Consider the following 111747-nt stretch of genomic DNA (forward strand, 5'->3'; position numbering starts at 1 on the left):
CGAGGTGCTGGAGACGGCGCCGCTGCCCGGCCGCGAGGATCTGGGCACTCTGCGAATGAGACTTATTGCGGCGAAGGATTGCCCCTGCTCCGCGTGGCCCGGCAAGCAGGCGGATGGAAAGTATCACCCGGCCGTCGTGCTCGACCTCGACTACTGGCTGCTGATGCCGCGACGGACGTGAGGGGGCGGCTCAATTTCGCTTGGAAATCCGGGCACTTAACGCACCCGCGTCGGTGACTTTCGTTGACTTGAGGCGGCTGGGCGCTAAAAAAGCCCGACCCGCTTCGGGCATTCGAGGTTCCTACGCGATGAGCGTTGCCAATCGGCCGGTACATCGGCCTCTTTCACCGCATTTGCAGGTCTACCGGCCGCAACTGACCTCCGTCCTGTCGATCCTGCATCGCGCCACCGGCATCGCGCTGTCCGTCGGCGCGCTCTACCTCGTGGCCTGGGTCGTGTTCGCTTCGGCGGACCCCGGCACCTACGCCAAGTTCCAGGCCTTCAACGCCTCGATCCTGGGACGCCTCGTCCTCGGCGGCTGGCTGTTCTGCCTCTGGTATCACCTCTGCAACGGCATCCGGCACCTGTTCTGGGACGCCGGCTACGGTTTCGAGCTCAAGGAAGCCTACATGAGCGGCTGGATCGTCGTGGCCGTGTCGGCGGTCGCGACGCTGGCGTCGTGGATCGTCGGCCTCAGCCTGGCGTGAGGAGCAAGCGATGAACGGCGACCTCCGGACTCCCCTTTCCCGCGCCCGCGGCCTCGGCTCGGCCAAGGACGGGCTGCATCACTGGTGGGCGCAGCGCCTGACCGCCATCGCGCTGGTGCCGCTGGTCATCTGGTTCGCGGTGTCGCTGGTGATGATCAGCGGCGCCGACTACGGCGTCGTGCGCGCCTGGATCGGCTCGCCCTTCGTGATGGTGCTGCTGATCCTGACCATCGTGATCGGCCTGCACCACGGCCAGCTCGGCGTGCAGGTCGTGATCGAGGACTACGTCCACAACGACGGCGTCAAGCTCGCGCTGATCGTGCTGGTGCGTTTCATCGCGGTGTTGTTCGGGCTGGCCGGTACCGTGGCCATCCTGCGTATCGGACTTGGAGGCTGACGATGGCCGAGGCGACCAACGGCAAGGGCGACGGCGCCGCTGCCGGCACGATCAACATCGGCGGCACGGCCTACACCGTCATCGACCACGAGTATGACGTGGTCGTCGTGGGCGCGGGCGGCTCGGGCCTGCGCGCGACCTTCGGCATGGCCAACAAGGGCTTCAAGACCGCCTGCATCACCAAGGTGTTCCCGACCCGCAGCCACACGGTGGCGGCGCAGGGCGGCATCTCGGCGGCGCTGGGCAACATGGGGCCCGACGACTGGCGCTGGCACATGTACGACACCGTCAAGGGGTCGGACTGGCTGGGCGACCAGGACGCCATCGAGTACATGTGCCGCGACGGCATCCCGGCCATCATCGAGCTCGAGCATTTCGGCGTGCCGTTCAGCCGCACGCCCGAGGGCAAGATCTACCAGCGCCCGTTCGGCGGCATGACGACCGAGTTCGGCAAGGGCATCGCGCACCGCACCTGCGCCGCCGCCGACCGCACCGGCCACGCCATCCTCCACACCCTCTACCAGCAGTCGCTGCGGAACCACGCCGAGTTCTTCATCGAGTACTTCGCGCTCGACCTGATCATGGACGAGGGCGTGTGCCGCGGCGTCATGGCCTGGAACCTCGATGACGGCACGATCCATCGCTTCCGCGCCCACCAGACGGTGCTGGCGACCGGCGGCTACGGCCGCGTCTACCAGACCGCGACCTCGGCCCACACCTGCACCGGCGACGGCGGCGCCATGGTGCTGCGCGCCGGCCTGCCCCTGCAGGACCTCGAGTTCGTGCAGTTCCATCCGACCGGCATCTACGGCGCCGGCTGCCTGATCACCGAGGGCGTGCGCGGCGAGGGCGGCTACGTCACCAACGCCAGCGGCGAGCGCTTCATGGAGCGCTACGCGCCGTCGGCCAAGGACCTCGCCAGCCGCGACGTCGTCAGCCGCTCGATGACCATCGAGATCCGCGAGGGCCGCGGCTGCGGTCCCAACAAGGACTATATCGAGCTGCACGTCGAGCATCTGGACCCGAAGGTCATCCACGAGCGCCTGCCCGGCATCGCCGAGACGGCGCGGATCTTCGCCGGCGTCGACGTCACGCGCCAGCCGATCCCCATCCTGCCGACCTGCCACTACAACATGGGCGGCATCCCGGCGAACTACCACTGCGAGGCGATGACCGTCCGCGACGGCGATCCGTTTGCCGCGGTGCCCGGCCTGATGGCGCTGGGCGAGGCTGCCTCGATCGGCGTGCACGGCGCCAACCGGCTGGGCTCGAACTCGCTGCTCGAGCTGGTCGTGTTCGGCCGCTCGGCCGCCAACCGGGTTGCCGAGCGGCTGACGCCGAACGCGCCGCACAAGCAGCTGAAGAACGCCGGCGAGGACGCGCTCGCCCGCCTCGACAAGATGCGCCACGCCAACGGCAGCACGCCGACGGCCGAGCTCCGCGCGCGGATGCAGAAGACCATGCAGAACGACTGCGCGGTGTTCCGCACCACCAAGAGCCTGGCCGAGGGCTGCGCCAACATGGACACGGTGTTCGCCGGCAAGGACGACATCCGGGTCAAGGATCGCTCGATGATCTGGAATTCCGATCTCATGGAGACGCTGGAGTTCCAGAACCTGATCCTGCAGGCGATGGGCACGATCTACTCCGCGGCCAACCGCCACGAGAGCCGCGGCGCCCATGCGCACGAGGATTTCCCCGAGCGCGACGACCAGAACTGGCTGAAGCACACGGTCGTCTGGGTCGACGAGGCGTCCGGCAAGACCCGCATCGACTACCGGCCGGTCAACCTGCAGCCGATGAGCAACGACGTGCAGTCGTTCCCGCCCAAGGCCCGCGTGTACTAGTCGCGCGTACGGAGTTCGAGAGGAAGCGATGGCTGAGTTTGCACTGCCCGCCAATTCCAAGGTCGGTACCGGCGAGACCTACAAGGCGCCGGGCGCCAGGAACATCAAGACCTTCAAGGTCTATCGCTGGACGCCGGAAGACGGCAAGAACCCGCGCCTCGACACCTACGAAGTCGACATGGACACCTGCGGTCCGATGGTCCTGGACGCGCTGATCAAGATCAAGAACGAGATGGACAGCTCGCTCACCTTCCGGCGCTCCTGCCGCGAGGGCGTGTGCGGCTCGTGCGCCATGAACATCGACGGCACGAACACGCTGGCCTGCACCAAGTACATCTCGGACGTGAAGGGCGACATCAAGATCTACCCGCTGCCGCACATGCCGGTGGTGAAGGACCTGGTGCCCGACCTCAACGTGCCCTACGCCCAGCTCTCCTCGATCGAGCCGTGGCTGAAGTCGACCACCCAGCCGCCGACGCGCGAGCGCCTCCAGTCGCCGGAGGAGCGCGCCAAGCTCGACGGGCTGTGGGAGTGCATCCTGTGCTTCTGCTGCTCGACCTCCTGCCCGTCCTACTGGTGGAACGGCGAGCGCTATCTCGGCCCGGCCATCCTGCTGCAGGCCTATCGCTGGCTGGCCGACAGCCGCGACGAGGCCAAGGGCGAGCGGCTCGACCAGCTCGAGGATCCGTTCCGGCTGTACCGCTGCCACACGATCATGAACTGCACCAAGACCTGCCCCAAGCATCTCAATCCGGCGAAGGCGATCGCCGAGATCAAGAAGCTGATGGTCGAGCGCACGATCTAGCGCGTTCTTTGCTATGCTGACCCCACAACAACCGTGGGGTCAGGGATGCTTCAGAAAATCGTTGCCGCCGCCGCGCTGGCGGGAGCCGCCACCGTCGCGGCGCTGCCGGCCTCGGCCGGCCAGACGTTCGACGCCGTCAAGGCCAAGGGCTTCGTGCAGTGCGCCGTCAACACCGGCCTGGCCGGCTTCTCGATGGCCGACAGCCAGGGCAAGTGGACCGGCCTCGACGTCGACCTCTGCAAGGCGATCGCCGCCGCGATGTTCGGCGACGCCGAGAAGGTGAAGTTCACGCCGACCACGGCGCAGCAGCGCTTCGTCGCCCTGCAGTCGGGCGAGGTCGACGTCATCACCCGCAACGCCACCCAGACGCTGATGCGCGACACCTCGCTCGGCTTCAACATCGCCGGCGTCAACTTCTACGACGGCCAGGGCTTCATGGTGCCGACCAAGAGCGGCATCAAGAGCGCCAGGGAGCTGAACGGCGCCACCGTCTGCGTACAGCCCGGCACCACCACCGAGCTCAACCTCGCCGACTGGTTCCGCAAGAACAAGATGACCTTCAAGCCGGTGCTGATCGAGAAGCTGGACGAGCTTCTGCAGGCCTACTCGGCCGGCCGCTGCGACGTCTACACGACCGACGCCTCGGGCCTCGCGGCGGTGCGCGCCGGCCAGCTCGCCGGCAAGGGCGAGCACACGATCCTGCCCGAGCGCATCTCCAAGGAGCCGCTGGGACCGATCGTCCGCCACGGCGACGACCAGTGGCTGGACCTCGTGAAGTGGACCCTGATGGGCATGATCGAGGCCGAGGAGCTCGGCATCAGCTCCAGGAACGTCGACGAGATGCTGAAGAGCGACGATCCCGTCATCAAGCGCTTCCTCGGCGTGACGCCGGGCTACGGCAAGGCGGTCGGGGTCGACGAGAAGTGGATGTACAACGTCATCAAGCAGATCGGGAACTACGGCGAGACCTTCGACCGCAACGTCGGCACGACGACGCCGCTCAAGCTCGAGCGCGGCCAGAACGCGCTGTGGACCAACGGCGGCCTGCTCTACGCCATCCCGTTCCGCTGATTGTCGGGAGCGCGCTGCTCTTCCTCGTCATGCCTCATGTTCCTCTCCCCCGCGAGGGGGAGAGGAGCATGAGCCTTTAGTCGGTTTGAGAGCTCACGCCACCCGCTCGAACCGCATCTTCTTGATGCGGCCGCTCGAGACCTCGAGCGCCTCGATCCGGCCCTTGTCGTCCCGCACCAGGTGCGCGAGCTGGGTCGCGACGATCCAGCCGGCCGGCATCCGGGTCTCGACCGTGTCGGCGTCGATCCCCTCCACCGACCAGGCCGGCTCGCGGGCGACCAGGGGCCCGCTGACGCTGAGCTCCCAGCCCTCGCCCGCGCGGGCGATGGTCCAGGTGGCGCCGGAATCGGCCGACGCGTAGGTGCCGGCCAGCGCGGCCGGGACCGCCTTGCGCCGGCCGAGCTTCGCGAACGCCAGCACCCGGCCCGCGCCCAGGTCGACGCGCAGTCCGTCCTTGCCCGGCTTCAGCTTGAACTCGAACGAGCCGCGCTCGGCGCCGAACCAGCCGCCGGCGCGGCGGCCCAGCACGAAAGGCAGGCCGTTCTGGGTCACCACGGCCTCGCCGTCCTTCCAGGCCAGCTCGAACAGCGACGGCTCGTCGGCGTTGAACCAGGTGCCGGCGATCGGCTTGATCTCGGACTCGGCGATCGGCGGCAAAGCGGGCTTCAGCCGCCTGTCGCCCTCCAGCGCGTCGGCCGCGATGGCCTGGGCCAGCCGCCACGGGTCGATGCTGCCCAGGTTGGCGATGACGATGACGGTGAGGTCGGCCGCCGGCACGCGCAGGAACTCGGTGCGGAAGCCCGGCCACAGTCCGCCATGGCCCAGCGTTTCCAGGCCGCGCACCTCGCCGATGCCGACGCCGCGGCGATAGTGGTTGGCGTGGCCGCCGGTGAGGGGCGCTTCCGCCGCGAGCTCGGCCGGCAGGGTCTTGCCCAGCACCGGATGGTCGTAATGGCGGCTCCAGATCAGCAGGTCCTCGACGCTGGAGGTGAGGCCGCCCTCGCCGCCCTGCGGATAGGCATGCCCGGCGCGCCGGAAGCCCTTCTCCTCGTCGCCGAGATAGCCGGTGGCGAGGTCGGGGATCACGGTGTCGATGTCCGCCGCCAGCATGGTCCGCGTCATGCCGAGCGGTCCGAAGATGCGCTCCTGCAGGAACGCGCCCAGCGTCTGCTTCGTCAGCCGCTCGATGATGTGGCCCAGCAGCAGGAAGTTGGTGTTGCTGTAGAGGAAGCGGCTGCCCGGCGCGAAGTTCAGATGGCCGTTGCGCGCGCAGGCGGCGAGGAAGTCGGCGGCGCGCGCCGGCTTGTCGAGCCCGTGCCCGCCCATCCGCAGCAGCTCGAGGAAATCGGGCAGGCCGCTCGAATTGCGCATCATCTGGTCGATGGTGACGGGCAGCGGCTTCAGCTCCTTGAGATGCTTGTGCGGTGGATCGGCGAGATCGAGCCGGCCCTCCGCCGCCAGCATCAGCGCCGCGGTGACGGTGAACTGCTTGCTGACCGAGGCGATGCGGAAGCGCGTCTGCGGCGTGATCGGCACGCGATGCTCGATGCTGGCGAGGCCGTAGCCCTTGCAGATCCCGATCGTGCCGCCCTGCGCCACGGCGACGACGGCGCCCGGCGATCCGGGTTTGGTGTAACGGGCGAACTTCGCGTCGATGCGGCGTTCGAGCGACAGGAAACCAAGCGTGTTCGACATGGGGCCATCCAAGCCAAGCGGCTCGCGCTTGTAAAGCCGAGGCGCTACGCTTGGCCGAACACGGGAGGAATGCGTCGATGGAACGCCGCTTTGTCACGGTCGAGAAGGGCCTCGGCCCGCAGGGACGGATCGCCGTGGTGCGCTTCGATCGCGGCGACGGCATCAACGCGCTCAGCCACCAGGCGATGCGCGAGCTGCGCGAGGTGCCGCGCGACTTCGAGGACGATCTCGAGACTTCGGTGGTGATCCTGACCGGCTCGGCGAAGGCCTTCTCGGCCGGCTTCGACCTCAAGGATCCGGAAGGCCGCCAGCGCGACGCGCTGCCGGTCGGCGAGCGCATCCATCGCCAGCGCCTCGGCCCCCGCATGTGCAAGGCCTGGCAGGACATGGATGCGGTGACCATCGCCGCCATCGAGGGCCACTGCGTCGGTGGCGGCGCGGCGCTGGTCGTGTCGCTCGACTTCCGCTTCTGCGGCCGCGGCGCGCACTTCCGCATTCCCGAGGTCGAGCTCGGCATGAACATGAGCTGGGGCTCGATCCCGCGCATGCTCGCCCTCATGGGCCCGGCGCGGACCAAGCAGGCGGTCATCCTGGCCTCCGACCGCATCTCCGCCGCCGAGGCGCTCGACTGGGGTCTGGTCGAGACGGTGGTCGACGACGGCCAGGCGCTGGCCGCGGCGATGGCATTCGGCGAGCGCATCGCCCGCCAGCCGCCGATCCCGGTGCGCATGACCAAGAGCACCGTCAACCGGCTGGCCCACGCCCTCGACGATCTCGGTTCCCACATGGACGCCGACCAGAACGTTCTGACCGGCCTCACCGAGGACTACCGCGAAGGCACGTCCGCGTTCCGCGAGAAGCGCAAGCCGGTGTTCAAGGGACGATAGGGCGCGACGGGTGTCATCCCGAGCGCAGCGAGGGACCTTTGCTGTTGCGCTAAAGGTCCCTCGCTGCGCTCGGGATGACAGCGAACCTGAGGCGAACTTCGGGCGAGCGTCTTGCCGGAGCGCGGACCTCCCGGTCCGCTCATGGTTTGTCGTCCTGACATGAACGCGCTTAGCTCAGGACGATATGAGCGGACCAGGAGGTCCGCGCTCCTAGTCTAGGCGATCTTCCGGCCCGGCAGTTCGTCGAGCACGGCCTGGCGCTGGACGTCGTCCATCGCCATCCAGCGGCCGATCTCCGCGACGGTGCGCTTGCAGCCGAGGCAGAAGCCGCTGGTGCGGTCGAGCGTGCAGATGCCGATGCAGGGCGACATCACGCGACGCAGGGGCGGTGGGCCGTCACCCATGGCTCAGGGCTTCTTGCTCAGTTCCGAGAGCTGGGCCTGCAGCTCGTCGAGCTTGCGCTTGAGGTCGTCGATCGCGCCCTCGGTTGGCGCCGCCGCCACCGCCGTCTCGTCCTTGGCCGCGGCCGGCTCCTGGCCGTTGGCGGCAGCCGGCGCGTCCGGGCTGCCGGGCGGGCGCTGGAACGGATTGAACATGCGCATGGCGTTCTCGAACATCGCCATGTTCTGCTTGCCCATCGCCTCGAACTGCTGGAACGGATTGAAGCCGAAGGCATTCTGCAGGTAGCGCCGCATCTGCTCCTGGTTGCGCGCGAACTGCGTCATCGACATTTCGAGATACTGCGGCACCACGCCCTGCAGGCTGTCGCCGTAGAACGAGATGAGCTGGCGCAGGAAGGGGATCGGCAGAAGGGTCTGGCCGCCCTTGCTCTCCTCCTCGAAGATGATCTGCGTCAGCACCGGGCGCGTGATGTCGTCGCCGGTCTTGGCGTCGTAGACCACGAAATCCTTCTTGTCCTTCACCATCTGCGACAGGTGTTCGAGCGTCACGTAGGCGGAGGTCGCGGTGTTGTAGAGCCGGCGGTTCGCGTACTTCTTGATGACGACGGGATCCGGTTTGGGTCCGCCATCGGGTCGTGCCTGTTCGGCCATTACGCTTCGCTCCCTCGCGGATGATGAACACCCGTTCACAGCGGATGGGTCACCTTAGCGCCGCTGCCGCAGTGCGACAAGGCGGCCATTGCGGTTGCGAAAGCAACGTTCGCGCGCCGATGCGGTATACTTTGCGCATGGCCCCCGACGACGACGATTCCGGCGATTTCGATCGACTGGCCCGGCGCTATCTCGACCTGTGGCAGAGCCAGCTCGCGGGCCTCGCCGCGGACGAGGCGCTGACCGAGCAGATCGCCCGTCTGTTCGCGGCCGCGAACGCCCAGATGGCCGCCGCGCTGCAGGCGGCCCAAGGAGCACAGCATGGAAGCCAGCCCTCCCGGACAGCGCCGCCTGGGTCCGCGTCCGCTCCCCCTGCACCTGGGCACGGCGCTGATGACGTGGGCGAGCTCCGAAAGCGCGTTGAAGCTCTGGAAGCCCGACTCCGCCAGCTCGAGGCCCGGCTCGACGCAGACGCCCGCCCCGGGGACGGAACCGGGGCCGGGCCCGGCCCCGGAGACGACGGCGCCTGACACCATTCCCGCCCTGCTGGTCGAGGCGCGCGCGCTCGAGGCCCGGTCCGGCAGCGGCCGCTTCGAGGATGCGCTGCGGCGCGAGATCGGCCGCCGCCTGCGGCGGCTGGCCGACGGCGTGCTCGCCTATCGCGATCATCCCGTGCGGCGCACGCTGGTCGACCCGCCGCCGGTCTGGGCCGAAGGCAGCACACGCCTGCTCGACTATGGCGCGACCCATCGCTCGGCGCGGGTGCGCGGCGCGCGCGCCGTCCTGGTCGTGCCCTCGCTCATCAACCGCTGGGAGGTCCTCGACCTCACGGCCGAGAAGAGCCTGTTGCGGGCCATGGCGGCGCGCGGCCTGCGACCCTACCTGGTCGACTGGGGCACGCCGGACGCGCACGAACGCGGCTTCGACCTCGCGGCCTATGTCGGCCGTCTCGAGCGCGCGGCGTCCTTCGTCGCCCGTCGCGCGCGGCGCGCGCCGGCCGTGATGGGCTACTGCATGGGCGGCACGCTTGCCGTGGCGCTGGCCGCGCGCCGGCCGCGGCGCGTCGCCGGCCTGGCGCTGCTGGCCGCGCCCTGGGATTTCGAGGCCGACCGCACCGGCCATGCCTTCCTGCTGTCGGCCGGGCCGCTGCTGGCCGAGATGGCGGACCGCGTGGGCGAGCTGCCCGTCGACATCCTGCAGACGCTGTTCTGGTCGCTCGACCCCTGGCTGGCGGTGAAGAAATTTTCCCGCTTCCTCGGCATGGCCCCCAACGGCCAGCCGGCCCAGGAGTTCGTGCTGCTGGAAGATTGGCTGAACGGCGGCGCGCCCCTGGCCGGGCCGGCCGCCCGCGAGTGCCTGGTCGACTGGTACGGCGCCAACCTGCCCGGCACCGGCCGGTGGGTGGTCGACGGACGGCGCATCGTCCCGGCCCGGATCAGGGTGCCGTCCCTGGTGATGATCCCGTCGGGCGACCGCATCGTGCCGCCCCCGTCGGCGGCGGCGCTGGTCGACCCGCGCCGCGGCCTCAGGCGCGCGACGCGCGTCGACGTGCCGCTCGGCCATATCGGCATGGTGGTGAGCGGCCGCGCGCGCGACCTCTGCTGGACGCCGCTGCTCGGCTGGCTGGCCGACATCCCGGCCAAGCGCCGCTGACGCCGATGGAACGTCGGTCCGTGGACGGGCGCGAGGTCGCGGTGTGGGCGGCGCTGCTCACCGTGTCGGTGTTCGCGCACGCCCATGTCGAGGTCGCCAACGAGGCGAGCCGCGGCCAGCCGATCTCGTTCGGCCGGGCGATGGTCATCGAGGTCTCGAGCCATCTGGTCGTCGCTGCCCTGCTGCCGGCCCTGTACTGGCTCCACAGGCGCTGGCCGATACCCGGACCGCCGCGCAATCTTCTCGTCCACGCGGCAGCGCTCCTGCCCTTCAGCCTGCTGCACACGGTCGGCATGACCGCCCTGCGCCTTCTGTGGTTCGCCGGAATCCAGGGCGAGCCCTACGTGTTCCCGCTGACCGTCGACCGGCTGGCCTACGAGTTCGCCAAGGACATCGTCACCTACGGCATGCTGAGTGCCGGGGTGATGGCGATGCGCCATTTCTTCGGCCGTCCCGCCGTGTCCACCCCGGCGGCCGCGCCGCCGCCGGCGCAATCGGCCGAGGCACCCGCTGCGGATGCGGCTTCCGGCGCGGCGCCCCTGCCCGAGCGCTTCGCCGTGCGCAAGAAGGGCCGGGAGATCCTGGTCGAGGTGGCCGACATCGACTGGATCGAGGCGGCCGGGAACTACGCCGTCCTGCATGTCGGCGGCGACACGCTCGAGATCCGCTCGTCGCTGAGCCGCCTCGAGGGCGAGCTCGATCCCCGGCGTTTCGTGCGGGTCCACAAGTCGTTCGTGGTGAACGTGGCGCGGATCGCCGAGGTCACCCCCTGGGTGAGCGGCGACTGGCGCATCCGCCTGCAGGATGGCGCCGAGGTGAACCTGAGCCGCCGCTACCGCGCCCGCTTCGAAGCGCTGGTGCCCGTCCGGTCCTAGAGCGGGGGAGGGCCCGACCGGACGTCCCCGGCGGCGCGCCGGTCGTCCCACCGGGCTCGCCGGTCGTCACAATTCGACGCGAATTCAACGGCCTGGCCGGTAGGAGGGGGCCTCGTCAACGCCCTCCGGGAGCCTGACCATGCCTTCGTCCCGCCGCGCCGACCTCGACTGGCTGCGCGTCCTCGCCTTCGGCCTGCTCATCTTCTACCACGCCGGCATGGCCTGGTCGGGCTGGAGCTGGCACCTCACCGACGTCCAGAGCATCGACTGGCTGCGCGAGGCGATGCGCTTCCTCAACCGCTGGCGCATGCCGCTGCTCTTCCTGGTGTCGGGCGCGACCATCATGCTGGCGCTGGGGTCGCGGTCCGGCCCGGCCTTCGCGCGCGACCGGCTGAAGCGGCTCGGCCTGCCGCTGGTCTTCGCCATGGCGGTGATCGTGCCGCCGCAGGTCTACCTGGAGCGGCTCTACCGCGGCCAGTTCGACGGCTCTTTCCTCGCCTGGCTGCCGCAGGCCTTCAGCGGCGGGCCCTATCCGTCGGGCAACGTGAGCTGGCACCATCTCTGGTTCCTCGCCTACGTGCTGGTGCTGACGTTCCTCCTGCTGCCGGTCTTCCTGTGGGCGCGCAGCCCCGGTGGCCGGCGCGCGCTCGATCGGTCGGCCTCTCTCGCGGCGCGCCTCGGCCTGCAGTGGCTGATGGTGCTGCCGCTGGCGGCCTCGTCCCTGTGGCTGGCGCCGGTCTCGCACAATCCCAACGGGCTGGTCGGCGACTGGCACGGCCTCGTCTACTACGGCGTCCTGCTGCTGGGCGGCGCCTTCCTCTACCGCTCGCCCGTCCTGCCCGAGGCGCTCGAGCGCCAGCGCTTCCTGTCGCTCGCGGTCGCCGTCGCGGCCTACACCGCGCTCTACCTCGTCTACTTCAAGGGGACGGTGCGGCCGGCGATCCCGCCGGAGGCGCGGCCGGCCTTCGCGCTGCTCAATGCGGTGAACACGATGGCCTGGCTGTTCGCTATCGTGGGCTTCGCCCATCGTCACCTGACGCGCCGGCCGGCCTTCCTCGCCGAGGCCACCGAGGCCGTCTATCCGTTCTACATCCTGCACCAGACCGTGACGGTGGTGGCCGTCTACGGGCTGCTGCGGATCGGGGCGCCGCCGGTCGCCGGTTTCATCCTGGCGGTGCTGGCGACCTTCCTCGGCACGGCGGCGATCTATCTGGCGGTGGTCCGTCCCGTCGCGATCGTGCGGCCGCTGTTCGGGCTGAAGCCCTTGGCTGTCGGCGGGCGCCGGCCGCTGCCTCTGAAACGCGCACTGCCTAACGTTTCGGCGGAGGGCTGACGGTCCGGGGCGCGAGCCGCTTGCCTCGGCCATGAGGCCAGCGAGCGGCTCCCTTGCAGGTGTCGCGGGTCCTTGCCGGTGCCGGCGGCCGCCCTATAAAATCCGCCGCAGGGCGGCCCGCAAGGAGGATTCCATGGCAACCGACATCGTCATCGCGAGCGCGGCGCGCACGCCCATCGGCACGTTCAACGGCGCCTTCGGCGCGGTGCCCGCCCACGACCTCGGCAAGATCGCCATCAAGGGCGCGCTCGACCGCGCCAAGGTGAAGCCCGAGGAAGTCGACGAGGTGATCATGGGCCAGATCCTGAGCGCGGCCCAGGGACAGAACCCCGCCCGCCAGGCCGCGGTCAACGCCGGCATCCCGGTCGAGAAGACGGCGCTCGGCATCAACCAGCTCTGCGGCTCGGGCCTGCGCGCCGTCGCCTTCGGCTGGCAGGCGATCCGCAACGGCGACGCCTCGATCATGGTGGTCGGCGGCCAGGAGAGCATGAGCCAGGCGCCGCACGCCGGCTACATGCGCGACGGCACCAAGATGGGCGAGTTCAAGATGGTCGACACCATGTTGAAGGACGGGCTGTGGGATGCCTTCCACGGCTACCACATGGGCAACACCGCCGAGAACGTCGCCCAGAAGTTCCAGATCACCCGCGCCGAGCAGGACGCCTTCGCGGCCTCCTCGCAGAACAAGGCCGAGGCCGCCCAGAAGTCCGGCCGCTTCAAGGACGAGATCGTCCCGGTCACGGTCAAGACGCGCAAGGGCGAGACCGTCGTCGATACCGACGAGTTCCCGCGCCACGGCACGACCGTCGAGACCCTGGCCAAGCTGCGGCCCGCCTTCACCAAGGAAGGCGGTTCGGTCACCGCCGGCAATGCGTCGGGCATCAACGACGGCGCCGCGGCGCTGGTGCTGATGACGGCCGACGAGGCGAAGAAGCGCGGCATCGAGCCCCTGGCCAAGATCGTGTCGTGGGCGACCACGGGCGTCGATCCGTCGATCATGGGCATCGGCCCGGTGACCGCCTCGCAGGCGGCGCTGAAGAAGGCCGGCTGGACCGTGAAGGATCTCGACCTGGTCGAGGCCAACGAGGCCTTCGCCGCCCAGGCCGTCGCGGTCGGCAAGCAGCTCGGCCTCGATCCGGAGAAGCTGAACGTCAACGGCGGCGCGATCGCGCTCGGCCATCCGATCGGCGCCTCGGGCGCGCGCGTGCTGACGACTCTCCTCTACGAGATGCAGAAGCGCGACGCCAAGAAGGGCCTCGCCACGCTCTGCATCGGCGGCGGCATGGGCATCGCCATGTGCGTCCAGCGCGACTGATTGCGGAAAGGGCGGACCGCGAGCCTCCGGCTCGCTCCTGTCTGCGGTGAACGAAAACGACGGGCGGACCTCAGGGTCCGCCCGTTCGGCTTCCGATGCGATCGCTCAGTAGTAGAGCTGGGGCGTCCACTGCCGCTCGCCCGCGCGGGCGAGGCGGCGACCCTGTTCCTGCGACAGTTCGAGCAGTTCGGCGCTGCCGTCGGCGGTCGGCTGCGCCAGCAGAAAGCGCGTCTGGCCGGCCGCCACGGTGATGATCAGCTCGCTGCTCTTCTGCGTCCCGTAGGCCCGGAGGTCGTAGAGCTTGGGCTTGAGGTCGAGGCGGATGTAGTTCGGCGCGGTCAGGCCGACGATCGGCTGGCTGCCCACCGTGATGTTGATCGGCGGCGCATCGGGCTGGGCCGGCTGGCGCACGATATAGAGCGCGGCCTCGCCGTCGTTGGCCACCGGGAAGGTGCCGGTGCCGAAGGCATTGTTGAACCGGGAGAACGAGCCTTGGCCGCTGCTGCAGGCCCCCAGCGACAGCAACGCCAACACAATCAGTAGCTTCTTCATACGCCGACCTCCGGCGCTAACGTCGACCGGCGGGGTGCGGCGGTCAAGCGGGCAAGTGCCGCTGATGGGCGACCCGCGCGGCGATCGTCCTCCCTAGGCCTTACCAGGATCGAGATTGCGAAGGAAGCGGCGGGGCAGGGCCTGCCCTGCCGGCCGGCGCACTTACTCAGGCAGCGATCAATTGCCCAATCGCCTCGTAGGGACTCGGCCAAACCCGTGAATACGAAGAATGCTAGTTGATCTCCTGACGAGGACCGCTCGACACGGCGGTCATCTTGCAAGGGCAGAAGATCAGATCGTTTTACTTCTGGCTATTGTCTTGCTGGATGGCCTTCAGTTGCGCCCGAGTATGAAATGCCGCGAGGAGAACACCAAAAACTATTGAAGTCCCTAATACAATGAAAGCCAAAATCCGCATTCTCCCGGCAGCCACATCCGAGAGGAAGCAAGACAAGATGAGACCGATGACAAAAAGAAAGATGCCTACCGTTGGTAGGGGAAAGAAATTCAGTATGAAGAGTTGCCATTTCAGAGGAAGAGAGTTCATCCGATTGACCTGGACGGGGCGCATGACCTTGAGACGGTAGTGCCGCTATAATTTTGGACTTGAACGAGCTTTGTTCCACACATCTCCAAATTCCCCTCTCTCAATTTCTTCAGGAATGAATTGAGGGTCCGCCGCGATTTCTGAAAGCGGCGCTATCGGCTCGATGCTCAAGAATATAGAGCGCGCCTTTTCTTCAGGGGGGGCGCAAAAATCCAAATGAACCGTCTGCAAACACGTACACCTTTCGGCGTTCCCAGCGATCCTCATCGATTTCGCTATATAGCGTAACCGGTTCGTTGGGTAAGCAGTGACGCCACCTCACCTTGATGTACTTCATTGCCCGTTCCCAAGCGGCTGATTGATTCCAAAACTGTTCAGTCGTCCTTCAATGTCTAGCGGCTGCGTATCTCTGCTTTGAGTTTACCGGAAGTATCGATCGAATAGCGGATACATTTGACGTGCGGGCCGACTGTTCCAGACCGGAAGTACTCTTCGACCTCTGGATAAAGTTCGATCACACTTCTAATGGCTTTGGTGATGGCTGCAGCTGCATCACGGCCAAGAGAAAACCAGGAGAGGCCAAACCAGGTCATTGAGGATCGATTGGCATACTCGCCCAACCCAGTCATAGTTCCAGCGTTCAACGACATAAGCGTCGCCAAGTCCACGAAGTGCCTCACGCTGGGCGGCAATCAAACCCGCGATTCCAAACTTCGATTCGACTCATCCCCGTATATGTCGTGCGACTCCGACATTGCGGAACGGCCATTCTATAAATCCGCTCAGCCGCTCCTCCTTCGAGGCCATAGCCAAGAACACTGGAGGCGAAGGACGCTGTGCGGCCAACTGCCGCCGCATTGGTGCCTGTCCCAGTAAGAGTTCTACTAAATCGTCGAGTATTGATCTCCGCGCGTCCTAAGCCGCCACCGGCTGCGGCAGCGCCCGCAGCCGCATGAGCGGCGACAGCACGATCACCAGGGTCGAGAGCGCGAAGGAGACCGCGATCATGACGAGCGCCGCGGGCAGGCCGGCCTCTGCCGCCACCACGCCGCCCGCGAGCGCGCCCAGCGGCCGCACGCCGTAGATCGCGGTCTGCACCGTGGCGTTGACGCGGCCGAGCAGGGGGCTCGGCGTCACGAGCTGGCGCACCGTGATCTGGCAGATCAGCCAGAGCATCGGGCCGAAGCCCAGCAGGAAGTGGCCGGCGGCGGCCCACAGGAAGCCCTTGCCGTGGGGTGCGAGCAGGAACAGGCCGGCGGCGATCACCGAGACGGCCGGCCCGAACACCAGGGTGGCGAGCGGCGGCAGGCGGCGCGAAGACACGGGCGCCACCACGGCCCCCAGGATCAGGCCGGCGCCGTAGGCCGATTGCGCGAGGCCGAGGCCGGCCGGATCGAGGCCGAGCGGGCCCAGCGCCAGCGGTGCCCAGACCGCGAGCAGGGCGAAGAAGGCGAAGTTCCAGAACACGGCGCAGAGGCTGATGCCGCGCAGCAACGCGTGGCGCACCACGAAGCGCGCGCCGGCGGCGATCGCGGCGCCGACCGGCAGGCGCGGGCCGGCCGCCGGCGGGACCGGGGTCCGCGGCAGGGCGAGGATGCAGGCCAGCGCGAGTGCCGCGCCCATCGCGGCGACGGCATAGCCCCAGGTCGGCGACAGATGCTGCGCCAGCAGGCCGGCGAGGACGGGCGCGCCCAGGCTGACGATCGCGCGGGCGAGCTCCAGCCGGGCATTGGCGCGCGGCAGGTCGGCGGCCGGCACCAGTCCGGGCAGCAGCGAGACGGCGGCCAGCGTGTAGACGACCGTGCCCGAGGCGCCGGCGAAGGCGGCGAGTCCCAGCAGGCCGGTGATGCCGGCGGCGGCTGCGACCACGGCCACGAGCGAGGCCGCCAGCCCCAGCGCCAGGCCGACGACCAGCAGGGTGCGCCGCGACACGCGGTCGGCCACGGCGCCCGCCGGCAGGGAGACGAGCAGCCAGGCCGCGCTCTGGGCGGCGACCAGCGCGCCCAGCACGCCGGGGCCGGCCCCCAGGACCAGCGAGGCGGTGAGCGGCAGGGTGGCGAGCGCCACCTGGTCGGCGGCATGGGTTCCGGCGGCGGCGCCGAGCAGGGCAATAAAGGGTTTCATGGTTGCGGTCTTATGACCGCGGCGCGGGCGGGCGATATCCGGCAGCGCTGCCTCAATTCGCGCCTTGCCCGCGACCCGGCGGGACCGGATAGAGTAAAGTGGCGGAAACGCTAGGGAGGAACTCATGGCCGGACGTGTTGCAGTGGTGACCGGTGGAACGCGCGGAATCGGCGCTGCCGTGTCGCGCATGCTGAAGGACAAGGGCTACACCGTGGCCGCGACCTACGCGGGCAACGACGAGGCGGCCCAGAAGTTCAAGGCCGAGACCGGCATCGCGGTCTACAAGTTCGACGTCGGCGACTTCGCCGCCTGCCAGGCGGTGATCGCCCAGATCGAGAAGGACCTCGGCCCGGTCGACGTGCTCGTCAACAACGCCGGCATCACCCGCGATTCGACCATGCGCCGGCTGACGCGCGACATGTGGGACCAGGTGATCGACACCAACCTCGGTTCCTGCTTCAACATGTCGAAGGCGGTGTGGGAGGGCATGAACACCCGCGGCTTCGGGCGCATCGTCAACATCGGCTCGATCAACGGCCAGGGCGGCCAGTACGGCCAGGTCAACTATGCCGCCGCCAAGTCGGGCATCCACGGCTTCACCAAGGCGCTGGCCCAGGAAGGCGCGTCCAAGGGCATCACCGTGAACGCCATCGCGCCGGGCTACACCGAGACCGACATGGTGGCGGCGGTGCCGGCCAACGTGCTCGAGAAGATCGTCGCCAAGATCCCGGTCGGCCGCCTGGGCAAGGCCGACGAGATCGCGCGCGGCGTGATGTTCCTGGTCGCCGACGATGCCGGCTTCGTCACCGGCTCGACCCTGTCGATCAACGGCGGCCAGCACATGTACTGAGGCGGTGGTCCGCTGCGCCGGCGCGCGCGGCGGGGAGGGATCGCCGTGACGGCAGTGCCTGCACTTCGTCGGTCCATGAGCCCTGCCGGGACACAATCCATTGGGGGTCGGCGCGCGTCCGGCGCGTCCCCCGGTGCGCAAAAACTCGGTCGCGCTTGCCCCTTTGAATAACTGAAGTTATCATTCATCCAGGAGTGCGTATCATGCCGAGGCTCACCGAGTACAAGGACATGGCCCCGCGGGCCAAGGCCGTCGTCGACGGCATCGCCCAGGCGCGCGGCATCGATCCGGCCGCGATCAACAATGTGTGGAAGGCGCTGGCCAGGGATCCGGCGGTGATGGAGCAGTTCGCCGCCGAGATGAAGGCGGCCTTCGCCCCCGGCACGCTCGATCCGCTGACCAAGGAGCTGATCTATCTCGCCGTCAGCATCACCAACCAGTGCGAGTACTGCATCGCCTCGCACGGCGCGATGGCGCGCGCCAGGGGCATGACCGGGGAGATGCACGCCGAGTTCATGGCGGTGGTGCTGGCCGCCCAGAAGGGCAACAAGATCGCCATGGGCTACCGCGTGCCCGTCGACGCGGCGTTCGAGGAGAAGTGACCGTGTCCGATGCGAAGGCCCACACCCTCGAGGCGCCGACCCTCAAGGCGCCAATCTGGGATGCGAACCTCTACCTGAAGTTCGCCGACGCCCGCCTGCGGCCGGCGCTCGACCTGATGGGCCGCCTCGACCCGGCCAATGCCGCGCGGCCGGGGCACGCGATCTACGATCTCGGCTGCGGCGCCGGCAACATCACGCGCCTGCTCGCCGAACGCTTTCCCGGCCCGCCGGTGATCGGCATCGATTCGTCGGAGGAGATGCTGGCCAAGGCGCGCAGCCAGACGGCCGATTCCCGTGTCAGCTTCACCAAGGGCGATCTCGCGCATTTCGAGCCCGGCCTGCCGCCGGGGATCCTCTACAGCAATGCCGCCTACCAGTGGGTCGAGAACCACATCGACCATTTCCCCGGCCTGCTGAAGCTTCTGCCCTCGGGCGGACAACTCGCGATCCAGATGCCGCGCAACCACGAGGCGCCCTCGCACGCGCTGATGAAGACGGCGGCGGAGAAGGGGCCGTGGCGCGACAAGCTCGCCGGCGTGGGCGGCATCCGCCCCGTCTGGGAGCCCGCGCGCTACTACGACGCGCTGAAGCCGCTCTGCTCGGATCTCGAGGTCTGGGAATCGATCTACCAGCAGCCCCTGACCGGCAAGGACCCGGTCGCCCAGTATACCGCCGGCACCGGCCTGCGGCCCTACATGGAGGCGCTCGACAAGGAAGAAGCCGCCGCCTTCTACGACATCTACCGCACGCTGATCGCCGAGGCCTACCCGACGCGCGCCGACGGCATCACGCTCTTCCCGTTCCGCCGCCTGTTCATCGTGGCCCGCCGCGCATGATCCTGCGCCGCCTGCTCGCGGCCGCGCTCCTGCTGCTCGGCCTCGGTCCGGCGGTCGAGGCGGCGCCGCGCACGATGGTGGCCGCGGCCAACCCGCTGGCGGTCGAGGCCGGCCTCGACGTGCTGCGCCGCGGCGGCTCGGCGGCCGATGCGGCGGTCGCGGTGCAGATGGTGCTGGGCGTGGTCGAGCCGCAGGCTTCGGGGATCGGCGGCGGCGGCTTCCTGCTGCACTACGACGGCGCCACGCGCGCCATCGTCGCCTATGACGGCCGTGAGACGGCGCCGGCCGGCGCCACGCCCGACCTCTTCCTGAAGGACGGCAAGCCGCTCGGCTTCCGTGAAGCTGTGGCGTCGGGCCTGTCCGTCGGCGTTCCGGGCGCCGTCGCGCTGCTCGAGCAGGCGCACCGCGCGCACGGCCGTCTGCCCTGGGCCTCCCTGTTCGAGCCGGCGATCCGTCTCGCCGAGCAGGGCTTCGACGCGCCGCCGCGGCTTGCGACCTGGCTCGAGCGCCTGCCCGGGCTGCGTGCGGATCCCGGCATCGCCGCCGTCTATTTCCATCCCGACGGATCGCCGCGCCGCGCCGGCGAGCGCATCGTCAATCCGGCGCTGGCCGACACGCTGCGCCGGGTCGCCGCCGAGGGCGCACGGGCCCTGTCGGAAGGTCCGATCGCCGCGGAGATCGTCGCCCGCGTGCAGGGCCATGTGCGGCCGGGCACGCTGGCGCCCGCCGATCTCGCCGGCTACCGCGTGATCAGCCGCGAGCCTCTGTGCGGCCCCTACCGGGTCTGGATCGTCTGCGGCATGCCGCCGCCCTCGTCCGGCGGTCTCGCCATCCTCCAGATCCTGGGCCTGCTCGAACCCTTCGCGCTGTGGCACGACCGGCCCGACGACGTGCGCGCCCTGCACCTGGTCGCGGAGGCCAGCCGTCTCGCCTTCGCCGACCGCGACCGCTATGTCGCCGACCCGGCCTTCGTCGACGTGCCGGTGGCCGGGCTGCTGTCGCCGGCCTACCTCGCCGAGCGCCGCAAGCTGATGTCGACCGAGCGCAGCATGGGCCCGGTCGGGCCCGGCCTGCCGCCGGGCTATGTCGAGCGCGGCACCAGCCACATGAGCATCGTCGATGCCCGCGGCGACGCGGTCAGCTTCACCACCACGGTGGAGGCGCCGTTCGGCGCCGGCATCATGGTGCGGGGCTTCCTGCTCAACAACGAGCTCACCGACTTCCGGGCCCAGCCCGAGGTCGGCGGCAAGCCGGTGGCCAACCGCGTCCAGCCGGGCAAGCGGCCGCGCTCCTCGATGTCGCCGACCGTCGTGCTCGACCGCGACCGCGCGCTGGTGGCGGCGCTGGGCTCGGCGGGCGGCAGCCGCATCATCGGCGACACGCTGCAGGCCCTGCTCGGCCTGCTCGACTGGAACCTGTCCATGCGGGACGCGCTGGCCCAGCCCCGGCTCATCAACCGCAACGGGCCGACCGAGCTGGAGCAGGGGACCGTGCTGATGGAGCGGGCCGACGCCTTGCGCGCGCTGGGCCATGAAGTACAAGTCCGCCGACACGAGGGCGGACTGACCGGCATCCGCCGGTTCGAGGATGGCTGGCAGGGTGCCGCCGATCCCCGCCGCGACGGCGTGGCCATGGGAGAATAGGTCCTTGTCTCAGAAGAAACTGCCGAGTGTGCTGTTGCGGGCCGGCGAGGATCGCCGCGTGCGCGCCGGCCATCCCTGGGCCTTCTCCAACGAGATCCTGATGGATGCCGAGACGAAGGCGCTTCCGCCGGGCTCGCTGGCCGTCCTGCGTGCGCCGAGCGGCGAGGCTCTGGGCCTCGTCACCTTCAATCCCCATTCGCTGATTGCCGCGCGCGTCCTGACGGGCAATCCCGAGGCCACGGTCGATGCGCTGTTCCTCGGCCGGCGGCTGGCGCAGGCGGTGGCGCTGCGCGACCGCCTGATCGGCGTTCCCTACTACCGGCTGATCCATGCCGAGGCCGACGGCCTGCCCGGCGTCATCGTCGACCGTTTCGGCGACGCACTCGTGGTCCAGGTGAACAGTGCCGGCATGGAGCTCCTGACCCCGGTGCTGCTCGAAGCGCTGGAAGCCGAGCTCCAGCCGGCCACCATCGTGCTCAAGAACGATTCGCCGGTGCGCGAACTCGAGGGGCTGAAGCGCGAGGTCACGGTGCCCAGGGGCTCGGCCGACGGCACGATCGAGCTGGTCGAGAACGGCGCCCGGTTCGTCGCCGACCTGTCGGGCGGCCAGAAGACCGGCTGGTTCTACGACCAGCGCGACAACCGGCGCTTCATGGCCGAACTGGCGAAGGGCTCGAGCGTGCTCGACGTCTACAGCTACTCGGGCGGCTTCGGCGTGCTGGCGGCCGCGCGCGGCGCCAAGTCCGTCGTCTGCATCGACCGCTCGCAGCCCGCGCTCGACGCGGCGCGCGCCGCCGCGGCGCTGAACGGCGTCGAGCAGACCGTGTCGTTCGAGAAGGCCGAGGTGTTCGATGCGCTGGAGAAGAGCGCCGGCAAGCGCTTCGACGTCGTGATCTGCGACCCGCCGGCCTTCGTGAAGAGCCGCAAGGACCTCAAGACCGGCGCCCAGGGCTACCGCAAGCTGGTGCGGCTGGCGGCGCCGCTGGTCGCCAAGGGCGGCTTCTTCTTCGTCGCCTCCTGCTCGCATCTCGTCGATCCGCCCCTGTTCGCCGAGCAGGTCCGGCGCGGCCTGCGCGATGCCGGCCGCGGCGGCCGCATCCTGCGCAGCTCCGGCGCGGCGCTCGACCATCCGGTCCATCCCGGCCTGCCCGAGACGGCGTATCTCAAGGCGCTGACGCTGCAGCTCGATTGATGTTCGACCCGCGCCCCCTGTCATCCCGAGCGCAGCGAGGGACCTTTGAGGCCAGAGGAAAGGTCCCTCCCTTCGGCTCCGCTCAGGGCAGGCGCTGCGCTCGGGGTGACGAATAGTGCTCCGTCCCGGCCCTCGAAACCTCATCACCGACGTCGACGGGATCCTGGTCGGCAACCACGAGGACGGGCGCCTGCGCTCGGGCGTGAGCGTGGTCCTGTGCGAGCAGCCGGCGGTCGCCTCCGTCGACGTGCGCGGCGGCGCGCCCGGCACGCGCGAGACCGACCTGCTCGATCCGTCGTGCCGCGTCGACCGCGTCGATGCGATCTGCCTCTCGGGCGGATCGGCCTTCGGCCTGTCGGCGACCGACGGGGTGATGCGCTGGCTGCGCGAGCGGGGCCGCGGCGTCGCCATCGCCGACATCGTGGTCCCGATCGTGCCGACGGCCATCCTGTTCGACCTGCTGAACGGCGGCGACAAGGGCTGGGACTGGCCGCCCTACCGCGAGATGGCCCATGACGCGACCGGCCGGGCGGCGCGCGACTTCGCGCTCGGCAATGCCGGCGCCGGGCTCGGCGCCAAGGCCGGCAACCTCAAGGGCGGGCTGGGCTCGGCCTCGGCGGTCGATCCGGCGACCGGGCTGCAGGTTGGCGCCCTCGTCGCCGTCAACGCGCGCGGCTACACGACCATGGGCAACCTGCCGCAGTTCTGGGCCTGGGCGCTGGAGCAGGACGGCGAGTTCGGCGGCCTGCCGCCGCCGGCTCGCGGCCTGTCGCTGGCGGTGAGCCATGACCGCGCCGACCTCACGCACGATCCGGCCGATGTCGCGCGCAGCGATCCGCGTGCCAACACCACCATCGCCGTCGTCGCCACCAATGCGCGCCTCGACAAGGCGTCGGCCAACCGGCTGGCGGTGATGGCGCAGGACGGGCTCGCCCGCTCGATCCGGCCGGTGCACACGCCGCAGGACGGCGACACGGTGTTCGCCGTGGCGACCGGCCGTCACGATCTCGCAATCGATCCCCTGGCGCTGGCCGAACTCGGCACGCTGGCTGCGGATTGCCTGGCGCGCGCCGTGGCGCGCGGCGTCTACCATGCCGAGAGCCTCGGCGCCGCGCGCGGCTGGCGGGAGACATTCGGCCGCTGATAGACTGGCCCTTCCACGAACGGAGGACTTCCGTGATCAAGCTTTCCCGCCGTCATCTCGTCGGCGCCGCCGGCGCGCTCGCCACCGTATCGCTGGCCGGCGCCGGAGCGCACGCCCAGGCCAAGAACCGGCTGGTGATCGGCATGTCGCTCGAGCCGCCGGTGCTCGATCCCACCAAGAACGCCGCCGCGGCGATCCGCGAGGTGACGACGCCCACCATCTACGAGGCGCTCGGCCGCATCGACCGCAAGGGCGGGATCGGGCCGGGCCTGGCCGAGAGCTGGACGATCTCCGAGGACGGCAAGGAATACGTCTTCAAGATCCGTCAGGGCGTCGTCTACAGCGACGGCGAGAAGCTCGACGCCTCGGTGGTGAAGTTCTCGCTCGACCGGCTGTTCGCGCCGGACTCCACCGTTCCCGCCAAGTCGCTCTACACCGACATCGAGAAGGTCGAGGTGGTCGACCCGTCGACCGTCAAGGTCACGCTGAAGTCGCCCAACTCCTTCCTGCTCTACAGCCTGTCGCTGGGCGACGCCGCGATCATGCATCCGAAGTCGGCGCCGACCAACGACAAGCATCCGATCGGCACCGGGCCGTTCATGTTCAAGGAGCGCAAGGAGGGCGATTCGATCACCCTCGTGAAGTCGCCGACCTACCGCGATCCGGGCTCGATCAAGCTCGACACGGTGGTCTTCAGGATCATCAAGGATCCCTCGGCGCAGGTGAGCGCGCTGCTGGCGGGCGACGTCGATGCCTTCCCGGGCTTCCAGGCGCCCGAGCTGGTCGAGCGCCTGAAGAAGGATCCGCGCTTCAATGTCGTGGTCGGCACGACCGAGGGCGAGGTCATCCTGGCGACCAACAACGGCAAGAAGCCGTTCGACAATCCCAAGGTGCGCCAGGCGATCGCCCACGCCATCAACCGCGACGAGCTGATCTCGGCCGAATCCGGATTCGGCACGCCGATCGGCAGCCACTTCGCGCCGCACAACATGGCCTATGTCGATCTCACCAAAACCTATCCGTTCGACATCGCCAAGGCCAAGGCGCTGCTCGCCGAGGCGGGCTATCCCAACGGCTTCGAGGCCAGCCTCAAGCTGCCGCCGGTGGGCTACGCCCAGCGCTCCGGCGAGGTGGTCGCCGCCCAGCTCGGCAAGATCGGCATCAAGCTCGCGATCACCCAGCTGCAATGGCCGCAGTGGCTGTCGGAGGTCTTCAAGGAGAAGAACTACGACCTCACCATCGTGGCCCATACCGAGGCCAACGACCTCGACCGCTACGCGCGCGACAACTACTACTGGAACTACGTCTCGCCGGCCTTCAAGGCCAAGTGGCGCGAGGTCGTGGGCACCACCGACTTCGCCAAGCGCGACCAGTTCCTGAAGGACGCCCAGAAGATCATCGCCGAGGACGCCGTCAACGGCTTCCTGTTCCAGCTCGCCAAGATCGGCGTGTGGAAGAAGGACCTGGTCGGCCTGTGGGAGAACTCGCCGACGCCGCAGCTCGACCTGACGGGCGTGCACTGGAAGTGACTGTTTCCTCCTCCCCACGAAGTGGGGAGGTGGCCGCGCGAGCGGACGGAGGGGTCATGAGCAGCAAGGCCGATGCTCATGACCCCTCCGGCCCTTCGGGCCACCTCCCCAGCTTCGCTGGGGAGGAGCTCCTGCGCCATGCTTGAGTTCCTCTCCCGCCGCCTCGCCGCCGCGCTGGTGACGCTGTTCCTCGCGACGCTGGTCGTGTTCGCGGTGGTCGAGGTGCTGCCGGGCGATCCGGCGCTGGTCATGCTGGGCACCGACGCGCGGCCCGACACGCTGGCCGCGCTGCGCGCCAAGTTCGGCTTCGACCAGCCGCTCGGTGTCCGCTACCTCGAATGGATCGGCGGGCTTCTGTCCTTTCATCTCGGCACCAGCCACGCCTACGGCACGCCGGTCGCCAAGCTGATCGGCGACCGCCTGGCCGTGACCCTGCCGCTGGCGGCGCTGGCGCTCGGCTGGTCCGCGCTGGTCGCCATACCGCTCGGCGTGTTCGCTGCCTGGAAGCATGGACGGCCGGGCGACTGGGGGGTGATGGGTCTTACCCAGGTCGGCATCTCGATCCCCAACTTCTGGTTCGGCATCCTGCTGGTGCTGGCCTTCGCCGTGACCTGGCAGTGGTTCCCCGCCGGCGGCTTCCCGGGCTGGCAGCAGCCGCTCAAGGCGGCGCACGCCCTGGTGCTGCCGGCGCTGGCGCTGTCGCTGGGCGAGATCGCCATCCTGACCCGCGTCACCCGCTCGGCCATGCTCGACACGCTGCGCGAGGACTATGTGCGCACCGCCCGCGCCAAGGGCGCCGGCGAGGCGCGCGTGCTGTTCCGCCATGCCCTGCGCAATGCGCTGATCCCCGTGACGACGGTGGCGGGCCTGATCGCCGGCTTCCTGGTCGCCGGCGCCGTCATCATCGAGAGCGTGTTCCGCCTGCCCGGCGTCGGCCAGCTCGTCTACGATTCGATCAACGCCCGCGACCTGATCGTCATCAAGAACGTGGTGATCCTGTTCACCCTGCTGGTGCTGGCGGTGAACCTGCTGGTCGACCTCGCCTACGCGCTGCTCGATCCGCGGCCGCGGATCCGGGCCTGAGGAACAGGGAATGAGCGGCTTCCTCGCCCGCGCCGCGCGCCATGTCGGCTTCCAGGTCGGGGCCGTGCTGCTGCTGCTGTTCGTCGGCACGGCGCTGGTCTCGGTCTTCTGGACGCCCCATCCGGTCGATGCGCTGCAGATGCGGGCCAAGCTGATGCCGTCGTCCGCCGCCTGGCCGCTCGGCACCGACCATCTCGGCCGCGACGTGCTCTCGCGCATCATGGTCGGCGCCCAGACCTCGATCACGGTCGGGCTGATCGCGGTGGCGATCGGCCTGTCGCTGGGCGTGGCGCTCGGCGCCTGGGCGGCGGCGCGCGGCGGCTGGGTCGACGAGGCGCTGTCGCGCGCCTCCGACCTGATCTTCGCCTTCCCGGCGGTGCTGATCGCCATCCTGATCACCTCGGTGCTGGGGGCGAGCGCGGTCAACGCCATCCTGGCGATCGCGATCTTCAACGTGCCCATATTCGCCCGCGTGACGCGCGGCGCCGCGCTCTCGATGTGGGGCCGCGACTTCGTGCGCGCCGCCAAGGCGATGGGGCTGGGTCCGCTCGGCATCACGCTGCGCCACGTCCTGCCCAACATCGCGAGCGTGCTGATCGTGCAGGCGACCATCCAGTTCGCTGTCGCCATCCTGGCCGAAGCCGGACTATCCTACCTGGGACTGGGCGCGCAGCCGCCGGTGCCGTCGTGGGGCCGCATGCTGCGGGATGCGCAGACCTACGTCTTCCAGGCGCCGGAACTTGCGATCTGGCCGGGCCTCGCCATTGCGCTCGCCGTCCTGGGTCTCAACATGCTGGGCGACGGGCTGCGCGATCTCCTCGATCCGCGGCTGCGGTTGCTCCGCGTCGGATAGGAGAACGCCATGACGGCAGCGATCTTCCTGGTGACGGCCATCGCCATGATGGCGGCGGTGGCGGGGCTGCGCGGCATCGCCGTCGGACTGTTCATGGTCAGCCTCGTGACGGCCGGCTTCTGGCTCGACCATCACATGGTCGACCGTCTCCTCCTGTCGTTCTAGGGGGCCGCCATGACCGGTCTCGTCCGCTTCGGCAACGGCCTCGCCGTCGCCGCCATCGCCGCCCTGCTGATCGCCTCCTTCGTCTGGCAGGTCGCGCTCGCCGAGCTGCCGTGCCCGCTCTGCCTGCTGCAGCGCACCGCCTTCGCGCTGGTGGCGTTCGGCTTCGTGCTCAACCTGCGCTTCGGCGTGCAGCCGATGCACTACGGCCTGTCGCTGCTGGCCGCCCTGCTGGGCCTCGCCATGGCCGTGCGCCAGATGATGCTGCACATAACCCCGGGCGACGGCGGCTTCGGTTCGGCCTTTCTCGGCCTCCATCTCTACACCTGGGCGGCGATCGCCTTCCTCGCGACCATCGCCGGCATCGCCGTGCTGATGATCCTGGGCGGACGGCCCGATCCCGACCGCAACGACCACGTGGCGTCGCTGCGCTTCCGCGGCCTGTCGCGCTTCTTCGTCTACCTTCTGATCGTCGTCACGCTGGTCCAGGCGGCCGGCAGCTTCGCGCAGTGCGGTCCCGTCGACTGCCCGGACGATCCGACCGGCTACTGGATCGCCCGCTTCATGCCCGGAAGCCTGTCCTGAGGGATCAGGTGCGGGGCCCGAGCTCGGCGTCCTTCTTGGGGATCAGGTCGTAGGGCAGGGCGAAGCCCGGCATCGCCAGGATGCGGTCGCGCCACGCCCTTGCATGGGGCCGCGTGTCGAGCGACAGGCCGCCCTCGGCCATGAACACCATGCGGCCCCAGCAGCCGATGTCGGCGATGGTGCAGCGGTCGCCGACCAGAAACTGCCGCCCCTCCAGGCTGCGGTCGACGAAGTCGAGCGCCGCCTCGGCCTGCGGCCGGAAGAAGTCCATCACCGCCGGATCGACGGCGCGGAAGCGGTGGAAATGGCGGACGCGCGCCACGTTGACGATGGCGTCGTTCTCCCAGGCGAGCCATTCGCGCGCCCGCCAGCGGTCCTGCTCGGTCGCTGCCTCGAAATGGCCCGTCGTGCGCGCCAGGTAGTCGAGGATGACGTTCGACATGACCAGGGTCAGGCCGCGATGGCGCAGGACGGGCACCTGGCCGTAGCGGTTGATCGCGAGGTGCGCCGCCTCCTTCTGGACGCCGTTCTTCAGGTTCACGGTCCGGAACGAGAAGGGCAGGCCGGACAGCGCCAGGAACAGCATCGGCTTGTAGGTCGAGCTCGAGGTGAAGCTGCCGTGCAGCACCAGGCGGTCGTCGTCGGTCATCTTGTCTCCGCGATCTTGCCGTTCGGCGCGATCCTTGCCTATTGGACTGCCAGCAACCCGCCGGAGGGCTCGATGTCCGACGAACGCCAGACCGTCATCCTGGGCGACCGCCGCTATGCCGTCCATCGCAAGTGGGCCCGCCTGCCGGCGGGCGAAAGCTTCGGCTTCGTCTCGGACCTGATGGTCGATGCCGACGGCCGTATCCATGTCGCCCAGCGCGGGAGCGACCGGCCCATCCTGGTGTTCGAGCGCGACGGCAAGCTCGCCGGCACCTGGGGCGCGGGCCAGCTCGCCGATCCGCACTACCTCAATGCCGCCCCGGACGGCTCGATCCTGGTCGCCGATCGCGACGCCCACCAGATCCTGCGCTTCGACCGCGCGGGCACGCTGCTGCAGGGGCTGGGCCGCCGCCACTTTCCCGCGCTCGACGCGCCGTTCAACCATCCGACGGCGGCGGCGCAGACCCCGGACGGCGAGATCTATGTCGCCGACGGCTACGGCAATTCCAGCGTCCATCGCTTCGCCGCCGACGGCAGCCTGATCGCGACCTGGGGCGGGCACGGCGACGGGCCCGGCGCCTTCACGACGCCGCACGCGATCTGGATCGACCGCTACGACCGCGTCCTGGTCGGCGACCGCGAGAACAACCGCATCCAGGTCTTCGACCGCAAGGGCGCCTACCTGACCGAATGGGGCGACTTCTATCATCCGATGCAGATCTGGGTGGACGACCGCGACATGGTGTTCGTGACCGACCAGATCCCGCGCATCAGCCTGCTGAACGCCGAGGGCGAGCTGGTCGGCCGCTGCCGCGGCGCCATCAACGGCGCGCACGGCCTCTCGGGCGACGCCGAGGGCAACCTCTACCTGGCCGAGCTGCCGCCCCAGGAGATCACCAAGCTCGAGCGGCTGAACTGACCGGTAGACACGACAGCCCCTCCTTACTCGAGGAAGTCGGTCCCTTGGACGAGCAGATCGTCCCACAGCGTCTGGAAGGACGACCATGAGAACTCCGGACTGCCCAGGGCGCGCTGGAGGCCGCGGGCCATCTCGTCGGGCCAGCGTCGGGGTTCACCCGCGGCGGTTGCCAGCAATTGCACGTGGCAAGCCTTGTCGAGACTGATGAAGCGCCAGGCCGCTTCGTCGACGCTCAGTCCCGTCGTGAACAGCCCGTGACCGGACTGGATGGCGGTTCGCTTGTCTCCGAACCCCGCGGCGAACTGCGCCGCGGTTTGGGCGTCGAAGGAAAGGCGCGGTTCCGTGATGATGGCCTGATCCTCGAAGAAGACGGCCGTGTCCTGCGTGATGGGATCCACGGGGCGGCCGAACGTCGACCACGCGGAGCCATAGACCGAGTGCGCGTGACAGACCGCCACCACCTCGGGCCTGGCCTCGTGCACCGCGGCATGCAGCATCACGCCGACGGGATTCACGGGGGTATCGCCGTACGTCAGCTTGCCCGTGTGGTCGACCTGCACGACGTCGGACACGCGCATGCGCTTGAACGATACCCCGAGCGGGTTGGCCCAGAAGCGATGCGGATCCTCCGGGTCCCTGACCGTCAGGTGTCCCAGCAGTCCTTCCGAGAAACCAAGCTGGCCAAAGATGCGGCAGGCGCCCGCGAGACGCTCGATGCGATGGCGGCGCTCGTCTTGCGGCCGCTCGAACACAGGCTGCGTGCGTGTCCGGAAACCGGTCGCTTCCTTGGGCATGGTCGCCATGGTCTGGATCCTTCGGTTGGTCATCGGGTGACGGTTTCTTCGCATCGGCAAAGGTATCGGCGAGGTCGACAGCCTCACCACCCCGTCCCCCGACTCGAGTTTCACCTCAGGTAGTCGTTCAGGCGGGTCCACAACCAGGGCTTAGCAGGTATAGTCTGCACGCGGGAGGCTTTCCGGTGACAAACGGAAGCCCCTGGAGACAGTCCATGGCGGGTAGCGCACGACGGCAACCTCTACCGGACCGGGCGGCCGCCGCAGGAGATCGCCAGGCTCGAACGGCTGAACTGACCTCCGAGCGTCAGCGCGCGACCACCAGCACCGGCGCGGCGAGCGACTGGATCATGCCCAGCGTGCGCGGGCCGAGGAACTTGCCGTCGCCGCGGCGGAAGGCGGTGCCCAGCACCACGAGGTCGTAGCGGCCGCGGCGCAGCTCGCGGGCGATCTCGCGGTCGGGACGCGGGCTGGTCGCCGTCAGGCCCTTCACCGGCACGCCGCTGCGCCGCCCGAGCCGGCGGGCATCGACCAGCAGCGACATGCCGAGGCGCCGGGCGCGGCCGCGCAGCAGCAGCGTCTCCTCGCGCGGATCGAAGACGTGCAGCACGGTGAGCGTGCCGCGGCTGGCGCCGGCCAGCGCCAGCGCGAACTCGGTGGCCAGCCGCGCCTCGGGGCTGCCGCCGGTCGGCACCAGGATGTCGAGCGGCGCGTCGACCGACAGGCGCAGCCGGCGGCCGTTCACGACCGTCGCGATGGGGCCGTCGAAGGAGGCGACCAGCGTCCCGAGCGGCTCCTCGAAGCGCGGCGCCGTGGCCGAGATGGGTTGGGCGAGGCCGACGAGGGCGATGCCGTAGCCCTTGGTCACTTCCTTGTCGATCGCATGGTCGGTTGGCACGAGGCGCGCCTGGACGAGCTCGTCGAGGGACGGCTGGGGCTTGGCCTCCAGCGGCTCGGTCGGCTCGGGCAGGTTGCTGATCACCGCGCCGAACGCCGCGGCGAGACGGGCGCGGCCGGGCGGAGGCGCCTTGTCGGGCGTTTTTTCTGCCTTCTCCTTCTCCTCCGCCGGCGGCGCGGCTTCGCTCGCGTCGGCCGCGTCCTCCGGCTTCTCCTTCTTCTCCTCGCTCGAGATTTCGAGCAGGGTCGTCAACATGCCCTGGCGCGCGACGAACAGGCCGGTGAGGGAAGCGGCCAGCCGGCCGTTGGCGCTGTCGTCGACGACCGCGAGCGCGCGCTCGATGCGCGGCAGGGCCTCGTTCTCCTCGGCAGTCTCCTTCTCCAGCCGCTGAGCCTCGTCGGGACGCAGCGGCACGCGCGCCATCATCCAGCGCAGCGTCGGCGGCATGGCCATGGTGGTCACGATCGCCATCGCCACGATCATCGTGTAGAGCTGCGAGCTCAGCGCCCCCATCGCGAGGCCGATGCTGGCGATCAGCACCTCGGTCGACCCGCGGGCGTTCAGCCCCGTCGCCATCGCCAGCGATTCCTTCCAGGTCAGACCGCCGGCCAGGCCGCCCGCCAGCGCGCCCAGCGACTTGCCGATGCTGGCGATCAGGATCACCACGACGGTGAAGCCGAGCAGCGTCGGATCGAGCAGCGTCCTGAGGTCCATGCCCAGCCCGGCGACGGCGAAGAAGACCGGGCTGAAGAAGGCGACGATGAAGCCGCGCAGCTCGTCCTCGATATGCTCGGTCAGGATCGGCGACTGGCCGACCAGCAGGCCGGCGATGAAGGCGCCGAGCGCGGTGTGCACGCCGATCAGCTCGGTGGTGAGCGCCATCGCCAGCATGATCAGCAGGATGGCGCTGACGACCGGGACCTCGATGGTCAGGTTGTCGTTGCACCACACGATGAGTCGCGCCACCAGGCGCTTGCCGACGGTCAGGGTGATGCCGAGGAAGACCGCCGTGAGGCCGAGGCTGATGCCGATATGCTCGAAGCTCACCACGCCCTTGGCCGCGATGCCCGAGATGACCGCGATGATGATCCAGGCCAGCGTGTCGTCGAGGATGGCCGTGGCGAGGATGAGCTGGCCGAGGTCGCGCCGGATGGCGCCCACCTCGAGGAGCACCATGGCCACGATCTTGACCGAGGAGATGGACAGCGCCGTGCCGAGGAACAGCGCCGTCACCAGCCGGGCGGTGTCCGACGGGATCAGGCTCGCCGGCAGGGCGTAGGCCAGCCCGACGCCGCAGGCGAAGGGAATGGCGATGCCGAACAGCGAGCTCGACACCACGGCGCGGCGCCGGCGGTTGACCAGCGCGAGGTTGGTTTCCATGCCGGTCAGCAGGAGCAGCAGCAGGATGCCGATCTGCGACACGGCATCGATCATGCTCTTGAGCTTGGGCGTGTCGGGGAAGATCACCTGCCGCCATTCGGGCAGCAGGGCGCCGAACACCGAGGGTCCCAGCAGCACGCCGGCCAGGAGCTGGCCGAAGATGGCGGGCTGGCCGAGGCGGGTCATGCCCTCGCCGAGCGCGCGTCCGAAGAAGAGCAGCAGGATGAGCTCGGCCGCGAAGACCGCTATCGAATGATCCGCCTCCAAACGCGTCGCTCCCCCAGCCGATGCTCCAGACAACGCCGGAAGGCCGCCGCCGTTCCGGCGCCGGACGCCGCGGCGGCCCTGCACGCGGCATCGCGCCAAGGTCCATGGACTCCCGGACGCCGGCATCGGAAACTTGGCCTCAGTCGAGGAGCGCGTGCATGGACAAGGCGACGATGGAAGTGCTGGCCCGCCGGGCCGGGCTGGACAAGGCACTGGCCGAGTTTCCCGAGGACGTGGCGGCGGCGGCCAAGCAGGCGGCCGACGTCGCCAGCCGGATCAGGCAGCCGGCCGATCCGGCGGCCGAACCCTGGCCGCCGATGCGCGCCGGGAGCGGCCTGTGAGGGACGGTCCGCTGGGCGAGCTGCACTGGCTCGGCGTCGCCGACGCGGCCGAGGCCATCGCCAGCCGCGACCTGTCGCCGGTCGAGCTGATGCAGGCGCTGCTCGACCGCATCGATGCCCTCGATCCGCGGCTCAACGCCTTCCTGCGGCTCGATGCCGGGGCCGCGATGGCCGCGGCGCGGGCGGCGGAGTCCGAGGCCGCGGCGGGCCGCCTGCGCGGGCCGCTGCACGGCGTGCCGGTCGGCCTCAAGGACATCATCGACGTCGCGGGCCTGCCCACGACCTGCCATTCGAAGATCCTCGAGGGCAATGTCGCCGCGGCCGACGCGGTCTGTGTCGAGAAGCTGCGCGGCGCGGGCGCCATCGTGGTCGGCAAGCTCTCGACCCACGAGTTCGCGATCGGCGGACCGAGCTTCGACCTGCCCTGGCCGCCGGCGCGCAACCCGTGGAACACGGACCATCATCCCGGCGGCTCCTCCTCGGGCTCGGGATCCGGCGTCGCCGCCGGCCTGTTTCCGATGGCGCTCGGCACCGACACCGGCGGCAGCGTGCGCAACCCGGCGAGCTGCTGCGGCATCGTCGGGCTGAAGCCGACCTACGGGCTAGTGTCGCGCCGCGGCGTCTTCCCGCTGTCCTTCACGCTCGACCATGTCGGGCCGATGACGCGCAGCGTCGCCGACAATGCGCTGATGCTGGCGGCGATCGCCGGCCACGACCCGCTCGATCCCGGCAGCGCCGCGGCGGCGCGCGGGCACCATGCCGAGGCCCTGGAGCGCGGCATCCGCGGCCTGCGCGTCGGCTTCGTCCGCCACTTCCACGAGGTCGACACGCCGGCCGAGCCGGAAGTCACGGCCGCGCTCGGCCACGTGATGCGCACGCTGCAGATGGAGGGCGCGGAGGTCCGCGACGTCACGCTGCCGACGCTCGGCGAGTTCGGCGCGGTCAATCGCGTGATCCTGCAGAGCGAGGCCTTCGCCATCCACGGCAAGTGGCTGCGCGAGCGGCCGGGCGACTATGGCGAACTGTCGCGCAAGCGGCTGCTGGCGGGCGCCTTCTTCGGCGCCGGCGACTACGTGCAGGCGCAGCGCCGCCGCCTGCAGATGATCGCCGAGGTCGAAGCCGTCCTGCGCGAGGTCGACGTGCTGCTGTGCGCCAGCTCGATGGATCCGCCCTGCCGCATCGACGTGCCGGCCGATGTCGACCGCACCTATCCGCGCCAGGCGCGCACGCCGTTCAACGTCACCGGCCATCCCGCGCTCGCGATGATGGCCGGCCTGTCGGTCGACGGCCTGCCGCTGTCGGTGCAGTTCGTCGGCCGCTACTTCGACGAGGCGACCGTCTACCAGGTGGCCCGTGCCTGGGAGCGCGCCGCCGGCACCGACCGCAAGCACCCGCCGATCGTCTGACCCGGGAGCGCCGCGCGCGGTATCCCAACGCGCGACGACTCGAGACCCATCGTCATCGTGCTGGGGGCGCGCCACTCCGTGGCGCGTCAGTGGAGCGCGGACCGCCTCACAAGCTCTCCGCGGTGCTCATGGGCTGTCGCATGAAGACGCGCCACGGAGTGGCGCGCCCCCAGCAAATGAGTCGACCCGATGTCATCACGCTCTCAGGCCGGCGCGCGGCGGCGCATCAGCAGGGCGCTGGCATAGACGCCGCCGCACAGGGCCAGTCCCACCAGGTCGGTCACCAGGCCGGGCACGAGCAGGCCGAGCGCCGCCGCCACGAGCACGCCGCGCTGCACCCAGTTGATGCGGCCGACCCGGTACAGCCAGCCTTCGAGGCCGGCCGCCAGCAGCAGCACGCTGAAGCAGGCGGTCGCCACGTCGTGCAGGATGTGCAGCGGCGAGCCTTCCAGGATCAGCGTCGGGTTGAGCACGAACAGGAAGGGCAGCACGAAGTTGATCAGCCCCAGCCGCATCGCCCAGATGCCGGTCCTCCAGGGGTCGGACTTGGCGATGCTGGCGGCGGCGATGGCGGCCAGTGCCACCGGCGGCGTGATGAAGGAGATCAGGCCCCAGTAGAGGATGAACAGGTGCGAGCCGATCGGGTTCAGCCCGCCTTCGATCAGGGCCGGGCCGAGCGTCACCGCGAGGAAGATGTAGCAGGCGCTCGACGTCATCCCCATGCCCAGGATGAAGCTCGTGATCGCGCCGAATACCAGCAGCAGGTAGACGTTGCCGCCGGCGAACTGCAGCAGCTCGCGCGAGAAGGCGCCGCCGACCCCGGTATAGGACAGCGCACCGACGATGAAGCCGACGCCGGCCAGGATGGCGACGATGTTGACGATGTTGCGCGTCGTGTCGATCGCGAGGTCGCGCAGGCCGGCGAGGCCGAAGCGCTTGCTGCCGAACACGATCGTGGTGCCGACCAGAACGGCCGTGGCGATGTAGGGCGCCAGGGCCTCGCGCTTCATGACCAGCAGCAGGTAGGTGAGCAGGCCGAGGCTGAACAGGAAGTGCCAGCCCTGCTTCAGCACCGGCAGGAGCTTCGGGATCTCCTCCGCGGGCTGGCCGCGCAGCCCGTGGCTGGCGGCATAGTGGTCGGCCTGCAGCAGCAGCGCGCCGTAGTAGAGCAGCGCCGGCACCACGGCCGACAGCATCACCGTGCTGTAGGGCACGTTCAGGAACTCGGCCATGATGAAGGCGACCGCACCCATGACCGGCGGCATCAGCGCGCCGCCGGTCGAGGCGCAGGCCTCGACGGCGCCGGCATAGTGGGCCGGGTAGCCGATTCGCTTCATCGTCGGGATGGTGATCTGGCCGGTCGTGACGACGTTGGAGATCACGCTGCCCGACAGAGAGCCGAAGAAGCCGCTCGACAGGACGGCGACCTTGGCCGGGCCGCCGCGGGCGCGGCCCAGCAGCGCCGTCGCCAGCGCCATGAAGAACTCGCCGCCGCCGGTGACGACCAGCGCCGAGCCGAAGATGAGGAAGCCGACCAGCAGCGAGGCGACGGTGCGCATCGGCACGCCGATGATGCTTTCGACGCCCATCGCGTGGGCGCTCACCGTCTCGGCGAGGCTGCTGCCCGGCCCCCACAGGAAGCCCGGCATGTAGTCGGCGAAGGCGGGATAGAGCGCGAAGAAGGCGCAGAGCGAGACCAGCACGGGCCCGCCGGCGCGCCGCACGCCCTCGAGCGCCAGCAGGCAGATGACCGCGGCGACGCCGACCGCGAGCGGCGGCGCGGCGAGGTCCCAGCCCTCGGCGACGATGCGGCCGCCGTTCCACGCGAGGTAGCCGGTCGTGGCGAGGCAGGCGCCGAACAGGATCCAGTCGTACCAGGGGATCGCGCCGCGATCGGCGTGGCGGGCCGGATAGGCGAGGAAGGCGATCGACAGGAAGAGGCCGAGCAGCAGGTAGTAGAACGACGTGTCGATGATCGGCTCGCCGAAGATCTGCAGGTTGAACGTCTGGTTGATGGTGAGCACGACGCCGACGCTGCCCATCGCGAGCGCGAGCCAGTACGAGAAGCCGCTCAGGCGGTCACGTCCGCCGTCCTCCGGCGCAAGTTCGATCGCGCCGGCCTCGCTTCTGTCGTTCATGCCGACAGTTCCTCCCTGCAACGTGCCGCATTCCCGACACTTTCATCGTTCGGATGAGTTTGACCCGTATGCGGGTTGTTTGCCAATGTCTTTGCCTCGAATGAATACGCACATGGGAGGAAGTGAAATGAAGAGACGTGACGTGATGCTGGGTTCGACCGCGCTGGTGCTGGCCGGCGGCTCGGCGGCGCACGCGAAGCTGCCCGACAGCTCGGTCTGGACGGCCTACGATCTCGGCTCGTCCGGCTACGCGGAAGCATCGGGCATCGCCGACGCGATCATGAAGAAGCACCCGATGAAGGTGCGCATCGTCCCGTCCGGCACGTCGATCGGCCGCCTGCTGCCGCTGAAGCAGGGCAAGGCCACCTACGGCTTCCTCGCCAACGAGCTCTACTTCGCCGCCGAGGGCACCTACGACTTCGGGGTGCCGGCCTGGGGCCCGCAGGACGTGCGCGTCGTGCTGGCGCGGCCGGCCGGCAACGCCATGGCGACGGCCGGCGACATCGGCGTCAAGTCGATCAAGGACCTGAAGGGCAAGCGGATCGGCTACGTGAAGGGCAACCCATCGGTCAACGTCAAGACCGACGCCTATCTCGCCTTCGGCGGACTGACGCGCGCCGACGTCGAGGTCGTGTGGTTCGGCAGCTACAACGCCATGAAGACGGCGGTGATCAACAACCAGCTCGATTCCTTCTCGAGCGTGACCACCTCGGCCAACATGCGCGAGATCGAGGCGAGCCCGCGCGGCCTCACCTATCCCCCGTTCCCGCCGTCGGACAAGGAAGGCTGGGACCGCATCCGCCAGGTCGCCGACTTCTTCGAGCCCTATCGCGAGACGGCGGGCGCCGGCATCTCCAAGGACAAGCCGATCGACCTCGTGGGCTACCGCTATCCGATGATCGCGACCTACGCCAACGCCAATGCCGACGAGGTCTACTCGCTGGTCAAGGCGATCGACGAGTCGATGGACCTGATCAAGAACATCACCGGCAGCGCCATCAACTGGGCGCCCAAGGTGTCGGGCAAGCCGCCGGCCGACGCGCCCTGGCACGAAGGCTCCATCCGCTACCTCAAGGAGGTCGGCATCTGGACGCCCGAGCACCAGGCCTGGCAGGACAAGCGCATGGAGCGCCTGAAGAAGATCCAGGCCGGCTGGGCCGATGCCCGCAAGAAGTTCAAGGGCAAGGACGAGGAGTGGCCCGCCTTCTGGGAAGAGTACCGCGTCAAGACGCTCGGCCTCCACCCGAGCTCGGCCTGACCTTTGGGCTCGGTCGGGACGACGGGCTTTCCCGTCGCCCCGACCGGCGCGCTCATCGCCGCATTACATCTTTTCGTCCGGCACGCCTTGTCGGCTGCCGGGGGACGGCCTTAAGTCCCGGGGACAGAACCCGAGGCTCCCATGGCGTCATCGCACCGGCCGAAAAAGCAGCTCCGTCTCGGCGCCTTCATGCGCCCCGTCAGCATCCACACGGCGGCCTGGCGCTATCCCGGCGGCACGCCGGACGCCAACTTCAACCTCAAGGCGCTGATCCGCTACGCCCAGACGCTGGAGCGCGGCAGGTTCGACGCCTTCTTCATGGCCGACCACCTGGCGGTCCTGAACATGCCCATGGAGGCGCTGAAGCGCAGCGCCACCGTGACCTCGTTCGACCCGCTGACGCTCCTGCCGGCGCTCGCCATGCACACCGAGCGGCTCGGCCTGATCGCCACCGCCTCGACGACCTTCGAGCCGGCCTACACGATCGCCCGCCGCTTCGCCTCGCTCGACCATATCTCCGACGGCCGCGCCGGCTGGAACCTCGTCACCACGTCCAACCCGGACGCCGCGCTGAACTTCGGCATGGACGAGCAGATGGAGCATGCCGAGCGCTACGCCCGCGCCCGCGAGTTCTTCGACGTCGTCACCGGCCTGTGGGACTCGTGGGCCGACGATGCCTTCGTCCGCGACGTCGAGTCGGGCATCTACTTCGATCCGGCGAAGCTCCACGTGCTGAACCACGAAGGCCGGTACCTGAAGGTGCGCGGGCCGCTCAACATCGCCCGCCCAGTGCAGGGCTGGCCGGTGGTGGTGCAGGCCGGCGCCTCCGATGCCGGCCGCCAGCTCGCCGCCGAGACGGCCGAGATGGTGTTCGCCGCCGGCGGCCCGATCGAGGCCGGGCGCGAGTTCTACGGCGACGTGAAGGCGCGCGCGGCGCGCGCCGGCCGCAACCCCGACCACATCAAGATCCTGCCCGGCGCCTTCGTCGTCGTCGGCTCCTCGCTCGACGAGGCGCGCGAGAAGCGGGCGCGGCTCGACAGCCTGGTGAGCTACGACAGCGGTATCGCCGCGCTGTCGATCGCGATCGGCCAGGACGCGCGCAAATTCGATCCCGACGGGCCGCTGCCGGAAATCCCGGATACCAACGCCAGCAAGAGCGGCCGCGAGCGCGTGGTCGCGCTGGCCCGGCGCGAGAACCTCACGGTGCGCCAGATCGCCGGCCGGCTGGGCGGCTATGGTGGGCTCGGCATGCTGGGCACGCCGGCCATGATCGCCGACCAGATGGAGGAATGGCTGACGACGGGCGCCTGCGACGGCTTCAACGTCATGTTCCCCTACCTGCCGGGCGGGCTGGACGATTTCGTCGACCGGGTCGTGCCCGAGCTGCAGCGCCGCGGCCTGTTCCGCACCGAGTACGAGGGCCGCACCCTGCGCGAGAATCTCGGCCTGCCGCGGCCGGAGAACCGCTTCTTCGCCGTTCCCGCGAAAGCGGCGGAATGACGGGCGGCGTCGTCCGCCCGATGGTTTCCTCCACGCCGGAAACGCTCTAGCTTCCGCGCATGACTTTCGAGATCGGTGTCGGCAGCGCCGACGATGTCCAGCGCATGGCGCGATGGGCGGCGAACGAGGGCTGGAACCCGGGCAACACCGATGCCCAGGCGTTCTTCGTCACCGATCCCGGCGCGTTCCTGATCGGCCGCCTCGACGGCGAGCCGGTGACCTGCATCTCCGTCGTGAAGTACGGTCAGGCCAACGGCTTCCTGGGCTTCTACATCGCCCGCCCCGTGGTGCGCGGAAAGGGTCGCGGCCTGCCGACCTGGGACGCCGGCATGGCGCGGCTCGCCGGCCGCAATGTCGGGCTCGACGGCGTGGTGGCGCAGCAGGCCAACTACCGCAAGTCGGGCTTCCGCAACGCCTGGAACAACATCCGCTACGAGGGCCCGCCGCCCGAGACGGCGCCGCCGGCCGGCGTCACCCTGGTCGATGCGCGCTCCGTCCCCTTCGACCGGCTGGCGGCCTATGACCGCCGCTTCTTCCCCGAGGCGCGTGAGAGCTTCCTGGCCGCCTGGATCTCGCTGCCCGAGCGGTCGGCGCGCGTCGCGGTGCGCGACGGCAGCATCGTGGGCTTCGCAGTGATGCGGGCCTGCCCGGCGGCGTCGCGGGTCGGGCCGCTGTTCGCCGATGCGTCGGAGATCGCGGAGGCGCTGGTCGCAGGCCTGGCGCGGGACATGAAGGCCGGCGCGGTGGCGATCGACATCCCCGACCTCAACAAGCTGGCGGTCGCGCTGGCCGAGAAGGCCGGCCTCAAGCCGTCCTTCGAGACCGCCCGCATGTACACGGGCGACGATCCGGTGATCGACTATGGCGGCCTGTTCGGCGTGACCAGCCTCGAGCTGGGCTGATCGCCGGAGGGCGGGATCGCCGCCGATTCCGCCCTCCGGCGCGGCACCTCTACTTCTTCTCGACGTTCCAGAACACCGGCGCCGGCGCCTGCAGGTGGCCGGTGACGTTGGTCCGGATCGCCGACGGGATGTTGAACTGGCCGAGCTGGACGTGGGTCGGATACTCCGACACGCGCACCTGCACGGCCTCGGCAATCTCCTTGCGCTTGGCCGGATCGGTGGACTTGGCGAAGGCGTTGCGCAGCTCTTCGATCCTGGCGTCGCACGGCCAGCCGATGGCCGCCTTCTCGCAGTTCGCGCCGACGAAGGCGCTCATCACCGGATCGAGCACGTCGGCCGACACCCAGGTCGTCAGGAAGCCGCTCCAGCCGCCGGCCGACGGCTCTTCCTTGCGGGTGCGGCGCGACACGACGGTGTTCCAGTCCATCGCCTGCATGTCGACCTTGAAGCCGGCGCGTTCGAGCAGGGCCTTCAGGATCGGCGTCAGGCGGCCGGTGTTGGTGTCGGTGGCGTAGAGCAGCACGACCGGCGCGCCGTCGTACTTCTCCTCCTTGAGGATGGCCTTGGCCTTCTCGGCATTGCCCTCGAGCTTGTCCTCGAAGCCCTTGTCGGTCGCCAGCGGCGTGCCACAGATGAACAGCGCCTTGCACTCCTTGTAGAACTTCGGGTTGGTGTAGCCGGCGACCAGGAAGTCCTTCTGGTTCAGCGCATGGACCGCCGCCTGGCGGATGCGCGGATTGTCGAACGGCTTGTGCAGCGTGTTGAAGCGGAAGACGAGCTGGGCGCCCAGCGGATTGAGGTCGACGACCTCGATTTCCTTGCTGCCCTCGAGCAGCGGCAGCAGCTCGATCACCGGCTGGTCGATCATGTCGATCTCGCCGTTGATCAGGGCGTTCATGGCCGTCTGCGGATCGGTGATGTTGATCCATTCGACGCGGTCGACCTTTACGACCTTGCCGCCGGAAAGGCCGGACGCCGGCTCGGGCCGCGGCTTGTAGTCCTTGAACTTGTCGTAGATCGTCCGCTCGCCCGGCCGCCACAGGTCCTTGCGGAACACGAAGGGTCCCGAGCCGATCGTCTCGCTGATCTGCTTGTTGCCCGGCGTCTCGGCGATGCGCTTGGGCATGATGAAGGGCACCAGCGAGGACGGCTTGCCCAGCGTCTCCAGGACCAGCCCGTAGGGCTCCTTCAGGGTGAGCGTGAAGGTCTTGTCGTCGACCGCCTTCAGCTCCTTGGTGAAGGACATCAGCTTCTGCCCCATCGCGTCCTTCGGTGCCCAGCGATTGAGCGAGGCGACGCAGTCCTCGGCCGTCACCGGCTGGCCGTCGTGGAACTTCAGCCCGTCGCGCAGCGTGAACGTGTAGGTCAGCTTGTCGTCGCTGATCTTCCAGCCTTCCAGCATCTGCGGCTTGACCTGCAGCTTGTCGTCGACCGCCAGCAGCGTGTCGTAGACCATGTAGCCGTAGTTCCGGACGATGTAGGCGGTCGTCCAGTAGGGGTCGATGATCTTCACGTCGGAGTGCATGACCACCTTCAGGGTGCTCTCCGCCGATGCCGCCGCCGGCAGCAGGGCGAGCGTGGCCGCCGCCGCGGCATGGGTCGCCCATTTCACGAACCGCATCTGCAGGTCCTCCATCGTTCCCAGGTCAGTTCCCCGATCTCGTGGCACAGGCTATGCAACACACGTGCCTCTGGAGGGCTCATCATGACGTCACGGCCGGCATCCATCCGAAACGTGTCCTGGGCGGTGGTGCGGGACGGCACGGCCGACCGCCATGCCTACCGCCGCGACGTCGACCTGTTCCTGCAGGACGGCCGGATCGCGGAGATCGCCCCGGCCGGGGCGCGGCCGCCGCAGCCCGGGGAGCCCGCGATCGACGCCGCCGGCCGGCTCGCCCTGCCGGGCCTGGTCAATATCCACAGCCATCCCAGCACCGAGCCGGGCTACCGCGGCGTGCGCGAGGACCATGGCGTGCCCGAGCAGCAGATGACCGGCCTGATCGAGCGTCTGCAGGCCTTCCGCCTGGGCGACGACGGCCGTACGGCCGCGGCCGAGCTCGCCTATGCCGAGATGCTGCGGGCCGGCACGACCACGGCCTGCGACGTCACCGTGCCCTTCGAGGGCTGGCTGGACACGATGGTGAGGAGCGGCATGCGCTTCTACGCGGCGCCGACCTTCGCCTCGGCGCGCTGGGGCATGAGCGCGCCGCAGACCGTGACCTGGAAGTGGGACGAGCCGGGCGGGTTCGCCGCCTTCGAGCGCGCCAAGTCGGTCATGGCCGAGGCCGAATCGCACAATTCCGGGCGCCTCGCCGCCATGGTCTTCCCGGCCCAGATCGACACGGTGACGCCGGAACTGTTCGCCGCCGGCCGCCGGCATGCCGACGAGACCGGGCGGCCCTTCTCGACCCATATCGGCCAGTCGGTGGTCGAGGTGCGCGAGATGATCCGCCGCCACGGCGTCACGCCGGTCCAGTGGGCGGCGGCCCAGGGGCTGATGAAGCCCGGCACGGTCCTGGCCCACTGCATCCTGCTCGACGATCATCCGCAGATCGGCTGGCACACGCGCCGCGACCTCGACCTGATCGCCGAGGCCGGCGCCGCCGTGGCCCACTGCCCGCAGCCCTTCGCGCGCTACGGCCTCGCCATGGACCATGTCGGCCGCTACCGCGCGCGCGGCGTCACCGTGGGCCTCGGCACCGACTGCGCCCCGCACAACCTGATCGAGGAGATGCGGCTCGCCATCGTCGCCGGCCGCCTGATGAGCGAGGACATCGCCAGCCTCGACACCGGCGGCGCCTTCGAGGCGGCGACGATCGGCGGGGCGAAGGCGCTCGGCCGCGACGATATCGGCGTGCTGGCGCCCGGCGCGCGGGCCGACATCGTGCTGGTCGACCTCGCCCATCCGCTGATGCAGCCGGCCCGCGACCCGCTGCGCTCCTTCGTCTTCCATGCCGCCGACCGCGCCGTGCGCACCGTGCTGGTGGGCGGCGAGGTGGTGCTGGACGAGGGCACGCCGGTCCATCTCGACCCGGCCGCCGCCATGGACCGCCTGGCCGAGGCCCAGGCCCGCATGCTGCGCGATTCGGTCAAGCTCGACTATGCCGGCCGCGCCGCCGACGAGATCGCCCCCCTGTCGCTGCCTCTGTCATCCTGAGCGTAGCGAAGGATCTCATGCTGATTGCAAGCGGCGATGAGGTCCTTCCCTTCGGCTTCCGCTCAGGGCAGGCGCTGCGCTCAGGACGACATCAGCGCGTCTTCCCCGGCACCAGCGCCAGCCACAGCGCCACCACGGTCGAGGCGATGGCGGCCGCCTGCAGCGCCGACAGCGGCTCGCCCAGCGCCAGCACGCCGCTCGCGATGGCGACGATGGGGATGGCGATCGACGACAGCCCCGCGACCTGGGCGGGCAGGATCTTGACCAGGGCGAACCAGCTCGCGGTGCCGAGCGCCATCGGGATGGCGCCGGTATAGACGGTGGCCGCCAGCGCCGCCGCCGACGGCCAGTGCCGCGGCACGCCGTCGAACAGCAGCGCCCCCAGCAGGATCGGCGGCAGGCTGATCATGACCTGCCAGAAGGTGAGCGACAGGCCCATGCCGGGCCAGCTCGTGCGCTTGACGACGAAGGTGCCGACGGCCCAGCAGAAGCCGGCGAACAGGCCCCAGAACAGGCCCGCCGGCGCGTTCGCGTAGCTCGCGAAGTTGGGCAGCATCAGCGCCAGCACCGCCGCCGCGCCGATCAGGATGGCGGCGAGCAGCCGGCCGGTGAGCTTCTGGCCGAACACGACGAAGCCGATCAGCGCCACCCAGAGCGGCATCGTGTAGGCCAGCACCGAGGCATGGCCGGACGGGATGTAGAGCACGGCGAGCGAGGTCGCGATGTTCCAGATGAAGAGGTTCATCGCCGAGGCCGCGACCAGCGCCGGCCACTTGCCCTTCGGGACGGCGAAGCTCTCGCCGCGCGCCAGCAGGAGCAGGGTCAGCACGATCGCGGCCGTGGACAGCACGCCGGCGCGGAAGGTGAGCACCGGCAGCTCGTCGAGCGCGATCTTGAACAAGGGCCAGTTGGTGCCCCAGACGAAGGTGAGCAGGGCCAGCAGCGCCAGCACCCTGGGCGAGACACGCGACACGGAGGGACCGTCAGACCTGGTGTTCTTCGGGCGTCTGCAGATGGCAGCCGTTGATGCGCCAGGTGCCGTCGGGCAGCCGGGTCATCGGATAGAAGGCGGTGACCGGCCGTCCGTCCGGGCCCACGACATGGACCTTCTGGGTGATCTCGCCGTTCAGCAGCACGATCTCGCGGAAGTCGAAGACCTGCGGCCGATAGACCGGCCGGTAGCCCTGCCGCACCATCTCCATGAAGAGGTCGGGCGAGCCGAACATCCCGCGGATGGCGGGCGAGGCGTAGCCGAAGGCATCGGCGCCGTCGTCGCGCCGGAAGGCGTCGACCTGGGACTGGATGACGCCCTGGATCGCCGTCCGGTCGGCCGGCGAGACGTCCTGGGCGACAGCGGGCGCCGCGCCGCCCGTGCCGACGGCCAGCAGCGTCGCCAGCAGCAGGGCGAGGAGAGCAGCTAGCCGGCTTGCCTGGCGTCCGGTCACTGGCGTCTGTCCCGTCTGGTCATTCCGGTCGGCGCCGCGCGGGCGCCGTCCTCCCGCCGGCCATGCTATCGGAGGCGACGGGGCCGGTCCAAGGCCGGATTCACGAGCGTTTCGAGGCACTTGGGTGCCGGCCGCCGGCGGCCATGGCGGGGCCGCGACGGCCTGTCCGGGCGGCGTCTGGCGACTTGCGTCGGCGGGCCACTTTCACTAGGGTGCGCCCCTCTTCGCCGGCCCCCTCGACGAGGGCCGCCGGCCACGCGCCCGTAGCTCAACTGGATAGAGCATCTGACTACGGATCAGAAGGTTAGGAGTTCGAATCTCTTCGGGCGCGCCATTCTTATGCTGTTGATTTTTCTACAGTAGTTCTCTCAACACCATGCAAGATTGAGAACTGATACGCCTGTCAGGGTGCGCCCCATATCTGGCGCATGTGCTCGAAGAGCTGCTTGCCGCGGTCCGCGATCTCGTCCTCGTCCCACTTGTCCTTCTTCACGAAATCCTTTGTCAGCATGAGGATCGACTGATCCTCGAATTCCTGCCGCTTCACCTTGAAGCCGAGATTGCTGACCCCGCTGTTGAAGGACTGCGTCACCAGCGTGAGATTGCCGAGCGTCTGTTTGACGCGGTGGCGACGCACGATCCGCCCGACGGGAGTATCGTCTTCCAGAACTGCGAAGATCGCCTGGCTGAATTCCTCGTCGGTCGGCTGGGACTGGCCGTTCATCGGCCAGTGCTGCCGCCATGACTGCGGCAGGATGTGTTCAACGGTCAACGTCTCCGGAAGCGACTTGTCTTCCTGCTTCTTGCCGCGTCTGGCCAACTCGATTTCGGACAGCAGTGTACGCACCCGTGCCGGACCGAGCGATGTGTAGAGCGGCCGCGAGGCAATCGCGTTCTCGAATTCCGCGTCCTGCGGGAAGCGCCCGCTTTCCGAGGTCAGGCCAAGCAGGTAGGCGTGCAGATTCTCATACCTCCAGCCCTTCTTCTCCAGGTCGGCTATGACGTTCAGGAAAAGGTTGTTGTAGTTCTTCGAGGTGAGGCCGCATACGGCGCGCCGCACAATCAGCGAGAGCAGGAGATCGAGCGATTTCCGCTTTTCTTCGTCGCCCATGTTGCTCGACCAGAGCCGGAGCAGCAGGGGATTGATCGTGGTAACATCCCAAGCTCGCAGCCGCGCAGAAAACTCCGCAAGCGGCGAGCCGGACGAATGTTCAATGATTTCCCGATAGACCTTGCCGTAGGCTTCGAGGTCGCGGATCTCCGCCTGAACTGTCGCGTAACGCGGTACGGTACTGTTCCGCGCCGGCCGCAGGAACGCCTTGTATTCCGAGAATAGCTTCGAGATCGTGACCTCACCGGCGATCTTGCCGGCAATGAAGTTGGCGAGGAAGAATTCGATGCGCTGCTTCTTGTAGCGCCCCTGTTTCTCCATCGCACTCCAGAACGAGTCCTCGAACGGCTTCCAATACCGCTTAAAGAGATGTTCCGCGTCCTCGCCGCGGGCGTCCGCCCGCTGGAAGATGTTGTTCCGCACGAGATCGGCGGCTAGCAGCGGTTCGCCGCGATCGTTCAGCGTCTCGAAAATGACCTGTGCGTCGTCGCCTTCGTCGAGGACGATTTCGACGACCTTGAATTCCTCAAGCAGCGACTGCCAGATCGCGTCCAGTTTCAGTTCCTTCGGGATATCGTCTTCGGCTGTCGCGGCGGCGTCACCTTCGGTATCCGGCGCCTCGATAAGATCGTCGTGCAGATCGTCGGTTTCGATCGAGTGCTTGATGCGGTCGTAGAAATAGCCGTAGGCGCGCAGCATCGACGGGGTTGAGTTGTATTCCTTGACCTGATCGCGCTTGGCGTTGGCGTACCAATGGTCGTGATAGGCTTTCTTGAGCGAGGCTCGATCCTCCGACGATACGATATCCACGAAGAGCTGCCGGTTCGATTGCGTCGGCCAGACCTTGTAGATTTCGACCTCGGCGTCTTCCATCAGGTGCGGGTCGCTGTTCAGGACATAGCGTGTGATGTTGCCGACAGTGCTTTCGTGGCAGATCGACTGAGCGTAGTGGCGCGCGGCCGTCAGAAAGAGCTGAAATGTCGTGAGGCGCTGCTGGCCGTCCACCACCTGAAAGGACGGCACTTGCTTGACAGACGGCTTGGCGCGGCTTTCGAGGACGATGGCGCCCATGAAATGCGAGAAACGCCGCTCGCGTCCCGCCAGCCGCTCGATAGCCTTGGTGCGAATGTCCTGCCAGAACGGCTCCCATTGCTTCTCGCGATTCCAGACGTAGTGACGCTGATAGATCGGAACGCAATAGCGATTCCGGTTCTGTAATAATGTGCCGATTTCGACCGGTCCCGCCTTCATTGCCGCCCCCAACCATAGCGCCCTTACGAAATCACATAGCACAAACAATTACATAAGAGTTCCCAGTTTCATCCTCTCCGGCGCGCCATTATTTCAATGACTCACCGGATCGGCTTAGCCTCTTAGCCGCGCTAGCCTCACTTCCGTGTCTTGGGCAACGGAGGGCTTTTCGGTCCTATCACTCAGCAAATGCGACGTGCTTCGCGTGTTGATGACGAGGCGGCTGCTGATCCCACGTCTTTCCGTCGAGCATGCGACCACTGCGCTTCTTGTTCACTCCGCCCCACTGTTTGAAGTGGAACGCAACATTCGCAGCGATGCATTGATCGCGGATCGATCGAACCCACTCGATGGGCATCGGTCGCGCGCCTGGACCACTTTCGCCGCCAGCGATCGCCCAGTCGATCTCGGAAAGATTGAGGTCGTCGAGCGGCCCGAGTAGCGGCTCAAGGCTCAGAAACTTTACGGCGGCTTTGGTGCGGCGAAGATGGTCGATGCGGTACGCATAGTCCGCGTTCTCGACGCTCACTCCAAGCCAGACGTTCTTCGGCCAAGGAAGGCGTGGCGAAAGTTCTTCAGCCCGCTCCGCCCGCTTCGTTAGAACTTGGTAGGTGTGCTGCGGGGTCACGATCATCGTGGTAAAGACCTCTTTGATGAAGTCGAGAGGTACACGATCTTGGAAGAGGTCGGACATGGAGTTCACAAAGATCGTCCGACCGGTCTTCCAACCTTTCGGGATGTCGAGCGCATTGCGATCTAGGTTCACGCGCCCGTTCCACTTCATCCGGCCGCCGGTCTTCCGGGTAAGGCCGCTGTACTTTGGCTGCCCCATTGCCTCGAGGCGAGCGGCGAGACGCATGGCGTAGCAGTTGGTGCAGCCAGGCGAAACGATGGTACAGCCGGCGACTGGGTTCCAGGTAGCTTCCGTCCACTCGATAGAGGAGTTGTTCGCCATTTCATTTTTTCCTTGGGGGGAAGGTTACAACGGCCCCGTCCTTGAAGGATCTCTTGCCGTTTACAGGTTTACGCCTACTAGCCGGCGGGTCGACAGTGATGAACCCCTCGTCTTCGAGGTCGTTTAGCGCATCCTTGTACAAGCCCGCTGTGTACTGCCGGTGATCGAGGAAGATCTGGAGCATGGTCATCGTCTTCCCCGCGTACTTCTTCAGTAGGCCCTTTTTGAGATTGATGTACTCGACGTAGATGAGCCGATCTTTCGGCGGCGGCTTGGTGTAGTGCGTGAAGTGCGGGACGCCCTGCTTATCGATGAATCCCTCCTTCGCCATGATGTCGGTCATCACGCGGAAGCCGAGCGGGTTGGTGGTTACAAAGACCAGCATGTGCGACGTTCGCAGCCCCTTCTTGAAGCGAAATGTCCGGACGAACAAGGCGCCGTGGTTGAGCTCCTCCAGCGCCTCCCGCAGTGCCTCGATGATGATGCCCTCGCGCTCCAGCGGCTTGTTGCGTCCGGACCCCTGGATGCTCTGCATCTTTGCTTCGAGTTTCGCCGCGCGCGCCGGGCCGAACAGAGATTCCATGTGTGACGTGAAGTATCCGGCACTCAGTGCCCGATTAATGCTGGAGTAACTGAAAAAGAAGATGCAGTCGCAGCCCCAAGTTTTCGTGACAACTGCTTGGATCAGTCCACGCGTCAGGCCCGAGTAGCCGAACGGGTCCAGAAAGGTGAAGGAGGGCATCCTTGCGTTTGCAACGAAATACTTCTCCGTCTCCGGACTGACCTGCTGGTTCAGGAGGATCGGCTGGTTCTTGAGCTGCAAGATGCCCGGCAGCTTCGCCACTTCGGCGCCGAGCTTCTTGATCGAAGCGCGCTTCTTGTCATTGAAGATTGTGATGAGGTGGGGGTGCAGCTTCGGCTTACCGATCGCTGTTTCAAGGACAAGGAGCGGTGTGGACTTCGTGCCGTCGTCGTAGCGGCCGGGACCGCAGTAGAGGTCCACGTACGCGATGTTCTGGCCCAACTGGACGGCCTTCGGGAGGACGATGCCTGACCACGTCTCGAAGTGCTTGGTGACGATGCGGGACTTCACATCGGACGCCGCCGTCTGCTTATCGAAGAAATTATCCACAGAGCCTAACGGCCCTTTCCCCGCCCTCTAGCCGTTGTAAGGGCAGAGGTTATTCGGTCCGGCGAGCACAGAACATACCGCGAACTCGTGGAGCTTTCAACCCCGGCATCTACCTCTTGAGGTTGTTGAGCAAGTGACTGAGCTCGCGGTCGTCGCCCTTCTGCGGCGAAGAGGACGCACCGATGCTCGCGCCGCAACTTTATCAGCGGGGTCGTCCGGTCCAGGAACTTCCCTCACCAAGCTCTCGAACCTTGAAGCCTATAGGGGCCGCTAGAGAGAGGAGAGAGCGCCCGCTCAGGGCAGCCTCAATTATCGTGAGCGAGCGTGGCGGGACCCGGCGGCTGCACGGTGAACTTCTTGTCGCGCAGCAACTTCTCGATGGTCGCGATGCCTTCGGCAAAGCGGTCGTTGCGGCAGTCGATGCTGGCCGCGATGCAGGTGTGATTGCGGCGGCCGTCGGAATTCCCGCTGCCGCCGCCGTAGCGATCGTAGTAGGCCACGAGCTGGGCGCAGCGGCCGGCGGGCGATGGCTCCGCCTGCGCCAGAGCGGGTGCTGCCATCGTCGCGTCGAGCAGGACCCCGACGAGAGCGAGCAGGCTGGCGCCCGGTACGCGCAGCGTGCCGGATAACTGCCGACGCACGCGCACGCAGGCATCCTCAGTCCGGACAGGGCTGCCCGGCAGCTCCCCAGAGAGCCATGTCCTTGAGGTGATCCTCGAAAGTTCCCGGCGGCGTCGTGCGGCCGGCTCCGGGGGCCCACGCCCTCGGAATGAAGCCGTTCAGGGACGCGTCGTGCTTCAGGTGCTCGACGAGGCCTGCGGCATCTCGACCGCCATTCCGCCTGGAGTCCTTGAGTTGCGCGCAGATCTCGGCCCCGGTCTTGCCGAACCAGATGAATTCCACGGGCGCAAGCTGCCAGTCGATGCCGGCATGCAGGGGCGCTGGAGCCGGCGGGTTCGGCAATGTCGACGTGACATGGCATGTCGAGCACCGAACGGTCTCCGCGCCGATGCGGCTTTCTCCGCCGCGGATGTTCATGCCGTGGACCCGGGATTTGCTTTCGCCAGCCGGCGTCCAGATCGGAATCGCCTTCGCGTCGACATGGCAATTGGCACAGCGCGGATGCGTCACCACCGCTTCAATTCTCTTCCAGGCCGTCAGCCCCTCGGCCCGGCTGATGCTGCCCACCGGCACCGCCTCCTTCGGTTCGTCCTTGGCCAGGACGAGTCCCGTCAGGACGACGATGGAGCTCGCAAGGGTGAGCGCGATCAGGCTTGTCTTCCTCATGGCCCGCCCTCAGACGAAGTCGATGAACTTGTTGAAAGGCATTTCACGCAGGCGCTGGCCGGTGGCGGCGAAGATGGCGTTGGCCAGCGCGGGCGCCGCGGGCGGTACAGGCGGCTCGCCGATGCCCCTGACAGTGTAGTCGTTTTCCAGGCCACGCACCTCGATTGCCGGGCACTGGTACATCCGCATGCCTTCGTGGTGATTGTAGTTGGTCTGCTGGACGCCTCCTTTTGCATAGGTGAGCTCGCAGTTCATGGCGTGACCCAGGCCCCAGACGACGCCGCCCTGGACGAGATTCTCGAAATTGACGGGATCGACGACCGTGCCGACATCGGCCGCCACCCAGACCTTGTCGATCTTGATGCCCGCGTCGGTCATGGTCACTTCGACGATCTCGGCGACGGCCGTTCCGAACGACTCGACAAACGCCACGCCGCGGCCCTTTCCGCGTCCCAGGGGCCCCTTCCAGTCGGCCATCTCGCCGACGGTCTCCAGGAGCTTCCGGTAGATCGGTATCTTGCACATCTCGATGCGCGCCAGGAGCGGGTCCAGGCCCGCGGCGTGAATCAGCTCGTCGATGAAGCTCTCGGTGAAGAATCCGTTGGCGGAAGCGCCGACGGACCGCCAGGTCGTGCACGGCGACAGCCCCTGGATCTCGAAGCTTTTCGCGCGGTAGTTGGGGATGTCGTAATAAAGGTTCCAGATGCCGACCGCGAGCTGGCCATCGGGGTCCTTCGACGGCGTTCCCATTCGTGCCAGGAGTTCCTTGAAGGGCGGATTCGCAGCCACCTGGAAATCGGCGGCAACGATCCTTCCGTCTTTGACGCTTCCCCGATACCTGCCCATCGCGATCTGCCGGGGAATGTCCTGGCGGAAATCCTCCTCTCGCGAGAAGACCAGCTTCACCGGTATCCCGCGCATCTGGTTCGCGATCTCGGCGAGCACCCGGATGTTCTCGAACTCGAGGCGGTGGCCGAAGCTCCCGCCCATCCACTCGTTGTGAAACGTCACTTGCTCGGGCTTCATGCCGATCGCTGTCGCAGCGATGTCCTGCACTGATTGGGGCGTTTGATGCCCCGCCCAGATTTCCATGCCCTTGTCCGTGACAATGCCGATGCCGTTGAGCGGCTCCAGCGGCTGATGCCCGACATAGGGCGCGCGATACTCCGCCTCGATCAGCGTCCCTTCCTTCAATCCGGCGTCGACATCGCCGTCATTGCGCCATTCCTTGCCGAGGAATTGCGGCGCGAAGGAAGCGGCTGCGACGTTCCAGTGCTCGGCCTGTTCGGCCGGATACTTGCTCGGTGCCCATGTGCAGTCGACGCGCTCGGCCGCCTGCATCGCATACCAGCTGTTCGTCGCGATCACGGCGATGCCGTTCGATATCTTGAGGATCTTCCGGACCCCCGGCATCGATTGGGCCGTGCTCGCGTCGTACGACACGATCGGCTGCCCCTTGTTGGGGTTCAGCTTGACGGCGGCGTAGACCATGCCGTCCATCTTCCGATCGATGCCGAACTTCATTTCGCCGGTGACTTTCGACCGGATGTCGAGCCGTTCCATCGGCTTGCCGATGAATCGCCACTGAGAAGGCTCGCGGAGCCTGGTGACCGCAACCGGCGTGATCTTCGCCGCGTCCGCGGCCAGCGCGACGTAGGGAATCTTCGTTCCGTCCGGCAGGACCACGCTGCCGCCCTGGGTCCGCAGATCGGCGGCCGCAATTCCAGCGCGCCGGGCTGCCGTCGCCTTGAGCGTTTCCCGCGCGACCGCGCCGGCCATGCGCAGCTTGTCGAACGTGTCGGGGATCGTGCTGGAGCCCCCGGTCATCTGCAGGCCGGACTTCCTCAGCCATTCCAGGGCGGCCGCGCGCGCCTTCTCGGCTTCGGGGCTCTGGTCCGGTGCCAGGAAGGGCGCGAGCTCGTGGGCGAATCCGGTATTGAAATAGGCGGGGCTGGGTCCGGCGAAACGGATCTCGAACTGGTTCGGCTCGAGGTCCAGCTCTTCGGCGATCATCAGCGTCTGGATGGAACCGACGCCTTGACCCTTGTCCGCGTGCTGGGCGATCAGCGTGATCTTCTGCGGACTGATCTCGACCCACGGATTGAACGTCACCGAATTTGGACCGAGGTCCGCCGTCAGCGGATTCGTCGCAGCGGCAGAAGCAGGTGGCCGTTGCGCCCGCGCATGCTGCCCGAACGCCACGCCGCCAGCGGCCGCGATGGAGCCGAAAACCAGGGTTCGTCGGGAGAGACTGGACTGGTCGACCATGTCATTTCCCTCCGATCTTCGCGGCGGCCGCATGGATTGCCGCGCGAATGCGCTCGTAAGTGCCGCAGCGGCAGAGGTTGCCCGACATGACGACGTCGATGTCCTTGTCGCTCGGCTTCGGAATGGCTTCGAGGAGCGAGATGGCCTGGATGATCTGGCCGGCCTGGCAGTAGCCGCATTGCGGCACCTGATGTTCGATCCAGGCTTCCTGCACAGGATGCAGCGTGCCGTTGCCGACCGCTTCGAGGGTGGTTATCGCCTTGCCCGCGACATCGGCCATGCGGACCTGACAGGACCGTACGGCCGCCCTGTCGATTTGCACCGTACAGGCGCCGCACTGAGCGATGCCGCACCCGTATTTCGCGCTCGTGATGCCAAGCTCGTCGCGCAAGACCCAGAGCAGGGGCATTTCCGGGACGACGTCGACCTGGTGCCTGGTCCCATTGACGGTCAGTTCGAACATGTCGACGCCTTCTCTCTGTGGACGTTGCTATTCGTCACGGCGAGCCGGCCTTCTGTTGCGCCATTGCTCGTCTCGATCCCGAACGGCAGTGCCCCTGCGAGCGCGGCGATATCGTCGGGAATGCCAGGGCCGGCCGACTGGTGCCTGGGTCCTTCCGGACTTGGCCAGAACGTGAAAATAGCACTGAGGCACCGGGGGCGCCGGTTAAAAGAGGTTAAGTCTAAACCGCAGCAGTGACTGGCTCGTGGCTTGCGACGTGCCGGCCAAGGGGGGTGCCTATCGCTCGGATCGTCGCCGCACCGAAAGCGATGTTTGGTACAGGCGACGGCCTGCGGCGTGCTTCTTGGCAGCTTCGGTGAGATATTATCGATCGCCACCAGGCACACAGGACCGTCAGAATGGCACCCGACCCGCTGATCCCCGTCAATACGCCGTTCAAGTACAACGTCGGCGTCAACTACGAGAGTTGGGAGAACGGGCGGACAGGCTACAGCATCGCCGCGGACCTCGCCCAGATCACCCAGTATTTCGGGCTGATCAAGACATTCCATGATGTGGCGGTCGGGACAGTCAACCCCAACGACCCGACGATCGATCCCACCCAGCAACAGGTCATCTCCATTGTCGCCGGCACGGCGGACATCGAGCTTGCCATGGGGACGCTGAACAGCGCGTTGGCCCAGGGCGGGTTTGGGCAGCCGTGGACGCCGGGCCTGATGACCAGCTCGGCCTACACCGACAAATGGGTCGAGATGATCATCGATGCCTTCGGCTCCGTTGCGAAGGTGCAGGCGCATCTGAAGGTGATCCTGCTCGGCAACGAGATCGATCAGAACGGACCGCCGCCGGGCGATCCGTCATTCGGCGCCTATCAGACCTGGATCCAGCAGTCCTTCGACAATCTGAGCGCCTCGCTGAGCAAGTACGGGCTTTCGTCGATTCCCGTGTCGACGACGATCGCCAACTACGGCGTTTCCAACGCCATCGCCGTGAACATCTCGGACTACATTCAAAGCCACTGGAGCAACGCCTGGGTCGGCGGCAAGCCCGTCGTCTTCTACAATCAGTACACGCAGGGAACCCCGCAGGAACCGGCGTCGAGCACCGACTTCGCGCCGGTCATCCAATACTTCGAATCCGTCTACCAGCAGCTCGCCGGCAAGATCGAACCATTCGTCGGGGAAACCGGCTATTCGACGGTCTACGGCCAGGGCAATCAGGTCAAGGTCTACGACAAGATCCTGGCGTGGCTTACCGGCCAGTATCAGAATGGCGGCAAGACCGTGCCGTTGTTCGCCTTCGATGCCTTCGATCAGCCGTCGCGAACACCGCCTTTCGAGGTCGGCTTTGGAATCTTCGCCGAAGATGGATCCCATCAGCCGACGGGACTGAAGCCGGGACTGGATCTCCCTTCGTGGTTCAGGTCACAGATCTCGATGAGCGGCCACGACAGGATTGCCCTCTTCAAGGGTGTCTTTTCGCCGGGAATGACCGTCGATGGCGGTGACGGCACGGACACTCTCCTTCTTGCCGAACCGCAATCCCTGGATCTGACGGCAGGCCGGCTTGTGAGTGTCGAAAGGTTGGAAGGCAGCGCCGGAGACGACGTCGTCAAGATGTCCGCAGAAGGACTTGTCTCCTTCGAGTTCATCGACCTGGATGGTGGCGCCGACTTGCTCGAGATCGTCAGCGGATCGGGCGGCTTGCCGGCTGGCACCGCCGTTGTCGGGTTCGATGCGGAAGACGCCTTGGATTTCCAGGGAATAGCGGCCGGGCGGGCGGCGATCGACGTCATCGAGGGCGTGGGCGGCGCCACGCTCGTCATTGGCGGCCTGAATCTTCGGCTGGTCGGCGACTTCACGGGAGGCGATTTCATGACGGTCGTGCGCGGTGCGGGCGCGGCAGCTCACACGGTGGTGACCTTCGAGAAGTTTCTGCCCCAACTGTCTGAGGGCACGCGCGTGGAGGCATCCTCCATCAACGGTGTGGCGAACGAGCCGTTTCTCACCGGCGACGGCGTGGTGCGCTTCACGCTGGAGCTGAAGTCTGCGGTGTCGGCACACAACAACACGCTCGGCGTCTACAAGGTGGCAGCGGACGGGACGGTTCTCGATGTGAGCGTCGTGTTCTCCGGGACGCTGAACGTTGCTGCCGATGGACGAACGGTGAGCCTGGGCGTGCCGGGGAACAACGAGAAGCTCGGCTTCTTCCTGATTCAGGACGGGTTCGACCTCTACGGCGACCTCCCCGACGATCTCTCCTTCGTGATGCCCGGAACGGCTGCGCCGGCAGATCTCGCCAGTGGTGTGCCGCCGGAGTTGCGAAGCGCGGCGCTGGGCAGCCTGACGGCCGCGCCGATCTTCCATTCCTTTGCTGCCTTCAATTCGGAAGGCGCCGTTCAGGTGCTCTCCGGAGTCAATCCGGGCGGCCGCGAACTGCAGATCGGCTTCGAGGACCTGCCGACAACGACGGGCGACAACGACTTCCAGGATGTCGTGATCAACATCCGGGTGTTCCCCGACGACCAGCTGCTCGCGTAGCGACTGCCTTCTTCCCACCGCCCGCTTGACAGCGAAGGCGGTGAGGCAGGCCGGGGGAGGTCAAGTCGAGACCGGAAATGTGCGGGCCAAGCTCAGTCAGCGCTTGTCGCCGCGTTCCGCAGCGGGCGGTCGGCGCCGACCCGTCGCCGCGCCTCGCGCGCCGCCAGCCGCGTCGCGGCGTCCCAGTCCTCCCATTCGACGTCGGTCAGGGCCGCGGGCACCGTGCCGTGCGCCGGCAGCCGGATGGCAACGACCACGAAGCCGGCGTCGCGATAGCGCCGGCCGATATGACGGAGGCTGTAGGGCGAATCGGTGAGGCCATGCAGCAGCAGGACGGCTCCCGCGGGCGGGCCGTCCGGCTCGAGCCGATACGATCGGTTGAAATCCTGGGCGAAGCGGCCGGAATGGATCGGGGCGTCCGCCCAGTAGCGGTTGCCCGGGACCGCCGTTCGCGGGTCGATCCGATCCACGACGTCACGGCGCACGGCGCGGAAGACGCCTTCCTCGCGCCGCAGGTAGGCCGTCCAGTCGCTGCGGTCGATCTCGGCAGCATGCATGTCGGCCGGCACGTAGGTGTGCCACGGTTCGAGCGGTGGCCCCCTGTGGGCGTCCCACGCGCGCAGCGCAAGGACAGCAGCCGCCACGGCGATTCCCAGAACGGCCACCGGCCGAAGGATCCTGAACAAGATGACGGGCACCCCGCGCTTCCTCGACGATTGCGCCGCACGATGGGATAGCGCCGGCAACAGGCGAAGTCCCGTTCCCCTTGCCTTTTGGGACACCTTGAACAGCCCCGGGACGATCGGTCGGTCAAGGCGTCGAGCGACCGCCCCCTCTCCGTGGCCGGCCGCCCCCGGGGCCGTTGCGATCGGCTCCCAAGAGAACCCCGTGTTTGGGACGTGCGGCACAGTCCGGAGACACCGCGCTTAGGTCCTTCCGCGCGGCCGGTTGTAGGATGAAGCGGCCGGCAACAGGCCGGTCGAGGACCCGGCACGGACAGGGGAGCAATCGACATGCGCTGGATTCACCTTTGTGTCGTCGTGCTTTTTGCCGTCGCCGTCATTCTCTTCGTCGCCCAGAACGTCACGGTCGTCACGATGTCGTTCCTGGGCTTCAGCGCCCGCGCGCCGCTGGCCGTGCTGGTTGCCCTGGTCTACGTCCTGGGCATGGTGACGGGCGGCAGCCTCTGGTCGCTGCTGCGCCGCTCGTTTCAGGGATCGCAGCTCGCGAAGGCGCCGAAGCGGTGAGGGCCGCCGATCGATCCGAATCGAGGAACGTCGCCAAATGACGGTGTCGAACGGGCCCGTGCCGGGACTTGGCCTCACGGAGCAGGATGTCGTCGACGCCTACATCTACGTCCTCGCCCGGTACCTGGTCATCCGCCAGGAGCGAATCGACCTCGCAGAGGGCAAGAACGACTACAATGTCATCAAGTACAACGAACTGGGCGAGGCCGCGTTCGTCAATCCGAATCTCGACGTTGCCTACCTCGAGGCCTGGCTCGCCGTCGACGAGGACACGCCCGTCATCCTGGAGATCCCGAGGATCGAGGGCCGATACTATACGGTCCAGATCATGGACGAATGGGCCGACATCGTCTGCAATGTGAATCAGCGCAGCTTTCCGCATCGGCCGCACGGCCGCTTTGCGTTCTGTCTGAAGGGTTCGACACCCAGGCTGCCGGCCAACGTGCTGCAGCTCGACCTCCCTTCGCGCAAGGCCAAGATGCTTGCGCGCATCGAACGACGAGGCGATGACGAGACTGCGGTTCGGCTGCAGCGCGGATTTCGAATCGTCGAAGCCGGCAGACCAAGGATCGAGCCGGCTGTTGCGATCCCGGCGTTCGACAACGCGAACCCGATCACGGTCGATGCGTTCGCCACGCCCATGGTCGAGGCCGTGCTGGACAGCGCGCCCGACGCCATGAAGCTCGCCGGCGCGATGCAGGGGAACGTCATGTCCATCGCGTCGTTCGTGGCCGGGAGCGAAGCCAACCGAGCGCTTGTCGAGGCCATAACCCGCACGATCGCGCTGCCCGCCCTGATCAAGTTCATCCGCAGCTATGGCGACAGGCGAGGCGGCTGGATCGCGACCACAGGCAAGGAAAAGGGCTTCGGCGAGGACTACTGGTTTCGGACCGCCGCGAACTTCGCCGGCATCTGGTGGAACAACAACGAGGAGGTTGTCTACTACATCGGCGAGCAGGACGAGACCGGCGCTCAGCTGAACGGCGACAACGTGTACACGATCCACTTCGAGCAGAGGGACCTGCCTGGAGAGCACGTCGATGCCTACTGGTCGCTGACCCTTCTGAGCCTGCCGGACTATCGGGTCATCCCGAATCCGCTCCATCGCTACAGTTTCAACCACCTGTCCCGTTTCGAGCATGGCGACAGCGGCTCACTGACGCTGTACTTCGCCGCCTCCCGGCCTGCCGGCATCCCCGAGTCGAATTGGCTTCCGACGCGCAGGGGCGAAGCATTTTCCTTGAACATGCGGATGTACGTGCCGAAGGCGGAAGTCCTGAACGGCAACTACTACGTTCCTCCGATCGTGAAGCAGACGGAGTGCGACGGGATGCGTGGTTCGCCCGGAGGCTGAGGATGAAGGACTTGTCTTCGCTACCGATGACCGGTTCGATCGAGACGGACATCGGTCGCTTGAGCTTCGAGGGTGGCTACCCGACGGACGCCACGATCGAGAAACTCTACGACGCGATGGATCTTCAAAGGGCGGTCCAGGCGTACCTGTGGGCGATACCGCTGGTCGGATTCGCGCAGTGGCACGAGGTTCACGAAAAGATCTTTGGCGCGAAGGACGGCGACGTCGTCCTTTATGTCAGCTATCGCGACAAGCTCGGGCTTCTGACCTCCAATGCCACGACCCCCTATATCGTTGGCATGCTCGATTTGAGCCTGACGGGGCCTGTCGTCATCGACTATCCCAAGGGCCCGACGGCAGGCGGGATCCTGGACTTCTGGCAGCGGCCGGTCACGGACATGGGACTGACCGGCCCCGACAGGGGCGCTGGCGCGAGATACCTCGTCCTCGGCCCTGGTCACTCGGTCGGGAGCGCCGACGGCTACACTGTCGTTCGCTCGCCGATGAACCACATCTTTCATGCCTTTCGCGTGCTGGCGACCGATCCGGACGAGGCGAATGCGCTGAGAGAGGCCTACCAAACATACCCCTACGCAAGGAAATCCGATCCGCCGCGCACACGCATGGTGACGCCGGACGGCAAGGCGTGGCGCGGCGCCCAACCCGGCGGACTGGACTACTGGCGGCTGGTCGCGAAGCTGATGGATGGGGAGCCGGTTCACGAGCGCGACCGGATGATGGTGGCAATGCTCAAGCCGCTCGGGATCGAGAAGGGCAGGCCCTTCGTTCCGGATAGGCGGCAGAGCGCGATTCTCCGGGAGGCGGCTGTGATCGGCGAGGCGATGGCCAGAAGCCTGAGCTACGCCAAGCGACAGAAGGAAGCCGTCGCCTACCCCGGTCGGCAGTGGAAGAACGCGATCCTTCTGGAGGCCGGCCAGGAAACCGAGAACCATACGGCCCTCGACGAGCGGACGGGATGGTTCTACGAGGCCGTCACCCTGTCCGCAGGCATGACGACCAGGACTGCCGGCGAGGGCCAGGCCTATCTCAGCATCCAGAAGGACGCGGAGGGGGCCTGGCTTCAGGGCGGGAAGAGCTACTCGCTGCGCGTCCCGCCGAATCCGCCGGTCGCGCAATTCTGGGCAATGACCCTCTACGACACCGAGACCCGCTGCTTCATCGACAACGGGCGCGAAATCGCGGGCCGCGATTCGCGTGACGGCCTGGTCGAGAACCCCGACGGTTCCGTGGACCTTTATTTCGGCGTCGAGCCGCCCGAGGGCAGTCAAGAAAGGAACTGGATACCGACCGTCGATGGTCGCGGGTGGTTTGCATACTTCCGTTTCTATGCCCCCACGAAGGCCTACTTCGATCGGACATGGCAGTTGCCCGACATCGTTCCCGTACCCCTTCGTGCCTCCACTCCCTTTCGGGGAGAGTCCGGCTGAGCAGACGGTTGGACGCGGCGCGGAAACTGCCTGGTCGACGATAGCAGCTGGTCGCGATGCTCCTCTTCTTTGTGACCCTTGCCGTTCTCTTCTTTGCCTACGGCCTGGTCTCGGGACGTCTGGAGACCACGGTCGTGACAGGACCGCTCGCGTTCACGCTCGCAGGGATCGCGATCGGGACGATCGTGCCTCTGCGACCCGGCTTCGCGGTCGACCTCCATCTCCTCCTGCATCTCGCGGAGGCCAGCCTCGTGCTGCTGCTGTTCACCGATGCCGCACGGACCGACCTGTCGCTGCTGTGGAACATTCGCGAGCTGCCGGGCCGGATCCTCGGCGTCGCCCTTCCCCTGAACATGCTGGTGGGGGCCATCGCGGCGTGGCTGATCCTGCCGGGTCTCGGCTGGTGGGAGGCGGCGATCCTTGCCGCGATCCTGGCGCCGACCGACGGTGGGGTGGCCCAGGCCGTCGTTACCGATCCGCGCGTGCCTTTGCGGGTGCGGCAGGCCCTGAAGGTCGAGGGAGGTCTCGCCGATGGGCTTTCGGTTCCGCTCCTCCTCTTCTTCATCGCGATCACGGCTGCCGCCGGCGACGGCGCCAACCCGAGGCTCGCGAAGCTGGTGCTCGAACAGCTGGGCTACGGCGTCGTGGTTGGCGTGGCGATCGGACTAGGTGGCGGATGGCTGCTGGGATGGGCAGCAAGCCGCGACTGGGTGGCGCCATCGTTCGCCCAGATCGCCCTCGCGGCCCTGCCGGTGCTCTGCCTGCTCGTCAGCGTGGCCGTCGGCGCCAGCATGTTCATCGCCGCGTTCGTCGCAGGCCTCGCCGTTCAGCTGGGCACCAAGCGCGCGCGCAAGCCCAACCTGGATTTCGGTGAGATCTGGGGACAGGTCCTGAATCTCTCGGTGTTCACCTTGTTCGGCATCGTCGTCGCGCGCAGCTGGCAGGGAATCGATCTCGCGGTCGCGGCCTACGCCATCACGAGCCTGACCGTCGTGCGCATGCTGCCGGTGGCGATCTCGCTGATCGGCTCCGGACTCTCGCGTCCGACCGTCTGGTTCATGGGTTGGTTCGGTCCCCGTGGACTGGCGTCCATCGTCCTCGGTCTGGTGTATCTGAAGCGGGAGATCGGCCTGCCGGGTGAATCCACGATTCAGCTCGCGACGACTGCAACCGTCGCGCTCAGCATCTTCGCCCATGGCCTGAGCGCCCGGCCGGCCATCGCGCTCTATTCCGCCGGAGAAGCCGCAAAGGCGGACCGGTGACGGGGGCCGACGCCGGCGCGCCGTGACCGTCGATCCGGCAATCCGGGGCCGCTCGCGCGACCCCGGTTGCCGCCAGCCGCTCTAGTGGTTCGCGCCGCCTCCGGCGTCTTCCAGCGTCCGCATCACGGCGTCCAGATTGAACGAGGCAGGCTTCTGGCGCGGCGGAAACTTGACGAAGTTGGCGATCTGCTCGCTCACCAGCCCCTGCATCAGGTAGATGATGTAGGCGTGGGAGATGATCCAGTCCCAGTAGGTGTTGGAGTTCTCGTCGGCGCGCTCGAAAGGATCCCGCCGGAGATGGAAGATCTTGGGGGCCCGCAGGCGGACGAAGGGTTCGAACCAGCACTGCAGGGTCCTGGCCCGCTGCTCCATCAGCACCACCTTCCAGTCCCCCATCCTGATCGCCAGGATGTCGCCGTCGTCGCTGAAGTAGAAGAAGGACTCTCGCGGGCTTTCCTCCACCTCGCCGCTCAGGTAGGGCAGCATGTCGTACCCGTCGAGGTGGACCTTGTAGGTCGTCTTGCCGACCTTGTGACCGTTGAGGAGCTTCTCCTTGATGTCGGGCTCGCCCGCGGCGGCCAGGAAGGTCACCAGCCAGTCCTGGTGGCTGACGATTCCGTTCACCACCGATCCGGCCTTGAACTTGCCGGGCCAGCGAACGAAGGCCGGCACGCGCCAGCCGCCTTCCCAGTTGGTGTTCTTCTCGGAGCGGAAGGGCGTGATGCCGGCATCCGGCCAGCTGTTGAAGTGGACGCCGTTGTCGGTCGAGTAGAGGACGATCGTATCCTCGGTGATGCCCAGGGCATCGAGCTTGTCGAGCATCCGGCCGATGTTCTCGTCGTGGGCGACCATCGCGTCGTTGTAGTCGCCCTGTCCGCTCTTGCCCCGGTGCTTCTCGGCCAGGTGGGTCCGGAAGTGCATCGCCGTCGTGTTGTACCAGAGGAAGAAGGGCTTGCCCGCCTCGTGCGACTGGTCGATGAAGCGCAGCGCCCGGTCGGTCACCTCGTCGTCGATCGTCTCCATGCGCTTGCGGGTCAGCGGTCCGGTATCCACGACCTTCTGGCCGCCCTTGCCGTCGGCCAGGCAGTGCAGGACTCCCCGAGGGCCGAACCGCTTCTTGAAGGCGGGATCCTTGGGGTAGTCGGGGTCTTCCGGCTCTTCCTCGGCATTGAGGTGGTAGAGGTTGCCGAAGAACTCGTCGAAGCCATGCACCGTCGGCAGGAACTCGTCCTTGTCGCCGAAATGGTTCTTGCCGAACTGCCCCGTCGCGTAGCCGTGCGGCTTGAGCAGGTTCGCGATCGTGGGATCTTCCGCCCGGAGCCCGACGTCGGCGCCGGGCATTCCGACCTTGGTCAGGCCCGTGCGGATCGGGTTCTGGCCGGTGAGGAAGGCGGCCCGTCCCGCCGTGCAGCTCTGCTGGCCATAGTAGTCGGTGAAGGCGACGCCCTCGTTGGCGACGCGATCGATGTTGGGCGTGCGGTAGCCCATCTGGCCGCGGTTGTTGTAGCTGATGTTCCACCAGCCGATGTCGTCCCCCCAGAGCACGAGGATGTTCGGTTTCTTCGTCTTTGCCATGTCGGTCTCCTTTGTTCGAGTGGCAGAGTCAGGATGCTTGGTCGCCGGCGCTGTTCGCCGCCTTTGGCAGGCCGATCCAGGCGGTCGCGTCGGCGATGGCTCGGTTCAGGGCCTCGCCGATCTGAGGCGTGGCCAGGTAGACGTTGTCCTCGCCGATCGCCTTCAGGACCCCGGTCCTGGCCAGCTGGGCGAGAACGGACGGGTCGACGCCGATCAGCATGAGCTTGCTGTCGTGGGCGTGGAGCGCCGCCGCGTAGCGCTCGAGGACGGTCACGAAGGTGCTGCCGACCTCGTTCTTGCCGCGCAGGACGATCGCCACCACGGCGCGCCTGGCGTCACCGATCGCCGGCAGCATCTCCTCGACGTTCTTCGCCGCGGCAAAGAAGAGGCTGCCGTAGACATGCAGAAGGGTCAGCTGACGGCTCGCCAGCCGCGGCGGCGCCGCCTGCTCGAGCGGAAAGCCGCCGGGCTGGAGGACCCACTGCACCACCACGACCTTGTTGGCCTGCCGGAACACGTGGAGGACGACGCTGAGCGCCACGCCGAACAGCACGGCGAAGTGCAGGGGAAGGATCAGCGTCGCGCAGAACGTGACGATCATCACCACCGTCGGTATTCGACCGGTCTTCCACGCCATGACCGCCTGGCGAAGGCGCAGCCCCTGGAATCCCGCGACGATCAGCAGCGCGGCAAGGGCGGGCATCGGCACGCGCTCGACCAGCGGCGCGACCAGCAGCACGATCGCGGCGACGAAGAAGCCGACCGAGATGTTCGTCCACCGAGACCGCGCGCCGGCGCCCAGGATCAGCGCCGTTCCCGAGATCGAGCCGCCGGCGGGGATGCCGGCAACGAGGCTGGTGGCGATGTTGGCGGCCCCCTGACCCAGGAAGTCGCGCGAGACGTCGGGGTATCGGCCGTCGGGGTTCGGCGTGCCCTCGCTGACGCCCGCGCCCTGGATCAGGCCGATGATGGCCACCGATACGGCGGGCAGGCTCATCGACAGGAGGAGTGAGAGCGGCGGCAGCGCGAGTTCGGGGAGGGAGCGCTCGATCCCGGTGATGTCGCCGACGGTCGGCACCGCGGCGAAGTAGGAGGCCGTGGTCAGGCTCGGGATCGTCAGCATCGCCAGCCCGGCGGTGGCTCCGGCGATCGCCCCGATGAAGGCGTACCGGCGCCACGGTGACAGCAGGAGCATGACGATCAGCGCCAGGGTCGCGCCGCCGAGCAGCGTCGTGGGCAGCTCGACCTGGTTGATCCGAAGCAGGAGCTCGAGCGCCTGGGCCACCCTGTTGGACAGGGAACTGTCGTAGCCGGTCAGGTGACCGAGCTGGCCGAGGATGATGAGCATGGCCACGCCGTTGAGGAAGCCGACCATCACCGCGTTCGAGACGAAGCGAAGCAGGGACCCCAGCCGCAGGAGGCCGGCCAGCAGCTGGATCGCGCCGGCCATCAGGACCAGCATTGCCAGAGCCTCGGTCCGCTGGCCGGCCGGAATGTCCTCCAGTGCGGCGCCGACGGCCACCGCCAGCGCGGCCGTGGTGGAGACGTTCATGAAGACCGAGCTCGTGAAGAGGGCACCGACCGGCACGGCCACCATCAGGGCATTGATGCCGAGTATCGGATTGACGCTCGCGAGAAGGGCATGGGCCATCGCCTGAGGGACGTTCACGACGGCAAAGGTCAGCCCGGCCACCAGGTCGGAGGCGAGGTTGCGACGGTCGGGCGTCCACCGGTTCAGGGCGTCGAAGCGCTTCATCGCGGGGATCTCCCTCGCGCGGTCGAGCCGAACCACCAGCCGGCAACCCTGGTGAAGGGGCCGCGGAGGAGCACGTAGGGAACGAAGGCGAGGAGAAGCGCCACAATGGCCGCCTCGCCGGGATGAAACGTCTCGAAGACCAGGGCCTGGTAGATCGTATCCATGGCGAGGCCCAGGAGAACGATGCGGGCGGTCGAGATCAGCGCCTCGTGCATGCGCTCGGTGCGTTCTTCCGGACTCGTCAGGATCGTCCGGATGAACGCCGCGCGTCCGATGCGGGCGTCCCTCGTGCCGTCGACCAGCGCGGCCGCCGCTGCCATGACCGGCTGGAGGATGAAGCGGAAGGTCATGGGTCCGCCCGGGCGCTCGAGGATATTCTCCCAGATCCGTGCCAGGACTTCGCCCGACAGGCCGTGCCAGATCGCGCCCGCGACCGCGAAGGTGATCGTGAGCCCGAGGGCCAGTCGCGCCAGGAGAAGCTGGACCCTGGAAGGGGAGCGCGTCACCACACCCCCGTTTCCCCGGCCTGCCCCCGGCCGGAATCGGGCAGCACGGCTCGACGGGCGAATCGGCGGAACGGCGGCACCGCGAGCGCGGCAGGCCCATCCTCAACCAAGATCCCGTCAGTGCCCATGACTTCCTCATGAAGAGGGATCCGCTGCTGTGCGGCGGGAGGAGCACACTTAGCGGAGCGCCGCCCGGGTCACATCGGCGTGGTGTCCCCTGACTGTGCCCGGTGTCCCAATTCGCGAATTGCGGCTTCGCACTCCCGTCCTCGCGGCAGCCGCTTCCGAGGCCACTTTCAATTTGCCACCTGACATCCGCTTTTGGGACGACCGGAATGGCCATGGGACGTTTGGCTCGGGCCGTCCTGCATCGGCGAGCCTAGATTCGCCGCCGGCAAACGGAGCTTGTGGCGGAGATGCATTGCGCACGCGGAGCAGAAACGCCGGACTTCCAGCACGTCATCGCGAGGCACGCATGGACAAGGGAGGATTGACCATGCCATCCCGTCGCACCCTTCTCGGATTGAAGCGCACGCGCAACTGCGCCGCGACGATCGGCTTCCTGATCGGAGTCCTGCCATCGACTCCCGCAAGCAGCCAAAGCGACGAGGACCTTGCCAGGAGCCTTGCCAATCCGGTCGCCGCGTTGATCAGCGTTCCGTTCCAGTTCAACTATGACGCACAGGCGGGTTTCGAGCATGGTGGCCACCTCGCCTATATGCGGTTTCAGCCTGTCGTGCCGGTCTCGATCAGCGAGGAATGGAACGTCGTCTCGCGCACGATCCTGCCCGTCGTGTCGCAGTGGAATACCGCGCCGAACAGCGGCAACCAGTTCGGCCTGGGAGACACCGTGCAAAGTTTCTTCCTTTCGCCGAAAGCACCCACCAGCGGCGGCCTCATCTGGGGTGTCGGCCCTGTCGTCGTGATTCCCACCGGCACACATGTGCTTCTTTCCAACGGGCAATGGGGGGCGGGGCCAACCGGTGTCGCCCTGACCCAGGTTGGACCGTGGACGATCGGCGTGCTCGCCAATCACGCATGGTCGTTCGCCACGGTTCGCGGCAGCGCTCCCTCGTTCAGTGCTACCTTCGTACAGCCCTTCGTCTCCTTTACGACCAAGGAGGCCTGGACCTATTCCCTCAGTTCCGAGAGCACTTACGACTGGTTCGGCGATGCTTGGGCCGTGCCGCTCAACTTCTTGATCTCGAAGGTGGTGAAGGTCGACCAGCAGCCCGTCAGTTTCGGCATCGGCGCTCGCTACTGGGCGGCCACCACCAATACGAGCCCGCAGGGCTTCGGGGTACGTGCCGTGGTGACAATCCTCTTTCCGAAAAGGTAAGGCGAACGATCGGCCTCGCATGAGGCCGCGCGCTTTCTCCTGAGTAAATCGCGGGCAATGGCCTCGATACCATCGCCGGCGGCATCGGACGCGATACCCTCGTGCTTGCCGCTTTCGGCGCCGGTACTGCCGACTGAAATCTCGACTCGGAGCCAGGCCGCGGGACCTTCACCAACCACCCGATCCGCATGGCTGCCCTCTACCCGTCGAGGAGAGATCCGCGGCTGCCTTTCGTCTCTTTCCGTTCCAACATGGTCCATCCTCACGGCCGCTGTGTCGAGGCGAGCGTCAGATAGGGACGCCGGGACCAGTTCTGGGACGGCGCGCCGATGCGCACCGAGAGCCCTTCGCTAGAATTGGGGCACGCCGGAACCCTGTGGCTGGCGGGATGGAGCGACGGATGAGCGGCCTCGTCATTCTTGGTTTCGATGGGCCACGGCTACGAGCGGCCCTCGGCCATCTCGACGGCGTGCCTGCCGGCAAGGAGCCGGTGGGCGCTGCCGAGAGCTGACGCAGGAGGGCGCGGGCGTGGGTCCCCTGGTGCGCGGTCAGCATGGCCAGCCAAGCCGATGCTGGGGCATGTTGTGCTCCGCCGCGTCCGCGATCTTGGTGCTGGCAACCACCTTCGTGCCAGCAGCAGCCACCGCTTCGGGCGGCGACGAGCCGGAGACCGCCGGCGCCACTGGAACGGACGATCCCGACGCATGGCGGTTTCGCGCGACCGCCTATGGCTGGCTCATGAGCGTGAGCGGCACCGTCAACGCCCGCGGCCAGTCGGCCAGTGTGGATGCCGACTTCTTCCAGCTCTTCCAGAAGAGCGACACGCTGGGCGCGCTGATGGGCTATTTCGAAGCCGACAAGGGCAGGGTCGGCGCCTATGCCGATGTGGTCTGGACCAAGCTCAACTTCAGCAGGTCCATGGCGACGTACCGCAATCCGCTGCCGGGCCTGACGCTGAGTGCCAGCGCGAATGCCGCGCTCACCTACACGATGACGATCGTCGAGTTGGGAGGCATCTACGAGGTCGCGAAATGGAGCCACGGGCGCGGTTCGTTCACGGCCTTGGACGGGCTGCTCGGCTTTCGCTACTGGAACAACTCCGCCGACCTGGCCCTCGATGCGACCGCAGGGATCAATGTCGCGCCGCTCGGCCTCGAGCGCAGTCGCAGCTTTGCCGTGGCGCGGTCCGGCAGCCTCCAATGGGTCGACCCGCTGGTCGGCCTGCGATTGCGCCACCAGTTCACGCCCCGCCAGGATGCCTTCCTGCGCGCCGATATCGGCGGTTTCGGATTTCAGGACCGGCTCGCCTGGCAGGCGGTTGCCGCCTACTCGTACGCCTGGCCCCTCGGCGGCTACCAGGTGGCCGGCGTCGTCGGCTATCGGGCGCTCGGCCTCAATGCGGTCAACGGCTCCGGCCTGAACGACAACAGCATTGGCCTTGTGCTGCATGGACCGATCGTGGGCCTGAGCGTCAGGTTCTGACGGCAGGCATCGCTGCGCGCAGCAGGGAGGGAGCAGATCGAATGCCAGGAACGCCGCCTACCGACGCCGGCCGGTTTGCGATCGAGGCCCTGCGTTCGTATTGGCTGTTGTTTGGTCTCGTCGGCGGCGCCTTCATCCTGGGCGCCGCCGTGGCCATCTGCGTGCCGGCGCTGTCGTCCCTCCCGCCCAACGAAGTGCTTGGCCTCGTGTTGCTGCTCGTCGGCATCGCGCAGATCGTGCAATCGGGGATGATGCAGCGGACCGTCCTGTTCGCCTGGTGCCTGGCGCTCGGCGGCGTGGCAGCGGTCGGCGGCGTCCTCGTCTACATCGAGCCGTTTCCCGGCATCGCGATCAAGACCCTGACGATGGCGCTCGTCTTCGCCCTTCATGGTGCCACTCAGATCGCCTTCGCGGTGAAGATCCGGCGCCTGGGCGGATGGTACTGGTTCGCCGTGGCCGGGGGCTTCGCGGTGCTCGCGGGCGGGGTGCTGACAATGACGCTCCCCTACGGCCATTCGTTCACGCCGGCCACGGTCGGCGGCCTTTCGCTCGGCTTCACCGGACTGGCCTACATCACCGTCGCCAAAGTCGCGCGCCGTACCTGACGTCGACCTCGCCCAGGGGCACAACAGAGGAAGAAGACCATGCTGATTTCCGCCGAATCGACTTTCGCGAACTTTCTTGCCAACGCTTTCGCCGTGTTCGTGTTCATCCTGTGGTTCTGGCTGTTCATCACGGCCGCCAGTGACCTGTTCCGGCGCAGCGATATCTCGGGGCTGGGCAAGGTCCTTTGGGTGATCCTTCTCATCGTGCTGCCCTACCTCGGAATCTTCGCCTACATCCTCACCCAGGGCGCTGGCATGGCGGAGCGCAATCGCTTGCAGGCGAGGCAGGCGCGCGACGAGTTGCGCCAGATCGTCGGCTTCAGCTCGGCCGACGAGCTCGTGAAGCTCGGGCGTCTGAAGGCCGAGAACGCCATCTCCGACCAGGAATATGCGCGTCTGAGGGCCCGCATCGTCCAGTAGGAGGTGCGCGGGACGCCGCCGGCGGCGGGCCTGCCCGTGCCCGGAATCCCGATCCCGTACCGTGCGTCTCAAATCGGCCTCCGGCGCACGGTCCGGGCTTTCCCGGGCACCTGCGCCGGACTAGGGAAGCGTCTGGTCATTCCTGCCGGGCATCGGCAGGCGGAGGCATTTCATGCTGACCACGCGCTTCGCGACGTCCGGCCTGCCGAGCGGAAACCAGTTCGATGCCTGGCGCGACTGGTACGACGCGGTCTTCGAGACAACGACCGAGACCGGGAAACGTGCCGGCTTCGAGGCTGCCAATTCCAACTGGATCGTCGGCGGCCTGACCGTCAGCCAGGTGGATTCGGCACCGGTTGCCGTCGCCCGAAGCCGATCCTTCGTGCGCCGCAGCCCGGTCGATCATTGGGTGGTGACGCTCAGCGATCGCAGCACGAGCGAGGTCGCGGCCGGCGATCGCAGGTTTCGCGTGCCGCCCGGCGTGCCGTTCCTCCTGTCGCTGGGCCAGGACATGGCCATCCGGAGGACGGTTGGCGAATCGCGCATGCAGATCCTGCTGTCGCGCGACACCTTCGCCGGCTCGAGGCAGCTTCTCGATTCGGCCGTCGGCATCCCGCTACAGGGGCCGCGGGGCGCGCTGCTCGCCGACTTCCTGGGCATGGTGAGAGCCAGTGTCCCGACCCTGACCGGCGAAGAGGCGTCGCGGTTGACGGGCGCGGTGCAGAGCATGCTCGAGGCCTGCCTGGGCCCGTCGGACCGTCGCGTGGAAGGTGCCGGGAAGCCGATGGCCGCCACCTTGATGGAGCGCGTGCGCAAGGCGGTGGCTCGCCACCTCTATTCGCCGTCCCTCGGCGCCGCGAAGCTGTGCCGGGAGGCCGCCACGTCGCGCTCGCAACTCTACCGCCTGCTCGAGGGGCAGGGAGGAGTCGCCCAGTACATCCAGCGCCGCCGCCTGAGCGAGAGCTTCGCCATTCTCTGCGACACGTCGCACGACTTTTCCATCGGGCGCGTCGCCGAGATGCTGTGCTTCGCCGACGCCTCGGGTTTCAGCCGGGCATTTCGCCGCGAGTTCGGTGTCACGCCGAAGGAAGTGCGTCTGGCCGCGCTGAGCGGCTTGCCGCCGGCGCCGCCGAGTCGCGATGATTCTCCCGCGGGTCGTTTTCGCGACTGCCTGCGATGCTCCTAGAACATTCCACAGTGTGACGTGCGATGGCGGCGATTCAGGCGCGATGATCGAGGGCGGCGCCTGCCAGAGACGGCGCGCCGCGCAGGCAGGCGACGAAGCTGCCCCTCTCTGCCTCGTGCGCGCCCGCCCCGGCCGGGATCGGCGGCAGGCCGGCCCGTGCTGCGTCGCGGACGTCGCTCGGGCTCACGCCGAATTCGCGACGGAAGGCACGCGCAAAGCTCGACGAATCTGCGAAGCACAACATCTCGGCGATCGCCGCGATGGTCGTGGTTGCCGGCAGATCGCAGAGCATGGAGAACGCCTCCGACAGGCGCTGCTTCTGAATATAGTGACCGACGCCGCCTTCACCTTCCAGCAGGCGATAGAGTTGCGAACGCGACGTGGCGGCTTCCCGGCAGATCAGCTCGGGGCCAAGCGCGGACGAGCGCAAGTGCCGGCGGATCGCCCGGCGGACCTTTTCCATCAACGTTACGTTGATGAGCGGTCGGGCTTCGCCGAGTCGTTGGGCCGACGGCGCAAGGCAGGCCGCAATCATGGCGCGGGTCGCATCGGTCAGGCGCAGCGCATCCGTCTCATCGAGGGTCGGCAGGTTGCGCAGCAGCACACGCATGTAGTCGGCCAGGAGGGCGCCCCCGGCCGGCTGCAACGGTCTTGCGCAACAGGCGTCGAGCAGAGGGGCGATGCCATGAAAGGAATCGCGGGAGAGGTAGAGCTGAATGCGGTCGTCGGCTTCGCGCTCGTTCTTCATTGTCTGGCCGAGCGACACCACGAAGGGCACGCCTGCCGGCGCCGTCAGGGTCGTGCTGCCCGTGTCGAGCCACGTGACGCTGCGCCGGCCGAGCGTGATGGCCCAGTGATCGACGGGCTCGCGGCGAAGGAGCGTCTTCGTGCGCAGGACCGACAGACCCGGCGCCGTCACGTGGTTGAGGGCGAATCCATCCAGGTTCCAGGCGCGGGCGTGGGCGGTGAAACCGTCGTCGCCGGCATGCAGAGTCGAGGTGTCGAATACCCGGCCGTACCATGCCTGCCACGCCTCGAGCTGTTGCTGCGCGGGAAGCTTGCTGGTGCCGAATTCACTGTACCTCATTGGCACTGGCCTCCTGGGGCCCGAACGATGGCACAATTTGCATGCTAAAAGCAATAATACAATGGGACGCTGCCGGGGAAGCGAGCAGGGTTACGCTCCGGACGACAGGCCGGGCATCGGATTTGGCGGACCACGCGCAAATCTCGACGCTGGCTACCGCCCATCAATAGCGTTGTGACGAACCGCGCCCTTGATCTGTCTCAAGGTGAGACGGCGTTCCGCGGCTGGAATCCTGAAGCAGCGCGTGCGGCGGCCGCGCCCCGCCCTCACTCCAGCAGGCTGGGCAGGTAGAGGCTGATCTGCGGGAACGCCACCAGCAGGATCACCACGACGATGTCGACGGCGATGAACCACAGCAGGCCGCGGAAGATGGTCGACAGCGGGACGGCGTCGCCGACCACCGACTTGATGACGAAGGCGTTGAGGCCGACCGGCGGGGTGAGCAGCCCGATCTCGAGCAGCATGACGACCAGCACGCCCATCCAGATCAGGTCGAGGCCGGCCGCCTTCCACATCGGCAGCAGGATCGGCAGGGTGATCAGCATGATGCCGATCGGGTCGAGGAAGCAGCCCAGGATCAGGTAGATCACGACCATGAAGAAGATGACGCCGAAGGCGCCGAGCTCCATCTCCTTCACCATGTCGCCCATGAACTGCGGCAGGCCGGCCAGCGCCAGGAAGCGGGTCAGCAGCACGGCGCTCACCGCGATCAGGAAGATCGAGGCGCCCGAGTGCAGCGTGTCGACGATGCTCTCCTTGAAGGTCTGGCGGGTGAGGCCGCCGCGCAGCCAGGCGATGATCATGGCGCAGAAGGCGCCGAAGGCCGCCGCCTCGGTGGCGGTGGTGAGGCCGCTGTAGATGCCGCCGATGACGCACAGGATCAGCGCCGGGATCGGCCAGACCTTGAGCAGGATGGCGAATTTCTCGGCCAGCGTCGGCCGGTCGGGCGGCGGCGGCGCGGCGTCGGGCTTCACCACGCAGTAGGTGATGATGAAGGCGGCGAACAGGGCGGCGTTCAGCAGGCCCGGGAAGATGCCGGCGATCAGCAGCTTGCCGATCGGCGTCTCGGTGTACCAGCCGAAGATCACGAAGGCGATGCTGGGCGGGATCATCGATCCCAGCGTCCCGGCGGCGGCGACGGTTGCCGTCGCCAGCGCCGGATTGTAGCGGTAGCGCAGCATCTCCGGGATGGCGAGCCGCCCCATGGCGGCGGCGGTCGCCACCGACGAGCCCGAGGCGGCGGCGAACATCGCCGAGGCGAAGTTGGCCGCGACCGCCAGCCCGCCGGGCAGGCGGGCCAGCCATAGCCGCGCGGCGTCGAACAGGGAGGAGGTCAGCCCGCCGCGGAAGGCGATGCCGCCCATCAGCAGGAACATCGGGATGGCCGACAGGTTCCACGAGGCCGAGAACTCGAACGGCGTCGAGCCGACGACGCGCAGCGAGGTGTCGAGGCCCTTGAGCGCCCAGATGCCGGCGAAGGAGGTGAGGCCGAGCGCGATGGCGATCGGCACGCGGATCGCCATGAGGGCGATCATGCCGACCAGGCAGACGAAGGCCAGTGTGATCGAATCCATGCCGCGCCCTAGAGGTGGTGATCGCCGAGACCGGCCTTCGTGGTGCCGTCGTAGCGCTGGCCGGTGCGGCGCAGGTGGAGGTCGTCGAAGATGTTGTAGAGCGCCACGACCGCGGCGAGGCCGCAGGCGGCCGCCAGGATCCAGCGCATCGGCCACACCGGCAGCTCGAAGTAGGTGGCGTCCTGGGTCTCGCCGATCTCCATCTTGTCGATCGCGCGCAGGATGCCCATGACGCCGAGCAGCGCCAGGTAGATCACGGTCGCCACCCCGACGATGGCGTCGAGCCGCAGCAGGTCGCGCGGCGCCATCTTCTGGGTGAACAGCTCGACCACGATCAGGCCGCGCGAGGCCAGCACGTGGGGCAGCGGCAGGAAGGTGCAGGCCACCATGTAGATGAAGGAGACGATCTCGAGCGTCCCCATGATGGGCGCGTTCAGCGCCACCTTGAGGATCACGTCGGCCGCCACGTGCAGCATCATCGCCAGGATCGCGACCGCGCCCGCCCACAGCATGGCGTTCGCGGTCACGGTGAGGACGCGGCCGATCCCTCTCATGGGCTTGCCCGTTCCGGCGCCGGCTTCAGGTCGGCCGGCCTACCACTTCACCTTGTCGAAGACCTCGCGCTGCAGGGCGGCGGCGAACTTGGCCTTGTCGCCCTTGATCTCCTGCTCGTCGATCTTCTGCCACTTGGCGACCAGCGCCATGTAGGTGTCGATCAGCTGGTCGGCGTTCTTGATGCCCTTCTTCTTGCCCTCTTCCTTGACCCGCGCCAGCTCCTTCAGCGCGTACTCGTCGTAGGCCTTGGAGAAGTCGGGGCCGGGCTTGTTGAACTTCACGCCCTTGGACGCGGCCGTCTCGCGCACTTCCTTGCTCTCGGCGAGGTAGCCGAAGGTCACGTCGGCGGCCAGGATCGGCATGTTGCGCTTGATCATCGCCTTCTGGTCGGCCGGCAGCTTGTTCCACACCTCGGCGCTCATGCCCCACAGCAGCCCGCCATGGTAGGTGCCGATGGTGGTGTCGAGCACGTTCTTGGCGACGTCCCACAGGCTGTAGGACTTGAGCCACGAATCGGCGCCCATGTTGCAGTCGACCTGGCCGCGCTGCAGCGCCTCGTAGGTTTCGTCGCTGGTCAGGTTGACCGGCACCAGGCCGAACGACTTGAACATGATCGACCAGGCGGCGGCCGAGCGGATCTTCTTGCCCTTGAACTCCTCGAGCGTACGCAGGTCGGGCTTGCACATGATCGTGTAGGGCGCCGTCGAATAGTGGGCCATCGAGATGATGCCCTGCTTCTTCTGGTCGGCCAGGCATTCCGGGCAGGCCACCAGGTTGAACTCGTTGGTGGCGCCGGCCATGGCGACGCTGTTGCGTCCCAGCACGGCCAGCTCGGTGACGAGGAAGCTGTGCGGCAGCTGCTTGGGCACGTAGCTGTCGACGATCATGCCGGCCGCCACCAGCCCGTCGCGGATCGAATCGACCGCCGCCGTGGCCTTGGCCACCGAGCCGCCGGTGAACATCTCGATCCTGATCGCGCCGTTGCTTTCCTTCTCCAGGCGCTTGGCCATCGGCTCGATGCCGACCGTGTTGTTGACGTGCGTCGGCGGCAGGTAGGTGCCGTAGCCGAGCTTGGTCTCGGCCCGGGCGGAAGAGGCCGTCGCGACGAGGCCGAGCACGGCAACCGTGCGCCAGAGAGTGGAACGCAAGACATCCTCCCGATCAGAAGCTTCGTTGTTCGGGGGCGACGTTACTGTGCGCTTGCCGCCGATGCCTAGCGCCCGTCGGCTCTGCGTTTCGCAACTCGGATGAAGGACCGTCCTTTGCGCCGCGCACCTGCGGCGCGTTTCGCGAGTCGAGGCGGCACTCTCATCTCCTACCTCCCGGCGCGCCGGCGCGGGGAGGTGGCCCGAAGGGCCGGAGGGGTCATGGAGCCCAACCGCGACGCTCCCGACCCCTCTGTCCGCTGCGCGGACACTCTGCTTGGGGAGGAAGAAACAAGCGCTGCGGAGCAAGCATGAAGCGATCGGAGCGCGGACCTCCAGGTCCGCTCACGATCATGATGCGGACCTGGAGGTCCGCGCTCCCAGGACGCGCAGCAAGGCCGCGTGCCTCAGGCCAGCCGCGTGCGGATGGCGATCGTCGAGGTGAGCGTGCGATGGACGGGGCACCTGTCGGCGATCTGCAGCAGGCGCTCGCGCTGCGTCTCGTCCAATGGACCCTCCAGCTCGAGCTGGCGGTCGATCCGGTCGAGCATGCGTTCCTCCTTCTCGCAGGCGGCGCAGTCCTCGGCATGGGTGCGTTCGTGCTTCAGCCGCACCCGCACGCGTTCCAGCGGCCATTTCTTCTGGCGCGCGTAGAGGCGCAGCGTCATGGCGGTGCAGGCGCCCAGCGCCGACAGGAGATACTCGTAGGGCGAGGGACCCCTGTCGCTGCCGCCGACGGCGACCGGCTCGTCGGCGGTCAGCACGTGCGGACCGCTGCGGACGGTCTCGACGAACGGGCCGAGGTTGCTGTCCTCGACGATCACGATGCCGGGCGGGGTGGGCTCTGCGGGGTCGCTCACGGGTTCCTCCATGCTCTGCGGCGATGCGGATGGCGCGTTGCGAGGGCGCTTGGCCCCGGCACTTGGCCCGGGCACTTGGCATGCACGGCCGTCCTGGGCCAGTCTGCGGCGGCGACGGCCGATCCGCTCGCCTGCCCCAAGGAGCCAGCATCCCGTCCGGCGCGTCAATCCTCCGCCATGTGGGCCTCCGCCATCTCGGCCTCCGCCATGTCGGCCTCGTCCCGCCCTACCGGTTCGAACGGACGATCCTGGCGGGCGTTGCTGTCCTGCTGGCCCTGCTCGCCCTGGCCGCGGCTTTGTGGATGCGCGCCACGGGCGAGCTGGCGCTCGGCGGCCCGCGCGGTACCTACTTCCTCTATCTCGCGCTCCTGCTTCTCCTGGCGCTCGCGCTGGTGCCCTGGCCGCGCCTGGCGGGCGTGGTGCTGGTGCTGGCGGCCTTCGAGCTGGCCTGGGGCGCCGGCCTGTTCGCCCTCCACCGCGCCGGGCTCGCCGGCCAGTCGCTGATGCCGCCGCTGCAGGCCGAGGCGCCGCGCTTCGAATGGCATCCGCTGCTGCAGGCCGTGCCGATCCCGTCGCTCGACCTCACCAGCCGCACCGGGCTCGCCGTCCATCACACGCGCGAGGGCACGCGCGGCCGCGACCCCGCGGGCAGCCTGGCGGGACGCACGGTCGTGGCGACGGTGGGCGGCTCGACGACCTACGATGTCGGGCTGGGCGAGGGCGACACCTGGAGCGACCGGCTGGCCGAGGCGCTCGACCGCGGCGCCGACAGGGACCGCTTCTTCGTCGTGAACCACGGCGTGCCCGGCTACACGACGGCCGAGCACCTGATCCAGACGGCGTTCTTCCTCGACCGGTTCGGCCGGACGCCGCGCTGCGCCGTCTACTATGTCGGCTGGAACGACCTGCGGAACGCCCACATCCCGGGCCTCGACGCCGGCTACGCCGACTTCCACCTGCCGAGCCAGATCGATTCGCAGAAGCTGCGGCGGGTCGGCGGCTCGACCGTGACCTTCTCGCCGCTCGGGACGCTCCTGGGGCGCATCATCGACGCCAACGTCGACACCGTGCGCTATGCCGTCGATCCCTATGCGCTGGCGCCGGGGACGGGCGACGATCCGCGGCTGGCCGCGCTCTACGAGCGCAACATCCGGTCGATCTCGGCGATCAACCGCCAGCACGGCATCCGCACGATCTGGGTCGGGCAGCTGCTCAACCGCGACCAGCTCACGGGCGAGGGCCGCTACGGCTGGCTGCCGCTGGTCCGCGACCGCGACCTGTGGCCCCTGCAACAGCGCTACAACGCCCTGCTGGCGCGAACCGCCGCGTCGCTGGGCGACCTCTATGTCGGAGTGCCCGCCGAGGACTTCCGCGATGCCGACTTCGTCGACCAGGGCCACTTCTCGCCGGCCGGCGCGCGCCGCTTCGCCGCCGCCCTGGCGCCGGTCGTGCGCGAGGCCTGCCGCTGAGGCGGGATGAGATCGACTGAAAGCGAATCGGGCCGGCCTTGACCACAGTGCTTGAAAGAACACAACTTAAGTTATAGAATGTCGGTTCGTTGCGCGGCGACCCCGCGTGCTCCCTGCTTGTGTTCTTGAGCCGAGGCCGGAGAAGGCGCGACCGACCCTGCGTGTCCCCTCGGTCCGCCGTCTGCGGATGGGATGAGCTCCGATTTTTTCGATGGCCCGATTCCAGCAGCGAAACTTGCGCAACTATCTTAATTCGCCACGAGGCCCAACCGGTAGGGGGTGCGATCTCGAAGGGCTACCAGACGCTCCGTCGGAAATGCCGGAAATACCGGAAAATGCCGACAAGACACCTCACCCGATCTGGGCCAAGGTCCGGCGATGATTTCCCAGGTTCCTGTCGGCATCGGCGATTTCGAGCGCGCCTTTGCTTTCTATTCGGCCTTCCTGCCGGCGGAGCGCCGGTCGTGACGCGCGTCGTCCTCGTCACGGGCGCCTCGTCGGGCATCGGCGCGGCGACCGCCCGGGCGCTGGCCGCAGCCGGCACCGCGATCGCCGTCCACGCCCGCAGGAACCGCAGCGGCGCCGACAAGGTGGCCGCCGCCGTCCGCGAGCGCGGCGGCGAGGCGTTGGTCGTCGAGGGCGACCTCGCCCGGCCCGGCACGGCGGCCCGGCTGGTCGAGGAGACCGCGGCCGCGTTCGGCCGGCTGGACGTCGTGGTGAGCAATGCGGGCTTCGCCGATCGCCGGCCGACCAGCGCGCTCGACCGCGCCGCCTGGGACGAGAGCCAGGCCGCCATGCCGGCGGCCTTCTTCGAGCTGGCGGCGGCGGCCCGGCCGTTCCTGGTCGAGGCCGGCCCGGCGGCGCGCCTGATCGGCGTGTCGTCCTTCGTCGCCCATGCCTATGCGCGCGGCCTGCCGATGTTCCCCGCCTCCGCCGCCGCCAAGGCCGGCATCGAGGCGCTGGCCCGCGCGCTCGCGGTCGAGCTTGCCCCCTCGGGCGGCACCGTGAACTGCGTGGCGCCCGGCCTGATCGAGAAGGACGCCGACGCCCATGTGGCGCTGCCGCGCGAGCGCATGATCGAGATGAGCCGCCTGGTGCCGCTGGCCCGCTACGGCCGGCCCGACGAGGTGGCCGGCGTGATCGCCTTCCTCTGCTCGCCGGCCGCCGGCTACGTCACCGGCCAGACGATCCACGTCAACGGCGGCCTGACTCTGTAAGACGGGAAGACATTGGGTCGACTCACCTCATGCTCCTCTCCCCCGTGAGGGGGAGAGGTTGGGTGAGGGGGTTGTCGCTGTTCCGCCGGGCTCCGATAGCATCACAACCTCGAAGTGGCGCGCCCCGGCAAGCTGGTGATGGACCTCAAGTCCTCGCGCCATGGAGCGGGACCCTTATCCACCGGGCGCGGCCGGCTGACGCGGCCGCTGTCGGATTTCTGTAACCGAACCGTCGTCCCGATGCAGCCTGCCGCCGCTACCCAGCGAAGAGTAGCTTCGCGAGGGGTCCAGTGCTGCGACTGGAAGACGTCACCAAGAGTTTCGGAACCAAGCATGCCGTCGACCGGGTCTCGCTGACCGTCCCGACCGGCCAGCTCGTCGGCGTGATCGGCCGCTCGGGCGCCGGCAAGTCGACCCTGCTGCGCATGATCAACCGGCTGGGCGATCCGACCAGCGGCCGCATCCTGTTCGGCGACACCGACGTCACCGCGCTGCGCGGCCGCGAGCTGCGCCACTGGCGGGCGCGCTGCGCCATGATCTTCCAGCAGTTCAACCTGGCCGGCCGGCTCGACGTGCTGACCAACGTCATGATGGGCCGCGCCTTCCGCGTGCCCGCCTCGCGCGCCCTGCTCAAGCTCTGGAACGACGGCGAGAAGGCGCAGGCCCTGTCGGCGCTGGAGAGCCTCGACATGGCGCGGCTCGCCAGCCAGCGCGCCGACACGCTGTCGGGCGGCCAGCAGCAGCGCGTCGCCATCGCCCGCGCCCTGGTCCAGGAGCCCGAGATCGTGCTGGCCGACGAGCCGATCGCCTCGCTCGACCCGCGCAACACCAAGGTGGTGATGGACGCGCTCCTGCACATCAACAAGCACTTCGGCATGACCGTGATCTGCAACCTCCACAGCCTCGAGGTGGCGCGCACCTACTGCGACCGCCTCGTGGGCATGGCGGCCGGCCGCGTCGTGTTCGACGACGTGCCGGAGGCGCTCACCGACGCCGTCGCCCGCGACCTCTACGGCCTGGAGGCCGGCGAGATCATGGGCGAGGCGGTCCGCCACGGGCCCGTGCCGGTGGCCGGGCAGCCGGGCTACGCCCTCGCCGGCTCGTAATTCCTCAACCAGGAGAAATAAGCATGCTCACCCGTCGTCTCGCCCTGGGAGCGGCCCTCGCCGCCACCGCCTTCGCCGGCGCGGCCCATGCCCAGAGCTGGAAGTCCGCCTATCCCGAGCTGGTGCTGGCCGTCGTCCCGGCGGAGAACGCCTCGGGCGTCACCGACCGCTACGGTCCGTTCGTCGAGTACCTGTCGCAGGCGCTGGGCACCAAGGTGACGCTGCGCGTCGCCAACGACTACGCCGCCGTCATCGAGGGCCAGCGCAACGGCAGCATCCACATCGCGGGCTACGGCCCGGCCTCCTATGCCCGCGCCGTCGTCACCGGCGTCAAGATCGACCCGTTCGTCACCTCGGTGAACGGCGACGGCACGATGGGCTACTACTCGGTCTTCTACGTGCGCGCCGACAGCCCCTACAAGACGGTCGACGACCTCAAGGGCAAGAACCTCGGCCTGGTCGACCCCAACTCGACCTCGGGCAACAACGTGCCGCGGTTCGCGCTGAACAAGATGAAGATCAACCCGGAGTCCTTCTTCGCCAAGGTCACCTACACCGGCAGCCACGAGAACGCCGTGCTGGCCCTGCAGCAGAAGACGGTCGACGTGGCCGCCAACTGGTGGAACTCCGAGGACGATTCGAACCTCACGCGCATGGCGAAGAAGAGCCTGGCGAAGAAGGACGACTTCCGGATCGTCTACAAGTCCGACCTGATCCCGAACTCGCCCTACGCCTATCTCGACTCGCTGCCGGCCGACCTGAAGGCGGCGATCACCAAGGCCTTCCTCGAGGCGCCGACCAAGGCCAAGGCCGCCTTCGACAAGCTGTCGGACGGCAAGGACCGCGAGTTCGTCAAGGTCGACACCAAGTACTACGAGCCCGTCGTCGAGCTGATCAAGTTCGTCGACCAGCTGCGCAAGCAGAAGAGCTGAGCCGCGCCTCTCCTCCCCTTCGCGGAGCCCGCGACGGGGAGGTGCCCGCGCAGCGGGCGGAGGGGTCATGACGCAGCCCATGACCCCTCCGTCGGCGCAGACGCCGCAGCGTCTTGGCCGCCGAGCGGCCAAAAGCGCTTAGCCTCCCCGGCATAGCCGGGGAGGAGGGAGCAGCAGGTCATGAGTTCCCCCATCGCCATCCTGCCGGAGCCGCAGCTCAGGCCGCTGATCGACGCCTACGAGGCGTCGGTGCGCAGCCGGCGCCTGCACACGCTGATGGTGCTGGCGTGCATCGTGGCGGCGGTGCTGCTGTCCTCGGTGTCCGCCGAGGTGTCGCCGCGCCTGCTGTTCGACAATATCGACCGCTTCCCGAGCTACATCGTCCGCCTGTTCCATCTCGAGAACGGCCAGCCGGTGTGGAGCGATTTCGGCGAGTGGTTCTGGGGCCTGCCGCGCTGGCTCCGCCTGCTCGGCGAGACGCTGCTGATGGCCTATGCCGGCACGGTGATGGGCGCCGCCGGGGCCTTCGTGCTCTCCTTCCTGGCCGCCGCCAACGTGGCGCCGAGCCGCTGGCTGCGCGTCGTGGTGCGGCGCTTCTGCGAGCTCTGCCGGACGGTGCCGGAACTCGTCTTCGCCCTGATCTTCGTCGTCGCCTTCGGCCTCGGGCCGGTGGCCGGCGTGCTCGCCGTCGCCATCCATACGGTGGGGGCGCTGGGCAAGCTGTTCGCCGAGGTGGTCGAGAACATCGACCTCAACCCCGTCGAGGGCATAACGGCCAGCGGCTCGTCCTGGGCGGTCGCCATGCGCTTCGGCGCCCTGCCGCAGACCCTGTCGAACTTCGTGAGCTACACGCTGCTGCGCTTCGAGATCAACGTGCGCAGCACGGCCGTGATGGGCTTCGTCGGGGCCGGCGGCATCGGCCAGGACCTGATCGAGGCGATCCGAAAGTTCTACTATTCCGACGTGTCGGCGATCCTGGTGCTGATCGTGATCACCGTGTCGATCATCGACAGCCTGACCTCGGTGGTGCGGCATCGCCTGATCGGCCTCGAGGGGAGGCAGTGATGCCCGGCCTGCCGACCGTCGACCTCGCTTCCCTGCGCAGCCGCCATCCCCAGCACTTCCAGCGCATGGACGGACGGCGCCGTGCGACGATCGCCACGGCCGCCGGCATGGTCGCGCTCCTGGTCTTCGCGCTCGCCCAGCTCGGCTTCTTCGACGGCCGGCTGATCGACGGGATGGGGCGGCTGGCCGGGATGGTGGCGATGATGCTGCCGCCGCTGCCGCGCGACATGTCCCAGGTGCGGCTCCTGTCCTCGGCGCTGCTCGAGACCGTGGCCATCTCGCTGCTGGGCACGCTGGGCGCCGCGCTGCTCGCTTTTCCGCTGGCCTTCCTCGCCGCCCGCAACATCACGGCGCAGCGCATCGTGCGCTTCCTGTCGCGCCGCTCGCTCGACACGATCCGCAGCGTCGACATCCTGGTCTGGGCGCTGATCTGGGTGAACGTGGTCGGGCTCGGCCCCTTCGCCGGCGCGCTCGCCATCATGACGGCCGACATCGGGACCTTCGGCAAGCTCTTCTCGGAGGCCATCGAGGCAGCCGATCGGCGGCCGGTCGAGGGCATCGTGTCGACCGGCGGCGGGCGGCTGCTCGGCGTGCGGTTCGGCATCATCCCCGAGGTCTTCCCCGTGCTGGCCAGCCAGGTGCTCTACTTCTTCGAATCCAACACCCGCTCGGCCAGCATCATCGGCATCGTCGGGGCGGGCGGCATCGGCCTCCACCTCGCCGAAGCCATCCGCACCCTGGAACTTCAGCAGACATCCTTCATCATCCTCATGATCCTGATCACCGTGGCCATCATCGACTTCGTCTCCAGCCGCCTGCGCTTCGCCGTCATCGGTCGCCGCGGAGGCGCAGCTTGAGCGGCGCCCCGGCGCCGGCAGCCGCTCCCCGCTATGCCCTCTACTACGCACCGCGGCCCGACGAGGGGCTGGCGGTGGCGGCGAGCCGCTGGCTCGGCCGCAACCCCGATTCCGGCCAGGCGCGGCCGCTGGCGGCGGCGGGTCCGTTCGGTCGCGACCGCCTCGAGGCCATCACCGCCGAGCCCCGCCTCTACGGCTTCCACGGCACGCTGAAGCCGCCGATGGCGCTCTGCGACGGCGCGTCGGAGAGCGACCTCCTGGCGGCGGTGGGCCGCTTCGCCGCCGGCCGCCGGCCCGTCTCGGTGCCCTCGATGCAGCTCGCCGGCCTCTCGGGCTTCATGGCCTTCGTGCCGGCCCAGCCCTCGGCCGAGCTGCAGGACCTGGCCGATTCCTGCGTCATCGAGTTCGACGAGTTCCGCCGGCCGGCCGACGAGAGCGAGCTGGCGCGCCGCCGCGCCGCCTGCCTGTCGCCGCGTCAGGAGGAGCTCCTGGTGCGCTGGGGCTATCCCCACGTGCTGGAGCAGTGGCGCTTCCATCTCACGCTCACCGGGCGGATCCCCGACGAGGGCGAGCGCGCGGCGGTGGCCGAGCTGCTGCAGCGGCATTTCGGCGGCTTCATCGACCGGCCGCTGGCGGTGCGCGACCTCTGCGTCTTCCGCCAGCCCGCGCCCGGCCGGCCGTTCCTGGCGATGGCGCGCTTCAGGCTCGGCGGAGGGCGCCGGGTGAGCAGTGAAGTCTGGCCAGCGTCCTGACGAAGCTGTCGGCCGCGACGTCGATCGGCCCGTCGTTGACGATGGTGACCAGCCGCGGATCGCGGATCGAATAGGCGGTGCTGCGGGCCAGCCGCTGCGCCGCCTCGACCGCGTTCTCGCGGCCGCGGGCCGCCAGCCGCGACTGCAGCGCACCGGACGGGGCCGTGATCAGCAGCGGATGCAGGTCGGCGTCGCTGCCGGCGATCTTCTCGTAATGCTCGCGCGAGCCGCTGACCACGACGGTGAGGCCGATCGCCCGCCACGCCTGGATCTCGCGGCCGATCCCGTAGTCGTTGCCGTGGGCGTGCCAGTGGTAGGCGAACAGGCCGTGGCCGCGGCGCAGGGCGAACTCGGCCCGGCTCAGCGAGACATGGTTCTCGCCGCCGACATCGGCCGGCCGGGTGATGTAGCGGTGGGCGAAGGCGACCGGCGCCTCCGGCGCCAGCATCGCCCGCGCCCGTGCGAGGACCGAATCCTTGCCCGCGCCCGAGGGACCCATGACGTAGACCAGGGCGCCGGTCATGGTCTTTGCTCGAGTTCCTCTCCCCCGGCAGGGGGAGAGGCTAGGTGAGGGGGAGCCGACGGCTGTAACCCCCTCACCCAACCTCTCCCCCAATCGGGGAGAGGAGCATGATTTGAGGATGCACCCGGTGTCCCTCGCCTCACACCACCCGCTCGCCCTCGCGCCACACGGCGCGGACCATCGGGGCGTCGTCCTGCAGGCGGACCCGCACGAGATCGGCGCGGCGGCCGGCGGCGATCTCGCCGCGGTCGCCGAGGCCCACGGCCTCGGCGGGAATGCGCGAGGCGAGGCGGACCGCCTGCGGCAGCGAGATGCCGACGTCGGCGGCGCTCAGGCGGAACAGGCCTTCCATCAGGCTGGCCGGCACGTAGTCCGACGACAGGATGTCGGCCTGGCCGTCGCGCAGCAGGTCGATGGCGGCGATGTTGCCGGAATGCGAGCCGCCCAGCACCAGGTTGGGGGCGCCGACCAGCACGGCCATCCCGCCCTCGCGCGAGGCCTCGGCGGCCTCCCGGGTGGTCGGGAACTCGGCGATGGTCATGCCGTCGCCCACCGCCTCCGCGACATGGGCGCGCGTGGCGTCGTCGTGGCTGGCCAGCGGCAGGACGCGGGCCTGGGCGCGGGCCACGATCTCGCGGCGGTGGCGCGCGGCGTTGCGCGCATGCTGGTCGAGGGCCCGGGCGTGGAAGACCTCGAACTGCTCCTCCGTCATGGCGAACTTGCCCATGTAGTACTGCTTCAGCTTCTCGGGATCGAGGAACTGGCGCTGCCCGGGCGTGTGGTCGTTGATCGAGATCAGGCCGACCAGCGGCAGGTCGATCCAGCGGTCGACCGCCTCGACCGCGTCGTCCGGCGTCACCTCGCAGCGCAGGTGCAGGCGATGTTCGGCCCGCGACAGGCGGCGATCGCTGACGGCGCAGATCGCCTCGACCATGCGGGCGCGGTTCTTGACCCGGTCGCTGTCGCCGCGCACGTCGCCAAGCGAGAGCGAATCGAACACCGTCGTGATGCCGGCGGCGGCGATCTGCGCGTCGTGGGCCATGACGGCCGGCAGGCTCGGCCACTGCACGCCGGGCCGCGGCGCGAAGTGCTTCTCGAGATTGTCGGTGTGCAGCTCGACCAGGCCGGGCAGCAGGAAGTCGCCCTCGAGGTCGATCGCCCCGGCCGCGTCGCTGCGGCCGCAGGCGGTCTCGACGACCTGGCCGTCGCGGACCAGGACGGTGCCGTCGATCACCGCGTCGGCGGTGACGATGCGGCCGTTCGTGAAGACCAACTCCGTACTCATGCGGCGACTCCCGGAACGATCTCGTGGACGCGGTTGGCCAAGAGCTCGCGGACGCCGACATCGTGGAAGATGCCGACGATCGCCGAGCCGGCGTTGCGGCGCTGGGCGATCAGCTCGACCACGCGGTCGCGGTTGTCGGCGTCGAGCGAGGCGGTCGGCTCGTCGAGCAGCAGCAGCGGGTAGTCGACGATCAGCGAGCGGGCGATGTTGACGCGCTGCTGCTCGCCGCCGGAGAAGGTGGCGGGCGGCAGCGCCCACAGGCGCTGCGGCACGTTGAGCAGAGCCAGCAGGAACTCGGCGCGGTCGCGCGCCTCGCCGGCCGGCGCACCCAGCCGCAGCAGCGGCTCGGCCACCACGTCGATGGCGGCGACACGCGGGATCACCCGCAGGAACTGGCTGACGAAGCCCACGGTGCGGCGGCGGACCGCGAGCACGGTGCGCGGCTCGGCGCCCACCAGCTCGGCCCAGGCGTCCTCGTGGCGGACGCGGATCGAGCCGACATCGGCGCGGTAGTTGCCGTAGAGCGCGCGCAGGAGCGTGCTCTTGCCGGCGCCCGACGGGCCGACCAGCGCCAGGCACTCGCCGGGCGACACGGCCAGCGCCACGTCGCGCAGTACCGGCAGGGCGAGGTCGCCATGGGCATGGACGACGAACGACTTGGTGAGGCCGGCGACCTTGAGGACCGGGCCGCCATGTTCCCTGGGATCGCGGGCGGGCGCGGAGGTCCGCGGCCCGGCGGTCGATGAGAGGTCGGCGTATTCCATCGTCACACCGGCAGGATCGAGGCGACAAGCATCTGGGTGTAGGCGTGCTGCGGATCGTCGAGCACCTGGTCGGTCAGCCCGTGCTCCACGACGGCGCCGCCCTGCATCACCATCAGGCGGTGGGTGAGCAGGCGGGCGACGCCGAGATCGTGGGTGACCAGGACGGCAGAGAGGTCGAGCGTGCCGACCAGTCCGCGCAGCAGGTCGAGGATGCGCGCCTGCACCGAGACGTCGAGGCCGCCGGTCGGCTCGTCCATGAAGACCAGGCGCGGGCTGCTGACCAGGTTGCGGGCGATCTGGAGGCGCTGGCGCATGCCGCCGGAATAGGCCGTCGGCCGGTCGTCGATCCGGTCCTCGTCGATCTCGACGCGCGCCAGCCAGTCGAGCGCGGTGCGGCGGATCCCGCCATAGTGGCGGGCGCCGACCGCCATCAGCCGCTCGCCGATGTTGGCGCCGGCGCTGACGCCCATGCGCAGCCCCTCGCGCGCGTCCTGGTTCACGAAGCCCCATTCGGTGCGCGACAGGAGCCGCCGCCGCGCCTCGCTGAGGCCGTGGACGTCGACCCGGCCGTACGCGGCGGAATCGTAGGCGACCGTGCCGGCGTCCGGCATCAGCCGTCCGGCCAGGCAGTTGAGCAGCGTGGTCTTGCCGGAACCCGATTCGCCCACGATCCCCAGCACCTCGCCGGGCCACAGGTCGAAGTCGATGTCGTGGCAGGCGACGCGGCCGCCGAACCGCTTGCCGAGCCCGCGCGCCGAGAGGATCGGGTCGCTCATGACCGGCGGCCCTCGCAATAGTCGGTATCGGAGCAGACGAACAGGCGCTTGCCCGAATCGTCGACGATCATCTCGTCGAGGAAGCTCTCGCGCGAGCCGCACAGCGCGCAGCACTCGCGCCAGGTCTCGATCTCGAACGGGTGGTCGTCGAAATCGAGGCTCTTCACCTCGGTGTAGGGCGGCACCGCATAGATCCGCTTCTCGCGGCCGGCGCCGTAGAGCTGCAGCGCCGGGCTGCGGTCGAGCTTGGGATTGTCGAACTTGGGGATCGGCGAGGGGCTCATGATGTAGCGCCCGTTCACCATCACCGGATAGTTGTAGGTCTTGGCGATGCGGCCGTGGCGGGCGATGCTCTCGTAGAGGCTGACCTGCATGACGCCGTACTCGCTGAGCGCATGAAGCGTGCGCGTCTCGGTCTCGCGCGGCTCGAGCATGCGCAGCGGCTCGGGGATCGGCACCTGGAACACCAGGATCTGGCCTTCGACCAGCGGCGTCTCGGGCACGCGATGGCGGGTCTGGATGATCGTCGCCTCGGGGGTGCGCGTGGTCGTGGCGACGTCGGCGACGCGGGCGAAGAAGCGGCGGATCGAGACGGCATTGGTCGTGTCGTCGGCGCCCTGGTCGATGACCTTGAGCGTGTCCTCGCGGCCGATGATGGCGGCCGTGACCTGGATGCCGCCGGTGCCCCAGCCGTAGGGCAGCGGCATCTCGCGGCCGCCGAACGGCACCTGGTAGCCCGGCACCGCCACCGCCTTCAGGATGGCGCGGCGGATCATCCGCTTGGTCTGCTCGTCGAGATAGGCGTAGTTGTAGGCGCCGTCGGCGACACTGCTGTCCGGCATCGCCTACTCCGCCGCCTGGCCGAGCGGGCCCGGCACCGCATCGGCCGTGTCGTCCGCGGCCGCGCCCCGGCGCCGCCGCGCCTCGGCCTCGGCGCGCAGCATGCGCACCACGACCAGCTCCGACTGGAAGTCGACATAGTGCGGCAGCTTGAGATGCTGCACGAAGCCCGACGCCTCGACATTGTCGGAATGCGCCAGCACGAACTCCTCGTCCTGCGCCGGCGAGGTCGCGCCTTCCGACAGCTCGTCGGCGCGCAGCGCGCGGTCGACCAGCGCCATCGACATGGCCTTGCGCTCGGCGTGGCCGAAGGCGAGCCCGTAGCCGCGCGTGAACTGCGGCGGCACGTCGTGCGAGCCGGCGAACTGGTTGACCATGTCGCACTCGGTGATCTCGATCTCGGCGATGTCGATCGCGAAGCCGAGCTCCTCGGGCACGAACGCCACCGGCACGTGGCCGTAGCGGATCTCGCCGACGAACGGATGGTTGTTGCCGTAGCCGCGCTGCGTCGAATAGCCGAGCGCGAGCAGGAAGCCCTCGTCGCCGCGCATCAGGTTCTGCAGGCGCACCGGCCGGCTGGCCGGCAGGGTGAGCGGCTGGCGCGTGAGGTCGGGGGCGTCGGCCGTCTGCGGCGGCGGCTCCAGCATGCCCTCGCGCTCGAGCAGGTCGCCGACGCGCGGCAGCCCGGCTTCGGTGTCGGCCGGGGCGGTCGGCGCCACCGGCCGGTCGGCGGCGGCCGCCAGCGAGAAGTCGAGCAGCCGGTGGGTGTAGTCGTAGGTCGGTCCCAGCACCTGGCCGCCCGGCACGTCCTTGAAGGTCGAGGAGATGCGGCGCTCGGCGGTCATGCGCGCGGTGTCGATCGGCAGCGAATCGCCGAAGCGCGGCAGGGTGGTGCGGTAGGCGCGCAGCAGGAAGATCGCCTCGATCAGGTCGCCGCGCGCCTGCTTGACGGCGAGCGCGGCCAGCGAGCGGTCGTAGCAGGAGCCCTCGCTCATCACGCGGTCGACGGCGAGGCCGAGCTGCTGGTCGATCTGCTCGAGCGACAGTTCCTCGATCGCGCGATCGCCGCGCCGCTTGTCCGCCACCAGCTCCAGCGAATTGGCGATGGCCGTCTCGCCGCCCTTGACCGCGACATACATCTCAGACCTCCACGGCAATGCCGCGCGGCAGCGCGCACAGCGCCTGCCCGGCGGTGAACACGACGTCGACGCCGGCGGGGAAGAGCGCACGGTTCTCCGCCCAGGCGCGCCAGAAGCCGTCGTCCGGACCGTCGATGGCGACGCGGGCGCTGCCGTTGATGCCGGGGCCGCGCCACAGCCGCTCGCGGCCGCCGGCCAGCGCCGGCACCTCGACGACCAGCGTCGCCGACCGGTCGGGATAGGCGTCGCTGCCGACCGCGAAGTCGGCGAAGCCGCCCGGCATGTCGGCGGGGAGGACGGCGAAGGTCGCGTCCGAGCGCCCGGCCGCGACGGGCGCGCCGGCGTGGAAGCGCAGGAAATCGCGGATCTCGGCGCGGTCATAGGGCGCGTCGAGCCACACCGGCGTATCGCGGTCGGCGATGGTCAGCAGGTAGGCCACGGCGGCCGGGCTCAGCGTGCCGGGACCGGCCGGCGCCGCGGGGAGGGTGACGATGCGGCCGGGATGGGCGGTGGCCTCGAGCACGGCGCGGAAGATGCGCTGGGCATCGTGCGCCGGGTCGGCGAGGCCGGGAGCCAGCGCGGACAGGGCGGCCGGGCCGGTCATGTGCCGGCCTCGCGCGCCACGGTGAAGAACTCGACGCGCGTCGCGGCGGCGCGGGCGGCGATGGCACGGCGGCGGGCGTCGGCCTCGGCGGCCAGCGGGGCGATCACGGCGGCCTCCAGCCGGTCGCGCCAGTCCGGGCGCTGGCCGAGCGCGTCGATGGTCGCGGCGATCTCGGCATGGCGCGCGCTGCGCCCGCCGACATAGCCGATGCCGACCTCGCCGGTGGCCAGCCGCACGGCGGCGCGCGTCGTCGTCATCTCGCCGGCGGCGAAGGGCGCGCCCGAGCCCGAGATGCGGCCCTTCACCATGACCAGGCCGGTCTCGGGTCGACGCAGGAGGGAATGGGCCGGCGGCTCGCCGAGGGCCTGCCAGAGCTCGGTCAGGCGGGCGACGGGTGCCTTGGCGAGGACGGACAGCCAGCGCTGCCGGCGCTGAGGCTCGGGGTCTTCGACGGACACGGACGGGGACATGGCGACGCTCGGTTGGAGCGGGACCATGCTAAGAACGCGTTACCGAGAGGCTGGCAATTGATGAACATTATGTGAAGCCGGGCGGCCTGTATCCCCAGGCGGCCGGCCAAAGAAAAACGGCGGGACCAGGGGCCCCGCCGTTCGTTGCCGTCAGAAACGGACTAGATGTGCTTGAGGACGTTCTCGGCCGAGGACACTTCGAAGGCGCCGGGCTTCTCGACGAAGAGCTCCTTGATGACGCCGTCCTGGACGACCATGGCATAGCGCTGGCTGCGCGTGCCGAGGCCGAACTTGGAACCGTCCATGGTGAGGCCCATCGCCTGGGTGAACTCGCCGTTGCCGTCGCCCAGCATCATGACCTTGTCGCCGGCCTTCTGGTCCTTGCCCCAGGCGCCCATTACGAAGGCGTCGTTGACGGAAATGCAGGCGATGGTGTCGACACCCTTCGCCTTGAGCTTGTCGGCGTCGGCCACGAAACCGGGCACGTGCTTCGCCGAACAAGTGGGAGTGAAGGCTCCCGGCAGCGCGAAGGCGACGACCTTCTTGCCGGGAGCGAAAAGTTCCTCCGTGGTGACCGCTTTCGGTCCCTCCGGGCCCAACATGCGCAGCGTCGCGCTGGGCACCTTGTCGCCGACTTTCGCCATCATTTGCTCCTTAAGATTCCGCCCGACCGGGCAGGGTCGCGAACCGGCGGACCCTAGAGCGTTTTCCGCCCGAAGGGAACCGCAGGCGACCCCGGTTGCCGCTGGCCGGACGGCCGACCCGTGGGGGAGGGGTCGGCCTTGGTCCAGTGGCAAGCGGGGCCCCTGGCTTGATCTTTGCCCGGACAATCCCCATTGATTTGGAGGATCATTGAGCCATGCCCAGGCCAGCTTCCCCCGCCGCCACCTTGGTCGGCCGCTTCCTGGTTGCAGCGCCGTCGATGCCCGACGAGCGCTTCCAGAAGAGCGTCGTGTTCATCTGCAAGCACGACGACGACGGCGCGCTCGGCATCATCGTCAACAACAAGGTCGAGGACCTGCCCTTGGGTCAGGTCTATCGCCAGCTCGGCATCTCGGTCCCGGACACGACGGCCGAGCGACCGGTGCTGTTCGGCGGCCCGGTCGAGCCCTCGCGCGGCCTCGTCCTGCACTCGTCCGACTACAAGCGGGAGGAGACGCTGCTGATCCAGGGCGGCCTCGCCCTCACGGCCTCGCTCGAGATCCTGAAGGATATGGCGGGCGGCAGCGGCCCGCAGCAGGCCTGGCTCGCTCTCGGCCATTCCGGCTGGGCGCCCGGGCAGCTCGACCGGGAAATGCAGGACAATGCCTGGCTGGTGGTCGACGGCGACGCCGCCCTGGTCTTCGATCCCGACTTTCCCGCCAAGTGGCAGCGCGCCCTCGACCGCCTCAGCGGTGGCTCGGCTGGCCATTTCGATCCGGCGTCGTTCTCGCACCAGACGGGCCGCGCCTGAGCAGCCGGCGGGCCTGACGGGTCCCCCATCGGGTCACCCAGGCGGCAGCGCAGGACACTTGCCAGACGATCTGCCCCAACTGCACCAGGCAGATCAGGACGAACGCGACGGCCAATGCAATCAAGCTTTGCTTCGCGTCCAGGATCGCGATCGCGGCAATCAGTGCCACGGCGAGGATGCACGCGAACACGAGCCAGGGGCGCTTCGGAACAAACATCGCCACGGGATCGCCCGCGAATGAGGCGGAAGAAGGGTGTATCAGATGTGCGAATACGACCGTAGATCGTAGCTGCATTCCACCGCCGGCCGGCCTATAGCGCAAGGACGCCCCGCACGATCCCTCCCTTCGGCGGCCGGCGCGCGTACCCGGGACGCCTTCGCTTCCCCCTCGCCGACCCCATCGGAAGCGCGGGCGTCCCGATGGGCGAAGACGGCGACGCGAGCGTCTATTCGGCGGCCACCGACTGCGTCGCCGGGCTGGTGTAGGCCGCGAGCAGGCTCGTCTCGCGCTCCTTGGCGGCCGTCACGTTCCTCTCCTTGATGTGGCCGAAGCCGCGCATCGTCTCGGGCACCGAGGCGATCTGCACCGCGAGCGCGTGGTTGTCCTGGCCGAGCGTCGCCAGCACGGTGTCGATCGTGCCCTCGTACTCGCCGATCAGGCGGCGCTCCATGCGACGCTCCTCGGTGTAGCCGAAGACGTCGAGACGCGTGCCTCGCAGCCGCTTCAGCCCGGCGAGGAAGCGGAACGCCGTCATCATCCACGGGCCGTAGGCCTTCTTCCTGAGCTCGCCGGTCGCCGGATCGCGGTCGGCGAACAGCGGCGGCGCGAGGTGGAAGCTCAGCGTGTAGTCGCCCTCGAACTGGCTCGACAGCTTCTTCAGGAACTCGCCGTCGGTGTAGAGGCGCGCCACCTCGTACTCGTCCTTGTAGGCCATCAGCTTGTAGAGCGACTTGGCGACGGCCTCGGCCAGCCCGCGCCGGCCGGGCGCCTTGCCCTTCTCGGCCGCGGCCACCTTGTCGACGACGGCGCGATAGCGCGCGGCATAGGCCGCGTCCTGGTAGGCGGTGAGCAGCTCGACGCGCTTGGCCACGATCTCCGGCAGCGTGCGCGCCACCGTCTTCTCGCTCCGCAGGGTCGGCTTGGCCGCGGCCTGCACGGACGCGAGATTGTGGGCGGCGAGCCGGCCCCAGGCGAAGGTGCGCTTGCTGGTCTCGACGGCGACGCCGTTCAGCTCGATCGCACGCTCGATCGCCTCGAAGCTGAGCGGGACCAGGCCCTTCTGCCAGGCATAGCCCAGCATGAAGAGGTTGGTGGCGATGGAATCGCCCAGGATCGCCGTGGCGAGCCCGGTGCCGTCGACGAACGACACGGCCTCGTCGCCGGCGGCGTCGCGGATCGACTTCATCATGGCCTCGGCGCCGAGATCCATGTCGCCGTTCATCACGAAGGCGGCGACCGGCGTCATGTAGCCGTTGATCACCGCCCGGGTGACGCCGGGCTCGATGCGCGACAGCGCGGCCGGCGAGGCCGCCACGACCATGTCGCAGCCCAGCACCAGGTTGGCGCCGCCGGCGGCGATGCGCACGGCATGCAGGTCTTCCGGCTGAGGCGCCAGCCGCACGTGGCTCATCACCGCGCCGTTCTTCTGGGCGAGGCCGGTGAAGTCGAGCACGGTGCAGCCCTTGCCCTCGAGATGGGCCGCCATGCCGATCAGCGCGCCGACGGTGATCACGCCGGTGCCGCCGATGCCGGTCACCAGGATGCCGTAGGCCTCGTGGAGGGGACGCACCGTGGGCATCGGCAGCGAGGCGAACGGATCGTCCTGGACGACCTTGAGCTGCGGCCGCTTCGCCTTGGCCGGCGTGCCGCCGTGCACCGTCACGAACGACGGGCAGAAGCCGTTCAGGCAGGAGAAGTCCTTGTTGCAGTTGCTCTGGTCGATCTGGCGCTTGCGGCCGAGCTCGGTCTCGAGCGGCTTCACCGACACGCAGTTGCTCTTGTCGGAGCAGTCGCCGCAGCCCTCGCACACCGCGTCGTTGATGAACACGCGCTTGGCCGGATCGGGGAAGGTGCCGCGCTTGCGGCGGCGGCGCTTCTCGGCCGCGCAGGTCTGGTCGTAGACCAGCACGGTGAGGCCGGGGATCTCGCGCAGCTCGCGCTGCACGGCGTCGAGCTCGTCGCGATGGCGCACCGTGACGCCGTGCGCGAACTCGGTGCCGACCGGGTACTTGTCGGGCTCGTCGGTGACGACGACGACGCGCCTGGCGCCCTCGGCGGCGACCTGCTTGGTGATCTCGGGAACGGTCAGCGGCCCGTCGTGCGGCTGGCCGCCGGTCATGGCGACCGCATCGTTGAACAGGATCTTGTAGGTGATGTTGACGCCCGCCGCGGCCGCGGCGCGGATCGCCATCAGGCCGGAATGGTAGTAGGTGCCGTCGCCCAGGTTCTGGAAGATGTGCTTGTCGCTGGTGAACGGCGCCTGGCCGACCCAGGTCACGCCCTCGCCGCCCATGTGGGAGATCAGCGCGGTGCGCCGCTCGGGCATCCAGATCGCCATGCCGTGGCAGCCGATGCCGGCCATGGCGCGGCTGCCCTCGGGCACGCGGGTCGAGGTGTTGTGCGGGCAGCCCGAGCAGAAGAACGGCGTGCGCGCCACCTTGGGCGGTGGCGCGGCGAGCAGCTTTTCCTTGGCCTCCAGCCGGGCCAGGCGCTGCTTGAGCTCGGGCGATTCGCCCTGGTGCTTCATCAGCCGGCCCGCGATCACCATGGCGACGCCGGTCGGCGTCAGCTCGCCCTCGCTGGGCAGGATGATGCGGCCGGTCTCGTCGGCCTTGCCGATGACGCGCGGGCGGCGGTCGGCCGGCGCGTTGTAGAGGATGCGGACGAGCTGGTCCTCGAGGTTGGAGCGCTTCTCCTCGACGACGATGACCTCTTCCAGTCCCTCGGCGAAGCGCCGCGCGCCCTCGGGCTCCAGCGGCCAGGTCATGCCGACCTTGTAGAGGCGGATGCCCAGCGCGCGCGCCTTCTCGTCGCTGATGCCGAGATCCTCCAGCGCCTGGCGCGTGTCCATGTACGCCTTGCCGGTCGTCATGATGCCGATGCGCGCCCGCGGCGGATCGATCACGGTCTTGTCGAAGCGGTTGGCGCGCACGAACGCCATGACCGCATCCATCTTCGGGCCGTGCAGGCGCTTCTCGGCCTCCAGCGGCGGATCGGGATTGCGGATGCCGAGCCCGCCCGGCGGCAGCTCGAAGTCGGTCGGCATCTGGATGCGGATGCGTTCGGGATCGACCCACACGGAGGCGCCGGATTCGACGGTCTCGGAGATCGCCTTGAAGCCGACCCAGCAGCCCGAGTAGCGCGACAGCGCGAAGCCCAGCAGGCCGAAGTCGAGATACTCCTGCACGTTGCAGGGGTTGACGGTCGGGATCATCGCGGCGGCGAAGACCTGCTCGCTCTGGTGCGGCAGGGTCGAGGACTGGCAGCCATGGTCGTCGCCGGCCAGCACGATGACGCCGCCGTGCGGCGAGGTGCCCGCGGCGTTGCCGTGCTTCAGCACGTCCATCGAACGGTCGACGCCGGGCCCCTTGCCGTACCAGATGGAAAACACGCCATCGACGGTGGCGCCGGGGAAGAGGTTGACCTGCTGCGTGCCCCAGACCGCGGTGGCGGCGAGGTCCTCGTTGAGGCCGGGCTGGAAGTGGATGTTGTTGTCCTTGAGGTACTTCTTCGCCGTCCACAGCGCGTGGTCGTACATGCCGAGCGGCGACCCGCGATAGCCCGAGATGAAGCCGCCGGTGTTGAGCCCGGCGGCGAGGTCGCGCTGGCGCTGCATCATCGGCAGGCGCACCAGCGCCTGGATGCCGGTCATGTAGACGCGGCCCTTGTCGAGGCGATAGCGGTCCTCGAGGGCGTAGTCGCCAAACACGAGGGGAACGGGGTTGGCGAGGCTCATCGCGAAGGCCCTCCGGAAGCGGCAGCGTGAACGGGCGTTTACCGAAGCTGAAGCATAGCCAACTCTGCGGCGCCATGCTCCCCGGAATCCGGGCAAGAGCCAGACCATTTCGCGTCTCGCGGGGAGACGCGCAGGCGAAGTCGATTCGTCAGGAAGAGCCTACGGCGGATGCGGGTATTCGCCGGCCGCCTTCGCCTGCCAGCAGGTCGTCGACCAGACGCCGGAACCGCGTCGGCCCGGCGTCGAGGCTGGTCGGCAGCATGCGGCGCGCGGGATCGAGGTCGATCAGCCTCTGCTGCGCCTCGATCAGCGCCTTGTCCTCGTGGAAGGCGGTCTCGGTGACCGCGAACAGGCGGCCGACACGGTCGGGGTCGATGTCGGCGGCGCGCGCACCGGCCGCAAAAAAGTAGCGCGAGGTCCGCTCGCCGACCGGCGTCACCGCCTGCTCGTCGACGCGATGGAACAGCGGGGCCGTGTCGGGCGCCCCGCCGCCGCAGCGCTCGGCCGTGCCGGCGGGGTGGAAGTCGGTGCGCTGCAGGAAGATGCCGGGGAACAGGAAGTCGTAGCTGTTCCAGACGTCGACCCGCTCGCCGAGCTTCTTCATGAAGCCGCGCGGCGGATGGTTGCGCAGCCAGCGCTGCACGCGCAGGCCGCGCTCCAGCGGCAGCATGGCCGGCCGCTCGTCGGCCCATTGCGGCATGTCGAGGCCGAGCGTCTTCTCGTGGGCGAACGACAGATGCGAGAGATCGAGCAGGTTGTCGTCGATCAGCAGGTAGTGCGCGGCATAGTCGATCGCGCCCGCCTGCAGGCGATAGGCTGCGTCGTCGAGCGCCACGGTGGACGGGATCGCCGCCGGATCGGCCGCCGCCGCGTCGCCCATCCAGACCCAGAGCCAGCTCCCGCGCTGCTGCGCCGGATAGCGGCGCACGCAGGCGCTGTGCGGGATCAGCTTCTGGCCCGGGATCTCGATGCAGCTTCCGTCCGGCGCGAACTTGAGCCCGTGGTACATGCAGCGCAGCGCATCGCCCTCGAGCCGGCCCATCGAAAGCGGCGCGAAGCGGTGACAGCAGCGATCCTCCAGCGCCACGATCTCGCCGGCGGCGGTGCGGTACAGCACCAGGGGCTCGTCGATGACGGTGCGCGCGAGCAGGCGGCCAGGCTCGACCTCGTGCGACCAGGCCGCGACGTACCAGGCATTGGTGACCCACATGGGCAGCTCCGTGCAAAGGCCGTCGGCGGCGGCCATTGGGACGCATCCGGGCGGCGGCCGCAAGCGGTTCCGGTCGTCAGGCCGCGCCGCGCGCGTCCTGGATCGCCTGCCAGACCCGCTCGGACGTCATCGGCATCTCGATATGCGTGACGCCGAGCCCGGCCAGGGCGTCGACGACGGCGTTGGCGATCACGCCCAGCGCCGGCGTGATCCCGCCCTCGCCGCCGCCGCGAAAGCCGAGCGGATGATTGGTCGAGGGGACTTCGCTCAGCGCGGTGACGAAGGACGGCAACGCGTCCGCCCGCGGCAGGGCATAGTCCATGAACGAGGCGCTCAGCAGCTGGCCGCTCGTGTCGTAGGCGGTACGCTCGATCAATGCCTCGCCGGCGCCCTGTGCGATGCCGCCATGGGTCTGGCCGTCGATGATCATGGGGTTCACCGCCCGGCCGACATCATCCACGGCCGTGTAGCGCAGGATCGCGACCGCCCCGGTCTCGACGTCGACCTCGACCTCGCAGACATGCCAGCCGTAGGGAAAGGAGCCGAGGCGACTGTCGAGGTCGGCGGCATCGCCGATCGGACCATGGATGCCGGCCAGCTCGAACAGTCCGATGCCGCGATCGGTGCCCTTCACCGTGAAGCGCCCGTCGGCGTAGGCGATATCGGCACGGTCGGCCTCCAGCGACTGGACCGCGAGGTCGACCGCCTTGGCGAGGATTCCGGCTGCGGCCTGATGGATGGTCGTGGCGGCAACGCGCACCGAGCGGCCGGAATGCGAGCCCGCGCCAACGGTGACCCGGTCGCTGTCGCCGGTGACGAGGCGCACGCGCTCGGGCGGCACCTGCAGCCATTCGCCGGCGAGCTGGGCGAGGCTGGTGGCGTGTCCCTGGCCGGTCGAAAGCGTGCCGATCACGACCTCGACCGTGCCGTCGGCCAGCACCGTGACCTCGGCACGCTCCTGCGGCGCCCCGCTCTGCGATTCCATGTAGCCGCTGAGACCCAGTCCGCGCCGCAGGCCGCGCCGGCTCGACTCCTCCCGCCGCGCCGGGTAGCCGTCCCAGTCGGCCAGCGCCAGCACCGTGTCGAGCGTGCCGGCATAGTCGCCGCTGTCGTAGGTGATGCCGAAGGCGTTGGTGTGCGGCGTCGCCCGGATCAGGTTGCGCCGCCGCAGCGCCACCCGATCGAAGCCGTGCGCCTGCGCCGCGAGGTCGATCAGCCGCTCCATGACGTACATGACCTCGGGTCGTCCGGCCGAGCGGTAGGGCGCGGTGCTCGGCGTGTCGGTGAGCACGCCCAGGGCCCGCGCCGCCGCCGGCAGCACGTAGAGGCTGCTCATGAGCTGCACGCCCTTGGTGAGCGGGATGAAGGAGGCGGTATAGGCGCCGAGGTTGCTGAGGCTCGTGGCTTCGAGGCCGAGGAACGTGCCGTCGGCGTCCAGCGCCAGCGCCGCCCCGATATGGAAATCGCGGGCGGCGTAGTCGCTGAGGAAAGCCTCGCGGCGGTCGCCGCTCCACTTCACGGGGCGGCCGACCTTGCGCGCGGCCCAGCACACCAGGCCGAACTCGGGAAAGAAGTAGTTGCGCGTGCCGAAGTTGCCGCCGATGTCGCGGGCGACCACTCGCACCTGCTCGGGCGGAACGCCGAGCACGATGGCCAGCTCGCGCCGCGCCCGGCCGACGCCGCCCGGGCCGGTGCGCAGCGTGTAGCGCCCGCTCGCGTCATCGTACGCGCCCAGCGCCGCGCGCGGCTCCATCGGAACGCCGGCGACGCGCGGAATCGACGTGGACAGTCGGACGACATGCGCGGCTTTCGCGAAGCCGGCTGCAGCGCCTGCAGCGTCGCCGACCCGGGCGTCGACGACGACGCGCTCCGGCACCTTGCTCGCTTCCTGCGCGTCGGCCACCGCTTCCAGGGGTTGGTAGTCGACCTCCACCGCTTCGGCGGCGTCCATCGCGGCGGCGTGGCTCTCGGCCACCACGAAGGCCACCGGCTCGCCGACGTAGCGCACCATGCCGTCGGCCAGGATGGCGGGGCGCACGATTCGGACGGGCGATCCGTCGCTGTTGTCGAGGCGGATGTCGGGCGGGCTGATCGCCATCGGCGCGTGCGGCACCGGCTGCAGCCCGTCGGCGTGCAGGTCCTCGGCCGTCAGGATAAGCAGCACGCCGGGCATCGTGCGCGCGGCGCGCGCATCGACGGCGGCGATGCGCGCCAGCGCGTGCGGCGAGCGCACCACGGCGCCGTGAACCTGATCCGGCAGGGAGAAGTCGTCGCTGTAGCAGCCGCCGCCCGAGAGCAGTCTCGCATCCTCGAGGCGGGGCAACGGTTTTCCGATCGTGCGGTCCATGCAGGGTCGAGTTGCGCATTGTCGACCCTTGCTTGGCAAGGGCCGTCCACCATCGCGGGGCGGACGGCCCGCGGCCGATCAGGCGTCGACCACCGGCGCGAAGCCGCCGTAGATCATCCGCTTGCCGTCGAACGGCATGGCGCCGCCCTGCGCACGCGGATCGGCCATCACCTTCTTCCAGCCTTCGTCGCGCACCGCCTTGGACGGCCATTCGATCCAGCTGTAGACGACCTTCTCGTCCGGCGTGGCCTTCACCGCGCCCTTGAAGTCGGTGATCGTGCCGTCGGGTACGTCGTCGGCCCAGGCCTCGACGACGCGCACGGCGCCGTGGTCGCGGAACACCGCCGCCATCTGCGTCGCCATGTCGGCATAGGCCTGCTTGTTGGCCGCCGGCACGGGAATCAGGCAGCCGTCGACATAGCCTGCCTTGCCCGCCGACTTCTCGTCGTGCAGGACGGCGAAGCCGCCGAAGATCATGCGCTTGGCGTCGAACGGCATGTGGTCGCCCGCCGGCTCCATGCGCGGATCGCTGCGCAACTTCACGTTGGCAGCGTCGCGCGCTTCCTTCGACGGATATTCGAGCCAGGCGAAGACCACGACCTCGTCCGGGGTGGCCTTCACCGCACCCTTGAAGTCGGTGACCTTGCCGTCCGGCACGTCGTCGCCCCACGCCTCGACCAGGCGCGTGGCGCCGAACTCGCGGAACAGCGGCGCGAACCGGCTGGCCATCGCGACGTAGCTGTCCTTGTTGGCGGCGGGGACCGCGACGACGAACCCTTCGATGTAGCCCATGGCCTCTGCCTCCTTGGCGATCTTGACGATATACGTTGATATCAACATAATAGGGACGAGAGCAAGGCATGACCCGGCCGGCCCGCATTCCCTTCGAGACGACCGCGCACGTGCGCGACCACTGCCTGTGCCTCGCCGCACAGGGCGCCGCGCGGATGCTGGCGCGTCGTTTCGACGAGGCGCTGCGCCCGGTCGGGCTGACCAGCGGGCAGTTCTCGCTGCTGATGTCGCTCAACCGGCCGCGCCCGCCCTCGATGGGCGCGGTCGCCGACCTGCTCGCCATGGACCGCACGACGCTGACGGCCAACCTCAAGCCGCTGCAGCGCCGCGGGCTGATCGATGCGGTGGCCGATCCCGCCGACCGGCGGGGGCGACTCCTGTCGCTGACCGACGCAGGACATGCGCTGCTGCGCGAGGCCTTGCCGGCGTGGCGGCGGACCCAGAAGGCGGTCGAGCGCACGGCTGCTGCCGCTTCCGGAGTCGAACCGCTGCGCGCCGGGTTGCGGGCGCTCACCCGGGATTGATCCCGGCGCCCGTCCTCAGTTGGTCGGCTTGCGACCCTGCTTGTAGTTGGCGATCGCGGTCTTCAGCATGCGGTATTCGGTGCAGCCGAAGACGCAGAGGGAATCGAGCCGGGCCAGCATCTGATCGGCCTCGGCCGGACGGTCGAGCATGAGATAGGCCTCGCCGAGATACTCGTGCGCGCCGAGATGGCGGGGGTCGATGGCGAGCGCCTGCGTGTAGTATTGCAGCGAGCCGTTGGGGTTGCCCGAGGCGCGCGTCGCATAGCCCAGCAGGTTGTAGGCGTCGGCGTTGCGCGGGTTCTTCTGCACGACCTGCTGCAGGAGCGGGATGGCGCCGGCATAGTTCCTGGCCTCGACCATCGCCTTGGCGTTGGCGAAGGCGGGATCGGCGGGGGCTGCCGGCTTGCTCGTATCGGCCTTGGGTGCATCGCCGCCGCCGCCGGCGGCGAAGGAGGCGGCGGGAAGGCCGAGGGACAGCACCGCAATGGCGGCAAAGACGGTCGGGCGCATGGTCCACCTCCTGGAAGAGCGCGATTGTTGCCGCGCGACGCGGCCGGGCAACGAAATTCTTATGACATTGGCGTGAGTTCGGCCACGTGCCTGACGGCGCGGACCTGGAGCCGGCCCCGCCGGCCCCGGATCTCGACGTCGTGGCTGTCGTGCAGGCCGAGATCGACACCCGCGCGGTCGAGCAGCTCCTGCGACACGACGAGTTCGGCGGCGAATTCCTTGGTGAGGGTCTCGAGACGGCTGGCGATGTTCACCGTGTCGCCGATCGCCGTCAGGCTGGTGACGCGCTCGTAGCCCATCTCGCCCACGATGCTCGGGCCGGAATGAAGGCCGATGCCGATGCGCAGCGGCTGGTCGAGATCGCCGGACAGGGCCTCGTTGAGGTCGGCCAGTGCCAACCCCATGCGCCGCGCCGCGTCGAGCGCCTGCCGGCAGGCCAGGGCCGGGTCGGCGGTGAGGCCGAAGATCGCCATGACGCCGTCGCCGATGAACTTGTCGAGTCGGCCGCCCGCGGCCTCGATCGCCTCGCCGGTGGCGCGGAAATAGCGGTTGAGCAGGAACACCACGTCGTAGGGCAGCTTGCCCTCGGAGATCGACGTGAAGCCGCGGATGTCGGCGAACAGGATGGCGACGTAGTGCTCGCCGCCATGGGCCTGCGGCTGGCGACGGTAGGCCTCGATCGGGCCGGCGCCGGCCGGAAGCAGCGGCGTGACGCGGTAGCGTCCGGGCGGCGGCCGGAGCTGGCAGGCCAGCCGCACGCTGTCGGGCGCGCCAACGCGCGCCAGCACCCTCGCCTCGTCGGGCGACGGCGGCGGCAGGCGGCTGCGGTCCGGGCCGGCAATGCGGACGCGGCAGGTCGAGCAGCGGCCGCGGCCGCCGCACACCGAGGCGTGCGGGACGCCGGCAATGCGGCTCATCTCCAGGATGCTGGATCCGGCGGGGAGGGCGACGCTGCGCCGGTCGCCATAGTCGAGCCGCACCACGCCGGCCCGGCGCTCCCACAGGTCGCGCAGCGGGCGCGCCGTCAGCACGCCGAGCAGCAAGGCGAGGGCGACGACCTGAAGCGCGCGGGACAGGGTGTAGAGGCTGGCGATGTCGACCGGCGGCGGCGCATGCACGCGCGCGAAGAGGTTGTCGAGGAAGCCGGGCTGGCGCGCGAGGTCGGCGACGTCGCGCAACGCGATCGCCGCGCCGGCGATGCCGCCGACCGGCACCAGCAGGGCGAAGGCGTAGAGGACCGGCAGCCAGGTCCCGTACCAGGGACGCAGGCGCCAGGCGAAATGCAGGCCGATGCAGGCGTGCAGCCAGACGACCAGGGGCAGCGCGAACTGGCGCGCGACCGTCCAGCTGTCGCTGACCACCAGCGAGCCCAGCACCCAGGGATAGCCGGGCTCGACGCCGTAGAGCTCGTGCGCGAGGCGCGTGCCGACGACGTGCAGGGCGCCCAGGGGAATGATCGAGGCGCCGAGAACCCACTGCGCCCATTCCCAGCGCGAGAGCTTCAGCGAGCGGCGCTGGTAGAGCGACCAGAGCGCGAGGCAGAAGTGGATGCCCAGCGCGCCATAGAGGACGGTCTGGCCGACCGGGTTGTGCCAGAGGAAGACGAAAGCGTAGCGGCCGGTCTCGAGGACCGACAGCGAGATCAGCCCCAGCGTGTGATTGAGCAGATGCGTGACGACATAGAAGAACAGGACATAGCCCGACCAGAGCCGCAGCCGTCCGACCATGACGCTACTTCAGCAGAGGCAGCACCGCCTCGGGCGGCCGGCCGATGGCGGCACGCCGGCCCGACACCACGATCGGGCGCTGCAGGAGGACGGGATGGGCGACGATCGCCTTCACGATGTCGGCGCGCGAGAGATCGGCCTTCCTCTTCTTCAGGGCCTTGAACTCGGCCTCTCCGTCGCGGATCAGGGCGGCGGGCTCGCCGCCCACCTGGTCGAGCAGGGTCTCGACCTCGGCCTTGCCCGGCGGCTGCTTGAGATATTCGCGGATAGCGGGCTCGACGCCCTTCTTGCGCAGCAGCTCCAGGGTCTCGCGCGACTTGGAGCAGCGCGGGTTGTGCCAGATCGTGACGGTCATGGTGGTGGGCTCTCTCCCCGGCTTCTCCGGAGAGGAGAGCAAGCCTGCTAGTCGTCGTCCAGTGATTCGGCGCTCGGCGCGTCGATCACCCGGCGGGCGAGGTCGAGGTCGAAGCCGGCGCGCGCCATCGCCGCGAGGTCGCGATCCCGTCGCTCGCGGCGCTGTTCGGGCAGCCGGAAGGGCCCGAGGCGCCGGCGGCGGGCGAGGGCGACGGCGGCGCGCCGCTCGCGTTCGGCCGGATCGGTGTCGAGCTCGCGGTCGAGTCCGGCGAATGCCCGGTCGAGCGTCTCGGCATCGACTCCGGCGAGCTGCAGGCGGCGACGCGTGAGGCGTGTCGAGGTCCCGCGCCGGTGCAGGGCCCGCGCCTTGGTCTGGGCGAAGGCTTCGTCGTCGATCATGCCGGCCGCGACGAAGCGCGCGACGATCGCCTCGATCTCCTGCTCGACGCCCTCCATCACCGGCGCGTCGTTGCGCACGGCGCGGGCGACGCGGCGCGCCAGCACGCGACGCAGCCCCTCGGCCGTGGCGGGGTAGCGTTCCAGGTAGAACGCCGCGGCGTTGCGGAGATACGTCGCGGTGATCGGGCGCGCGGGCCGCTTCACGTCCGTCGCGCCCGCGGCTCAGTCCCGCAGCGGGATGCCGACGATCGCCTGCAGCGCGTCGATCGCGACGTCGGGATCGCCGACCTTGATGGTGCGCATGCCGAGCGCCCGCGCCGGCTTCAGGTTGATGCCGAGATCGTCGAGGTAGACGCACTCTTCCGGCGCCACGCCGAGCAGCGAGCAGGCGTGCTGGTAGATGCGCGGATCGGGCTTGCGCAGACCGACCTTGCTCGATTCCACGACATGCTCGAACAGCGTCATGATCTCGGCGACGGCGCGCGCCTTCTCGGGCGTGCGCGCCATGCCCGGTCCGTCGCCGTGCTTCATGTTGTTGGTGATGCAGGCGATGCGGAAGGACGCCCGGCAGCGACGCAGCGCCTCCACCATCTGCGGCCGAATGTCGCCGCTCAAGGCGCGCAGCACGCGCCAGCCGTCGATCTCGTGCCCCTGCTCGCGGGCCTCGTCCTGGAACAGGACCACGAACTCCTCGAGCGACACTTCGCTGCGCTCCATCCGCGCCCAGGCGTTGGTGTCGCCGTTGCGCGCGTTCAGGCCGCGGATGAAGTCCCGGGGAAGCCCCGCCTCGGCCTCGTAGCGGTTGAACGCCTCGAACGGGCTGCTGAGGATCACGCCGCCGAAGTCCCAGAGCACGGCGCGTGGGGTTCCTGCATGGCTACCATTCATCGCGGTGCGACCCTCTTCTCCTTGTTCCTGCCAAAGTCGGCCCCTATCTCAAATCACTCCATAGGCGACAGGTCGGCGGTTGGCCACCTATCGCCCTAACACGGGTTAGGAAAACGGAAAAAATGAGCGAAGCAGCGGCACTCCCGCGCGGCAGCGCAGTGGTTAAGGCGAGCGAGGCTTACATGGCTGAAACCAGCCGTCCCGATGGGCGCAACCGACGCGCGGCCGAGACCCGCCGCAAGATCATTGCCGCCGCGAAGGCCATGATCGCCGAGACCAGCACCGCGCCGACCGTGGTGGCGGTGGCCAAGCGCGCCGATGTCTCCGTCCGGTCGGTCTTCCAGCACTTCGGGGACGTAGAGTCACTTTTCGTAACTGTCGTGGACAGCATCCGGGGCGACCTGGCGGCCCCGGTCCGGACCCCGAGCGACCGGCCCCTGTCGGCCCGCATTGCCGCGGTGGTCCACAATCGCGCCGAGCTTTTCGACAAGATCGTGCCGTTGCGCGTCGCCGCCGGGCAGTTCGTCAACCATCCGGCCCTGACCGAGCGCGCCCAGGAGTCCAAGCAGGAGCTGCGACAGGCCACGCTGGAGGCGTTTGCGCCCGAGTTCGCCGCGCTGGGCGAGCCCGACCGCGAGCAGCTTGCCGACGCCATCGAGGCGGCGCTGTCGCTGGAGGCCTGGATCGTCCTGCGCCGGCGGGACGGGATGAGCTTCGAGCGGGCGACTGCGGTATGGCGTCTCACGCTGACCGCGCTCCTGGCGCACGAGCAGGCGGCGGCCAGCCCGGCCGCCTGACGGGGACCGCGGTCGCGCATTGACTTCCCGATTGAGATCATCGAGTTAGAGGCCCCCGAAAGACGATTTCAGGCGGCAGCAAGCGGCCATGGCGACCAGCCAGCTACACGAAGACTTCTCGCGCGAAGAACATGTGAAGGCCGGAACCGATCGAGGTTTCGGCCTCGTCTTCGCGGGCTTTTTCGCCATCCTGGCCGCGCTCTCGGTGTGGCACGGCAGCAAGATCTGGCACTACACCCTGCCGCTCGCCGTGGCGTTCCTGGTGGTGGCGCTGACCTTTCCGCGCATTCTCGGTCCGCTCAACCGGCTGTGGCTGAAGTTCGGCCTGCTTCTCTACAAGGTCATGAACCCGCTCATCCTCGGGCTGCTGTTCTTCGTGACCATCATGCCCATCGGGCTCATCATGCGCGCGATGGGCAAGGACTTCCTCCGGCTGCGCCTCGATCCCTCCGCCAAGAGCTACTGGATCGACCGCGAGCCTCCGGGGCCGCCGCCCCAATCCATGCGCAACCAATTCTGATCCGGAAAGGGACCGGCTATGGGCTCCATCCTCGTCGAACTCTGGGCCTTCATGAGGGAGCGCAAGAAATTCTGGCTGCTGCCGATCCTGATCATGATGGTGATCTTCGGCGGCCTTATCGTGCTGACCAAGGGCTCGGCGATCGCGCCGTTCATCTACACCCTGTTCTAGAGGAGAAGACCGCGCCATGCGCGTGCTGGGCATCTCGGCCTTCTATCACGACAGCGCTGCGGCGCTGATCGAGGACGGCCAACTCGTCGCGGCCGCGCAGGAAGAGCGGTTCACCCGCAAGAAGCACGATTCGGGCTTCCCGCAGAACGCCGTCCAGTATTGCCTCGACGAGGCCGGCATCAAGCTGGCCGACGTCGACTATGTCGCCTTCTACGACAAGCCGTTCCTGAAGTTCGAGCGCCTGCTCGAGACCTACCTCGCCTACGCGCCGCGCGGCTTCCAGTCCTTCCGCATGGCCATGCCGCTGTGGCTGAAGGAGAAGCTGTTCCAGAAGACCCTGCTGCGCGACGAGATGAAGCGCTGGCAGCCGGACTTCGACTGGAACAAGCGCCTTCTGTTCGGCGAGCACCACCAGAGCCATGCCGCCTCGGCCTTCTTCCCCTCGCCCTACGAGGAAGCGGCCGTGCTGTGCATGGACGGGGTCGGCGAGTGGGCGACGACGTCGCTGGCCTGGGGCCAGGGCAACAAGCTCGAGATGATGAAGGAAATCCACTTCCCTCATTCGCTCGGGCTGCTCTACTCGGCCTTCACCTACTACACCGGCTTCAAGGTCAACTCGGGCGAGTACAAGGTCATGGGCCTCGCGCCCTACGGCGAGCCGAAGTTCAAAGACAAGATCCTCGAGCACATCGTCGACCTCAAGGAGGACGGCACCTTCCGGCTCGATCAGAAGTACTTCGACTATTGCACCGGGCTGCGCATGACGAACGACAAGTTCGGCGAGCTGTTCGGCGGCAAGGCACGCAAGCCCGAGGAGCTGCTGACCCAGCACCACATGGACCTCGCGGCCTCGGTGCAGGCCGTCACCGAGGAGATCGTGATCCGGCTGGCGCGCTCGGTGAAGAAGGAAACCGGCGCCCGCAACATCTGCCTGGCCGGCGGCGTGGCGCTGAACTGCGTCGCCAACGGCAAGCTGCTGCGCGAGAAGCTGTTCGACGGGATCTGGGTGCAGCCGGCGGCCGGCGATGCCGGCGGTGCGGTCGGCGCCGCCTATGCCGCCTATCACGGCTATCTCGGCCAGGGCCGCAAGCTCAACGGCCACATGGACGGCATGGCCGGCTCCTATCTCGGGCCGGAATTCACCGACGACGAGATCGAGCAGCGCCTGGTCGCGGCGGGCGCCAGGCTCACCCGCCTGACGCGCGAGCAACTGATCGACCAGACCGCCCAGGCGCTGGCCGACGAGAAGGCGGTCGGCTGGATGCAGGGCCGCATGGAGTTCGGCCCGCGCTCGCTGGGCGCCCGCTCGATCCTGGGCGACGCGCGCTCGCCGACCATGCAGAAGACGCTCAACCTCAAGGTCAAGTACCGCGAATCGTTCCGCCCCTTCGCGCCGGCGGTGCTGCGCGAGGACGTCGACAAGTATTTCGACATCGAGACCGACAGCCCGTACATGCTGATGGTGGCGCCGGTGAACGAGGACCGCCGCCGCTCGATGAGCGAGGCCGAGCAGGCGCTGTTCGGCATCGACAAGCTGAACGTGCCGCGGTCCGACATACCGGCGGTCACCCACATCGACTATTCCGCGCGCATCCAGACGGTGCACAAGGAAACCAACCCGGCCTTCCACGACCTGCTGACGTCTTTCAAGGCCAAGACCGGCTACTCGGTGGTGGTGAACACCTCGTTCAACGTGCGCGGCGAGCCGATCGTCTGCACGCCCGAGGATGCGTTCCGCTGCTTCATGGGCAGCGAGATCGAGGTGCTGGTGGTCGGCAACTGCCTCCTCCGCAAGGAAGACCAGGATCCGTCGCTGAAGCTCGACTACAAGAACGCCTTCGAGCTGGACTAGCCCTTTTTCCTCGTGTTCCTTTCCCCAAGGGGGAGAGGAGCATGAAGGGAACTCGGATGCGCGCAGTCATCTGCGATCGCCTGGGCGATCCTTCCGTCCTCAAGGTCGAGGACGTGCCTGTCCCCGCGATCGGCCCGTCCGACGTTCTGGTCAAGGTCGGCGCGGCCTCGGTCAACTTTCCCGACGTGCTGATGCTGTCGGCCTCCTACCAGCACAAGCCCGAGCTTCCCTTCATCCCGGGCATGGAGGGGGCGGGCACGATCGCCGCCGTCGGTGCCGAGGTCGCGAACTGGAAGACGGGCGACCGGGTGATCTTCGGCGTGCGGCCCGGCGCCTTCGCCGAGTACGTGAAGGTGCCGGCGTCCGGCAACCTGATGCGCCTGCCGGACGGCTGGTCCGATGCCGAGGGCTCGGCCTTCCGGGTCGGCGCCACCACCGCCTATCACTCGCTGGTCCATCGCGCCGCCCTCCAGAAGGACGAGGTGCTGCTGGTGCACGGCGCCGCCGGCGGCGTCGGCATGGCCGCCGTCCAGCTCGGCAAGCATCTCGGCGCCCGGGTGATCGCCACCGGCGGCGACGACGCCCGGCTCGCCGTGGTGCGCGACCAGGGCGCGGACCTCGTGGTGAACTACCGCACCGACGATTTCGTCGCGGCCGTGAAGGGCATGACCGACGGACGCGGCGCCGACGTGGTCTACGACCCGGTGGGCGGCGAGGTCCTCGAGAAGTCGATGCGGGCCGCCGCCTACGGCGCCCGCCTGCTGGTGGTCGGCTTCACCTCGGGCGGGCCGACGAAGATCATGTCCAATCACGTGCTGATCAAGGGCCTGTCGATCCTGGGCGTGCGGGCCGGCGAGACCGTGCGCCGCGCCGGTTCGGCGCTCGCCCGCGACTATGCCGTCGAGCTGCCGCGGCTCGCCGCGCTCGGCGTCATGCGGCCGCACATCTCGCACCGCTTCCCGATGGACCGGGCCGCCGATGCCTTCCGCGTCCTGATCGACCGCAAGGTCGTCGGCAAGGCGGTGATAGAGATCGCCGGCTGAGGGGACGCGGAGCGCGAGAACAGGATCGTGACCCGGCGGTCCTTCTCCGACGCGTTGGAGCTGCCGAGGCTCATGTTGCCGAAGGCCTCGGGATCGGCGGCGATGACGACGTGGTCGGCCGGGTAGCCGGCGCGGACCAGCTCGGCGGCAACCGCCTGCGAGCGTTCGCGCGCCAGCCGGGCGTTCAGCGCCTTGTCGCCGAGCTTGTCGGTATGGCCGACGACGCAGAGCGCGGTCACCTGACGGGCCTTGGCCGTCTTCACCGCCTCGGCGATCGCCGGCTTGTCGGCCGGGCGGACATGAGCGCTGCCGAGATCGAACAGGACCCAGACCGGTTGCGGCTGGTTGGCGCCGCCGCCGCGCGGGCACTTGCCGACGGTCTGCGCGAGGGAAGGACTGGCCGCGACCATGAGGATCGCGGCGGCCAGCAGGCCGGACCTGATCAAACGAGCTCTCCTTTCAGGGCCATCTCGACGAAGGGGAGGCGATCGTTGCCGAAGAACATCCGGTCGTCCACGAAGCATGTCGGCGCCCCGAACACGCCGCGCGCCACCGCCTCGTCGGTCGTTGCCTTGAGCCGGTCCTTGACGTCCTGGTCCTGGATGCGCCGGCCGATGGCGGCCGCGTCGAGGCCGGCCGCCGTCAGCACCTTCGCCACCTCGCCCATGTTGTTCAGGTTCACGCCGTCGACCCACATCGCGCGGTAGACGGCCGGGTGGTAGCGCTCGAAGAACCCGTCGATCTCGGCGGCCGCGGCGCCCCGCATCAGCGCCAGCGTGTTCACCGGGAAGTGGGGATTGCGGTTGAACGGCACGCCGTAGTGGCGGGCCCACATCGGCATGTCGAAGGCGCTCCATCTCGACTTCTGCGGCACGGTCATCGGCGAGGCGTTGCCGGTCGCCTTGAAGACGCCGCCCAGCAGCATCGGCTTGCGCACCAGGGCCGCGCCGGCGCGCCGGGCGATGGCCTCGACCTGGGTGTCGGCCAGGTAGGAATAGGGGCTGCCATAGTCGAAGTAGAATTCCAGGGTGCGGGCCATCGGCGTCTCTCCTTGCTTGTCGGCAGCCTGCGCCGCCTCTAGCCTTGGCTCAAGAAACGATAGGGACGGAACGCATGAGCCGGGTTGCGGGCAAGGTGGTTCTGGTGACCGGCGCCGGGTCGGGCATCGGCCGCGCGACCGCGACGCTGCTGGCGCGCGAAGGCGCCACCGTCGTGGTGAGCGACGTCAACGAGGCCGGCGGGCGCGAGACGGTGCGGCAGATCGCTGCCGGCAGCGACGGCGCGGCGGCCCGCTTCGAGGCCCACGACACCACGCGCGAGGCCGACTGGAAGCGCGTGGTCGACGGCATCCTGGAGCGCGAGGGCCGGCTCGACGGGCTGGTCAACAATGCCGGCATCTCGGGACCCTTTCCCGCGACCTTCGAGACCGAGACGCTGGAGCAGTGGCGGCGCATGCTGGCGGTCAACGTCGAGGGCGTGTTCCTCGGCTGCAAGTACGGCGTGCCGGCCCTGCGCCAGTCGGGCGGCGGCTCGATTGTCAACACCTCGTCGCTGGCGGCTTTCCTCGGCACGCCCGACCTCTCGGCCTATGGCGCCAGCAAGGGCGCGGTGCGGCAGTTCACCAAGACGGTAGCCATCGACTGCGCCCGCAAGGGCTACAAGGTGCGCTGCAACTCCGTCCATCCCGGCATCATCCTGACGCCCATGGGCGAGGCGGTGATGCCGAGCGACAAGGCGAAGGAACGGACGCGCCGGCGCATCCCGATCGGCGAGTTCGGCGCGCCCGAGGACATCGCCTATGGCATCCTCTACCTGATTTCCGACGAATCGCGCTTCGTCACCGGCGCCGAGCTGGTGATCGACGGAGGGATGAACGCCATCTAGGAAGCTTCACGCACGGAGACGGCCATGCAGCACGCCGACCAAGTCGCGTATCTGGAGCGTATGTTGCGTATGGTGCGGACCAACACGCGGGACGAGGGGCCGGGACTGACCCACACGCCCGTCGACACCTACTACGATCCGGCGCGCTTCCGGCGCGAGGTCGACATCCTGTTCCGCCAGTATCCGATCGTGGTCGCCTTCTCGGGCCAGTTGCGGCGGCCCGGCGACTTCGTCGTCCACGACCAGACCGGCCAGCCGATCCTGGTGACCCGCGGCACCGACGGCGTGCTGCGCGCCTTCCTCAACGTCTGCCGCCATCGCGGCGCCGCCGTCGAGCAGAAGCCCTGCGGCGCCAACAAGCGGGCCTTCGTCTGCGCCTATCACGGCTGGAGCTACGACCTCACCGGGCGGCTGGTCGGCATCACCGACGGCGCCGCCTTCGGCGATCTCGACAAGGCGAGCCACGGCCTGCGCCGCCTGAAGGTGGCGGAGCGCTACGGCCTGGTCTGGGTCGTGCCGTCGGCGCTGGCGGACGGCGAGGAGGCCTCCCTCGACATCGACGGCTATCTCGGCGCGCTGACCCGCGACCTGTCGGGCTGGGACATGCAGGGGTGGGAGGTCCATTCCTCGCAGCCGATCCGGCCGCACATGAACTGGAAGCTGGTGATCGACACGTTCCTCGAGCTCTACCACTTCCGCTACCTGCACCCGGGCACCGTCTACCCGCTGTTCCACGACAATATCGCCACCTACGAGCGCATGGGCAGCCACATGCGCTGGGCGGCGGCCAAGCGCACGCTTGACGGTATCGAGGAGCAGCCGAAGGAGACCTGGCGGATCCGCGACCATGCGATCGTGTTCTATTCGCTCTTTCCCAACACGGTGCTGACCTACACCCAGGACCATTGCGGCGTGTTCACGAGCTTTCCCGTCACGCCCGACGAATCGGTGATGCAGTTCTCGGTGCTGGTGCCGCCCGAGGAGAAGGCGGTGAAGCCGGAAAGCTACTGGAAGGCCAATGTCGACCTGTTCGCCGCGGCGCTGGTCGAGGATTTCGGCATCGGCGAGACGATCCAGCGCAACTTCCGCAGCGGCGCCAACCGCGTCCAGACGTTCGGCAACTTCGAAAAGGCGCTGGGCTGGTATCACCAGGAGGTCGCCGAGGCGGTCGCCTGACGGGAACTCGCACAAAAACGGGCCGTTTGTACCGTTCGGGGCGAATATCCCTTGCCACTTGGCGGGAAAGGGCCATCTCTCTATCAGTCACCGAATCGCTCGCGCCGACAGCGCCTGCCGACAAACCCCGACAAATTGGAGAGAGACGCCATGAACTTCCGGCCGCTGCACGATCGCGTGATGATTCGCCGGGTCGATCCCCCGGCGCAGACGACCGGCGGAATCCTCATTCCCGACACCGCCCAGGAAAAGCCGGCGGAAGGCGAGATCGTCGCCGTCGGCCCGGGAGCCCGCGACGAAAGCGGCAAGATCGTGCCGCTCGACGTCAAGCCGGGTGACCGTATCCTCTTCGGCAAGTGGTCGGGCAGCGAGATCAAGGTCGACGGCGAGGACCTCCTGATCATGACCGAAGCCGACATCATGGGCGTCCTCGAGGGACAAGACGCCGGCAAGCCGGGCAAGGCCAGGCAGAAGGCGGCCTAGCGCCGCGCCCGCCCAACGGCCTCGATCCCCCACGCATTCGAAACAAGGAACAATCACATGGCTGCAAAAGACGTACGATTCGGCGGCGATGCCCGCACCCGCATGATCCGTGGTGTCGACATCCTGGCCGATTCGGTCAAGGTCACGCTCGGGCCGAAGGGACGCAACGTCGTGCTCGACAAGTCCTACGGAGCGCCGCGCATCACCAAGGACGGCGTCACCGTCGCCAAGGAGATCGAGCTCTCGGACAAGTTCGAGAACATGGGCGCCCAGATGGTGCGCGAGGTGGCGACCCGGACGTCGGACACGGCCGGCGACGGCACGACCACCGCGACGGTTCTCGCCCAGGCGATCGTGCGCGAAGGCGCCAAGGCGGTCGCGGCCGGCATGAACCCGATGGACCTCAAGCGCGGCATCGACGTCGCGTGCGATCTGGTCATGGATGAGCTCAAGGGTCGCTCCCGGAAGGTGTCGACCGGCGGCGAGATCGCCCAGGTCGGCACGGTTTCGGCCAACGGCGACAAGGCGATCGGCGACATGATCGCCAAGGCGATGGACCGCGTCGGCAAGGACGGCGTGATCACCATCGAGGAAGCCAAGAGCATGGAGACCGAGCTCGAGGTGGTCGAAGGCATGCAGTTCGACCGCGGCTATCTCTCGCCCTACTTCGTCACCAACGCCGAGAAGATGATCTGCGAGCTCGAGCAGCCCTACATCCTGATCCACGAGAAGAAACTGTCGAGCCTGCAGACGCTCCTGCCGCTGCTCGAGCTCGTCGCGCAGTCCGGTCGGCCCCTGCTCATCATCGCCGAGGAGATCGAGGGCGAGGCCCTGGCCACCCTGGTCGTCAACAAGCTCCGCGGCGGGCTCAAGGTCGCGGCCGTCAAGGCGCCGGGCTTCGGCGATCGCCGCAAGGCGATGCTCGAGGACATTGCCGTCCTCACCGCGGGCGAGCTGGTCAGCGAGGATCTCGGCATCAAGCTCGAGAACGTGACGCTCGCCATGCTGGGCAACGCCAAGCGGGTGCGTGTCGACAAGGAGAACACCACGATCATCGACGGC

General features: G+C 68.4%; 108 protein-coding genes, 1 tRNA gene and 1 pseudogene (2 of these 110 running past the window's edge). 58 read left to right on the forward strand and 52 right to left on the reverse strand.

Annotated features, from left to right (window positions below):
• The 6 genes from ACO073_RS06340 to ACO073_RS06365 form a co-directional block, all read left to right on the forward strand.
• Window positions 1–181, forward strand: the 3' end of a protein-coding gene (locus ACO073_RS06340) for a MaoC family dehydratase (protein WP_421996309.1). 884 nt of this gene lie to the left of the window's left edge; 181 of the gene's 1065 nt are visible here — the last part of the coding sequence; its start codon lies beyond the left edge, outside the window; it ends in the stop codon at window positions 179–181.
• 127 nt (window positions 182–308) lie between these two features.
• Window positions 309–707 carry a succinate dehydrogenase, cytochrome b556 subunit gene (gene sdhC, locus ACO073_RS06345; RefSeq protein ID WP_421996310.1) on the forward strand — a complete coding sequence of 133 codons (399 nt, stop codon included), beginning with the start codon at window positions 309–311 and terminating at the stop codon, window positions 705–707.
• 10 nt (window positions 708–717) lie between these two features.
• Window positions 718–1104, forward strand: a complete 387-nt coding sequence (gene sdhD / locus ACO073_RS06350; protein WP_421996311.1) for a succinate dehydrogenase, hydrophobic membrane anchor protein — start codon at window positions 718–720, stop codon at window positions 1102–1104.
• 2 nt (window positions 1105–1106) lie between these two features.
• Complete coding sequence (sdhA, locus tag ACO073_RS06355) at window positions 1107–2951, forward strand: succinate dehydrogenase flavoprotein subunit (RefSeq protein ID WP_421996312.1); 1845 nt, start codon at window positions 1107–1109, stop codon at window positions 2949–2951.
• Between the two features lie 28 nt (window positions 2952–2979).
• Entirely contained in the window at window positions 2980–3756 is a 777-nt protein-coding gene (locus tag ACO073_RS06360) for a succinate dehydrogenase iron-sulfur subunit (RefSeq protein WP_421996313.1), read from the forward strand.
• A 45-nt stretch (window positions 3757–3801) separates the two neighbouring features.
• Window positions 3802–4827, forward strand: coding sequence for an amino acid ABC transporter substrate-binding protein (locus ACO073_RS06365; protein WP_421996314.1), 1026 nt, complete (start codon window positions 3802–3804; stop codon window positions 4825–4827).
• A gap of 93 nt (window positions 4828–4920) precedes the next feature.
• On the opposite strand, the gene ACO073_RS06370 is transcribed toward ACO073_RS06365, so the two are convergent.
• Entirely contained in the window at window positions 4921–6522 is a 1602-nt protein-coding gene (locus tag ACO073_RS06370; protein ID WP_421996315.1) for a serine hydrolase domain-containing protein, read from the reverse strand.
• A gap of 77 nt (window positions 6523–6599) precedes the next feature.
• Here ACO073_RS06370 and ACO073_RS06375 point away from each other — a divergent pair, with 77 nt between their 5' ends.
• Entirely contained in the window at window positions 6600–7409 is an 810-nt protein-coding gene (locus tag ACO073_RS06375) for an enoyl-CoA hydratase/isomerase family protein (RefSeq protein WP_421996316.1), read from the forward strand.
• 215 nt (window positions 7410–7624) lie between these two features.
• Here the strand turns inward: ACO073_RS06375 and ACO073_RS06380 are convergent, their stop codons facing one another.
• The 3 genes from ACO073_RS06380 to ACO073_RS06390 are packed head-to-tail and all read right to left on the reverse strand — an operon-like array spanning window position 7625 to window position 8772.
• Window positions 7625–7813, reverse strand: coding sequence for a DUF1289 domain-containing protein (locus ACO073_RS06380; RefSeq protein WP_421996317.1), 189 nt, complete (start codon window positions 7811–7813; stop codon window positions 7625–7627).
• Window positions 7814–7816: 3 nt separating this feature from the next.
• A complete protein-coding gene (gene phaR, locus ACO073_RS06385) occupies window positions 7817–8461 on the reverse strand; it encodes a polyhydroxyalkanoate synthesis repressor PhaR (protein ID WP_421996318.1) in 645 nt (214 codons plus the stop codon).
• Between the two features lie 35 nt (window positions 8462–8496).
• Window positions 8497–8772 (reverse strand): hypothetical protein, encoded by a 276-nt coding sequence (locus ACO073_RS06390; protein WP_421996319.1) that lies wholly within the window; start codon window positions 8770–8772, stop codon window positions 8497–8499.
• A gap of 10 nt (window positions 8773–8782) precedes the next feature.
• Here ACO073_RS06390 and ACO073_RS06395 point away from each other — a divergent pair, with 10 nt between their 5' ends.
• The 4 genes from ACO073_RS06395 to ACO073_RS06410 all read left to right on the forward strand — a co-directional run bounded on the left by ACO073_RS06395 (window position 8783) and on the right by ACO073_RS06410 (window position 13637).
• Window positions 8783–10114, forward strand: a complete 1332-nt coding sequence (locus ACO073_RS06395) for an alpha/beta fold hydrolase (protein WP_421996320.1) — start codon at window positions 8783–8785, stop codon at window positions 10112–10114.
• Window positions 10115–10119: 5 nt separating this feature from the next.
• A complete protein-coding gene (locus ACO073_RS06400; protein ID WP_421996321.1) occupies window positions 10120–10989 on the forward strand; it encodes a LytTR family DNA-binding domain-containing protein in 870 nt (289 codons plus the stop codon).
• A gap of 139 nt (window positions 10990–11128) precedes the next feature.
• The gene (locus ACO073_RS06405; RefSeq protein ID WP_421996322.1) at window positions 11129–12322 is read left to right on the forward strand and encodes an acyltransferase family protein; all 1194 of its coding nucleotides are present in this window, start codon (window positions 11129–11131) and stop codon (window positions 12320–12322) included.
• Window positions 12323–12455: 133 nt separating this feature from the next.
• Window positions 12456–13637, forward strand: coding sequence for an acetyl-CoA C-acetyltransferase (locus tag ACO073_RS06410; RefSeq protein WP_421996323.1), 1182 nt, complete (start codon window positions 12456–12458; stop codon window positions 13635–13637).
• Between the two features lie 105 nt (window positions 13638–13742).
• Here the strand turns inward: ACO073_RS06410 and ACO073_RS06415 are convergent, their stop codons facing one another.
• From ACO073_RS06415 to ACO073_RS06435, 5 genes are all read right to left on the reverse strand, one after another.
• A complete protein-coding gene (locus ACO073_RS06415) occupies window positions 13743–14189 on the reverse strand; it encodes a hypothetical protein (protein WP_421996324.1) in 447 nt (148 codons plus the stop codon).
• 592 nt (window positions 14190–14781) lie between these two features.
• On the reverse strand, window positions 14782–14967 hold the full coding sequence (locus ACO073_RS06420; RefSeq protein ID WP_421996325.1) for a DUF6881 domain-containing protein: 186 nt from the start codon (window positions 14965–14967) through the stop codon (window positions 14782–14784).
• Window positions 14930–15073 carry a DUF6881 domain-containing protein gene (locus ACO073_RS06425; RefSeq protein ID WP_421996326.1) on the reverse strand — a complete coding sequence of 48 codons (144 nt, stop codon included), beginning with the start codon at window positions 15071–15073 and terminating at the stop codon, window positions 14930–14932. The genes ACO073_RS06420 and ACO073_RS06425 overlap by 38 nt, the downstream gene beginning before the upstream one ends.
• A 55-nt stretch (window positions 15074–15128) precedes the next feature.
• Window positions 15129–15329 (reverse strand): hypothetical protein, encoded by a 201-nt coding sequence (locus tag ACO073_RS06430; RefSeq protein WP_421996327.1) that lies wholly within the window; start codon window positions 15327–15329, stop codon window positions 15129–15131.
• A 322-nt stretch (window positions 15330–15651) separates the two neighbouring features.
• Entirely contained in the window at window positions 15652–16860 is a 1209-nt protein-coding gene (locus tag ACO073_RS06435; protein ID WP_421996328.1) for an MFS transporter, read from the reverse strand.
• 124 nt (window positions 16861–16984) lie between these two features.
• Between ACO073_RS06435 and phbB the strand changes: the two genes are divergently transcribed.
• The 11 genes from phbB (at window position 16985) to ACO073_RS06490 (ending at window position 27339) form a co-directional block, all read left to right on the forward strand.
• Window positions 16985–17710, forward strand: coding sequence for an acetoacetyl-CoA reductase (gene phbB, locus ACO073_RS06440; protein ID WP_421996329.1), 726 nt, complete (start codon window positions 16985–16987; stop codon window positions 17708–17710).
• A gap of 203 nt (window positions 17711–17913) precedes the next feature.
• The gene (locus tag ACO073_RS06445; RefSeq protein WP_421996330.1) at window positions 17914–18312 is read left to right on the forward strand and encodes a carboxymuconolactone decarboxylase family protein; all 399 of its coding nucleotides are present in this window, start codon (window positions 17914–17916) and stop codon (window positions 18310–18312) included.
• Between the two features lie 2 nt (window positions 18313–18314).
• The gene (locus ACO073_RS06450; RefSeq protein ID WP_421996331.1) at window positions 18315–19148 is read left to right on the forward strand and encodes a methyltransferase domain-containing protein; all 834 of its coding nucleotides are present in this window, start codon (window positions 18315–18317) and stop codon (window positions 19146–19148) included.
• On the forward strand, window positions 19145–20791 hold the full coding sequence (gene ggt, locus ACO073_RS06455) for a gamma-glutamyltransferase (RefSeq protein WP_421996332.1): 1647 nt from the start codon (window positions 19145–19147) through the stop codon (window positions 20789–20791). Before ACO073_RS06450 ends, ggt begins: the two co-directional genes overlap by 4 nt.
• Window positions 20792–20795: 4 nt before the next feature.
• Complete coding sequence (locus ACO073_RS06460) at window positions 20796–21983, forward strand: class I SAM-dependent rRNA methyltransferase (protein WP_421996333.1); 1188 nt, start codon at window positions 20796–20798, stop codon at window positions 21981–21983.
• Between the two features lie 112 nt (window positions 21984–22095).
• Window positions 22096–23127: a P1 family peptidase gene (locus ACO073_RS06465; protein WP_421997405.1), complete on the forward strand. Its 1032-nt coding sequence runs from the start codon at window positions 22096–22098 to the stop codon at window positions 23125–23127.
• A 32-nt stretch (window positions 23128–23159) separates the two neighbouring features.
• Window positions 23160–24656, forward strand: a complete 1497-nt coding sequence (locus ACO073_RS06470) for an ABC transporter substrate-binding protein (protein ID WP_421996334.1) — start codon at window positions 23160–23162, stop codon at window positions 24654–24656.
• 138 nt (window positions 24657–24794) lie between these two features.
• Window positions 24795–25739, forward strand: coding sequence for an ABC transporter permease (locus tag ACO073_RS06475; protein WP_421996335.1), 945 nt, complete (start codon window positions 24795–24797; stop codon window positions 25737–25739).
• A gap of 10 nt (window positions 25740–25749) precedes the next feature.
• Window positions 25750–26592: an ABC transporter permease gene (locus ACO073_RS06480; RefSeq protein WP_421996336.1), complete on the forward strand. Its 843-nt coding sequence runs from the start codon at window positions 25750–25752 to the stop codon at window positions 26590–26592.
• A gap of 9 nt (window positions 26593–26601) precedes the next feature.
• Complete coding sequence (locus ACO073_RS06485; protein ID WP_421996337.1) at window positions 26602–26757, forward strand: DUF5993 family protein; 156 nt, start codon at window positions 26602–26604, stop codon at window positions 26755–26757.
• A 9-nt stretch (window positions 26758–26766) separates the two neighbouring features.
• Window positions 26767–27339: a disulfide bond formation protein B gene (locus tag ACO073_RS06490; RefSeq protein WP_421996338.1), complete on the forward strand. Its 573-nt coding sequence runs from the start codon at window positions 26767–26769 to the stop codon at window positions 27337–27339.
• Window positions 27340–27343: 4 nt separating this feature from the next.
• Here ACO073_RS06490 and ACO073_RS06495 read toward each other — a convergent pair whose 3' ends face one another.
• A complete protein-coding gene (locus tag ACO073_RS06495) occupies window positions 27344–27988 on the reverse strand; it encodes a glutathione S-transferase family protein (protein WP_421996339.1) in 645 nt (214 codons plus the stop codon).
• Between the two features lie 72 nt (window positions 27989–28060).
• Between ACO073_RS06495 and ACO073_RS06500 the strand changes: the two genes are divergently transcribed.
• Window positions 28061–28906 (forward strand): 6-bladed beta-propeller, encoded by an 846-nt coding sequence (locus ACO073_RS06500; RefSeq protein ID WP_421996340.1) that lies wholly within the window; start codon window positions 28061–28063, stop codon window positions 28904–28906.
• Window positions 28907–28929: 23 nt separating this feature from the next.
• On the opposite strand, the gene ACO073_RS06505 is transcribed toward ACO073_RS06500, so the two are convergent.
• Together ACO073_RS06505 and ACO073_RS06510 are read right to left on the reverse strand one after the other, a co-directional pair.
• Complete coding sequence (locus ACO073_RS06505) at window positions 28930–29754, reverse strand: class II aldolase/adducin family protein (protein ID WP_421997406.1); 825 nt, start codon at window positions 29752–29754, stop codon at window positions 28930–28932.
• Between the two features lie 253 nt (window positions 29755–30007).
• On the reverse strand, window positions 30008–32245 hold the full coding sequence (locus ACO073_RS06510) for a cation:proton antiporter (protein ID WP_421996341.1): 2238 nt from the start codon (window positions 32243–32245) through the stop codon (window positions 30008–30010).
• A gap of 158 nt (window positions 32246–32403) precedes the next feature.
• Here ACO073_RS06510 and ACO073_RS06515 point away from each other — a divergent pair, with 158 nt between their 5' ends.
• Together ACO073_RS06515 and ACO073_RS06520 are read left to right on the forward strand one after the other, a co-directional pair.
• Window positions 32404–32586, forward strand: a complete 183-nt coding sequence (locus tag ACO073_RS06515; RefSeq protein WP_421996342.1) for a hypothetical protein — start codon at window positions 32404–32406, stop codon at window positions 32584–32586.
• On the forward strand, window positions 32583–33992 hold the full coding sequence (locus tag ACO073_RS06520; RefSeq protein ID WP_421996343.1) for an amidase: 1410 nt from the start codon (window positions 32583–32585) through the stop codon (window positions 33990–33992). The genes ACO073_RS06515 and ACO073_RS06520 overlap by 4 nt, the downstream gene beginning before the upstream one ends.
• A gap of 203 nt (window positions 33993–34195) precedes the next feature.
• On the opposite strand, the gene ACO073_RS06525 is transcribed toward ACO073_RS06520, so the two are convergent.
• Window positions 34196–36130, reverse strand: coding sequence for a TRAP transporter permease (locus tag ACO073_RS06525; RefSeq protein WP_421996344.1), 1935 nt, complete (start codon window positions 36128–36130; stop codon window positions 34196–34198).
• Between the two features lie 127 nt (window positions 36131–36257).
• On the opposite strand from ACO073_RS06525, the gene ACO073_RS06530 reads away from it, so the two are divergent.
• The 3 genes from ACO073_RS06530 (at window position 36258) to ACO073_RS06540 (ending at window position 39790) form a co-directional block, all read left to right on the forward strand.
• Complete coding sequence (locus ACO073_RS06530) at window positions 36258–37388, forward strand: TAXI family TRAP transporter solute-binding subunit (protein ID WP_421996345.1); 1131 nt, start codon at window positions 36258–36260, stop codon at window positions 37386–37388.
• A 141-nt stretch (window positions 37389–37529) separates the two neighbouring features.
• Window positions 37530–38888, forward strand: a complete 1359-nt coding sequence (locus tag ACO073_RS06535) for an LLM class flavin-dependent oxidoreductase (protein WP_421996346.1) — start codon at window positions 37530–37532, stop codon at window positions 38886–38888.
• 59 nt (window positions 38889–38947) lie between these two features.
• A complete protein-coding gene (locus tag ACO073_RS06540; RefSeq protein WP_421996347.1) occupies window positions 38948–39790 on the forward strand; it encodes a GNAT family N-acetyltransferase in 843 nt (280 codons plus the stop codon).
• A 49-nt stretch (window positions 39791–39839) separates the two neighbouring features.
• Here ACO073_RS06540 and ACO073_RS06545 read toward each other — a convergent pair whose 3' ends face one another.
• Window positions 39840–41411 carry an ABC transporter substrate-binding protein gene (locus ACO073_RS06545; protein ID WP_421996348.1) on the reverse strand — a complete coding sequence of 524 codons (1572 nt, stop codon included), beginning with the start codon at window positions 41409–41411 and terminating at the stop codon, window positions 39840–39842.
• An 84-nt stretch (window positions 41412–41495) separates the two neighbouring features.
• Between ACO073_RS06545 and ACO073_RS06550 the strand changes: the two genes are divergently transcribed.
• Complete coding sequence (locus tag ACO073_RS06550) at window positions 41496–42947, forward strand: amidohydrolase family protein (RefSeq protein ID WP_421996349.1); 1452 nt, start codon at window positions 41496–41498, stop codon at window positions 42945–42947.
• 91 nt (window positions 42948–43038) lie between these two features.
• Here the strand turns inward: ACO073_RS06550 and ACO073_RS06555 are convergent, their stop codons facing one another.
• Together ACO073_RS06555 and ACO073_RS06560 are read right to left on the reverse strand one after the other, a co-directional pair.
• On the reverse strand, window positions 43039–43920 hold the full coding sequence (locus tag ACO073_RS06555) for a DMT family transporter (RefSeq protein ID WP_421996350.1): 882 nt from the start codon (window positions 43918–43920) through the stop codon (window positions 43039–43041).
• Window positions 43921–43930: 10 nt separating this feature from the next.
• A complete protein-coding gene (locus ACO073_RS06560) occupies window positions 43931–44392 on the reverse strand; it encodes a DUF4864 domain-containing protein (protein ID WP_421996351.1) in 462 nt (153 codons plus the stop codon).
• Between the two features lie 257 nt (window positions 44393–44649).
• Here ACO073_RS06560 and ACO073_RS06565 point away from each other — a divergent pair.
• A tRNA-Arg gene (locus ACO073_RS06565) sits at window positions 44650–44726 on the forward strand.
• A 69-nt stretch (window positions 44727–44795) separates the two neighbouring features.
• On the opposite strand, the gene ACO073_RS06570 is transcribed toward ACO073_RS06565, so the two are convergent.
• The 7 genes from ACO073_RS06570 to ACO073_RS06600 form a co-directional block, all read right to left on the reverse strand.
• Window positions 44796–46754, reverse strand: a complete 1959-nt coding sequence (locus ACO073_RS06570; protein ID WP_421996352.1) for a DUF262 domain-containing protein — start codon at window positions 46752–46754, stop codon at window positions 44796–44798.
• A gap of 178 nt (window positions 46755–46932) precedes the next feature.
• Window positions 46933–47709, reverse strand: coding sequence for a DUF5131 family protein (locus ACO073_RS06575; RefSeq protein WP_421996353.1), 777 nt, complete (start codon window positions 47707–47709; stop codon window positions 46933–46935).
• A 1-nt stretch (window position 47710) separates the two neighbouring features.
• Window positions 47711–48841, reverse strand: a complete 1131-nt coding sequence (gene tcmP / locus ACO073_RS06580) for a three-Cys-motif partner protein TcmP (RefSeq protein WP_421996354.1) — start codon at window positions 48839–48841, stop codon at window positions 47711–47713.
• A 305-nt stretch (window positions 48842–49146) separates the two neighbouring features.
• Complete coding sequence (locus ACO073_RS06585; RefSeq protein ID WP_421996355.1) at window positions 49147–49482, reverse strand: hypothetical protein; 336 nt, start codon at window positions 49480–49482, stop codon at window positions 49147–49149.
• A gap of 16 nt (window positions 49483–49498) precedes the next feature.
• Window positions 49499–50128 (reverse strand): hypothetical protein, encoded by a 630-nt coding sequence (locus ACO073_RS06590; RefSeq protein WP_421996356.1) that lies wholly within the window; start codon window positions 50126–50128, stop codon window positions 49499–49501.
• Between the two features lie 9 nt (window positions 50129–50137).
• Window positions 50138–52396: a xanthine dehydrogenase family protein molybdopterin-binding subunit gene (locus tag ACO073_RS06595; protein ID WP_421996357.1), complete on the reverse strand. Its 2259-nt coding sequence runs from the start codon at window positions 52394–52396 to the stop codon at window positions 50138–50140.
• A 1-nt stretch (window position 52397) separates the two neighbouring features.
• Entirely contained in the window at window positions 52398–52859 is a 462-nt protein-coding gene (locus ACO073_RS06600; protein ID WP_421996358.1) for a (2Fe-2S)-binding protein, read from the reverse strand.
• Between the two features lie 398 nt (window positions 52860–53257).
• Between ACO073_RS06600 and ACO073_RS06605 the strand changes: the two genes are divergently transcribed.
• Window positions 53258–55399, forward strand: coding sequence for a DUF4114 domain-containing protein (locus ACO073_RS06605; RefSeq protein WP_421996359.1), 2142 nt, complete (start codon window positions 53258–53260; stop codon window positions 55397–55399).
• A gap of 92 nt (window positions 55400–55491) precedes the next feature.
• Here the strand turns inward: ACO073_RS06605 and ACO073_RS06610 are convergent, their stop codons facing one another.
• Window positions 55492–56064, reverse strand: coding sequence for an alpha/beta hydrolase (locus tag ACO073_RS06610; protein WP_421996360.1), 573 nt, complete (start codon window positions 56062–56064; stop codon window positions 55492–55494).
• A gap of 348 nt (window positions 56065–56412) precedes the next feature.
• Here ACO073_RS06610 and ACO073_RS06615 point away from each other — a divergent pair, with 348 nt between their 5' ends.
• From ACO073_RS06615 to ACO073_RS06630, 4 genes are read left to right on the forward strand one after another with little or no spacing between them, the layout of a single operon-like run.
• Window positions 56413–56646, forward strand: coding sequence for a hypothetical protein (locus tag ACO073_RS06615; RefSeq protein ID WP_421996361.1), 234 nt, complete (start codon window positions 56413–56415; stop codon window positions 56644–56646).
• Window positions 56647–56683: 37 nt separating this feature from the next.
• A complete protein-coding gene (locus tag ACO073_RS06620; RefSeq protein WP_421996362.1) occupies window positions 56684–58000 on the forward strand; it encodes a DUF1214 domain-containing protein in 1317 nt (438 codons plus the stop codon).
• Window positions 58001–58002: 2 nt separating this feature from the next.
• Window positions 58003–59448, forward strand: a complete 1446-nt coding sequence (locus ACO073_RS06625; RefSeq protein ID WP_421996363.1) for a DUF1254 domain-containing protein — start codon at window positions 58003–58005, stop codon at window positions 59446–59448.
• A 56-nt stretch (window positions 59449–59504) separates the two neighbouring features.
• Window positions 59505–60710, forward strand: a complete 1206-nt coding sequence (locus ACO073_RS06630; RefSeq protein WP_421996364.1) for a cation:proton antiporter — start codon at window positions 59505–59507, stop codon at window positions 60708–60710.
• Window positions 60711–60791: 81 nt separating this feature from the next.
• Here the strand turns inward: ACO073_RS06630 and ACO073_RS06635 are convergent, their stop codons facing one another.
• The 3 genes from ACO073_RS06635 to ACO073_RS06645 are packed head-to-tail and all read right to left on the reverse strand — an operon-like array spanning window position 60792 to window position 64547.
• Window positions 60792–62285, reverse strand: a complete 1494-nt coding sequence (locus ACO073_RS06635) for an arylsulfatase (protein ID WP_421996365.1) — start codon at window positions 62283–62285, stop codon at window positions 60792–60794.
• Between the two features lie 28 nt (window positions 62286–62313).
• Entirely contained in the window at window positions 62314–64041 is a 1728-nt protein-coding gene (locus ACO073_RS06640; protein WP_421996366.1) for a SulP family inorganic anion transporter, read from the reverse strand.
• Complete coding sequence (locus ACO073_RS06645; RefSeq protein ID WP_421996367.1) at window positions 64038–64547, reverse strand: hypothetical protein; 510 nt, start codon at window positions 64545–64547, stop codon at window positions 64038–64040. Before ACO073_RS06645 ends, ACO073_RS06640 begins: the two co-directional genes overlap by 4 nt.
• Before the next feature lie 496 nt (window positions 64548–65043).
• On the opposite strand from ACO073_RS06645, the gene ACO073_RS06650 reads away from it, so the two are divergent.
• The 5 genes from ACO073_RS06650 to ACO073_RS06670 all read left to right on the forward strand — a co-directional run bounded on the left by ACO073_RS06650 (window position 65044) and on the right by ACO073_RS06670 (window position 69579).
• Window positions 65044–65886 (forward strand): transporter, encoded by an 843-nt coding sequence (locus ACO073_RS06650; protein ID WP_421996368.1) that lies wholly within the window; start codon window positions 65044–65046, stop codon window positions 65884–65886.
• Between the two features lie 528 nt (window positions 65887–66414).
• A complete protein-coding gene (locus ACO073_RS06655; RefSeq protein WP_421996369.1) occupies window positions 66415–67368 on the forward strand; it encodes a hypothetical protein in 954 nt (317 codons plus the stop codon).
• A 41-nt stretch (window positions 67369–67409) separates the two neighbouring features.
• Window positions 67410–67973 (forward strand): HdeD family acid-resistance protein, encoded by a 564-nt coding sequence (locus ACO073_RS06660; RefSeq protein ID WP_421996370.1) that lies wholly within the window; start codon window positions 67410–67412, stop codon window positions 67971–67973.
• Window positions 67974–68012: 39 nt separating this feature from the next.
• On the forward strand, window positions 68013–68393 hold the full coding sequence (locus tag ACO073_RS06665; protein ID WP_421996371.1) for a PLDc N-terminal domain-containing protein: 381 nt from the start codon (window positions 68013–68015) through the stop codon (window positions 68391–68393).
• A gap of 172 nt (window positions 68394–68565) precedes the next feature.
• Complete coding sequence (locus tag ACO073_RS06670; RefSeq protein WP_421996372.1) at window positions 68566–69579, forward strand: helix-turn-helix domain-containing protein; 1014 nt, start codon at window positions 68566–68568, stop codon at window positions 69577–69579.
• A gap of 34 nt (window positions 69580–69613) precedes the next feature.
• Here ACO073_RS06670 and ACO073_RS06675 read toward each other — a convergent pair whose 3' ends face one another.
• The 5 genes from ACO073_RS06675 to ACO073_RS06695 all read right to left on the reverse strand — a co-directional run bounded on the left by ACO073_RS06675 (window position 69614) and on the right by ACO073_RS06695 (window position 74800).
• Window positions 69614–70666 (reverse strand): helix-turn-helix domain-containing protein, encoded by a 1053-nt coding sequence (locus ACO073_RS06675; RefSeq protein WP_421996373.1) that lies wholly within the window; start codon window positions 70664–70666, stop codon window positions 69614–69616.
• A 266-nt stretch (window positions 70667–70932) separates the two neighbouring features.
• Window positions 70933–72240, reverse strand: coding sequence for a TRAP transporter large permease (locus ACO073_RS06680; protein ID WP_421996374.1), 1308 nt, complete (start codon window positions 72238–72240; stop codon window positions 70933–70935).
• 8 nt (window positions 72241–72248) lie between these two features.
• Window positions 72249–72794, reverse strand: coding sequence for a TRAP transporter small permease (locus ACO073_RS06685; protein WP_421996375.1), 546 nt, complete (start codon window positions 72792–72794; stop codon window positions 72249–72251).
• A 39-nt stretch (window positions 72795–72833) separates the two neighbouring features.
• Window positions 72834–73943, reverse strand: coding sequence for a C4-dicarboxylate TRAP transporter substrate-binding protein (locus ACO073_RS06690; protein ID WP_421996376.1), 1110 nt, complete (start codon window positions 73941–73943; stop codon window positions 72834–72836).
• Between the two features lie 404 nt (window positions 73944–74347).
• Window positions 74348–74800 (reverse strand): OsmC family protein, encoded by a 453-nt coding sequence (locus ACO073_RS06695; protein WP_421996377.1) that lies wholly within the window; start codon window positions 74798–74800, stop codon window positions 74348–74350.
• Between the two features lie 179 nt (window positions 74801–74979).
• Between ACO073_RS06695 and ACO073_RS06700 the strand changes: the two genes are divergently transcribed.
• From ACO073_RS06700 to ACO073_RS06730, 7 genes are all read left to right on the forward strand, one after another.
• The gene (locus tag ACO073_RS06700) at window positions 74980–76269 is read left to right on the forward strand and encodes an SGNH/GDSL hydrolase family protein (RefSeq protein ID WP_421996378.1); all 1290 of its coding nucleotides are present in this window, start codon (window positions 74980–74982) and stop codon (window positions 76267–76269) included.
• A 464-nt stretch (window positions 76270–76733) separates the two neighbouring features.
• Entirely contained in the window at window positions 76734–77486 is a 753-nt protein-coding gene (locus ACO073_RS06705; RefSeq protein WP_421996379.1) for an SDR family NAD(P)-dependent oxidoreductase, read from the forward strand.
• A gap of 290 nt (window positions 77487–77776) precedes the next feature.
• The gene (phnC, locus tag ACO073_RS06710; RefSeq protein ID WP_421996380.1) at window positions 77777–78592 is read left to right on the forward strand and encodes a phosphonate ABC transporter ATP-binding protein; all 816 of its coding nucleotides are present in this window, start codon (window positions 77777–77779) and stop codon (window positions 78590–78592) included.
• A gap of 23 nt (window positions 78593–78615) precedes the next feature.
• Window positions 78616–79524, forward strand: coding sequence for a phosphonate ABC transporter substrate-binding protein (phnD, locus tag ACO073_RS06715; RefSeq protein WP_421996381.1), 909 nt, complete (start codon window positions 78616–78618; stop codon window positions 79522–79524).
• 180 nt (window positions 79525–79704) lie between these two features.
• Entirely contained in the window at window positions 79705–80589 is an 885-nt protein-coding gene (phnE, locus tag ACO073_RS06720) for a phosphonate ABC transporter, permease protein PhnE (protein WP_421996382.1), read from the forward strand.
• Complete coding sequence (phnE, locus tag ACO073_RS06725) at window positions 80589–81446, forward strand: phosphonate ABC transporter, permease protein PhnE (protein WP_421996383.1); 858 nt, start codon at window positions 80589–80591, stop codon at window positions 81444–81446. The genes phnE (ACO073_RS06720) and phnE (ACO073_RS06725) overlap by 1 nt, the downstream gene beginning before the upstream one ends.
• On the forward strand, window positions 81443–82198 hold the full coding sequence (locus ACO073_RS06730; RefSeq protein ID WP_421996384.1) for a DUF1045 domain-containing protein: 756 nt from the start codon (window positions 81443–81445) through the stop codon (window positions 82196–82198). Before phnE (ACO073_RS06725) ends, ACO073_RS06730 begins: the two co-directional genes overlap by 4 nt.
• Here ACO073_RS06730 and phnN read toward each other — a convergent pair.
• The 9 genes from phnN to ACO073_RS06775 form a co-directional block, all read right to left on the reverse strand.
• Entirely contained in the window at window positions 82146–82721 is a 576-nt protein-coding gene (gene phnN, locus ACO073_RS06735) for a phosphonate metabolism protein/1,5-bisphosphokinase (PRPP-forming) PhnN (RefSeq protein WP_421996385.1), read from the reverse strand. The genes ACO073_RS06730 and phnN overlap by 53 nt on opposite strands.
• A gap of 139 nt (window positions 82722–82860) precedes the next feature.
• Window positions 82861–84006 carry an alpha-D-ribose 1-methylphosphonate 5-triphosphate diphosphatase gene (locus ACO073_RS06740; RefSeq protein ID WP_421996386.1) on the reverse strand — a complete coding sequence of 382 codons (1146 nt, stop codon included), beginning with the start codon at window positions 84004–84006 and terminating at the stop codon, window positions 82861–82863.
• Window positions 84003–84770: a phosphonate C-P lyase system protein PhnL gene (phnL, locus tag ACO073_RS06745; protein ID WP_421996387.1), complete on the reverse strand. Its 768-nt coding sequence runs from the start codon at window positions 84768–84770 to the stop codon at window positions 84003–84005. The genes ACO073_RS06740 and phnL overlap by 4 nt, the downstream gene beginning before the upstream one ends.
• A 2-nt stretch (window positions 84771–84772) precedes the next feature.
• The gene (gene phnK / locus ACO073_RS06750) at window positions 84773–85546 is read right to left on the reverse strand and encodes a phosphonate C-P lyase system protein PhnK (protein WP_421996388.1); all 774 of its coding nucleotides are present in this window, start codon (window positions 85544–85546) and stop codon (window positions 84773–84775) included.
• Window positions 85543–86388, reverse strand: a complete 846-nt coding sequence (locus ACO073_RS06755; RefSeq protein ID WP_421996389.1) for an alpha-D-ribose 1-methylphosphonate 5-phosphate C-P-lyase PhnJ — start codon at window positions 86386–86388, stop codon at window positions 85543–85545. The genes phnK and ACO073_RS06755 overlap by 4 nt, the downstream gene beginning before the upstream one ends.
• 3 nt (window positions 86389–86391) lie before the next feature.
• On the reverse strand, window positions 86392–87525 hold the full coding sequence (locus ACO073_RS06760) for a carbon-phosphorus lyase complex subunit PhnI (RefSeq protein ID WP_421996390.1): 1134 nt from the start codon (window positions 87523–87525) through the stop codon (window positions 86392–86394).
• 1 nt (window position 87526) lies between these two features.
• Entirely contained in the window at window positions 87527–88129 is a 603-nt protein-coding gene (gene phnH, locus ACO073_RS06765; RefSeq protein ID WP_421996391.1) for a phosphonate C-P lyase system protein PhnH, read from the reverse strand.
• Window positions 88126–88587 carry a phosphonate C-P lyase system protein PhnG gene (gene phnG / locus ACO073_RS06770; protein WP_421996392.1) on the reverse strand — a complete coding sequence of 154 codons (462 nt, stop codon included), beginning with the start codon at window positions 88585–88587 and terminating at the stop codon, window positions 88126–88128. The genes phnH and phnG overlap by 4 nt, the downstream gene beginning before the upstream one ends.
• 173 nt (window positions 88588–88760) lie before the next feature.
• Window positions 88761–89243: a peroxiredoxin gene (locus ACO073_RS06775; RefSeq protein ID WP_421996393.1), complete on the reverse strand. Its 483-nt coding sequence runs from the start codon at window positions 89241–89243 to the stop codon at window positions 88761–88763.
• Window positions 89244–89458: 215 nt separating this feature from the next.
• On the opposite strand from ACO073_RS06775, the gene ACO073_RS06780 reads away from it, so the two are divergent.
• Window positions 89459–90052, forward strand: a complete 594-nt coding sequence (locus ACO073_RS06780) for a YqgE/AlgH family protein (RefSeq protein WP_421996394.1) — start codon at window positions 89459–89461, stop codon at window positions 90050–90052.
• 446 nt (window positions 90053–90498) lie between these two features.
• Here ACO073_RS06780 and ACO073_RS06785 read toward each other — a convergent pair whose 3' ends face one another.
• From ACO073_RS06785 to ACO073_RS06800, 4 genes are all read right to left on the reverse strand, one after another.
• Window positions 90499–94008 carry an indolepyruvate ferredoxin oxidoreductase family protein gene (locus ACO073_RS06785; RefSeq protein WP_421996395.1) on the reverse strand — a complete coding sequence of 1170 codons (3510 nt, stop codon included), beginning with the start codon at window positions 94006–94008 and terminating at the stop codon, window positions 90499–90501.
• A 148-nt stretch (window positions 94009–94156) separates the two neighbouring features.
• Window positions 94157–95254 carry a Rieske 2Fe-2S domain-containing protein gene (locus ACO073_RS06790; RefSeq protein ID WP_421996396.1) on the reverse strand — a complete coding sequence of 366 codons (1098 nt, stop codon included), beginning with the start codon at window positions 95252–95254 and terminating at the stop codon, window positions 94157–94159.
• Window positions 95255–95294: 40 nt separating this feature from the next.
• Window positions 95295–97565, reverse strand: a complete 2271-nt coding sequence (locus ACO073_RS06795; protein WP_421996397.1) for a xanthine dehydrogenase family protein molybdopterin-binding subunit — start codon at window positions 97563–97565, stop codon at window positions 95295–95297.
• Window positions 97566–97643: 78 nt separating this feature from the next.
• Window positions 97644–98357 carry a DUF1428 domain-containing protein gene (locus ACO073_RS06800; protein WP_421996398.1) on the reverse strand — a complete coding sequence of 238 codons (714 nt, stop codon included), beginning with the start codon at window positions 98355–98357 and terminating at the stop codon, window positions 97644–97646.
• A 68-nt stretch (window positions 98358–98425) separates the two neighbouring features.
• On the opposite strand from ACO073_RS06800, the gene ACO073_RS06805 reads away from it, so the two are divergent.
• Window positions 98426–98881 (forward strand): MarR family winged helix-turn-helix transcriptional regulator, encoded by a 456-nt coding sequence (locus ACO073_RS06805; RefSeq protein ID WP_421996399.1) that lies wholly within the window; start codon window positions 98426–98428, stop codon window positions 98879–98881.
• 15 nt (window positions 98882–98896) lie between these two features.
• Here ACO073_RS06805 and ACO073_RS06810 read toward each other — a convergent pair whose 3' ends face one another.
• From ACO073_RS06810 to ACO073_RS06830, 5 genes are read right to left on the reverse strand one after another with little or no spacing between them, the layout of a single operon-like run.
• Window positions 98897–99391 (reverse strand): tetratricopeptide repeat protein, encoded by a 495-nt coding sequence (locus ACO073_RS06810; protein ID WP_421996400.1) that lies wholly within the window; start codon window positions 99389–99391, stop codon window positions 98897–98899.
• A 59-nt stretch (window positions 99392–99450) separates the two neighbouring features.
• Window positions 99451–101118 (reverse strand): adenylate/guanylate cyclase domain-containing protein, encoded by a 1668-nt coding sequence (locus ACO073_RS06815; protein ID WP_421996401.1) that lies wholly within the window; start codon window positions 101116–101118, stop codon window positions 99451–99453.
• Between the two features lie 4 nt (window positions 101119–101122).
• Window positions 101123–101473 (reverse strand): arsenate reductase (glutaredoxin), encoded by a 351-nt coding sequence (arsC, locus tag ACO073_RS06820; RefSeq protein WP_421996402.1) that lies wholly within the window; start codon window positions 101471–101473, stop codon window positions 101123–101125.
• Window positions 101474–101520: 47 nt separating this feature from the next.
• A complete protein-coding gene (locus ACO073_RS06825; protein WP_421996403.1) occupies window positions 101521–102075 on the reverse strand; it encodes a RecX family transcriptional regulator in 555 nt (184 codons plus the stop codon).
• Window positions 102076–102093: 18 nt separating this feature from the next.
• Window positions 102094–102726, reverse strand: a complete 633-nt coding sequence (locus ACO073_RS06830; RefSeq protein ID WP_421996404.1) for an HAD-IA family hydrolase — start codon at window positions 102724–102726, stop codon at window positions 102094–102096.
• Between the two features lie 215 nt (window positions 102727–102941).
• Between ACO073_RS06830 and ACO073_RS06835 the strand changes: the two genes are divergently transcribed.
• The 5 genes from ACO073_RS06835 (at window position 102942) to ACO073_RS06855 (ending at window position 107142) form a co-directional block, all read left to right on the forward strand.
• Window positions 102942–103556 (forward strand): TetR/AcrR family transcriptional regulator, encoded by a 615-nt coding sequence (locus ACO073_RS06835; protein WP_421996405.1) that lies wholly within the window; start codon window positions 102942–102944, stop codon window positions 103554–103556.
• Between the two features lie 133 nt (window positions 103557–103689).
• The gene (locus tag ACO073_RS06840) at window positions 103690–104076 is read left to right on the forward strand and encodes an SxtJ family membrane protein (protein WP_421996406.1); all 387 of its coding nucleotides are present in this window, start codon (window positions 103690–103692) and stop codon (window positions 104074–104076) included.
• An 18-nt stretch (window positions 104077–104094) separates the two neighbouring features.
• Complete coding sequence (locus ACO073_RS06845) at window positions 104095–104247, forward strand: DUF5989 family protein (protein ID WP_421996407.1); 153 nt, start codon at window positions 104095–104097, stop codon at window positions 104245–104247.
• 16 nt (window positions 104248–104263) lie between these two features.
• On the forward strand, window positions 104264–106099 hold the full coding sequence (locus ACO073_RS06850) for a carbamoyltransferase (protein WP_421996408.1): 1836 nt from the start codon (window positions 104264–104266) through the stop codon (window positions 106097–106099).
• Between the two features lie 41 nt (window positions 106100–106140).
• Window positions 106141–107142 carry an NADPH:quinone oxidoreductase family protein gene (locus ACO073_RS06855; RefSeq protein WP_421996409.1) on the forward strand — a complete coding sequence of 334 codons (1002 nt, stop codon included), beginning with the start codon at window positions 106141–106143 and terminating at the stop codon, window positions 107140–107142.
• Between the two features lie 47 nt (window positions 107143–107189).
• Here the strand turns inward: ACO073_RS06855 and ACO073_RS06860 are convergent.
• Together ACO073_RS06860 and ACO073_RS06865 are read right to left on the reverse strand one after the other, a co-directional pair.
• A pseudogene (locus tag ACO073_RS06860) lies at window positions 107190–107666 on the reverse strand (OmpA family protein); the annotation flags it as partial.
• Complete coding sequence (locus ACO073_RS06865) at window positions 107585–108181, reverse strand: 2-hydroxychromene-2-carboxylate isomerase (protein ID WP_421996410.1); 597 nt, start codon at window positions 108179–108181, stop codon at window positions 107585–107587. The gene ACO073_RS06865 and the pseudogene ACO073_RS06860, both read right to left, overlap by 82 nt.
• Window positions 108182–108255: 74 nt before the next feature.
• Between ACO073_RS06865 and ACO073_RS06870 the strand changes: the two genes are divergently transcribed.
• From ACO073_RS06870 to groL, 4 genes are all read left to right on the forward strand, one after another.
• Entirely contained in the window at window positions 108256–109026 is a 771-nt protein-coding gene (locus ACO073_RS06870; protein WP_421996411.1) for a glucose 1-dehydrogenase, read from the forward strand.
• A gap of 69 nt (window positions 109027–109095) precedes the next feature.
• Window positions 109096–110202, forward strand: coding sequence for an aromatic ring-hydroxylating oxygenase subunit alpha (locus tag ACO073_RS06875; RefSeq protein WP_421996412.1), 1107 nt, complete (start codon window positions 109096–109098; stop codon window positions 110200–110202).
• Window positions 110203–110352: 150 nt separating this feature from the next.
• A complete protein-coding gene (locus ACO073_RS06880) occupies window positions 110353–110685 on the forward strand; it encodes a co-chaperone GroES (protein ID WP_421996413.1) in 333 nt (110 codons plus the stop codon).
• Window positions 110686–110742: 57 nt separating this feature from the next.
• A protein-coding gene (gene groL, locus ACO073_RS06885) for a chaperonin GroEL (protein ID WP_421996414.1) crosses the window boundary here: on the forward strand, window positions 110743–111747 show its 5' portion. Its footprint extends 642 nt past the window's final position; 1005 of the gene's 1647 nt are visible here — the first part of the coding sequence; its start codon is at window positions 110743–110745; its stop codon lies off the right edge, out of view.

The organism is Reyranella sp., assembly GCF_965229815.1.
GTDB lineage: Bacteria > Pseudomonadota > Alphaproteobacteria > Reyranellales > Reyranellaceae > Reyranella.

What these genes read in the sequence shown, in the direction of transcription:
- sdhC (WP_421996310.1), top strand. Translation starts at nt 309, where the DNA reads ATGAGCGTTGCCAATCGGCCGGTACATCGGCCTCTTTCACCGCATTTG.
- sdhD (WP_421996311.1), top strand. Translation starts at nt 718, where the DNA reads ATGAACGGCGACCTCCGGACTCCCCTTTCCCGCGCCCGCGGCCTCGGC.
- sdhA (WP_421996312.1), top strand. Translation starts at nt 1,107, where the DNA reads ATGGCCGAGGCGACCAACGGCAAGGGCGACGGCGCCGCTGCCGGCACG.
- ACO073_RS06360 (WP_421996313.1), top strand. Translation starts at nt 2,980, where the DNA reads ATGGCTGAGTTTGCACTGCCCGCCAATTCCAAGGTCGGTACCGGCGAG.
- ACO073_RS06365 (WP_421996314.1), top strand. Translation starts at nt 3,802, where the DNA reads ATGCTTCAGAAAATCGTTGCCGCCGCCGCGCTGGCGGGAGCCGCCACC.
- ACO073_RS06370 (WP_421996315.1), bottom strand. Translation starts at nt 6,522, where the DNA reads ATGTCGAACACGCTTGGTTTCCTGTCGCTCGAACGCCGCATCGACGCG.
- ACO073_RS06375 (WP_421996316.1), top strand. Translation starts at nt 6,600, where the DNA reads ATGGAACGCCGCTTTGTCACGGTCGAGAAGGGCCTCGGCCCGCAGGGA.
- ACO073_RS06380 (WP_421996317.1), bottom strand. Translation starts at nt 7,813, where the DNA reads ATGGGTGACGGCCCACCGCCCCTGCGTCGCGTGATGTCGCCCTGCATC.
- phaR (WP_421996318.1), bottom strand. Translation starts at nt 8,461, where the DNA reads ATGGCCGAACAGGCACGACCCGATGGCGGACCCAAACCGGATCCCGTC.
- ACO073_RS06395 (WP_421996320.1), top strand. Translation starts at nt 8,783, where the DNA reads ATGGAAGCCAGCCCTCCCGGACAGCGCCGCCTGGGTCCGCGTCCGCTC.
- ACO073_RS06400 (WP_421996321.1), top strand. Translation starts at nt 10,120, where the DNA reads ATGGAACGTCGGTCCGTGGACGGGCGCGAGGTCGCGGTGTGGGCGGCG.
- ACO073_RS06405 (WP_421996322.1), top strand. Translation starts at nt 11,129, where the DNA reads ATGCCTTCGTCCCGCCGCGCCGACCTCGACTGGCTGCGCGTCCTCGCC.
- ACO073_RS06410 (WP_421996323.1), top strand. Translation starts at nt 12,456, where the DNA reads ATGGCAACCGACATCGTCATCGCGAGCGCGGCGCGCACGCCCATCGGC.
- ACO073_RS06415 (WP_421996324.1), bottom strand. Translation starts at nt 14,189, where the DNA reads ATGAAGAAGCTACTGATTGTGTTGGCGTTGCTGTCGCTGGGGGCCTGC.
- ACO073_RS06425 (WP_421996326.1), bottom strand. Translation starts at nt 15,073, where the DNA reads ATGAAGTACATCAAGGTGAGGTGGCGTCACTGCTTACCCAACGAACCG.
- ACO073_RS06430 (WP_421996327.1), bottom strand. Translation starts at nt 15,329, where the DNA reads ATGACCTGGTTTGGCCTCTCCTGGTTTTCTCTTGGCCGTGATGCAGCT.
- ACO073_RS06435 (WP_421996328.1), bottom strand. Translation starts at nt 16,860, where the DNA reads ATGAAACCCTTTATTGCCCTGCTCGGCGCCGCCGCCGGAACCCATGCC.
- phbB (WP_421996329.1), top strand. Translation starts at nt 16,985, where the DNA reads ATGGCCGGACGTGTTGCAGTGGTGACCGGTGGAACGCGCGGAATCGGC.
- ACO073_RS06445 (WP_421996330.1), top strand. Translation starts at nt 17,914, where the DNA reads ATGCCGAGGCTCACCGAGTACAAGGACATGGCCCCGCGGGCCAAGGCC.
- ggt (WP_421996332.1), top strand. Translation starts at nt 19,145, where the DNA reads ATGATCCTGCGCCGCCTGCTCGCGGCCGCGCTCCTGCTGCTCGGCCTC.
- ACO073_RS06475 (WP_421996335.1), top strand. Translation starts at nt 24,795, where the DNA reads ATGCTTGAGTTCCTCTCCCGCCGCCTCGCCGCCGCGCTGGTGACGCTG.
- ACO073_RS06480 (WP_421996336.1), top strand. Translation starts at nt 25,750, where the DNA reads ATGAGCGGCTTCCTCGCCCGCGCCGCGCGCCATGTCGGCTTCCAGGTC.
- ACO073_RS06485 (WP_421996337.1), top strand. Translation starts at nt 26,602, where the DNA reads ATGACGGCAGCGATCTTCCTGGTGACGGCCATCGCCATGATGGCGGCG.
- ACO073_RS06490 (WP_421996338.1), top strand. Translation starts at nt 26,767, where the DNA reads ATGACCGGTCTCGTCCGCTTCGGCAACGGCCTCGCCGTCGCCGCCATC.
- ACO073_RS06495 (WP_421996339.1), bottom strand. Translation starts at nt 27,988, where the DNA reads ATGACCGACGACGACCGCCTGGTGCTGCACGGCAGCTTCACCTCGAGC.
- ACO073_RS06500 (WP_421996340.1), top strand. Translation starts at nt 28,061, where the DNA reads ATGTCCGACGAACGCCAGACCGTCATCCTGGGCGACCGCCGCTATGCC.
- ACO073_RS06505 (WP_421997406.1), bottom strand. Translation starts at nt 29,754, where the DNA reads ATGCGAAGAAACCGTCACCCGATGACCAACCGAAGGATCCAGACCATG.
- ACO073_RS06515 (WP_421996342.1), top strand. Translation starts at nt 32,404, where the DNA reads ATGGACAAGGCGACGATGGAAGTGCTGGCCCGCCGGGCCGGGCTGGAC.
- ACO073_RS06525 (WP_421996344.1), bottom strand. Translation starts at nt 36,130, where the DNA reads ATGAACGACAGAAGCGAGGCCGGCGCGATCGAACTTGCGCCGGAGGAC.
- ACO073_RS06530 (WP_421996345.1), top strand. Translation starts at nt 36,258, where the DNA reads ATGAAGAGACGTGACGTGATGCTGGGTTCGACCGCGCTGGTGCTGGCC.
- ACO073_RS06535 (WP_421996346.1), top strand. Translation starts at nt 37,530, where the DNA reads ATGGCGTCATCGCACCGGCCGAAAAAGCAGCTCCGTCTCGGCGCCTTC.
- ACO073_RS06540 (WP_421996347.1), top strand. Translation starts at nt 38,948, where the DNA reads ATGACTTTCGAGATCGGTGTCGGCAGCGCCGACGATGTCCAGCGCATG.
- ACO073_RS06545 (WP_421996348.1), bottom strand. Translation starts at nt 41,411, where the DNA reads ATGCGGTTCGTGAAATGGGCGACCCATGCCGCGGCGGCGGCCACGCTC.
- ACO073_RS06550 (WP_421996349.1), top strand. Translation starts at nt 41,496, where the DNA reads ATGACGTCACGGCCGGCATCCATCCGAAACGTGTCCTGGGCGGTGGTG.
- ACO073_RS06570 (WP_421996352.1), bottom strand. Translation starts at nt 46,754, where the DNA reads ATGAAGGCGGGACCGGTCGAAATCGGCACATTATTACAGAACCGGAAT.
- ACO073_RS06575 (WP_421996353.1), bottom strand. Translation starts at nt 47,709, where the DNA reads ATGGCGAACAACTCCTCTATCGAGTGGACGGAAGCTACCTGGAACCCA.
- ACO073_RS06590 (WP_421996356.1), bottom strand. Translation starts at nt 50,128, where the DNA reads ATGAGGAAGACAAGCCTGATCGCGCTCACCCTTGCGAGCTCCATCGTC.
- ACO073_RS06595 (WP_421996357.1), bottom strand. Translation starts at nt 52,396, where the DNA reads ATGGTCGACCAGTCCAGTCTCTCCCGACGAACCCTGGTTTTCGGCTCC.
- ACO073_RS06600 (WP_421996358.1), bottom strand. Translation starts at nt 52,859, where the DNA reads ATGTTCGAACTGACCGTCAATGGGACCAGGCACCAGGTCGACGTCGTC.
- ACO073_RS06605 (WP_421996359.1), top strand. Translation starts at nt 53,258, where the DNA reads ATGGCACCCGACCCGCTGATCCCCGTCAATACGCCGTTCAAGTACAAC.
- ACO073_RS06615 (WP_421996361.1), top strand. Translation starts at nt 56,413, where the DNA reads ATGCGCTGGATTCACCTTTGTGTCGTCGTGCTTTTTGCCGTCGCCGTC.
- ACO073_RS06620 (WP_421996362.1), top strand. Translation starts at nt 56,684, where the DNA reads ATGACGGTGTCGAACGGGCCCGTGCCGGGACTTGGCCTCACGGAGCAG.
- ACO073_RS06625 (WP_421996363.1), top strand. Translation starts at nt 58,003, where the DNA reads ATGAAGGACTTGTCTTCGCTACCGATGACCGGTTCGATCGAGACGGAC.
- ACO073_RS06630 (WP_421996364.1), top strand. Translation starts at nt 59,505, where the DNA reads ATGCTCCTCTTCTTTGTGACCCTTGCCGTTCTCTTCTTTGCCTACGGC.
- ACO073_RS06635 (WP_421996365.1), bottom strand. Translation starts at nt 62,285, where the DNA reads ATGGCAAAGACGAAGAAACCGAACATCCTCGTGCTCTGGGGGGACGAC.
- ACO073_RS06640 (WP_421996366.1), bottom strand. Translation starts at nt 64,041, where the DNA reads ATGAAGCGCTTCGACGCCCTGAACCGGTGGACGCCCGACCGTCGCAAC.
- ACO073_RS06650 (WP_421996368.1), top strand. Translation starts at nt 65,044, where the DNA reads ATGCCATCCCGTCGCACCCTTCTCGGATTGAAGCGCACGCGCAACTGC.
- ACO073_RS06660 (WP_421996370.1), top strand. Translation starts at nt 67,410, where the DNA reads ATGCCAGGAACGCCGCCTACCGACGCCGGCCGGTTTGCGATCGAGGCC.
- ACO073_RS06665 (WP_421996371.1), top strand. Translation starts at nt 68,013, where the DNA reads ATGCTGATTTCCGCCGAATCGACTTTCGCGAACTTTCTTGCCAACGCT.
- ACO073_RS06670 (WP_421996372.1), top strand. Translation starts at nt 68,566, where the DNA reads ATGCTGACCACGCGCTTCGCGACGTCCGGCCTGCCGAGCGGAAACCAG.
- ACO073_RS06675 (WP_421996373.1), bottom strand. Translation starts at nt 70,666, where the DNA reads ATGAGGTACAGTGAATTCGGCACCAGCAAGCTTCCCGCGCAGCAACAG.
- ACO073_RS06680 (WP_421996374.1), bottom strand. Translation starts at nt 72,240, where the DNA reads ATGGATTCGATCACACTGGCCTTCGTCTGCCTGGTCGGCATGATCGCC.
- ACO073_RS06685 (WP_421996375.1), bottom strand. Translation starts at nt 72,794, where the DNA reads ATGAGAGGGATCGGCCGCGTCCTCACCGTGACCGCGAACGCCATGCTG.
- phnD (WP_421996381.1), top strand. Translation starts at nt 78,616, where the DNA reads ATGCTCACCCGTCGTCTCGCCCTGGGAGCGGCCCTCGCCGCCACCGCC.
- phnE (WP_421996382.1), top strand. Translation starts at nt 79,705, where the DNA reads ATGAGTTCCCCCATCGCCATCCTGCCGGAGCCGCAGCTCAGGCCGCTG.
- phnE (WP_421996383.1), top strand. Translation starts at nt 80,589, where the DNA reads ATGCCCGGCCTGCCGACCGTCGACCTCGCTTCCCTGCGCAGCCGCCAT.
- phnN (WP_421996385.1), bottom strand. Translation starts at nt 82,721, where the DNA reads ATGACCGGCGCCCTGGTCTACGTCATGGGTCCCTCGGGCGCGGGCAAG.
- ACO073_RS06740 (WP_421996386.1), bottom strand. Translation starts at nt 84,006, where the DNA reads ATGAGTACGGAGTTGGTCTTCACGAACGGCCGCATCGTCACCGCCGAC.
- phnL (WP_421996387.1), bottom strand. Translation starts at nt 84,770, where the DNA reads ATGGAATACGCCGACCTCTCATCGACCGCCGGGCCGCGGACCTCCGCG.
- phnK (WP_421996388.1), bottom strand. Translation starts at nt 85,546, where the DNA reads ATGAGCGACCCGATCCTCTCGGCGCGCGGGCTCGGCAAGCGGTTCGGC.
- ACO073_RS06755 (WP_421996389.1), bottom strand. Translation starts at nt 86,388, where the DNA reads ATGCCGGACAGCAGTGTCGCCGACGGCGCCTACAACTACGCCTATCTC.
- ACO073_RS06760 (WP_421996390.1), bottom strand. Translation starts at nt 87,525, where the DNA reads ATGTATGTCGCGGTCAAGGGCGGCGAGACGGCCATCGCCAATTCGCTG.
- phnH (WP_421996391.1), bottom strand. Translation starts at nt 88,129, where the DNA reads ATGACCGGCCCGGCCGCCCTGTCCGCGCTGGCTCCCGGCCTCGCCGAC.
- ACO073_RS06775 (WP_421996393.1), bottom strand. Translation starts at nt 89,243, where the DNA reads ATGGCGAAAGTCGGCGACAAGGTGCCCAGCGCGACGCTGCGCATGTTG.
- ACO073_RS06780 (WP_421996394.1), top strand. Translation starts at nt 89,459, where the DNA reads ATGCCCAGGCCAGCTTCCCCCGCCGCCACCTTGGTCGGCCGCTTCCTG.
- ACO073_RS06785 (WP_421996395.1), bottom strand. Translation starts at nt 94,008, where the DNA reads ATGAGCCTCGCCAACCCCGTTCCCCTCGTGTTTGGCGACTACGCCCTC.
- ACO073_RS06790 (WP_421996396.1), bottom strand. Translation starts at nt 95,254, where the DNA reads ATGGCCGCCGCCGACGGCCTTTGCACGGAGCTGCCCATGTGGGTCACC.
- ACO073_RS06795 (WP_421996397.1), bottom strand. Translation starts at nt 97,565, where the DNA reads ATGGACCGCACGATCGGAAAACCGTTGCCCCGCCTCGAGGATGCGAGA.
- ACO073_RS06800 (WP_421996398.1), bottom strand. Translation starts at nt 98,357, where the DNA reads ATGGGCTACATCGAAGGGTTCGTCGTCGCGGTCCCCGCCGCCAACAAG.
- ACO073_RS06805 (WP_421996399.1), top strand. Translation starts at nt 98,426, where the DNA reads ATGACCCGGCCGGCCCGCATTCCCTTCGAGACGACCGCGCACGTGCGC.
- ACO073_RS06810 (WP_421996400.1), bottom strand. Translation starts at nt 99,391, where the DNA reads ATGCGCCCGACCGTCTTTGCCGCCATTGCGGTGCTGTCCCTCGGCCTT.
- ACO073_RS06815 (WP_421996401.1), bottom strand. Translation starts at nt 101,118, where the DNA reads ATGGTCGGACGGCTGCGGCTCTGGTCGGGCTATGTCCTGTTCTTCTAT.
- arsC (WP_421996402.1), bottom strand. Translation starts at nt 101,473, where the DNA reads ATGACCGTCACGATCTGGCACAACCCGCGCTGCTCCAAGTCGCGCGAG.
- ACO073_RS06835 (WP_421996405.1), top strand. Translation starts at nt 102,942, where the DNA reads ATGGCTGAAACCAGCCGTCCCGATGGGCGCAACCGACGCGCGGCCGAG.
- ACO073_RS06845 (WP_421996407.1), top strand. Translation starts at nt 104,095, where the DNA reads ATGGGCTCCATCCTCGTCGAACTCTGGGCCTTCATGAGGGAGCGCAAG.
- ACO073_RS06850 (WP_421996408.1), top strand. Translation starts at nt 104,264, where the DNA reads ATGCGCGTGCTGGGCATCTCGGCCTTCTATCACGACAGCGCTGCGGCG.
- ACO073_RS06855 (WP_421996409.1), top strand. Translation starts at nt 106,141, where the DNA reads ATGAAGGGAACTCGGATGCGCGCAGTCATCTGCGATCGCCTGGGCGAT.
- ACO073_RS06865 (WP_421996410.1), bottom strand. Translation starts at nt 108,181, where the DNA reads ATGGCCCGCACCCTGGAATTCTACTTCGACTATGGCAGCCCCTATTCC.
- ACO073_RS06870 (WP_421996411.1), top strand. Translation starts at nt 108,256, where the DNA reads ATGAGCCGGGTTGCGGGCAAGGTGGTTCTGGTGACCGGCGCCGGGTCG.
- ACO073_RS06875 (WP_421996412.1), top strand. Translation starts at nt 109,096, where the DNA reads ATGGTGCGGACCAACACGCGGGACGAGGGGCCGGGACTGACCCACACG.
- ACO073_RS06880 (WP_421996413.1), top strand. Translation starts at nt 110,353, where the DNA reads ATGAACTTCCGGCCGCTGCACGATCGCGTGATGATTCGCCGGGTCGAT.